This window comes from Grimontia indica, assembly GCF_000333895.2.
GTDB lineage: Bacteria > Pseudomonadota > Gammaproteobacteria > Enterobacterales > Vibrionaceae > Enterovibrio > Enterovibrio indicus.
The window spans coordinates 115343-230685 of the sequence record NZ_ANFM02000002.1; the positions used below are offsets into that span (position 1 = coordinate 115343).

Annotated in this window: 113 protein-coding genes, 5 tRNA genes and 1 pseudogene (1 of these 119 cut by a window edge); 48 read left to right on the plus strand and 71 right to left on the minus strand. The window is 50.7% G+C overall.

From position 1 onward, the window contains the following. The first annotated feature begins 96 nt into the window (after positions 1–96). From D515_RS01160 to D515_RS01170, 3 genes are read left to right on the plus strand one after another with little or no spacing between them, the layout of a single operon-like run. The gene (locus tag D515_RS01160; RefSeq protein ID WP_002535310.1) at positions 97–492 is read left to right on the plus strand and encodes an HAD family hydrolase; all 396 of its coding nucleotides are present in this window, start codon (positions 97–99) and stop codon (positions 490–492) included. Then, positions 483–2063, plus strand: a complete 1581-nt coding sequence (locus D515_RS01165; RefSeq protein ID WP_002535312.1) for a glycosyltransferase family protein — start codon at positions 483–485, stop codon at positions 2061–2063. The genes D515_RS01160 and D515_RS01165 overlap by 10 nt, the downstream gene beginning before the upstream one ends. Next, entirely contained in the window at positions 2063–2785 is a 723-nt protein-coding gene (locus tag D515_RS01170) for a glycosyltransferase family 2 protein (protein ID WP_002535314.1), read from the plus strand. The genes D515_RS01165 and D515_RS01170 overlap by 1 nt, the downstream gene beginning before the upstream one ends. On the opposite strand, the gene D515_RS01175 is transcribed toward D515_RS01170, so the two are convergent. Beyond that, entirely contained in the window at positions 2782–3720 is a 939-nt protein-coding gene (locus tag D515_RS01175) for a WavE lipopolysaccharide synthesis family protein (protein WP_002535315.1), read from the minus strand. The genes D515_RS01170 and D515_RS01175 overlap by 4 nt on opposite strands. 286 nt (positions 3721–4006) lie before the next feature. Between D515_RS01175 and D515_RS26100 the strand changes: the two genes are divergently transcribed. Further along, on the plus strand, positions 4007–4171 hold the full coding sequence (locus D515_RS26100) for a glycosyltransferase (RefSeq protein WP_239643915.1): 165 nt from the start codon (positions 4007–4009) through the stop codon (positions 4169–4171). A 14-nt stretch (positions 4172–4185) separates the two neighbouring features. On the opposite strand, the pseudogene D515_RS25120 reads toward D515_RS26100, so the two are convergent. Continuing rightward, positions 4186–5218 (minus strand): annotated as a pseudogene (locus D515_RS25120) (IS3 family transposase). Between the two features lie 118 nt (positions 5219–5336). Here D515_RS25120 and D515_RS25860 point away from each other — a divergent pair. Further along, the gene (locus tag D515_RS25860) at positions 5337–5498 is read left to right on the plus strand and encodes a hypothetical protein (protein WP_002535321.1); all 162 of its coding nucleotides are present in this window, start codon (positions 5337–5339) and stop codon (positions 5496–5498) included. 73 nt (positions 5499–5571) lie between these two features. Then, the gene (waaA, locus tag D515_RS01185) at positions 5572–6834 is read left to right on the plus strand and encodes a lipid IV(A) 3-deoxy-D-manno-octulosonic acid transferase (protein WP_039849465.1); all 1263 of its coding nucleotides are present in this window, start codon (positions 5572–5574) and stop codon (positions 6832–6834) included. Here waaA and D515_RS01190 read toward each other — a convergent pair. Beyond that, positions 6831–7532, minus strand: coding sequence for a 3-deoxy-D-manno-octulosonic acid kinase (locus D515_RS01190; RefSeq protein ID WP_002535323.1), 702 nt, complete (start codon positions 7530–7532; stop codon positions 6831–6833). The two genes, waaA and D515_RS01190, sit on opposite strands and share 4 nt — an antisense overlap. 98 nt (positions 7533–7630) lie before the next feature. On the opposite strand from D515_RS01190, the gene D515_RS01195 reads away from it, so the two are divergent. Both D515_RS01195 and D515_RS01200 read left to right on the plus strand, forming a co-directional pair. Then, a complete protein-coding gene (locus D515_RS01195; RefSeq protein ID WP_002535324.1) occupies positions 7631–8686 on the plus strand; it encodes a glycosyltransferase family 9 protein in 1056 nt (351 codons plus the stop codon). Then, a complete protein-coding gene (locus D515_RS01200; protein WP_002535326.1) occupies positions 8683–9465 on the plus strand; it encodes a glycosyltransferase family 2 protein in 783 nt (260 codons plus the stop codon). The genes D515_RS01195 and D515_RS01200 overlap by 4 nt, the downstream gene beginning before the upstream one ends. On the opposite strand, the gene D515_RS01205 is transcribed toward D515_RS01200, so the two are convergent. After that, positions 9458–10495 (minus strand): glycosyltransferase family 9 protein, encoded by a 1038-nt coding sequence (locus D515_RS01205; protein WP_002535328.1) that lies wholly within the window; start codon positions 10493–10495, stop codon positions 9458–9460. The genes D515_RS01200 and D515_RS01205 overlap by 8 nt on opposite strands. A 185-nt stretch (positions 10496–10680) precedes the next feature. On the opposite strand from D515_RS01205, the gene coaD reads away from it, so the two are divergent. After that, complete coding sequence (gene coaD, locus D515_RS01210; RefSeq protein WP_002535331.1) at positions 10681–11175, plus strand: pantetheine-phosphate adenylyltransferase; 495 nt, start codon at positions 10681–10683, stop codon at positions 11173–11175. A 30-nt stretch (positions 11176–11205) separates the two neighbouring features. On the opposite strand, the gene mutM is transcribed toward coaD, so the two are convergent. The 5 genes from mutM to radC form a co-directional block, all read right to left on the minus strand. Then, on the minus strand, positions 11206–12015 hold the full coding sequence (gene mutM / locus D515_RS01215; protein WP_002535332.1) for a bifunctional DNA-formamidopyrimidine glycosylase/DNA-(apurinic or apyrimidinic site) lyase: 810 nt from the start codon (positions 12013–12015) through the stop codon (positions 11206–11208). 4 nt (positions 12016–12019) lie between these two features. Further along, on the minus strand, positions 12020–12526 hold the full coding sequence (locus tag D515_RS01220; RefSeq protein WP_002535333.1) for a hypothetical protein: 507 nt from the start codon (positions 12524–12526) through the stop codon (positions 12020–12022). 378 nt (positions 12527–12904) lie between these two features. Further along, positions 12905–13072: a 50S ribosomal protein L33 gene (gene rpmG, locus D515_RS01225; RefSeq protein WP_002535344.1), complete on the minus strand. Its 168-nt coding sequence runs from the start codon at positions 13070–13072 to the stop codon at positions 12905–12907. A 13-nt stretch (positions 13073–13085) separates the two neighbouring features. Then, positions 13086–13322: a 50S ribosomal protein L28 gene (rpmB, locus tag D515_RS01230; RefSeq protein WP_002535345.1), complete on the minus strand. Its 237-nt coding sequence runs from the start codon at positions 13320–13322 to the stop codon at positions 13086–13088. A gap of 287 nt (positions 13323–13609) precedes the next feature. After that, entirely contained in the window at positions 13610–14284 is a 675-nt protein-coding gene (gene radC, locus D515_RS01235; RefSeq protein ID WP_002535346.1) for a RadC family protein, read from the minus strand. Positions 14285–14508: 224 nt separating this feature from the next. Here radC and coaBC point away from each other — a divergent pair, with 224 nt between their 5' ends. The 3 genes from coaBC (at position 14509) to slmA (ending at position 17006) form a co-directional block, all read left to right on the plus strand. Next, entirely contained in the window at positions 14509–15732 is a 1224-nt protein-coding gene (gene coaBC / locus D515_RS01240; RefSeq protein WP_002535347.1) for a bifunctional phosphopantothenoylcysteine decarboxylase/phosphopantothenate--cysteine ligase CoaBC, read from the plus strand. Positions 15733–15751: 19 nt separating this feature from the next. Further along, positions 15752–16207 (plus strand): dUTP diphosphatase, encoded by a 456-nt coding sequence (dut, locus tag D515_RS01245; protein WP_002535348.1) that lies wholly within the window; start codon positions 15752–15754, stop codon positions 16205–16207. A gap of 208 nt (positions 16208–16415) precedes the next feature. Beyond that, a complete protein-coding gene (slmA, locus tag D515_RS01250) occupies positions 16416–17006 on the plus strand; it encodes a nucleoid occlusion factor SlmA (protein ID WP_002535349.1) in 591 nt (196 codons plus the stop codon). A 227-nt stretch (positions 17007–17233) separates the two neighbouring features. On the opposite strand, the gene pyrE is transcribed toward slmA, so the two are convergent. Together pyrE and rph are read right to left on the minus strand one after the other, a co-directional pair. Continuing rightward, on the minus strand, positions 17234–17875 hold the full coding sequence (pyrE, locus tag D515_RS01255; RefSeq protein WP_002535351.1) for an orotate phosphoribosyltransferase: 642 nt from the start codon (positions 17873–17875) through the stop codon (positions 17234–17236). 112 nt (positions 17876–17987) lie between these two features. Then, positions 17988–18704, minus strand: coding sequence for a ribonuclease PH (gene rph, locus D515_RS01260; RefSeq protein WP_002535353.1), 717 nt, complete (start codon positions 18702–18704; stop codon positions 17988–17990). A gap of 180 nt (positions 18705–18884) precedes the next feature. On the opposite strand from rph, the gene D515_RS01265 reads away from it, so the two are divergent. From D515_RS01265 to recG, 6 genes are all read left to right on the plus strand, one after another. After that, positions 18885–19748, plus strand: a complete 864-nt coding sequence (locus D515_RS01265) for a YicC/YloC family endoribonuclease (protein WP_002535354.1) — start codon at positions 18885–18887, stop codon at positions 19746–19748. 154 nt (positions 19749–19902) lie between these two features. After that, a complete protein-coding gene (gene gmk / locus D515_RS01270) occupies positions 19903–20523 on the plus strand; it encodes a guanylate kinase (protein ID WP_039849438.1) in 621 nt (206 codons plus the stop codon). 94 nt (positions 20524–20617) lie between these two features. After that, the gene (gene rpoZ / locus D515_RS01275) at positions 20618–20893 is read left to right on the plus strand and encodes a DNA-directed RNA polymerase subunit omega (protein ID WP_002535357.1); all 276 of its coding nucleotides are present in this window, start codon (positions 20618–20620) and stop codon (positions 20891–20893) included. A 24-nt stretch (positions 20894–20917) separates the two neighbouring features. Then, positions 20918–23026: a bifunctional GTP diphosphokinase/guanosine-3',5'-bis pyrophosphate 3'-pyrophosphohydrolase gene (gene spoT, locus D515_RS01280; protein ID WP_002535359.1), complete on the plus strand. Its 2109-nt coding sequence runs from the start codon at positions 20918–20920 to the stop codon at positions 23024–23026. Between the two features lie 69 nt (positions 23027–23095). Beyond that, the gene (gene trmH, locus D515_RS01285; RefSeq protein WP_039849439.1) at positions 23096–23788 is read left to right on the plus strand and encodes a tRNA (guanosine(18)-2'-O)-methyltransferase TrmH; all 693 of its coding nucleotides are present in this window, start codon (positions 23096–23098) and stop codon (positions 23786–23788) included. A gap of 38 nt (positions 23789–23826) precedes the next feature. Then, the gene (recG, locus tag D515_RS01290) at positions 23827–25908 is read left to right on the plus strand and encodes an ATP-dependent DNA helicase RecG (protein ID WP_002535363.1); all 2082 of its coding nucleotides are present in this window, start codon (positions 23827–23829) and stop codon (positions 25906–25908) included. A gap of 47 nt (positions 25909–25955) precedes the next feature. On the opposite strand, the gene D515_RS01295 is transcribed toward recG, so the two are convergent. The 3 genes from D515_RS01295 to ompR form a co-directional block, all read right to left on the minus strand. Continuing rightward, the gene (locus D515_RS01295; protein ID WP_002535365.1) at positions 25956–26327 is read right to left on the minus strand and encodes a GntR family transcriptional regulator; all 372 of its coding nucleotides are present in this window, start codon (positions 26325–26327) and stop codon (positions 25956–25958) included. A gap of 140 nt (positions 26328–26467) precedes the next feature. Further along, on the minus strand, positions 26468–27811 hold the full coding sequence (gene envZ, locus D515_RS01300; RefSeq protein WP_002535366.1) for a two-component system sensor histidine kinase EnvZ: 1344 nt from the start codon (positions 27809–27811) through the stop codon (positions 26468–26470). A gap of 3 nt (positions 27812–27814) precedes the next feature. Next, positions 27815–28531 (minus strand): osmolarity response regulator transcription factor OmpR, encoded by a 717-nt coding sequence (gene ompR / locus D515_RS01305; RefSeq protein ID WP_002535368.1) that lies wholly within the window; start codon positions 28529–28531, stop codon positions 27815–27817. 242 nt (positions 28532–28773) lie between these two features. Between ompR and greB the strand changes: the two genes are divergently transcribed. Then, positions 28774–29259, plus strand: coding sequence for a transcription elongation factor GreB (gene greB / locus D515_RS01310; RefSeq protein ID WP_039849440.1), 486 nt, complete (start codon positions 28774–28776; stop codon positions 29257–29259). A gap of 38 nt (positions 29260–29297) precedes the next feature. Continuing rightward, positions 29298–31637 (plus strand): Tex family protein, encoded by a 2340-nt coding sequence (locus D515_RS01315; protein WP_002535371.1) that lies wholly within the window; start codon positions 29298–29300, stop codon positions 31635–31637. 64 nt (positions 31638–31701) lie between these two features. Here the strand turns inward: D515_RS01315 and D515_RS01320 are convergent, their stop codons facing one another. The 3 genes from D515_RS01320 to bioH form a co-directional block, all read right to left on the minus strand. Beyond that, on the minus strand, positions 31702–32175 hold the full coding sequence (locus D515_RS01320) for a hypothetical protein (RefSeq protein WP_002535372.1): 474 nt from the start codon (positions 32173–32175) through the stop codon (positions 31702–31704). Positions 32176–32272: 97 nt separating this feature from the next. Next, the gene (locus D515_RS01325) at positions 32273–32605 is read right to left on the minus strand and encodes a hypothetical protein (RefSeq protein ID WP_002535374.1); all 333 of its coding nucleotides are present in this window, start codon (positions 32603–32605) and stop codon (positions 32273–32275) included. Positions 32606–32703: 98 nt separating this feature from the next. After that, entirely contained in the window at positions 32704–33486 is a 783-nt protein-coding gene (gene bioH / locus D515_RS01330; RefSeq protein ID WP_039849441.1) for a pimeloyl-ACP methyl ester esterase BioH, read from the minus strand. 40 nt (positions 33487–33526) lie between these two features. Here bioH and D515_RS01335 point away from each other — a divergent pair, with 40 nt between their 5' ends. Beyond that, on the plus strand, positions 33527–34207 hold the full coding sequence (locus D515_RS01335; protein WP_239643916.1) for a ComF family protein: 681 nt from the start codon (positions 33527–33529) through the stop codon (positions 34205–34207). 101 nt (positions 34208–34308) lie between these two features. Further along, complete coding sequence (gene nfuA / locus D515_RS01340) at positions 34309–34893, plus strand: Fe-S biogenesis protein NfuA (RefSeq protein ID WP_002535379.1); 585 nt, start codon at positions 34309–34311, stop codon at positions 34891–34893. Positions 34894–34943: 50 nt separating this feature from the next. Here nfuA and dinF read toward each other — a convergent pair whose 3' ends face one another. The 7 genes from dinF to D515_RS01370 are packed head-to-tail and all read right to left on the minus strand — an operon-like array spanning position 34944 to position 40106. Further along, the gene (gene dinF, locus D515_RS01345; RefSeq protein WP_002535381.1) at positions 34944–36281 is read right to left on the minus strand and encodes an MATE family efflux transporter DinF; all 1338 of its coding nucleotides are present in this window, start codon (positions 36279–36281) and stop codon (positions 34944–34946) included. 50 nt (positions 36282–36331) lie between these two features. Next, positions 36332–36565 carry a GNAT family N-acetyltransferase gene (locus D515_RS26105; protein ID WP_338035025.1) on the minus strand — a complete coding sequence of 78 codons (234 nt, stop codon included), beginning with the start codon at positions 36563–36565 and terminating at the stop codon, positions 36332–36334. A 15-nt stretch (positions 36566–36580) separates the two neighbouring features. Beyond that, positions 36581–36850, minus strand: coding sequence for a hypothetical protein (locus D515_RS26110; RefSeq protein ID WP_002535384.1), 270 nt, complete (start codon positions 36848–36850; stop codon positions 36581–36583). 29 nt (positions 36851–36879) lie between these two features. Next, positions 36880–37797: a heme o synthase gene (gene cyoE, locus D515_RS01355; protein WP_002535386.1), complete on the minus strand. Its 918-nt coding sequence runs from the start codon at positions 37795–37797 to the stop codon at positions 36880–36882. Continuing rightward, complete coding sequence (locus tag D515_RS01360) at positions 37790–38848, minus strand: COX15/CtaA family protein (protein WP_002535387.1); 1059 nt, start codon at positions 38846–38848, stop codon at positions 37790–37792. Before D515_RS01360 ends, cyoE begins: the two co-directional genes overlap by 8 nt. An 11-nt stretch (positions 38849–38859) precedes the next feature. Then, on the minus strand, positions 38860–39387 hold the full coding sequence (locus tag D515_RS01365; protein WP_002535388.1) for a hypothetical protein: 528 nt from the start codon (positions 39385–39387) through the stop codon (positions 38860–38862). Further along, positions 39384–40106: an SURF1 family protein gene (locus D515_RS01370; protein ID WP_002535389.1), complete on the minus strand. Its 723-nt coding sequence runs from the start codon at positions 40104–40106 to the stop codon at positions 39384–39386. The genes D515_RS01365 and D515_RS01370 overlap by 4 nt, the downstream gene beginning before the upstream one ends. Before the next feature lie 31 nt (positions 40107–40137). On the opposite strand from D515_RS01370, the gene D515_RS01375 reads away from it, so the two are divergent. Continuing rightward, positions 40138–40344 carry a DUF2909 domain-containing protein gene (locus D515_RS01375; protein ID WP_002535390.1) on the plus strand — a complete coding sequence of 69 codons (207 nt, stop codon included), beginning with the start codon at positions 40138–40140 and terminating at the stop codon, positions 40342–40344. Between the two features lie 9 nt (positions 40345–40353). On the opposite strand, the gene D515_RS01380 is transcribed toward D515_RS01375, so the two are convergent. From D515_RS01380 to lexA, 5 genes are all read right to left on the minus strand, one after another. Next, the gene (locus D515_RS01380) at positions 40354–41241 is read right to left on the minus strand and encodes a cytochrome c oxidase subunit 3 (protein WP_002535391.1); all 888 of its coding nucleotides are present in this window, start codon (positions 41239–41241) and stop codon (positions 40354–40356) included. Between the two features lie 16 nt (positions 41242–41257). After that, positions 41258–41806, minus strand: a complete 549-nt coding sequence (locus D515_RS01385) for a cytochrome c oxidase assembly protein (protein ID WP_002535392.1) — start codon at positions 41804–41806, stop codon at positions 41258–41260. Positions 41807–41815: 9 nt separating this feature from the next. Beyond that, positions 41816–43408: a cytochrome c oxidase subunit I gene (gene ctaD / locus D515_RS01390; protein ID WP_002535394.1), complete on the minus strand. Its 1593-nt coding sequence runs from the start codon at positions 43406–43408 to the stop codon at positions 41816–41818. 12 nt (positions 43409–43420) lie between these two features. Then, positions 43421–44569 carry a cytochrome c oxidase subunit II gene (coxB, locus tag D515_RS01395; RefSeq protein WP_002535397.1) on the minus strand — a complete coding sequence of 383 codons (1149 nt, stop codon included), beginning with the start codon at positions 44567–44569 and terminating at the stop codon, positions 43421–43423. Positions 44570–45003: 434 nt separating this feature from the next. Then, complete coding sequence (gene lexA / locus D515_RS01405; RefSeq protein ID WP_002535400.1) at positions 45004–45627, minus strand: transcriptional repressor LexA; 624 nt, start codon at positions 45625–45627, stop codon at positions 45004–45006. A gap of 244 nt (positions 45628–45871) precedes the next feature. Between lexA and plsB the strand changes: the two genes are divergently transcribed. Next, a complete protein-coding gene (gene plsB / locus D515_RS01410) occupies positions 45872–48304 on the plus strand; it encodes a glycerol-3-phosphate 1-O-acyltransferase PlsB (RefSeq protein ID WP_002535401.1) in 2433 nt (810 codons plus the stop codon). A 69-nt stretch (positions 48305–48373) separates the two neighbouring features. Here plsB and ubiA read toward each other — a convergent pair whose 3' ends face one another. Both ubiA and D515_RS01420 read right to left on the minus strand, forming a co-directional pair. Beyond that, positions 48374–49234 (minus strand): 4-hydroxybenzoate octaprenyltransferase, encoded by an 861-nt coding sequence (ubiA, locus tag D515_RS01415; protein ID WP_002535404.1) that lies wholly within the window; start codon positions 49232–49234, stop codon positions 48374–48376. Beyond that, positions 49235–49771 (minus strand): chorismate--pyruvate lyase family protein, encoded by a 537-nt coding sequence (locus D515_RS01420; protein WP_002535407.1) that lies wholly within the window; start codon positions 49769–49771, stop codon positions 49235–49237. It abuts the gene before it with no gap. A gap of 201 nt (positions 49772–49972) precedes the next feature. Here D515_RS01420 and D515_RS01425 point away from each other — a divergent pair, with 201 nt between their 5' ends. Continuing rightward, the gene (locus tag D515_RS01425) at positions 49973–50380 is read left to right on the plus strand and encodes a flagellar basal body-associated protein FliL (RefSeq protein WP_039849444.1); all 408 of its coding nucleotides are present in this window, start codon (positions 49973–49975) and stop codon (positions 50378–50380) included. Between the two features lie 58 nt (positions 50381–50438). Here the strand turns inward: D515_RS01425 and glpD are convergent, their stop codons facing one another. From glpD to ftsY, 8 genes are all read right to left on the minus strand, one after another. Next, positions 50439–51974 carry a glycerol-3-phosphate dehydrogenase gene (gene glpD / locus D515_RS01430; protein WP_002535410.1) on the minus strand — a complete coding sequence of 512 codons (1536 nt, stop codon included), beginning with the start codon at positions 51972–51974 and terminating at the stop codon, positions 50439–50441. A 151-nt stretch (positions 51975–52125) separates the two neighbouring features. Next, a complete protein-coding gene (locus D515_RS01435; protein WP_039849445.1) occupies positions 52126–52887 on the minus strand; it encodes a DeoR/GlpR family transcriptional regulator in 762 nt (253 codons plus the stop codon). A 94-nt stretch (positions 52888–52981) separates the two neighbouring features. Next, positions 52982–53818, minus strand: coding sequence for a rhomboid family intramembrane serine protease GlpG (gene glpG / locus D515_RS01440; RefSeq protein WP_002535413.1), 837 nt, complete (start codon positions 53816–53818; stop codon positions 52982–52984). 22 nt (positions 53819–53840) lie between these two features. After that, positions 53841–54170, minus strand: a complete 330-nt coding sequence (gene glpE, locus D515_RS01445) for a thiosulfate sulfurtransferase GlpE (RefSeq protein ID WP_002535414.1) — start codon at positions 54168–54170, stop codon at positions 53841–53843. Between the two features lie 321 nt (positions 54171–54491). Further along, positions 54492–55355 (minus strand): RNA polymerase sigma factor RpoH, encoded by an 864-nt coding sequence (gene rpoH, locus D515_RS01455; RefSeq protein WP_002535417.1) that lies wholly within the window; start codon positions 55353–55355, stop codon positions 54492–54494. Between the two features lie 128 nt (positions 55356–55483). Continuing rightward, positions 55484–56389 carry a permease-like cell division protein FtsX gene (ftsX, locus tag D515_RS01460; protein WP_002535421.1) on the minus strand — a complete coding sequence of 302 codons (906 nt, stop codon included), beginning with the start codon at positions 56387–56389 and terminating at the stop codon, positions 55484–55486. Then, positions 56382–57047: a cell division ATP-binding protein FtsE gene (gene ftsE / locus D515_RS01465; RefSeq protein ID WP_002535423.1), complete on the minus strand. Its 666-nt coding sequence runs from the start codon at positions 57045–57047 to the stop codon at positions 56382–56384. Before ftsE ends, ftsX begins: the two co-directional genes overlap by 8 nt. Positions 57048–57052: 5 nt before the next feature. Continuing rightward, positions 57053–58702: a signal recognition particle-docking protein FtsY gene (ftsY, locus tag D515_RS01470; RefSeq protein ID WP_002535425.1), complete on the minus strand. Its 1650-nt coding sequence runs from the start codon at positions 58700–58702 to the stop codon at positions 57053–57055. Between the two features lie 245 nt (positions 58703–58947). Between ftsY and rsmD the strand changes: the two genes are divergently transcribed. Together rsmD and D515_RS01480 are read left to right on the plus strand one after the other, a co-directional pair. Then, positions 58948–59583: a 16S rRNA (guanine(966)-N(2))-methyltransferase RsmD gene (rsmD, locus tag D515_RS01475; protein WP_002535426.1), complete on the plus strand. Its 636-nt coding sequence runs from the start codon at positions 58948–58950 to the stop codon at positions 59581–59583. After that, on the plus strand, positions 59580–59864 hold the full coding sequence (locus tag D515_RS01480; protein ID WP_002535427.1) for a DUF1145 domain-containing protein: 285 nt from the start codon (positions 59580–59582) through the stop codon (positions 59862–59864). Before rsmD ends, D515_RS01480 begins: the two co-directional genes overlap by 4 nt. 49 nt (positions 59865–59913) lie before the next feature. On the opposite strand, the gene D515_RS01485 is transcribed toward D515_RS01480, so the two are convergent. The 4 genes from D515_RS01485 to D515_RS01500 all read right to left on the minus strand — a co-directional run bounded on the left by D515_RS01485 (position 59914) and on the right by D515_RS01500 (position 61738). After that, complete coding sequence (locus tag D515_RS01485) at positions 59914–60150, minus strand: YecH family metal-binding protein (RefSeq protein WP_002535428.1); 237 nt, start codon at positions 60148–60150, stop codon at positions 59914–59916. A gap of 83 nt (positions 60151–60233) precedes the next feature. After that, positions 60234–60545 (minus strand): putative signal transducing protein, encoded by a 312-nt coding sequence (locus D515_RS01490; RefSeq protein ID WP_039849446.1) that lies wholly within the window; start codon positions 60543–60545, stop codon positions 60234–60236. Between the two features lie 9 nt (positions 60546–60554). Then, positions 60555–61178 carry a lysoplasmalogenase gene (locus D515_RS01495; protein WP_039849447.1) on the minus strand — a complete coding sequence of 208 codons (624 nt, stop codon included), beginning with the start codon at positions 61176–61178 and terminating at the stop codon, positions 60555–60557. A 197-nt stretch (positions 61179–61375) separates the two neighbouring features. Beyond that, on the minus strand, positions 61376–61738 hold the full coding sequence (locus D515_RS01500; protein ID WP_002535430.1) for a hypothetical protein: 363 nt from the start codon (positions 61736–61738) through the stop codon (positions 61376–61378). Between the two features lie 213 nt (positions 61739–61951). Here D515_RS01500 and D515_RS01505 point away from each other — a divergent pair, with 213 nt between their 5' ends. After that, on the plus strand, positions 61952–62287 hold the full coding sequence (locus D515_RS01505; protein ID WP_002535433.1) for a DUF2500 domain-containing protein: 336 nt from the start codon (positions 61952–61954) through the stop codon (positions 62285–62287). A gap of 10 nt (positions 62288–62297) precedes the next feature. On the opposite strand, the gene D515_RS01510 is transcribed toward D515_RS01505, so the two are convergent. Continuing rightward, on the minus strand, positions 62298–63338 hold the full coding sequence (locus D515_RS01510; protein WP_051997464.1) for an acyltransferase family protein: 1041 nt from the start codon (positions 63336–63338) through the stop codon (positions 62298–62300). 196 nt (positions 63339–63534) lie between these two features. Here D515_RS01510 and D515_RS01515 point away from each other — a divergent pair, with 196 nt between their 5' ends. From D515_RS01515 to D515_RS01525, 3 genes are all read left to right on the plus strand, one after another. Beyond that, positions 63535–65136, plus strand: coding sequence for an AbgT family transporter (locus tag D515_RS01515; protein ID WP_002535436.1), 1602 nt, complete (start codon positions 63535–63537; stop codon positions 65134–65136). Positions 65137–65310: 174 nt separating this feature from the next. Continuing rightward, the gene (locus D515_RS01520; protein WP_002535438.1) at positions 65311–66321 is read left to right on the plus strand and encodes an alpha/beta fold hydrolase; all 1011 of its coding nucleotides are present in this window, start codon (positions 65311–65313) and stop codon (positions 66319–66321) included. A 133-nt stretch (positions 66322–66454) separates the two neighbouring features. Continuing rightward, a complete protein-coding gene (locus D515_RS01525) occupies positions 66455–67255 on the plus strand; it encodes a Cof-type HAD-IIB family hydrolase (RefSeq protein WP_039849449.1) in 801 nt (266 codons plus the stop codon). Between the two features lie 58 nt (positions 67256–67313). Here D515_RS01525 and D515_RS01530 read toward each other — a convergent pair whose 3' ends face one another. Then, complete coding sequence (locus D515_RS01530) at positions 67314–67781, minus strand: EVE domain-containing protein (RefSeq protein WP_002535441.1); 468 nt, start codon at positions 67779–67781, stop codon at positions 67314–67316. 74 nt (positions 67782–67855) lie between these two features. Here D515_RS01530 and D515_RS01535 point away from each other — a divergent pair, with 74 nt between their 5' ends. The 3 genes from D515_RS01535 (at position 67856) to D515_RS01545 (ending at position 71543) form a co-directional block, all read left to right on the plus strand. After that, positions 67856–69397 carry a COG3650 family protein gene (locus D515_RS01535; RefSeq protein ID WP_002535443.1) on the plus strand — a complete coding sequence of 514 codons (1542 nt, stop codon included), beginning with the start codon at positions 67856–67858 and terminating at the stop codon, positions 69395–69397. After that, the gene (locus D515_RS01540) at positions 69398–70030 is read left to right on the plus strand and encodes a tRNA-uridine aminocarboxypropyltransferase (RefSeq protein ID WP_152442334.1); all 633 of its coding nucleotides are present in this window, start codon (positions 69398–69400) and stop codon (positions 70028–70030) included. It abuts the gene before it with no gap. A 70-nt stretch (positions 70031–70100) separates the two neighbouring features. Further along, complete coding sequence (locus D515_RS01545; RefSeq protein WP_002535446.1) at positions 70101–71543, plus strand: coniferyl aldehyde dehydrogenase; 1443 nt, start codon at positions 70101–70103, stop codon at positions 71541–71543. A gap of 34 nt (positions 71544–71577) precedes the next feature. Here D515_RS01545 and D515_RS01550 read toward each other — a convergent pair whose 3' ends face one another. Next, positions 71578–72462, minus strand: coding sequence for an aldo/keto reductase (locus D515_RS01550; protein WP_002535448.1), 885 nt, complete (start codon positions 72460–72462; stop codon positions 71578–71580). A gap of 521 nt (positions 72463–72983) precedes the next feature. Here D515_RS01550 and ygjK point away from each other — a divergent pair. Then, complete coding sequence (gene ygjK, locus D515_RS01555; protein WP_039849472.1) at positions 72984–75539, plus strand: alpha-glucosidase; 2556 nt, start codon at positions 72984–72986, stop codon at positions 75537–75539. A 67-nt stretch (positions 75540–75606) separates the two neighbouring features. Here the strand turns inward: ygjK and D515_RS01560 are convergent, their stop codons facing one another. From D515_RS01560 to D515_RS25645, 4 genes are all read right to left on the minus strand, one after another. After that, positions 75607–76791 carry a BaiN/RdsA family NAD(P)/FAD-dependent oxidoreductase gene (locus D515_RS01560; protein WP_002535455.1) on the minus strand — a complete coding sequence of 395 codons (1185 nt, stop codon included), beginning with the start codon at positions 76789–76791 and terminating at the stop codon, positions 75607–75609. Positions 76792–76853: 62 nt separating this feature from the next. After that, positions 76854–77978 (minus strand): mechanosensitive ion channel family protein, encoded by a 1125-nt coding sequence (locus D515_RS01565; protein ID WP_002535456.1) that lies wholly within the window; start codon positions 77976–77978, stop codon positions 76854–76856. Positions 77979–78086: 108 nt separating this feature from the next. Then, positions 78087–78425 (minus strand): universal stress protein UspB, encoded by a 339-nt coding sequence (uspB, locus tag D515_RS01570; RefSeq protein ID WP_002535458.1) that lies wholly within the window; start codon positions 78423–78425, stop codon positions 78087–78089. 3 nt (positions 78426–78428) lie between these two features. After that, positions 78429–78638: a hypothetical protein gene (locus tag D515_RS25645; protein ID WP_002535460.1), complete on the minus strand. Its 210-nt coding sequence runs from the start codon at positions 78636–78638 to the stop codon at positions 78429–78431. Between the two features lie 375 nt (positions 78639–79013). On the opposite strand from D515_RS25645, the gene D515_RS01575 reads away from it, so the two are divergent. Together D515_RS01575 and D515_RS01580 are read left to right on the plus strand one after the other, a co-directional pair. Continuing rightward, on the plus strand, positions 79014–79439 hold the full coding sequence (locus D515_RS01575; RefSeq protein ID WP_002535461.1) for a universal stress protein: 426 nt from the start codon (positions 79014–79016) through the stop codon (positions 79437–79439). Between the two features lie 93 nt (positions 79440–79532). Beyond that, positions 79533–80402 (plus strand): carboxylate/amino acid/amine transporter, encoded by an 870-nt coding sequence (locus D515_RS01580; RefSeq protein WP_002535462.1) that lies wholly within the window; start codon positions 79533–79535, stop codon positions 80400–80402. A gap of 75 nt (positions 80403–80477) precedes the next feature. Here the strand turns inward: D515_RS01580 and fre are convergent, their stop codons facing one another. The 6 genes from fre to trxA form a co-directional block, all read right to left on the minus strand. Beyond that, on the minus strand, positions 80478–81197 hold the full coding sequence (fre, locus tag D515_RS01585) for an NAD(P)H-flavin reductase (protein ID WP_002535463.1): 720 nt from the start codon (positions 81195–81197) through the stop codon (positions 80478–80480). After that, positions 81187–81465, minus strand: coding sequence for a 2Fe-2S iron-sulfur cluster-binding protein (locus tag D515_RS01590; RefSeq protein WP_039849450.1), 279 nt, complete (start codon positions 81463–81465; stop codon positions 81187–81189). The genes fre and D515_RS01590 overlap by 11 nt, the downstream gene beginning before the upstream one ends. Positions 81466–81468: 3 nt before the next feature. Beyond that, positions 81469–83349: a 4-hydroxy-3-polyprenylbenzoate decarboxylase gene (ubiD, locus tag D515_RS01595; protein WP_002535465.1), complete on the minus strand. Its 1881-nt coding sequence runs from the start codon at positions 83347–83349 to the stop codon at positions 81469–81471. A gap of 85 nt (positions 83350–83434) precedes the next feature. Then, positions 83435–84433: a hypothetical protein gene (locus D515_RS01600; RefSeq protein WP_002535467.1), complete on the minus strand. Its 999-nt coding sequence runs from the start codon at positions 84431–84433 to the stop codon at positions 83435–83437. 175 nt (positions 84434–84608) lie between these two features. Continuing rightward, a complete protein-coding gene (gene rho / locus D515_RS01605) occupies positions 84609–85874 on the minus strand; it encodes a transcription termination factor Rho (RefSeq protein ID WP_002535468.1) in 1266 nt (421 codons plus the stop codon). A gap of 188 nt (positions 85875–86062) precedes the next feature. After that, the gene (trxA, locus tag D515_RS01610; RefSeq protein WP_002535469.1) at positions 86063–86389 is read right to left on the minus strand and encodes a thioredoxin TrxA; all 327 of its coding nucleotides are present in this window, start codon (positions 86387–86389) and stop codon (positions 86063–86065) included. 113 nt (positions 86390–86502) lie between these two features. On the opposite strand from trxA, the gene rhlB reads away from it, so the two are divergent. Both rhlB and gppA read left to right on the plus strand, forming a co-directional pair. Beyond that, complete coding sequence (rhlB, locus tag D515_RS01615) at positions 86503–87801, plus strand: ATP-dependent RNA helicase RhlB (protein WP_152442335.1); 1299 nt, start codon at positions 86503–86505, stop codon at positions 87799–87801. Between the two features lie 24 nt (positions 87802–87825). Beyond that, positions 87826–89307, plus strand: coding sequence for a guanosine-5'-triphosphate,3'-diphosphate diphosphatase (gene gppA, locus D515_RS01620; protein ID WP_002535473.1), 1482 nt, complete (start codon positions 87826–87828; stop codon positions 89305–89307). 67 nt (positions 89308–89374) lie between these two features. Here the strand turns inward: gppA and prlC are convergent, their stop codons facing one another. Then, a complete protein-coding gene (gene prlC, locus D515_RS01625; RefSeq protein ID WP_002535475.1) occupies positions 89375–91417 on the minus strand; it encodes an oligopeptidase A in 2043 nt (680 codons plus the stop codon). A gap of 132 nt (positions 91418–91549) precedes the next feature. On the opposite strand from prlC, the gene D515_RS01630 reads away from it, so the two are divergent. From D515_RS01630 to D515_RS01640, 3 genes are all read left to right on the plus strand, one after another. Continuing rightward, positions 91550–92389 (plus strand): 23S rRNA (adenine(2030)-N(6))-methyltransferase RlmJ, encoded by an 840-nt coding sequence (locus D515_RS01630; RefSeq protein ID WP_039849473.1) that lies wholly within the window; start codon positions 91550–91552, stop codon positions 92387–92389. A gap of 89 nt (positions 92390–92478) precedes the next feature. After that, entirely contained in the window at positions 92479–93834 is a 1356-nt protein-coding gene (gene gorA / locus D515_RS01635; RefSeq protein ID WP_002535478.1) for a glutathione-disulfide reductase, read from the plus strand. Positions 93835–94160: 326 nt separating this feature from the next. Continuing rightward, positions 94161–95930, plus strand: coding sequence for a hypothetical protein (locus tag D515_RS01640; protein WP_002535479.1), 1770 nt, complete (start codon positions 94161–94163; stop codon positions 95928–95930). A gap of 52 nt (positions 95931–95982) precedes the next feature. Here the strand turns inward: D515_RS01640 and D515_RS01645 are convergent, their stop codons facing one another. The 12 genes from D515_RS01645 to D515_RS01700 all read right to left on the minus strand — a co-directional run bounded on the left by D515_RS01645 (position 95983) and on the right by D515_RS01700 (position 104828). Then, the gene (locus tag D515_RS01645) at positions 95983–96681 is read right to left on the minus strand and encodes an SPOR domain-containing protein (protein WP_051997465.1); all 699 of its coding nucleotides are present in this window, start codon (positions 96679–96681) and stop codon (positions 95983–95985) included. A 214-nt stretch (positions 96682–96895) separates the two neighbouring features. Next, positions 96896–97672, minus strand: a complete 777-nt coding sequence (locus D515_RS01650; protein ID WP_152442336.1) for an SPOR domain-containing protein — start codon at positions 97670–97672, stop codon at positions 96896–96898. A gap of 131 nt (positions 97673–97803) precedes the next feature. Then, a complete protein-coding gene (locus D515_RS01655; RefSeq protein ID WP_002535483.1) occupies positions 97804–98793 on the minus strand; it encodes a peptide ABC transporter ATP-binding protein in 990 nt (329 codons plus the stop codon). Further along, positions 98790–99770: a dipeptide ABC transporter ATP-binding protein gene (gene dppD / locus D515_RS01660; RefSeq protein WP_002535484.1), complete on the minus strand. Its 981-nt coding sequence runs from the start codon at positions 99768–99770 to the stop codon at positions 98790–98792. Before dppD ends, D515_RS01655 begins: the two co-directional genes overlap by 4 nt. A gap of 9 nt (positions 99771–99779) precedes the next feature. Then, positions 99780–100685: a dipeptide ABC transporter permease DppC gene (gene dppC / locus D515_RS01665; RefSeq protein WP_002535486.1), complete on the minus strand. Its 906-nt coding sequence runs from the start codon at positions 100683–100685 to the stop codon at positions 99780–99782. 11 nt (positions 100686–100696) lie between these two features. Further along, entirely contained in the window at positions 100697–101710 is a 1014-nt protein-coding gene (locus D515_RS01670; RefSeq protein WP_002535487.1) for an ABC transporter permease subunit, read from the minus strand. An 80-nt stretch (positions 101711–101790) separates the two neighbouring features. After that, positions 101791–103383, minus strand: coding sequence for an ABC transporter substrate-binding protein (locus D515_RS01675; protein WP_002535489.1), 1593 nt, complete (start codon positions 103381–103383; stop codon positions 101791–101793). Between the two features lie 901 nt (positions 103384–104284). Beyond that, positions 104285–104361, minus strand: a tRNA-Pro gene (locus D515_RS01680). Positions 104362–104363: 2 nt separating this feature from the next. Beyond that, positions 104364–104439 (minus strand) — tRNA-His (locus D515_RS01685). 122 nt (positions 104440–104561) lie between these two features. Then, positions 104562–104638, minus strand: a tRNA-Pro gene (locus tag D515_RS01690). Positions 104639–104640: 2 nt separating this feature from the next. Further along, positions 104641–104716, minus strand: a tRNA-His gene (locus D515_RS01695). 35 nt (positions 104717–104751) lie between these two features. Then, positions 104752–104828: transfer RNA gene (locus tag D515_RS01700), tRNA-Arg, on the minus strand. Between the two features lie 340 nt (positions 104829–105168). Here D515_RS01700 and D515_RS01705 point away from each other — a divergent pair. Together D515_RS01705 and D515_RS01710 are read left to right on the plus strand one after the other, a co-directional pair. After that, positions 105169–105588, plus strand: a complete 420-nt coding sequence (locus D515_RS01705) for a c-type cytochrome (RefSeq protein ID WP_002535491.1) — start codon at positions 105169–105171, stop codon at positions 105586–105588. Positions 105589–105726: 138 nt separating this feature from the next. Continuing rightward, positions 105727–106305 carry a sugar O-acetyltransferase gene (locus D515_RS01710; RefSeq protein ID WP_002535494.1) on the plus strand — a complete coding sequence of 193 codons (579 nt, stop codon included), beginning with the start codon at positions 105727–105729 and terminating at the stop codon, positions 106303–106305. Between the two features lie 29 nt (positions 106306–106334). Here the strand turns inward: D515_RS01710 and rep are convergent, their stop codons facing one another. Beyond that, positions 106335–108353 (minus strand): DNA helicase Rep, encoded by a 2019-nt coding sequence (gene rep, locus D515_RS01715; RefSeq protein ID WP_002535496.1) that lies wholly within the window; start codon positions 108351–108353, stop codon positions 106335–106337. 416 nt (positions 108354–108769) lie between these two features. Here rep and D515_RS01720 point away from each other — a divergent pair, with 416 nt between their 5' ends. The 4 genes from D515_RS01720 (at position 108770) to ubiK (ending at position 113959) form a co-directional block, all read left to right on the plus strand. Further along, positions 108770–109339, plus strand: coding sequence for a TetR/AcrR family transcriptional regulator (locus D515_RS01720; protein ID WP_002535497.1), 570 nt, complete (start codon positions 108770–108772; stop codon positions 109337–109339). Positions 109340–109353: 14 nt separating this feature from the next. Continuing rightward, positions 109354–110460 (plus strand): efflux RND transporter periplasmic adaptor subunit, encoded by a 1107-nt coding sequence (locus D515_RS01725; RefSeq protein ID WP_002535498.1) that lies wholly within the window; start codon positions 109354–109356, stop codon positions 110458–110460. Positions 110461–110469: 9 nt separating this feature from the next. Continuing rightward, complete coding sequence (locus tag D515_RS01730) at positions 110470–113556, plus strand: multidrug efflux RND transporter permease subunit (RefSeq protein WP_002535499.1); 3087 nt, start codon at positions 110470–110472, stop codon at positions 113554–113556. Between the two features lie 142 nt (positions 113557–113698). Further along, the gene (gene ubiK / locus D515_RS01735; protein WP_002535501.1) at positions 113699–113959 is read left to right on the plus strand and encodes a ubiquinone biosynthesis accessory factor UbiK; all 261 of its coding nucleotides are present in this window, start codon (positions 113699–113701) and stop codon (positions 113957–113959) included. A 68-nt stretch (positions 113960–114027) separates the two neighbouring features. Here the strand turns inward: ubiK and ilvC are convergent, their stop codons facing one another. After that, a protein-coding gene (ilvC, locus tag D515_RS01740; RefSeq protein ID WP_002535503.1) for a ketol-acid reductoisomerase crosses the window boundary here: on the minus strand, positions 114028–115343 show its 3' portion. 169 nt of this gene lie beyond the right edge of the window; 1316 of the gene's 1485 nt are visible here — the last part of the coding sequence; the start codon falls outside the window, past its right edge; the stop codon is at positions 114028–114030.

A 115343-nucleotide genomic window follows, 5' to 3' on the forward strand; every position in this document is an offset into this window, starting at 1 on the left:
TTATCGATAGAAACTTTAACAAAACGGTGAGGAAGTCGCATCCATAAACTGCGATCATTTATCACCGTGACAACTCAGGTGAAAATAACCCTAGCTATGAAAAAGTTAATTGTCGATTTGGATAATACGATCACCCTTGGCGATACAAATGACTATGAAAAAGTATCCCCCAACACTCCTGTCATAGAACAGTTAAGAGAATACAGAAATCAGGGTTTCCAAATTGTAATCAACACTGCACGCAATATGAGAACATTTAGCGGTAATGTTGGTAAGATCAACATCCATACCTTACCTATAATTACTCAATGGCTAGATGAGCATGATGTTCCATATGATGAAGTACTTGTTGGTAAGCCATGGTGTGGAAAAGAAGGTTTTTATATTGACGATCGTTCTGTTCGCCCTAGCGAGTTCGCAAAAATGACATTTGATGAAATTACGGCGCTATTAGAAAAGGAAAAATTGGAGATACAGAACTTATGTTCCTAATTGCATCAGCTGCATTCTGCGGAGCAGAACTACAATCCGAATTCGGAGCTCTTCCTCCTTCATTTTTGCCATTGGGTAATAGGCGGTTATTCCAACACCAGATCTCTCGTATTGCACCCAGTGAGAAAATTTTTCTAACGCTACCTGAGACATTTTCACTTGATGAGTACGACCAAGATTGGTTGAAAATTAACAAAGTCACAACCATATTTCTCCCAGAACAACTAGGCCTCGGTGAATCAATTGTCGCCGCTCTCAATCTCATTGATTTTGATGAAAATGAAGGCCTGACTTTATTATATGGTGATACGCTTCTACTCGACTATCCAAAGGATATAAATTGTATCGCCGTAAGCCAAGTAAAGGACAATTACCAGTGGGCCTATTTAAGCTCTGATGGCGATGTCTGGTTAAAAGAGAATTCTAATTTAGAGCCGGAAAACACTCACTCTGTAGTAAATGGCTTTTTTAATTTTGAGCATCCAAGCAGTCTGGTTAAGTCTCTTATTCATAAGCGATGGAACTTCTTAGATGGTATAAATCACTATCATGGAAAACATCCGATGAAGTCAGTTCATGTTGATGACTGGCTTGATTTTGGTCATATACACACTTACTTCCACTCCAAAGCAGCTTTTACTACTCAACGAAGCTTTAATGAGCTAGAAATATCAGCTGATAGTGTAAAAAAGACCAGTGAAAATAATAATAAGATAATGGCCGAAGCCTTATGGTTTGAAGGGATCCCCAGTAGACTTCGTAAATATCTACCTCAACTTCTAAACTTTGATTCCGATGAGAGGAAAGTAAGTTACGAATTAGAATACCTCCATCATACGGCGCTCAACGAACTCTACGTTTTTAGCCGTCTTCCTGTTATGACATGGAAGCGGATCTTAACTGGTTGTTTTAACTTTATTGATGCATGTTTAGAGTATAAAAAAGTAAGCACATCTGACCGAGATCTAGAAAGACTTTTTATTGAGAAAACAGAAGAAAGGTTAGAATTATTCTGTAATTCAAAAAATATAAGTAGGGATAAAGTTTGGTCCTACAATTCATGTAAAAAGCATTCAGTAAATAGTTTAATCTCACTTGCGAATAAATTTTTACCAAGCGACAAAGGTATGTGTACAGTTGTCCATGGTGACTTTTGTTTTAGTAATATTCTTTTCGACTTTAGAACGTCCAACATTAAGACGGTGGATCCAAGAGGATTAACATCCGATGGTGAATTTTCTATTTACGGAGATATTCGCTATGATTTAGCAAAGCTTAGCCATTCTATTATTGGTGGTTATGATTGGATCATCGCAGGTTATTATAAAATTTCACATGACGAAAATAGTATTAATTTTGAGTTACCTTCTTCCAATCAACTACTAGAAGTTCAGAAAATTTTCATAGATAACATTGAAAGAAAGTACTCTGTCTGCTATCGGGAGTTATTAGCAATGCAGTTACATCTTTTTCTATCAATGCTTCCGTTACATAGCGATGATGAAAATAGACAAATGGCATTATTTTCTAATGCTTTTAGAATTGCAGACTTACTGGAGGAGTCATTGTAATGATTATTATACCAATGGCAGGATTAAGCTCACGATTTTTTAAAGCGGGTTACAAAGAGCCTAAATATATGCTCGAAGCGAAAGGCATTACTGTATTCGAACATGCCGTAAAAAGTTTCGAACGCTATTTCAAGTCAGAGCCATTTCTCTTTATTGTTAGAGATGTTTTTGACACACCTAAGTTTGTCTTAGAGAAGGCGAAGTCTTTGGGTATCAAAACATGTCATGTGGTTGCACTGGAAGGCGAGACTCGCGGACAAGCAGAAACCGTTTTTCAGGGGTTGAAGGGCTGCAGAGATGAAGCAGAGCCTATCACTATTTTTAACATAGATACCTTCCGCCCAGGGTTCGAATTCCCTGCTGCTTTACTACCAAGTAAAGACAGTTATCTTGAGGTATTTCGAGGAAGCGGTGACAACTGGTCTTTCGTACTTCCGAAAAGTAACACTTCAACGGAAGTTACCGAAACAGCAGAAAAGCGCCCAATTTCAGATCTTTGTTGTACAGGTCTCTACCACTTTGCATCAACAGCAGATTTTCTTGAAGCGTATAACTTCTACTTAGAAAGAGAAGAGCTTTGGGAAAAAGGTGAGCTGTATGTCGCCCCGCTATACAATCATCTCATTCAGCAGGACAAGTCAGTCCACTATCACCTCATTCCTAGAGAGGACGTCATTTTCTGTGGCGTGCCCGATGAGTATGAAGCGTTTAAAAAAAATTAACGCTTAAGGGTTTGATAAAAAAAGCGGTATGTATTTTCGACGGTGTTCCGAAAAAACCTTACCGCTTTTTTTACATTAAGCGGCTGAGGTTCAATGCCTGCCAGCTCTTTCCAGTCGGCAAAATCGTATTCGAACACCAGATTTCCGCGATTATAAAAACGCTCCGTTGTATCGAGTCCAATTTCTTCCGGTTTTGCCACAATCAGGTTTGCCGCAATGCAACGCCCCCAAAAATCACTTCCCAATCCCGCATCATCATTCACCCGGGTATTAATTTTCAAATCTAAACTCTTAAGCTCAGAAATCCATTTCAAGCATAAAAATTGCTCTGTCGCTGGAGGGCGACTTTTATAGCCTGGCACAGGGTAAAAGTACTGGTCATCCAGCAGCTTGTCTGACCATATTTTTAGCAGATCGGAAGTAAGGCCAAAGTCGAACAAATCACTCTTGCAGAAGTAATTAGGTGCACCGCGATGATGGGAGATGAAAAAGGCACTGCTTGTCAAAACACGAGATTCAAACAAAGCATCTTCAGCCCTTCTATTAGTATTGTGGTATTGCTCAAAAAGCGTCACAGACTGCCGTCCAGAAAGAAGGTTATCGCTACGCAGTTTCACCGCATAGCGAGTTTTCACGGCTTTCAAGCCTTGGTGGGTACTGTACAACTGTCTATTGTTGTTGAGGCGTTGTTCCACATCGTTATTGAAAACAGTGTTTTGCCCAGGATCGTCAAGTTCAAGCAACACATCGTAATCGAGGTTATCAAGCTTTTGATTTTTCCAAGTCGATAAAACAATCGTCGCACCTGGAAAATAACGTCTTACACTCTCCAAGCATCGCTGGGTTATCCCCGGGATCTGAGAACGGATATCACTGCCTTGAACTGGGCCTTGGACAACAAAGGTAATGTCTTCATCTTGGATCTTAGTGCTCATTAGCATTCATCAGCTCAACAACCAAATAGGCACAGTATTGAATATCGTTCCACCGAATACAATATCGTGATGACAGGGATAGCAATCACTGGAAATAAGAACCTGTTCCAATCACGCAATATTGGTAACTTTTCATAACCTCCTTTCCTTGAGAGCATCTACTGGAGCTAAAATGGACCAACCCAATATCTCAATTATTTGCCCGCGCTATAACGAACAGGAAGTGCCATAAACCTTTCACAAGCAAATCACTGAAATACTATAGCCAACCAGTTTTACCTATGAGTTGGTATTTGTAAATGATGGCAGTAAAGACAACACACTAGCCGTACTCAAAGATATGGCTCCCTTGGATAAGCGCGTTAAATTGCTAAACCTTTCCAGAAACTTTGGAAAGGAAGCTGCGCTCACTGCTGTCCACTTACCCTTTAACGAGGCAACACACCGCTAGAGGTTTCCAGTTTCCTACTGGTATTCGGCCATAGGGATATTTCCTAGCCTCTTTTGAGTACGATGTTCGTTATAATGACACATCCATACCCATGCCATGTCTTGTACTTGTTCAAGTGAGCCAAAAATAAGCATCCATAAACTTGTGACGGAGTGAACCATTGAAGCGCTCCACAAATCCATTTTGCTGAGGTTTTCCTGGCTGAATGTATCTTCGCTCTGAAAGGAGCTCTGGCCCGCTATCGACGCGAAGTTGATTCGGTAAACCGCGCTCGTTCTTTAGCTGCTCCAGTACTCTAACAACTCGACCTGCGGGCAAGCTGGTATCGTTCTCAATAGCCAGCCACTCACGTGTCCTTTAATCCAGAAGGTTGAGAGTGCGAAAAAGCTTCCCTCAATACAGAGAGCAATGCATGAAATTCAATGCCCAACGGCTGTTGGGCTCATCAACAACATAAAGTGGTATCGCTATTAGTGCGGGCAATACACGCTTTTGACGGTGTTTTAGGTTAAGACCCATGCGACAGTAAACACGGTACACGCGTTTATGATTGAACCGCTTGTGCTTTCGCTCTATTAGCCAAAAACATTTCCAAAATCCGGCATTGGGCGCTTTTTCCAATACCGCATTAATTGCATCAGTAACTTCAACATCGTGAACACGCCAGTACTTCGGGGTGCGATAGTAACTCGCTCGTCACAATAGCGTAAGTTGGCAAGCCTTCAAAACACTGAGGCCTGCAGTAGCCAATGTGCGTGCACAATCTCCCTTCTCACGCACTACCAGCCCTTTTTTGCGCACAACTCCTTCATGGCATGGTTTTCGAGACTGACATCGGCAAACATTTTCTTCAGCTTGGCATTCTCTGCTTTAAGCTCTTTAGTGCACTTGAACTCTGAAGCAGCCAAGACCATATTTGCCTTTCCAGTTGTAATAGGTCGCATTGCTGATGCCATGCCAGCGGCAAATATTATCCACTTTCACGCCTGCATCAGCCTCTTTGAGGATGGAGACGGTCTGAGATTCGGTGAAGCGTGATTTTTTCATGGTGTTCTTGCTTTTATGTGGCAGAAAACTCCAGTTTAGACAGACTGTCTCAACATAAGGGGAGTAAACAATCGCGTTAATTCCGATCCTGGTTGCAGCAAAGCAATGGCGCGTTGAAATGCCAGATCGCCTCATCAAAGGACTTCTTGGGCTGGCTGCTTTTTTCATTGTTGTGAATCTTGTTGCAGCATGCGACAGCGAAAAGTATACCCACAAAGTGAGTTATGCTGAGCAAGTCGAAGCACTTCTCGTGCAAGAAGACATCACCAAACAACGATAGTTTTTGATAAAGGGTTCTCTCTAAGGGGAGCCCTTTGTACACTAGCCTTTCATTTTTCGAAAAAGGCTCAGCCGTGCGCTTTCTCTATACTTTTTTATTGCTTATTGCCGCTCCGTTTCTGCTCTTTGGCCTTTACAGAGCCAAAGATGGAAAGCCCAAGGTCGGTAAACGCTGGGTTGAGCATTTTGGACACACGCCCCCTTTAAACGGGGAGAACCCCATTTGGATCCATGCTGTCTCTGTCGGTGAAGTGATTGCCGCTAAACCCATCATTCAAGCACTACAAAAACACTATCCCAATGAAGCCATTCTGGTGACTACTACCACTGCGACAGGTGCAGAAATTGCCTCGAAGATTGAAGGTATAGAGCATAGGTACATGCCCATCGATTTTAGCTTTGCGGTTAAGGGCTTTATCAAGTGTGTTGACCCAAAAATCATGCTGATTATGGAAACCGAGCTGTGGCCTAACACTCTGACTACAGTAAAAAAGGCGGGTATTCCCGTTGTTGTGATGAACGCGCGCCTTTCTGAAAAATCAAAACGCGGTTACCAACGAGTCAAAGCACTATTTAGAATATTTTCTGACAGTATTAATCATATTCTCTGCCAATTCGACGATGATGCCCGACGTTTTGTCGAGCTTGGTGTCAGCAAAGATAATGTTTCTGTTTCCGGTTCGGTCAAATTCGATTTGCCAGACTTTGACGTCCACTCACCTGCAGTGACTGAGCTGAAGTCACAGCTTGCCCAAAGACCGGTTTGGATAGCCGCGAGTACACATCCCGGCGAGGATGAAATATTGCTGCATGCGCACAAGTTAGTGCTTGAAAGCCAGCCTGACGCTCTGTTGATATTGGTTCCAAGGCATCCTGAGCGCTTTAGTGATGTCGCGACCCTCGTCGAGTCTCATGGATTTTCACTGGCAAGACGCAGCTTAGGACAGGTAGTCAGCCCAGATATTCAGGTTTACCTTGGCGATACCATTGGCGAAATGATGAACCTCTTTGCAGCAAGCGATGTGACCTTTATGGCGGGGAGTCTTGTTGGCGATAAAGTTGGCGGGCATAACCTTTTGGAACCGGCTTCGCTGTCCAAGCCGCTGGTAACTGGCCCAAGCTACTTCAACTTTCAAGTGATTGCTGAGCAGCTTATCGATGTCGGTGCATGCACGGTAAAAGAAAGCCCAGTAGAGATAGCCGCTCAGATTGTCTCGCTGCTAAATAACAATGAACAGCGTGAAAAAGCCGGCAAAGCTGCATTGTCAGTGATGGAGAAGAATAGAGGCGCTGTCACGAAAACGCTCGACACTATTAACCAATGGTTTGAAAGTTAATGACCGTAGCCTTGAAGTAAAAACTGCCAGTCTGACTCCTGCCATTGGATTTGGCGTTTGCCCACCTCTTTACGAAACGATCGCTGCAAACGGCTTAAGTTTGCGGCTTTCCAACCCTCACCTGAGCGACGGCCGCACTTATCAAAATCAATCAACCAAAAAGCGCCTTTGTCGTCGAGCAGGATATTGTGAATGTTCAGATCAGTGTGGCAAACGCCTGCATCATGGAGCTTTCGAACTAGCTTTCCTATGTCGCGATACTTGTCTTCAGTGAGCGGTGAGGCCCTCAACACATCAACCAAGTCTTTCGCACCATCAATCTTTTCGACCAGAATATCGGCTTGATAGGTCAGCCCGTCTTTTATCGCTCTTGCCGCCAAGGGGCGTGGAACGGGAATGCCCTGCTCGCGCAAGTAATGGAGCAAGTTAAATTCTGCAGCAGAGCGGGTGCTTTCCCATCCGGTAAAGAAATAACTGTCGCTGACCAGCTTGCCAAATAGCCCACCACGGCGATAGTGACGCAGCGCGGCAGAAACGGTTTCCGTTTTCACAAACCAGGTAGTACCACGACCTGTAGCTGACCCGATCACCGCGTCTTTATCTTGCCAGAAAGCAATATCGAAGCTTTTTAATGCATCTTCTTTCAGCAAAGTCTCATCGAACCAAACGCGGATGTTGTTATCAGCCAGCAATTCCACAGGCACTCCCATTAATAGGCCTATTCTCATCGAAGGCATTTTACATTGCAGATCGGCAACTGCATAATTTCAGTCAAGATAACCACATAAGCAGCATCATGGCCCTTTTTTCCACCGCACCTCAGTCCCTTTGTGTCCTTCGTCTTTCAGCGATTGGTGATGTATGCAACGCAATGGCTGCTGTTCAAGCCATTCAATCTCAATGGCCCGATACCAAAATCACCTGGATAGCGGGTAAAGCAGAGGCCGCTTTGCTAACGCCTCTTTTACCGAGTGTCACTGTTATTGCCTTTGATAAGAAGCAGGGATTCAAGGGAATGAAAGCGGTGTGGCAATCGCTGAAAGGGCAAAAATTTGATGCGCTTCTGCACATGCAAAGCGCCATTCGCGCCAGCTTGCTTTCAGTCGGCATCAAAGCCAAATACCGACTCGGTTTCGACAAAGTAAGAGCTAGCGACCTTCAATCCTTATTTACCAATGTCAAAGTGCCATCACCCCAATCGCTTCATGTTCTTGACGGCTTTATGGCGTTTACTGAAGCGCTGGGGATCCAGCCCCAAACGCCAACATGGTCATTACCCATTGCGGATGAGGACCTCACTTGGGCAGAAGGCCAAATGAATGGAAAGCCTACCCTTGTGGTCGCGCCTGCGGCCAGCAAAGCATTCAAAAACTGGACAGCAGAAGGCTACGCGGGGGTCATCGAGCATGCATTACGCAAGGGTTTTGACGTTATCCTCGTAGGTGGCCCTGGAAAAATTGAAGTTGAGTTAGGTCAGGCGATTGAGCGCCAGCTATCGCAACCCGTGAAAAACCTCATTGGCAAAACCACCCTGCTCCAACTACTGGCACTCGAAAAGCACGCTTCGTTGGTACTGGCACCCGACAGTGGCCCAGCTCACCTTGCCAATGCCGTCGGTACACCAGTGATTGGGCTTTATGCCCATCACAACCCAGCCCGAACCGGCCCCTATAACTGGCGACACTATGTGGTCAGTGCTTATGCCGAAGCTATTGAATCGGAGGCGGGTAAAACTGTCGACGAAGTTTCCTGGCGCACCAGAGTGAAAGACGAGGACGCCATGCAACGCATTACGATTGAGTCGGTGATAGCTCGATTCGATGAAGTCACCGAGAAAGAGGAACTGCTATGAGCCAGGCTCAGCGCGCCACCATCAGCGCGATTATCATCACCAAAAACGAAGAGCAGATATTGCCTGAATGCCTCGCTTCTCTTGATTGGGTGGACGAAATCATTGTTGTCGATTCTGGCAGCACAGATAACACCGTAGCCATTGCAGAAGCCGCGGGCGCTAAGGTGTTCGTGAACGCTGAGTGGCCAGGATTTGGTAAGCAAAAGCAGCTTGCACAAAGCCACGCCACCAAAGATTGGGTGCTTGCGATTGATGCGGACGAAGTGATCACTGAAGAGCTTAAAAACAGCATTCTTGGCGTACTTGCCAACCCACCGCAGAAAACGCTATTTATTCTTCGTCGTACGACGTGGGTCTTTGGCAGGTTCCTCAAACACTCTGGCTGGTACGACAAAATTGTACGCCTATATCCTCGCGAGCTAACTGGCTACAACGACGCACTGGTACACGAGAAAATCATTGAGCCTGAAGGCTCCACCAAGCAGACGCTTAATGGTGATATGTTGCATTACTCTTATCGGGATCTGCACCAGTATCTGGTGAAGTCTGCATTCTATGCCAAGTCTTGGGCAGACGGACGTCAGGCACGGGGAAAGAAAAGCAGTATCAGCCAAGGGATTCTTCATGCACTGGGGTGCTTCCTGAAGATGTATGTGCTGAAACGTGGTTTCTTGGATGGCAAACAGGGTTTTTTAATTGCGGTGCTTTCAGCGCACTCCACCTTTGTGAAGTACGCTGATTTGTGGATTAGGGCTAACGACAGTCGCGCCGCTAAATAACGCGTCCCAAGAAATTCTTTACGTCTGGCAGAATGGCTTCGATTGCAACCTTAGACATGTCTGCCGCCTCTTCCTTGTCTTTCGCTGCTGGCGGAGCAAACGCAATATGGCGCCCTTCACTATTGATCGGTTTCCAGCGAAGGGGTGTGGCGCTGCGCTTAGCAGGGAAAAAGCCAATGGTTGGGACATCAATCGTCGCTGCTATGTGCAAAGGCCCAGTGGAACCCGCAATAAATGCACTTGCACACGCGATGGATTGGGTGAAATCCTGCAAGCCATCGTTCTTGTCATAGACGACAGCGTGAACCGACTTTTCCGCTAGCAGGGATTGCAGTTCCGCTGCTTTCTCTTCTTCCCCTGGCCCCGCGGTAAGCACCACTTCAATCTCTTTATCTGAGGCAACACCAACGACCAAATCTGTGTACTGCGCCAAGGACAGGTTATTCGCTGAGCCACCACTCCCTGCATGCACATACAGCCAAGGTTTATCGAGATTCAGTCCCAACCCGGAAGAAAGCTTCTGTTTTTGGGCAGACAGCGTTTCGCCATCAAAAGAGAGATAAGGTGCACTGACTTCTTTGACCTCCACGTCCAGCTTTGCGAGGAAAGCACGCGCGAGATCAAGATTGTATTCAAACTCAGGTTTAGCTGATTGTGAGCGACGCTGCGTCACGCGGTGATTGTAAAGAAACTGCGATATTTTCGTCGCTGGTGCCAATCGGAAAGGTATTCCCGCTTTCCAAACCAGAGTCGCATTGTAGCTATCTGAAAAAAAACAAATGGAAGCGTCAAACTGCTCAGCTTTCAATTGGCTGATTAGCGCTTTCTTGTTCAATTTATCCGCTTTCTTACCGCAATCTACCAGTACCTTATCAATCGAAGGACAAAGCTCAGCCAACGCTTTGGTGTAGGACGGTACCAAGGCGGTAATTTCTGCGTCTGGCATAGATTGCTTCAACATGGCAAATGCCGGCCACGCCAGCATAAAGTCGCCAATTTTATCGTTTCTGATGACAAGGATTTTTTTCATTATCACTACCCGGTGCCGAATTCACCCATGATCATACCTGATGAGCCGCGTGTCGCTAAGCGTTGGATGAAAAGAAAAAATGTCGGTTGTGTAGGTATTTTCATCATGTTGGGTCGTAGTGGGGAATCAAATTCCATGAGTTTTTGATAGCATGTCGCCAGTTTAGAAAATTGCAGGGTACGACTGTGAGCAAGAAAGCCATCACTCGAGTGATCTATCCGGGTACTTTTGATCCGATTACCAATGGCCACGTTGATTTGGTTGAGCGCGCGGCTTCAATGTTTGATGAAGTCGTCGTGGGTATCGCTGCCAGCCCAAGCAAAAAGCCCCTGTTTGACCTTGAAGAGCGTGTCCAGTTGGCAAAAGCAGTGACCGAGCATCTCGACAATGTCAGTGTGGTGGGTTTCTCCGGGCTTTTGGTGGACTTTGCCAAACAGTATCAGGCAAATATCCTTGTGCGCGGACTACGTGCAGTCTCCGACTTCGAATATGAGTTTCAGCTAGCGAACATGAACCGCCGTTTGATGCCGGAGCTGGAAAGCGTGTTTCTCACGCCTTCGGAAGAGAACTCATTTATCTCTTCCACTCTAGTGAAAGAGGTGGCACTTCACGGCGGCGATACCAGCGGATTTGTTCATCCCAAAGTGCTCGAAGCATTGAAATCTCAACTGAAGAAATAACAACGGCAAAGCCCGCTTAAGCGGGCTTTATTATTTTTGGCACTCAGGGCAAAACACCGTATTTCGCTGCCCTATCTTCACACTCTCAAGCTCAGTGCCACACACCGGACACGGTTTTCCTTGCTTGCCGTACACCAACAACTCTTGAGCAAAGTAGCCAGGCTTACCATCGGCTTGAGTGAAGTCTTTCAGCGTCGTGCCACCTTGCTTAATGGCGGTCGCCAAAACGTCTTTGATATCAGCCACCAGCGTATTAGCTTCTTCAAGGCTAAGCTGCCCTGCTGGACGTTGGGGATGAATTCTAGAGGTGAACAGGGATTCATTGGCGTAGATGTTCCCCACCCCGACAACGACGGCGTTATCCATAATAAACTGCTTAATAGCCGTGCGTTTCACTTTTGCCTTATCAAACAGATATTCACCAGTAAACCCGTCAGTGAGTGGCTCGGGACCGAGTTTCTCTAAAGCAGGGTGGTCGCCACCTTTTTCCTGCCAAAGCCAGGCACCGAACCTGCGAGGATCGTTATAGCGGATCACTTTTCCATTGGAGAGGTGCAAGTCGACATGATCGTGTTTATCCGGCGCTGTCGCCTGTGGCAACACACGTAAACTGCCGGACATCCCCAAATGCACCAGTGCGTAGCCAATATCGGTTTCCAGTATCAAGTACTTTGCGCGGCGTTTCACTGCACGAATTGTCTGACCTTCGATATCAAATAAGGTGTCCGGAACAGGCCAACGCAGCTTGGGTTGTCTGACCTCCAATTTGGTGACCACCTGATCCGTCGCATGGGGCTTAATACCCATACGGCTCACTTCAACTTCCGGTAATTCTGGCATCCTGCTAATTCTGGTTGGCGAATGGGAACAGGTAGTTTGGATCAACTGAGACTGCAAGCCAACGGTTTTCCCAGTTTTGAATGAGCCAGAATTGAGGCAATTGATAATAGGTCAGACGTAAAGGCTCAACGGCTTCACCTCTATCCACGACCAAAGTCGCCGGTTCACGAAGACCAGGCTTTAACTTGTCGTAGGTGTCTGTGTCGATTTCTGTGCCAGACAGGTTAATCCATCGGTTTGCCAATTCAGTGGCAGAGATAGAAAGCTTTTTATCGGTTTGCCATGGCATGGCATTGGTGAGGGTAAATTTCGGAAAACGCAGCGCTTTAACTTCCACATCGGATGGCATCAACGCAATGATCCCATCAGGCAGAACCTGCTCAACCGGTTGTTCGGCCTCACTGTCTGCCAGCTGGCTTCTGAGGTAGGTTGGCAGGTTTATCAGTGTGATAAACGCCAGAATCCCCAGGATAAGGAAGTTATTGAATGTTCTGCGGGACGGTGTAGCCATCACTCACTCTCAGTGTCATCAGTCGTCACTTAAAGTGTATACCCAAACAACCTGAAAATGCTCGCATTCAGAGGTCATCAATACGTTCAATTCGAGGCAAATTCCCCGAGGAATAGTCATTCTATTTCCGTGGAGTTTAACGAAGAAGTGGGCGCATTGATGGCCTCCCTTCGGGCGAGTAGACTGACGCCGTGCTCTTTGTTGTTCCTTTTTGATGGAGATGACTACACCTACAAAGGAACGCCGCGATCACAACGCCAGTCAATCTCGCTGAATCCTGCATCTTCAGGTTGTTTGGGTATATATCCGGAAATCTCTGATTTACAGATATAAAAAAACCCAGCCAAAGCCGGGTTCTTTATAAGAGGCGAAAACCAATTACTTGATTTTTGCTTCTTTGTACATAACGTGTTGGCGAACAACTGGATCAAATTTCTTGATCTCGAACTTGCCCGGCATGTTACGTTTGTTTTTATCAGTAGTGTAGAAGTGACCAGTACCAGCAGATGATACCAGGCGGATCTTCTCGCGAATGCCTTTAGCCATTCTTTAAGTCCTCTTAAACGTTCTCACCACGGGCACGGATATCTGCCAGAACAGTATCGATACCTTTCTTGTCGATGATGCGCATACCTTTAGGGGTAAGGCGCAGTTTAACGAAGCGGTTTTCGCTTTCTACCCAGAAACGATGAGTTTGCAGGTTCGGCAGAAAACGACGCTTGGTGGCGTTATTAGCGTGAGAGCGGTTGTTACCAACTACAGGACGCTTGCCAGTTACTTGGCATACTCGTGACATGAATGTCTCTCCAAATCGTTTCAGCTCGATATCAACCTTGTCCGCCAGTCCTGCAAACAAGGTCAGGCTCTACGTCAAGGCTATCAAAGGTGGCGCATTATACTAACTGTCTTTCCATTGCTCAAGTCCCGAGCAGATCCTTTTGACAGTTTTTGATCGTTTTTTAGCAACCTAGGTGACGTTGACCTGAGGTAAACCTCACTCACCCCCAGAAAAAACGCCATGTTAGCGGCTTTCTACCGAATTAGAGAAAAGGTGTTAAAGACGACCAGAGTACCGAAATACCCTTAAATCCAACCACGTTCGGCGAAGGATACCACGTCCCCGTCCCCAATCACCATATGGTCGAGCAAACGAATGTCCACTAAAGCCAATGCATCACCGATTCTGTTGGTGATATGACGGTCTGCTGTGCTGGGTTCAGCGATACCTGAAGGGTGATTATGCGCGAGAATCACTGCATTGGCGCCTACATCAAGACAACGTTTAACCACTTCTCTCGGATAAACATTGGCAGCATTGATTGTACCTTCAAACAAAATCTCGTCTTTTATAGGGCGATTCTGATTATCAAGGTACAGCACGAGAAAGGCTTCCCTTGGGCGGTCACGAAGTTTGCAGGAAAGGTATCTGGCGGTATGTGACGGGCTGGAAAGTGCATCCTCCCTCGCCAACGTTTCACCTAGGTGACGTTTGCTAAGCTCCAACACGGCCTGAAGTTGGGCATATTTCGCTGAGCCCAGCCCTTTGCGTTCACTGAATTGTTTAAGTTCAGCCTGCATTAACCCTCTCAGTGAACCAAAGTCCTCCAAAAGGTAGCTAGCGAGTTCAATCGCATTCATGCCCTTTACGCCGGTGCGCAAGAAAATGGCAAGAAGCTCTGCATTGGTGAGAGACTCTGGGCCTCTCGCCAACAACTTCTCTCGGGGACGGCACTCTTCAGGCAAGTTTTTCAGGGACATGACATTCTCAGGAAAAGAAAACCCCGAGCGTCGCTTTCACCTTAAAAACCGTCAACATCATCATCAAAACGCTGCGATAGACTTACAAACTCGGCAAGTTTGAGTGGCTACGTATTTACATTTCGAACGTGAATAATATCGCTTTCACATTCGTCGAGCGTAACAGGCGCTTTCCCGGTCTTTTGTGTTATCTTTCCTCTCATTATCCTTTGGCTACATTAGTTATGGCTCAGAAAATCACTCAGACCCTTTCGGGCAAACGGATTGTTTTAGGTATCGGTGGCGGTATTGCGGCTTATAAATGTGCCGATCTGACGCGTCGCCTGATTGAACGTGGCGCTGACGTTCGCATTGTCATGACTCACGCAGCGAAAGAATTTATCACCCCGCTGACCATGCAGGCAGTCTCTGGCCACCCCGTGTCTGACAGCTTGCTAGACCCTGCAGCTGAAGCCTCAATGGGTCATATCGAAATCGCCAAATGGGCAGATTTGGTATTGTTGGCACCCGCCACTGCTGACCTGATTGCCCGTGTGGCGGCAGGCATGGGCAATGATCTTCTCACCACACTTTGCTTGGCAACAGATGCGCCAGTAGCTGTTGCACCCGCTATGAACCAGCAAATGTATCGCGCGGTTGCCACGCAGGAAAATCTCGCAACGTTGAAACGACGCGGCCACCCAATTTGGGGGCCAGCAAGCGGTGAACAGGCCTGTGGTGATATTGGCCCAGGTCGCATGCTAGAGCCAATGCAGTTGGTCGGACTGGTTGAACACCACTTCACCGACGGCGATCTCTCCGGCACTTCTTTTCTCATTACCGCAGGGCCAACCCGCGAAGCCATCGACCCGGTGCGTTACCTCACCAATCACAGCTCAGGGAAAATGGGCTATGCGATCGCAGAAGCGGCCGCTAAACGTGGCGCGAGTGTCACTCTGGTCAGTGGCCCAGTGAACCTGCCAACGCCAAATGGCGTTAACAGAGTGAATGTCGAAAGCGCGCAAGAAATGCATGACGCTGTTCACGCCCACGCTCCTAAACATCACATTTTCATCGCCTGTGCGGCGGTCGCTGATTTCAGACCTGCCAATGTGGCCGATCAGAAGATGAAAAAGAAAGATGGCGAAGATGATATGACGATCACACTGGTCAAAAACCCTGACATCGTCGCTTCTGTTGCTTCACTGAAAGAAAGTCGCCCGTTTACCGTCGGCTTTGCAGCTGAAACTCAAGATGTAGAGCAGTACGCACGCGGTAAGCTTCAGAAGAAGACTCTGGACTTGATTTGTGCCAATGATGTCTCTCAGGAAGGGCAAGGCTTTAACAGCGACCAAAACGCGTTACACCTTTATTGGCCGAAAGGTGACAAGGCACTGCCATTGGCAAGTAAATCTGAGATTGGCAACCAGCTTGTCAGCGAAATCACGGCACTTTACACCAACAAATAACACTCAGCGGAAATAGGTTATGAAACAAATTGATTTAAAAATTCTCGACCCACGCGTCGGTAACGAATTCCCACTTCCTGCATACGCGACAGAAGGCTCCGCAGGTCTGGACCTTCGCGCCGTGCTGGATGCACCGCTGACACTGGAGCCGGGCCAAACGGAACTTCTGCCAACGGGTCTTGCTATCCACATTGCTGACCCTTCACTGGCAGCCACCATTCTTCCACGTTCAGGTCTTGGCCATAAACACGGCATCGTTCTGGGCAACCTGGTAGGCCTCATCGATTCAGATTATCAAGGCCAGCTCATGGTTTCTTGCTGGAACCGAGGCAACACAACCTTTACCATTGAGCCAGGTGAGCGTATTGCGCAACTGGTTTTTGTGCCAGTTGTACAAGCCCAGTTCAACATTGTTGAAGACTTCGACGCGACCGAGCGTGGTGCCGGAGGATTTGGACACTCTGGTACAAAATAACAGCGTTAACCCGGTGAAATATCTGAAAAATGCCACAGAAGTGTGGCGTTTTTTATGCCGCATTCACGGTTTCGGGAATTACTGTAGGCTTCACCTGCAATCAAGGTGCATTATTCTTTTAATACAGAGAGGCCGTCGTTAATATAGCGGCTCTTCAGCCTAGATTTCGGGTCAGTGACCCCAAGAACAATAAAGGAACCATCTATTCATGGCTGGCCAAAAAAAGCAGAATCGCAGAGAGGAAATCCTCCAGGCCCTGGCTCAAATGCTGGAGTCCAATCAGGGCAGTCAACGCATTACCACCGCCAAACTTGCCGCGCAGGTAGGCGTTTCTGAAGCCGCGCTATACCGACACTTCCCAAGTAAAGCACGCATGTTCGAAGGCTTGATTGAGTTTATCGAAGAGTCACTGATCACCCGTATCAACCGCATCCAAAGTGATGAAAAAGATACGATGACCCGTTTACGCTTGATCCTTCAATTGCTGTTAGTTTTCGGAGAGCGTAATCCGGGACTGACACGTATCATGACCGGACATGCCTTGATGTTTGAGCAGGACAGACTGCAAGGTCGCATCAATCAGCTGTTTGAAAAAATCGAGAGCCAACTGCGTCAGGTACTGCGCGAGCGCCGTCTTCGTGAAGGGAAAGGTTTCCCGGTTGATGAGAATGTACTCGCAGCTCAGCTTCTCGGTCAGGTAGAAGGTAGCCTCAACCGCTTCGTGCGTTCAAACTTCAAATATGCGCCGACTGCGGAGTTTGACCAATACTGGCAACTGTTGAGTGCGCAGCTGAACTGATCGACGACGGAAAGACACAAAAAAAGGCTGCATGATGCAGCCTTTTTGTTTTCTTCAAGACTGATTATACCAATCACAGTAGGTAGGTGATCAGAAATAGCGTAGGAAAAATGCTTGAGAACAAGGCGAAAAATTTCGATAAGTAGTTATTCTACAATCAAATTTTTCAACGCAATTATCGAGCATTTTAACAAGCTAGGATGAGCAGATATTTACTACGATTGGTATTAAATACCGTATTCCGCGCGATATGCTTTTACTGCATCCAATTGTTCTGGGTTACCGCCCTGCTCTTCCAGATACGTCACCAGATCGCCAAGGCTGATGATAGAAACCACCTGACAGCCAAAGTCACGCTCGACTTCCTGAATGGCAGAAAGCTCGCCTTTACCGCGTTCTTGACGGTCAATTGCCACCAATACTCCGGCCAGATCAGCACCGTTCGCCTGAATGATTTCCATCGACTCGCGAATCGCTGTACCTGCAGTGATCACATCATCCACCAACATCACACGGCCTTCCAGCGCGCTACCCACCAGATTTCCACCTTCACCGTGATCTTTGGCTTCTTTGCGGTTAAAGCAGTAAGGCGTATCCACATCGTGATGTTCAGCCAGCGCTACCGCTGTGGTGGTCGCAATCGGAATACCTTTGTACGCGGGACCAAACAGCAGATCGTATTCGATGCCTGCATCAACCAACGCTTCGGCATAGAAACGGCCCAGACGCGCCAAATCCCTGCCTGTATTGAACAGACCGGCATTAAAGAAGTAAGGGCTCTTACGACCCGACTTCAAAGTGAATTCACCGAACTTCAATACTTCTTTTTCCAATGCAAATTCGATGAACTGACGCTGATAGGCTTTCATTTTCTCTCCTGTCGAACAAAAGTCGGCTAGCTTGCCGGTTTTACCTGAGGCACATCCGCCTCACTCAAAATTAGGTTAAAAAAAAGCGGCTCCAATAGAAGCCGCTTTCTCATCAATCAATTAACGATGCTTTCTGAATCGCTACAATGTCCTGAATACCTTTGGTTGCCAGAGACAACATGGCATTAAGCTCATCGGCAGTGAACGGTTCCGCTTCTGCAGTACCCTGCACTTCAATCATGCGGCCATCTTCCAGCATCACCACGTTCATATCCGTGTCTGCTGCCGAGTCTTCCACGTATTCCAAATCGCAGATTGGCGTCCCTTCAAAGATACCCACAGAAACTGCTGCGACATGACCTTTCATTGGGTTCTCTGCCAGCTTACCTTCGCTAACCAGCTTGTTCAGCGCATCGGCCATCGCCACACTTGCGCCAGTAATCGATGCAGTGCGGGTACCACCGTCAGCCTGAATAACATCACAGTCAACGGTGATGGTGAAATCGCCCAGCTTTTCAAGATTCACGGCAGCACGCAGGCTGCGGGCGATCAGGCGCTGAATTTCCATGGTGCGGCCGCCTTGCTTACCGTTTGCCGCTTCACGACGGTTACGGGTGTGGGTCGCACGTGGCAGCATGCCGTACTCAGCAGTGACCCAGCCTTGTCCTTTCCCTTTCAGAAAGCGCGGCACGCCTTCTTCAACGCTTGCGGTACAGATAACTTTGGTATCACCAAACGCCACCAGCACAGAACCTTCCGCATGGGCGGTAAAATGACGGGTAATTGTGACTGGACGAATTTGACCAACTTCTCTGCCGCTAGGACGCATAGGATTCACCTGTTTATAAATGCTGAATTTCGTTAACCGGCGATTATAACGGCTTCACCTTTTACACGCTAATACAAAGCGGTCTTGTCTGCTTTTTTCTTCTGTTTCCCGTCATGCTGCTGACATAAAAGGCAGCGACTGCGTATAATCATCACAACTTTCATCAATGAGTGAACTTCAATGATCCACAGTATGACTGCCTACGCCCGTCGGGAAATCAAGGGCACATGGGGCACAGCCGTTTGGGAAATCCGCTCGGTTAACCAACGTTACCTCGAAACCTATATCCGCATGCCAGAGCAGTTCCGTGGCCTTGAACCAATCATTCGTGAACGATTCCGTTCCCGTCTTGCCCGCGGCAAGGTGGAATGCAACTTGCGCTTTGAAGCCAATCAGTCAGCTAACACTGAACTTAAAATCAATGAAGAGTTGGCTAAGCAGGTGATTCACGCGGCGAAGTGGATCAAAGAAATGTCCGGCGAGGGCAATATTGGTCCTTTCCAGGTACTGCAGTGGCCGGGTGTGATGGAGACCCCAGAGCAGGACATGGACGTGATCAACAAAGCCTTGCTGGAAGGTTTCGACAAAACTGTTGATGACTTCATCGCTGCACGTGCCAGCGAAGGCGACAACATGAAAGCGCTGATTGAGCAGCGTCTGGAAGGCATTGCCGCAGAAGTGGTGAAAGTACGCGCGAAAATGCCGGAAATCCTGCAATGGCAACGTGAACGTCTCCTGACCAAGTTGGAAGAAGCGAAAGTCGAACTGGACGCCAACCGCGTGGAGCAGGAAATCATCTTGTTGGCTCAAAAATCTGATGTTGCGGAAGAGCTGGATCGCCTTGACTCTCACGTATCAGAAACCAAGAAGATCCTGAAAAAAGGTGGCGCTTGTGGTCGTCGCCTGGACTTCATGATGCAGGAATTCAACCGCGAGTCGAACACGCTGGCTTCAAAATCCATCAGCACGGACATCACTGCTTCTGGCGTTGAACTGAAAGTGCTGATCGAGCAGATGCGCGAGCAAATCCAAAACATCGAGTAATCGATACGAAAAGCTGAAAAGCCCGGTCTTTGTGCCGGGCTTTTTGTTCCCGCTTTAGGTTGCAGCCATTATTGGGTTATCCTAAAAGTGGAATTCAATTTTTGCGCGGGTCATGGTACCCTGCGCGCCCTTTAACCTCACAGTGATCAAGACCATGAGCCAAGGTACGCTTTACATCGTTTCAGCGCCAAGTGGTGCCGGTAAATCAAGCCTGATTTCGGCATTGCTGAAAGATAATCCTCGTTACGACATGAAAGTGTCTGTTTCTCACACCACCCGTGCATCTCGTCCGGGCGAAGAGAACGGTGTTCACTACCATTTCGTCTCTGTTGAGGACTTTAAAGCGCTGATCGAACAAGAAGCCTTCCTAGAATACGCCGAAGTATTCGGTAATTTCTATGGCACATCACGCCTGTGGATTGAAGAAATGCTGTCAAAAGGCGTCGATATCTTTCTCGACATCGACTGGCAAGGTGCTCAGCAAATTCGCGAGAAAATGCCGAATGCAAAAAGCATCTTCATTCTGCCGCCAAGCCGTGAAGAGCTTGAGCGCCGCCTGAATGCGCGCGGTCAGGATTCTGATGAGGTCATCGCAAAACGCATGGAAGAAGCCCGTTCTGAGATCTCTCACTATAACGAGTATGATTACGTTATCGTGAACGATGATTTCGATGTGGCTCTGATGGACATCAAAGCCATCCTTCGCGCCGAGCGAATGAAGCAAGACAAGCAATACAGCCGTCACCACGACATGATCGACAGGTTGTTGGACTAATAAGCATCGCTATTGAAAGATGTTTGTTGTTTAGGTCAGTTCGCTTTTGTATAATTTTCGGTCATTTTGATTTTATTACTTACTGGAGTTCTTCATGGCACGCGTAACCGTTCAAGACGCTGTTGAAAAAATTGGCAACCGCTTCGATCTAGTATTGGTAGCAGCTCGTCGCGCACGCCAAATGCAAACTGGTGGTAAAGACTCACTGGTTCAGGAAGAGAACGATAAGCAAACTGTTATCGCTCTGCGTGAAATTGAGGAAGGCCTGATCACTAAAGAGATCCTGGATGCACGTGAGCGCCAAGAGCAGCAAGAACAAGAAGCTGCAGAAATGGCTGCTGTAAGCACCATCACAGGTACTCTTCGCTAATTTAACTTCAGGGAAACAGGCAGATTGTATCTCTTCGATAGCCTGAAAGAAGTCGCAGCACAATACTTGCCGGAGTCGCACTTAGAGGCACTCCGGCAAGCGTATTTGGTCGCGCGAGATGCCCACGAAGGGCAAACCCGCTCAAGCGGGGAACCATACATCATCCACCCTATCGCCGTTGCCCGTATTCTTGCGGAGATGCGCCTCGATCACGAAACCTTGATGGCAGCGCTGCTGCATGACGTGATTGAAGACACTGACGTTACCAAAGAAGACCTGCAACAACGTTTTGGCGATACCGTCGCCGATCTGGTAGATGGCGTCTCCAAGCTCGATAAGCTCAAATTCCGCGACCGTCAGGAAGCGCAGGCGGAGAACTTCCGCAAAATGATCATGGCCATGGCCCATGACATCCGCGTAATCCTCATCAAACTCGCTGACCGCACGCACAACATGCGTACATTGGGTGCATTGCGTCCAGACAAACGTCGCCGCATTGCCCGCGAAACCCTCGAGATTTTCTCGCCACTGGCGCACCGTCTGGGTATCCACAACATCAAAGTGGAACTGGAAGAACTTGGCTTTGAAGCCCTCTATCCAACCCGGTACCGCGTGTTGCGCGAAGTGGTGATTCATGCCCGCGGCAACCGCAAAGAGATGATCCAGAAAATCCACGCCGAAATTGAAGGCCGCCTCCAGGATGCGGGTATCAATGCCAAGGTGTTGGGTCGTGAGAAGAACCTCTACTCCATCTACAACAAGATGAAGAACAAGGAGCAACGCTTCCACACCATCATGGACCTCTATGCCTTCCGCGTGATTGTCGATTCGGTGGATACCTGTTATCGCGTGCTGGGGCAAATGCACAATCTGTATAAGCCACGCCCGGGCCGCATGAAAGACTACATCGCAGTACCGAAAGCCAACGGCTACCAATCGCTTCATACCTCCATGATCGGCCCTCACGGTGTCCCTGTTGAAGTACAAATCCGTACCGAAGACATGGATCAGATGGCGGACAAAGGTGTTGCGGCTCACTGGGCATACAAAGACGGTGCAGACCGTGCTGGCGGCGGTGGTACCACCGCGCAGGTGCGCGCGCAACGTTGGATGCAAAGCCTGCTGGAACTTCAGCAAAGTGCAGGTAGCTCGTTTGAATTTATCGAGAGCGTGAAATCAGACTTATTCCCGGACGAGTTGTTCGTGTTTACGCCGAAAGGCCGCATTGTTGAAATGCCTGTTGGCGCAACCGCTGTGGACTTCGCTTATGCCGTGCATACGGACGTCGGTAACTCTTGCGTCGGCGCGAGGGTGAACCGTCAGTCTTATCCACTCAGTCAACCGCTGAAAAACGGCCAGACCATAGAGATCATCACAGCCCCTGGCGCGCGTCCAAACGCGGCGTGGCTCAACTATGTGGTGACTTCCCGTGCGCGTACCAAGATTCGTCAGGTACTGAAAACCAAGCGTCGCGAAGAGTCTGTAATTCTGGGTCGCCGTCTTCTGAACCACGCCCTTGGCGAGAAGAATATTCAGGACATCGAGCTAGAAAACATCGACAAGGTCTTGCACGATCTCAAGCTCGAAAGCGAGGAAGATCTGCTGGCAGATATCGGTGCTGGTGAGCTGATGAGCGTGGTGATTGCCAAGCGTCTGCTTGGTGATGCTGACAGCCTGGAAGAGCAAGGCGGATGCCTGCCAATCCGTGGCGCTGAAGGTATCTTGCTGACTTACGCGAACTGTTGCCGCCCTATTCCGGGCGATCACATCGTCGGACACGTCAGCCCAGGTAAAGGGTTGGTCATTCACCGTGAAGAATGTGCCAACATCCGCGGTTATAGTCAGGAGCCAGACAAATATATGTCTGTCGAATGGGGTGATGACATTGATCAGGACTTTGCGACCGCACTGCGCGTTGACATGCTCAACCATCAGGGCGCACTGGCCGATTTGACCAACACCATTGCCGCAACAGGCTCTAACATTCAGGGTTTGACGACGGAAGAGCGTGATGGCCGTCTGTATACGATTTACGTGAAACTCACGACTCATAACCGTGTCCATCTGGCAAATATCATGCGCCGTATCCGTATCATGCCGAATGTGGTGAAAGTCAGTCGTCAGAAAAACTGATTTAAAACCCAGGCACCAAACACAAACGCCCGCCCTTTGCGGGCGTTTTTATAAACGAGAAAAAACACCATGACACCAGAACGTTTTGCACGCATCCATGGAGTGTTGGCCACCCGCCAGCCGGACCTTACTGTGTGCATGGAAGAAGTCCATAAGCCCAACAACATCTCCGCCATTATTCGCACTGCGGATGCTGTCGGTGTCCATCAAGTTCATGCCGTCTGGCCGAAAGACAGCAAAATGCGCGCATTGGGCGGCACCTCTGCAGGTGCACGAAACTGGGTGGACGTTGTCACCCATGACAACACACCAGAGGCGTTTGAAACCCTGAAAGCTAAAGGCATGCAGATACTGGTGACCAACCTGTCTGATACCGCCGTTGATTTCCGTGAGATTGATTACACCAAACCGACCGCCATCGTGATGGGTCAGGAAAAGACCGGCATCAGCAAGCAAGCGCTTGAATTGGCTGATCAAGACATCATCATTCCCATGATAGGTATGGTACAGTCACTGAATGTCTCGGTCGCCAGCGCGCTGATTTTGTATGAAGCGCAGCGCCAACGCCAAAACGCAGGCATGTACCAGCGTACACGCACTTTGATCCCACAAGCGGAAGTTGACCGCATCATCTTCGAGCGTGGTCATCCTGTGTTGGCAAAAGTCGCCAAACGTAAAGGCCTGCCTTACCCAGATTTGGATGAAGAAGGCCAAATCGTTGCCGATGAAGCCTGGTGGGCCAAGATGCAGGCAGCGAAATAAGCCTGTAATCGTATTGATTTAGGAGAGATGAACACACCATGCGCGCGTCAATGTTGGATGCCGTTCCCGTTACCTCGCTGACCGGAGTCGGCGGCAAAATGGCAGAGAAGCTGGAAAAGCTCGGGCTTTTCACGGTGCAGGATCTGCTATTCCATCTCCCCTACCGCTATGAAGACCGCACCCGCATCTGGCCTATCATGAGCCTGATGCCGGGCCAGCATGCCACCGTTGAAGGTGAAGTGGTTAGCAACAACACTGTCTTTGGGCGTCGCCGTATGCTGACGGTGAAAATCACAGACGGTAACGGCTCGCTCACGCTGCGTTTTTTCAACTTCAATGCGGCAATGAAAAACAGCCTTGAACAGGGCAAACGCGTCAAAGCTTACGGCGAAATCAAACGCGGTCAGGGTGGCCTTGAAATCATCCATCCTGAATATAAAGTCTTCTCCGAACCCACAGAGCTTTCACTGGAAGAAACCCTGACGCCGGTTTACCCAACCACAGAAGGCCTTCGCCAGTTGACGCTGAGAAACCTGACCGATCAGGCGCTTGAGTTGCTTGATGGTGCTGCGGTGCAGGAACTCTTACCGGAAGGCTTATACGACAGGCAAATCACCCTGCGTGACGCCCTGAAAATCCTGCATCGTCCAACACCGGATATTTCGGTGACCCAGTTGGAGAAGGGTGAACACCCTGCTCAGAAGCGCCTCATCCTAGAAGAGCTGTTAGCGCAGAACCTCTCGATGCTCGCGGTTCGCAGCAAGTTACAGCAAGATCCGACATTTTCGCTGCCGCCTTCTACCGAGTTAAAGCCAAAACTCTTGGAATCCTTGCCATTTACGCCAACGGGCGCGCAATCACGCGTGGTGGCTGATATCGAACGCGATATGGGATTGGAAAAGCCCATGATGCGTCTGGTACAGGGTGATGTGGGCTCAGGCAAAACCTTAGTGGCTGCACTCGCTGCATTGCAGGTGATTGAGCAAGGCTATCAGGTTGCTTTGATGGCACCGACTGAACTCCTTGCTGAGCAGCATTCGATTAACTTTGCCAATTGGCTGGAGCCTTTAGGCATTTCCGTTGGTTGGCTTGCGGGCAAACTGACAGGCAAAGCCAAAGAAGCCGAGCTTGCCAAAATCGCCAGCGGCGAAGCCAAAATGGTAGTGGGCACCCACGCCCTTTTCCAAAAGCATGTCGAGTTTGACAAGCTTGCCCTGGTCATCATCGATGAGCAGCATCGATTTGGCGTCCACCAGCGCCTTGAGCTTCGTGAGAAAGGGATGAAGCAAGGCATTCATCCCCACCAGCTCATCATGACTGCGACGCCTATTCCACGCACGCTGGCGATGACCGCCTATGCCGATCTCGACACCTCCATCATCGACGAGCTGCCACCGGGACGCACACCGATCCAAACCGTTGCCGTGCCGGATACCCGACGTATCGACATCATCAACCGTGTCCACGCGTCCTGTTTGGAAGAAGGACGTCAGGCTTACTGGGTGTGTACCTTAATTGATGAGTCTGAGGTGTTAGAAGCGCAAGCTGCCGCAGAAACGGCCGATGATTTGGCACGTGCTCTGCCCGATCTAAAAATCGGCCTGGTACATGGCAGGATGAAAGCGGCAGAAAAACAGGAAGTGATGCAGGCGTTTAAATCCGGTGAGCTTCATCTTTTGGTCGCCACTACCGTGATAGAAGTCGGCGTGGATGTGCCAAACGCCAGCCTGATGATCATCGAAAACCCAGAGCGTCTCGGTCTGGCGCAACTTCACCAGCTTCGTGGTCGTGTCGGACGTGGTTCCGTCGCCAGCCACTGTGTGCTTTTGTATCACGCACCGCTGTCAAAGACCGCCACCCAGCGCTTAGGTGTATTGCGTGAAAGCAGCGATGGTTTTGTGATTGCCCAGCGCGATCTGGAAATTCGTGGTCCAGGTGAGCTCTTGGGTACCAAACAAACGGGGATGGCAGAGTTTAAAATTGCCGATTTGGTCCGCGATCAGAAACTCATCCCTGAAGTGCAGAAACTCGCGTTGTATCTGCACCAAAACTATCCGGACAACGCCAAAGCCATTATCACCCGCTGGCTTGGTAACAACGACAAGTACAGCAACGCATAAAAAAAGGGCGGATATCCGCCCTTTCTTCATTCAACCAGTGTTGCTAATCAGTCTTCCCAATACTGCATCACCAGCGCCATCACTTCTGATTTGCTGTAACCCACTTCCCGGGCATCATCAATTAGCGCTTTCAGGGTGGGCTCTATAAATCCAAAGCGGTCTTCCATCCTGCCCTGCAGTCCTTGCCGCGCAACAATCATGCCCACACCGCGTTTACGTTCTAACCAGCCTTCTTCTTCCATGTTTTGGTAGCAACGTGAAATCGTCATCGGATTGATATTCAACTCTGCCGCTAACTTTCTGACAGAAGTCAGCTTCTCCCCAGGGATGAGCGTCCCGGCAACAATCTGACGCTGAATTTGCGTCATCAGTTGTTTGAACTTCGGGGACGGATCCTGCGGGTCGATGACTATCTTCATGTTTCATCTCTGCTGTATCGGCGCTGTATTACAGTATTAGCAGATGATTCAAACATGAGACAAGTTTATGAGTGGATTTTCATATCAAAAAATAAAAAAACGCGGATTCAGGCTCCGCGTTTTTCTCTGTAAAGATGCTTTTAACGCCGCTTTCTCGGCTGGCGTTTAGCCACTGGCAAGACAATTTGCGCCCGCAAGCCGCCCTGTGAGCGCTGGCTGAGTTTTAGCGTACCGTTATGCTGCTCAGTAATACGCTTGACGATGGCAAGTCCAAGGCCAGTGCCTTCACTGCCCCGCGCGGTGTCGCCACGGGTAAAGGGCTGTAATACTGTGTCAATCTGATCGGCTGCGATACCCGGTCCATTATCTTCCACCGCAATCCACTGATGTCGACGGTCGGCAGACGTACCGGTACTGATTTTGACCCAACCGCCACCATAGCGCACTGCATTCACCACCAAGTTAGTCACCGCACGGCGGATAGCCACTTCGTTAGCATCTAGCTTTCCAACCAGCTCGCCTTTAGATACTTCAAGGTCATGCCCTGTTGCACCATCAGCGACAGACACATCTTCGGCCACCACATTCAGGTCAATCTCTGTCATGTCCTGAAGCTGAACCGAACGCAAGTAATCCATAAACTGGTTGATGATTTCATTACACTCTTCAGTGTCTTTAATCATGCTCTCAGCCAGATAACTGTCTTCCGGCGACATCATTTCAGTCGCTAGACGAATCCGGGTCAACGGCGTACGGAGATCATGACTGACACCTGCCATCAGCAGTGCCCTGTCTTCCTCCAGTTTGCGAATGCCTTCGCTCATCTGATTAAACGCTTTCGTCACCGCACGGATATCTGATGCACCTCGTTCCGGCAAGGGCTCGGGGAATTTGCCGTGTCCCACATCCTGCGCCGCACGTTCCAGTGCCGCCAATGGTCGGTTCTGCACCTTAATAAACATCCAGCCGCCCCCGATCACCAGTAAGGCGATAAACATGGAATAGAAAAACAGGGGTTGGAAGTCATCCTGATGCAGCTCAGACAGCGGTATCCGCATTACGTAACCGGGGAACGCCTCACTTTCCAGCCAGAGCACATAGTTCTTCGACTCTAGGCTGATACGCGCTTCCGTCGGGGCACCGAGCTTCTCAGACATGTCCGCACTGAGATAATCCACTGACGCGGCGTTATCAAACTCCTCCATCATCGCTGGCTCATCGTCATCGTGCATGGTGACGCCAAGCTTCTCGAGTAACTGACGACGTAACAGTTCATCCATGTGATAAACCTTGCCGTTCGATAACAGCAAATCGTCATCCAGCATGACTTCGATTTCATGAGCGAGGATTTTGTTGAACTGTTTGATGCTTGGCAGCAGGGCGTAGTTGAGGATGGTAAGGTAAGAGAAGATCTGGCTGGCAATCAGAAGGCCAGCCAGCACCACGAGCGTACGAGCAAAGTTACTGCGTGGAGAGAAGCGCATTAATTAGGCTTCTCCGTCCGGTACGAACACATAGCCCAGACCCCAAACGGTCTGAATATAGCGAGGTTTGCTTGGATCTTCTTCAATCATGCGGCGAAGACGCGAGATTTGAACGTCAATCGAACGCTCCATCGCGGAGTACTCACGACCACGAGCCATGTTCATCAGTTTGTCGCGGGACATCGGCTCACGGGCATTGGTCACCAGTGCCTTCAACACGGCAAACTCACCCGATGTCAGCGTTAGCGGCTCGTCATTACGGAACATTTCGCGGGTGCCCAGATTCAGGCGGAACTGACCAAACTCGACAATTTTTTCTTCACTGGAAGGCGCACCCGGTGCTTCTACCGTCTGACGACGAAGCACTGCACGAATACGTGCCAGCAATTCACGTGGATTGAAGGGTTTCGGCAGGTAATCGTCAGCTCCCACTTCCAGACCCACGATGCGGTCAATTTCGTCGCCTTTTGCCGTCAGCATCAGGATCGGCAATTGATTGTTCGCCTGACGTAGGCGGCGGCAGATAGAGAGGCCATCTTCACCCGGCAACATCAGGTCCAACACCATCAGGTGAAAATTCTCACGAGAGAGCAAACGGTCCATTTGCTCGGCATTCGCCACACTGCGCACCTGAAAACCTTGCTCAGACAAGTAACGCTCGAGCAGCGAGCGAAGACGCATATCATCGTCAACAACCAGGATCTTATGATTATCTTGCATGACTTACCTTTCTCTCCGTGTGGTGGAAATGCCACCAACAATATTAAAGTCTGACACTGATATAAAACATCAGAGTAACGTCCTGTGGGAAGAAAAACTGTTACCAGTTGTAACCCTGCCCCAGAAAATTGAATGCGAAATTCGTGCCTCAGCTTAACGTTGCCGGGCAGCTTCGCTTTAATCATGGCAGCAAAGCGGTTATAACTCTTGCCGGAAAACGAAACAATCGCTCGGAAAGCAGAATGAAAAAAACCGATTTGGTCACCCGGGAAGGCTACAACAAACTCAAACAAGAGCTCGATTACCTCTGGAAAGAGCGCCGCCCGGAAATCACCAAGATTGTCTCTTGGGCCGCCAGTCTTGGCGACCGTTCAGAGAACGCGGACTACACCTACAATAAGCGCTTGCTGCGCGAGATAGACCGCCGCGTCCGCTACCTCCGAAAACGTCTCGAAATCCTGCGTGTGGTCGATTATAGCCCTCAACAGGACGGTAAGGTGTTTTTCGGTGCCTGGGTCGATATCGAAAACGAAGATGGCGACACTCTCTCCTTCCGCATTGTCGGTCCCGACGAAATTTATGGCCGGAAAGACTACATTTCTATCGACAGCCCTATGGCGCGCGCTTTGATTAAAAAAGAAGTGGATGACGAAGCGGTGGTGACCACACCGGAAGGGCCGAAAGTCTGGTACGTCAACAGTATCCGCTACCAGCAAGACGAACACTAAGGTTACGCTGCAGCGTGACAATGAATCTAAGGAACACCATGACAACTTCAATCTACCAACAGATCGCGACGGAACTGAATGTACGCGATGCACAGGTTATTGCGGCAGTAAACCTGCTGGATGACGGCAATACCGTCCCCTTTATTGCCCGTTACCGTAAGGAAGTGACCAACGGCCTTGACGACACCCAGTTGCGTAACCTTGAATCCCGCTTGGGTTATCTACGTGAGTTGGAAGAGCGCCGCCAGGTGATCCTGAAATCGATTGATGAGCAAGGCAAACTGTCCGGTGCACTGAAAAAAGACATTCTGGATGCAGACAGTAAAAACCGTCTTGAAGACTTGTACCTGCCATATAAACCCAAGCGCCGTACCAAAGGTCAAATCGCGATTGAAGCCGGCATCGAACCACTGGCGACTCTGCTGTGGGAACAGCCAGACCACGAACCAGAAACCGAAGCGGCGAAATACTTAAACGCTGACGCAGGCTTTGCTGATACCAAAGCAGTACTCGACGGTGCCCGTGCGATTTTGATGGAGCAATTTGCCGAAGATGCCGCGCTGCTGGACAAAATCCGCCGTCATCTGAACCAAAGCGCGGAAATTCAAGCCCGCGTGGTGGCAGGTAAAGAGGAAGAAGGCGCGAAGTTTAAAGACTACTTCGCTCATGATGAATTGCTCAGCAAGGTGCCTTCGCACCGCGCACTCGCCATGTTCCGCGGCCGCAATGAAGGGATTTTGCAACTGTCACTGAATGCCGATCCGGGTCAGGATGAAAAATCCACTGGCTCATATTGTGAAACCATCATCAGTGACCATTATGGCGTGACCATTGGCGCTGCAGCCGCTGACCGCTGGCGTAAACAGGTTGTGAGCTTTGCATGGCGTATCAAGATTTTAATGCACATGGAAACCGAGCTGATGGGCAACCTGCGCGAGATGGCAGAAACTGACGCTATCAAAGTCTTCGCCGATAACCTGAAAGACTTGCTGATGGCCGCACCTGCAGGCCCCCGCAGCACCTTGGGTATCGACCCAGGCCTTCGCACCGGTTGTAAAGTCGCGGTGATCGACAACACCGGTAAGCTTTTGGATACCGCCACCATCTACCCAACGCCGCCACAAAACAAAATTGCAGAATCTGCACGCGTGGTGATGGCACTGGTGAAAAAGCACAATGTGGATTTGATTGCGATTGGTAACGGCACAGCTTCCCGTGAAACCGACGCCTTTGTGGCTGGCATGCTGAAAGATGCGGGTGAGAAAATCCAAACCGTGATGGTCAGCGAAGCAGGTGCGTCGGTTTACTCCGCCTCTGAACTTGCCGCGACCGAGTTCCCGGGGCTTGATGTGTCGCTACGTGGCGCGGTTTCTATCGCCCGTCGTCTGCAAGACCCACTCGCTGAGCTGGTGAAAATCGACCCGAAATCTATCGGTGTGGGCCAATACCAGCATGATGTTAGCCAAAGCCAGCTAGCCAAGCGTCTGGACGCGGTTGTGGAAGACTGTGTAAACGCCGTCGGTGTCGACGTAAACAGTGCCTCTGCAGCGCTATTGACCCGCGTCGCAGGCCTATCTACCACCATGGCAGCCAACATTGTGGCCTTCCGCGACGAAAATGGCCGCTTTGAAGATCGCAAAACCCTGCTGAAAGTGCCGCGTCTTGGCCCGAAAGCCTTTGAACAGTGTGCGGGCTTCCTTCGTGTCATGAAGGGTAAAAACCCATTGGATGGTTCTTCCGTTCACCCTGAGGCTTATCCTGTCGTGAAACGTATTGCCGAGAAATCCGGTAAAGGCATTGATGCCATGATTGGCAACCATGACTTCCTGCGTGCGCTGAAAGCAGCAGACTACGCTGACGATACCTTTGGTATTCCGACCGTGACCGACATTCTGGCAGAACTGGCAAAACCTGGCCGCGACCCACGCCCAGAGTTTAAGACCGCCACCTTTGCCGATGGCGTCAATGAAGTGAAAGATCTGATCCCGGGTATGGTGTTGGAAGGCGTGATCACCAACGTGACTAACTTCGGCGCTTTTGTTGATGTCGGCGTACATCAGGACGGTCTGGTACATATCTCTGCGCTGTCAGATAAGTTCATTTCCGACCCACGTGAAGTCGTCAAAGCCGGTGATGTGGTGAAAGTGAAGGTGATGGAAGTGGATCTGCAGCGTAAGCGTATTGGTCTTTCAATGCGCCTGAGCGATGAGCCGGGTTCAGATAACAAACCTACCCGCGAATCACGTCCTCGCCATCAGGAACGCAGCTTTGGCGGCAATAACCGCAATGACAACAACCGCCGTGATAACCGTGGCGGCCAGCAATCCGGTTTCGGTGGCGCCTTTGCCGATGCCTTTGCCAAAGCAAAGCGTAACTGATAGTTGGGAAACCAAAAACAGCGCCAAGAGGCGCTGTTTTTGTCTCTGCTTGCTTGGCTTACCGTCAAATCACGATCAGCACTTCTGACGGGATATTCGCGGCAGACGATTGCTGATAACGCATGGCAACCACCGCACCAGTACGTTGAGAAGCTTTCAGCTCGTCGATTTTATCCAGGATTTCTTTCGGCAGCTTAATGCGCATGGCATAGCCGTTTTCGTTTTGCGGCACATACGAACCGCTGGAAAGCATGTTGGTCAGCTGACTTAGGGTTTCATGTGCAGCAAAACCACCACCATTGAACTGTCTTGGGTTTTGTTCCAGATCGGCGTAATCGGGGTGTTCAGAAGGATCCCAGGATGGGTTCTTCAATTGTTTCTCTTCGGCGAGTACTGGTTTTTCTTCGGCAGTGGCATTTGCCTGACTGGGTGGGACAATTTTTTCGCGCACGCGATTTTCCCGCGCAACTTGCTCCGTTGGCGGGTTTACTGACGGTACGACAGCAGGGATGCTGACGTTAGCGGGCGAAATGTTCATGCCAATGTTGTCTCCCAACACCGACCGAAGGCGCGTCGCCTGTGAGCATAGGCGGGGTAATCCCCGCGAATGCGCGTGCTATATCTCTATAGCGAAACTAGACCAATATTGCGATCAGTCCGCCAATGGTACCCAGTGCAGAAAGCACCTGACCGGCGGAATACGCAGCATCGTCGTTGCTTTTCACTTCTTCAGGGTGGTCCATGCCAAGCGCCCCGTAGGTGAAAGACTCAACTTTAGACGAAGTGTTCGTGCCTTCGGCTTCCGTTGCTTTGTTAACAGTCTTACCGTCCGACACTTCCTTCGCGACCTGCTCGTAAGACTGCTTGGCACCCTCGGCTGCCTGCGCCTCATTGCCCTTTGCCGCCTGATTTGGCTGCATAGGCTTGGCGTAAGCATGCTGAGAATACCCAACGTTACCTATATTCATTATGGTCTCTCCTGATGCCATAGCAAGTAACTTGATTAAAGTATCGGCAGCTACAGATTAAAATTTAGCCCCAATTCACTTTATTTCGCTACTTTCCATTAACAGGACGGCAAACATTGGCCACAAAAAGCCAGAAGCTCTTGTGAAAAATGGTCGGGATCAGAAATGAACGGTGCGTGCGACGCTTTGGCAAAGATTTGCCGCTGCGAACGCGGTGCCAGAACATCCAACTCTTGCGCCACTTTGACAGGCACAAGGCCGTCCAGCCGACCGTACATTCTGAGCCAAGGCATTGAAATATCATGCAAGTGAGGCCGCAAATCAGCGTCAGCAAGAATACCAAGGCCGGCGCTAAGCGCCTCTGGCTGAGGAGACGGGTGAGAGAGGACCGCCTGTTTCAACCACTTAATATCTTGCCGTGCTGTCGGGCTCCCCATTGCCTGAAGCGCCATGAAACGTTCAACCGTCGTCTGAAAGTCTTCAGCCAATTGTTTCGTAAACGCCTGCAATACCTCGGGTTTTATCCCTCGCCATCCATGTTCTGCAGCAAATCTTGGTGAGCTGGCAATCGTGACTAGACCTTTCACACGTTCCGGTGCGAGCAGTGCAGCCTGAGTGGCAACCATTCCCCCCAAAGACCAACCGGCCCAAACAGATTCCTGCGGTGAATTATCAAGCAAACACTGTGCCATTTCCTCCAAGGAAAAGGCATCGGTCGGTTGACTGAAGCCATAGCCCGGCAGGTCAACACAATGAACACGGTAATGCGGGGTGAGAGCAGGCAGGATGTTTTTCCATACGGCGCTGTTCATCCCCCAGCCATGAATGAGAATCAGATCGGAACCCTGGCCTTCCGTGTGCCAGTACAGAGAAGTCGTCATTTACACTGCCTAAATTCGTTTATCAACAAGCATGTCCTTGATGTTAAGCACTATCTTACGTGCCTTGCCGCTGCGTTGTCAGCTTTGCCACCACAGGTTGGAGCAGCATGCTTATCCTTGGTGTCATGCCTGTCACGCCAGCTTGCCCAGTCAGCCACGCTGCCTGCATTGTGGTTTGCCCACCCCTTACATGATTGAAAGCTGCGGTAGATGTTTGAAAAAGCCGCCGCCGTGGGACAGTTTGTTTTGTGTCGGTGCCTATTCCTTTCCCTATGACAAGCTGCTTCACCGCTTCAAGTATCAAGGACATTACTGGCTTGCCCCTGCTCTCGCTAAACTGCTCGCGACAGAGATTGAATCACCTGCGCCTCTCCTTCTTCCCGTGCCCATGCACTGGAAACGAAGGCTTTGGCGCGGATTTAACCATAGCAGCGTGCTGGCCGCAGAGCTCGCGAGACAACTCAAGGTTCAATCTGAGCCCAATGTCTTAAAACGCATTCGTGCCACTCGCCAACAGCAGGGATTAGACCGACAATCCCGTCTTTCAAACTTAAAGCAGGCATTTTCTATCAAAGGAAAACTGCCGCCACACATCGCCTTGGTCGATGATGTTGTCACCACGGGTGCAACTGTCGCCCAGCTTTGCCGCTTGCTCCGGCAGCATGGCGTGGAACGTATTGATGTGTATTGTCTTTGTCGCACACCACCAGAAGCCACTTAATTGAAAAGTGAGGGAAAAGTAACCTCGAAGCTTGAGGGGTGATAGCGGACAAAAACAAGCGTACAATGTAAACAAATACTGGATAAATCAGGTAAGAAGCCGTGTCACAAATTATTATTTCAGAAAGTGCACAGAGCCATTTCGGTAAACTGCTTGAGCAGCAGCCGGAAGGGACTAACATCCGCGTATTCGTGGTTAATCCTGGCACGCAAAACGCAGAGTGCGGCGTTTCTTACTGCCCTCAGGATGCAGTGGAAGCGACTGACACCGAACTCAAATTCGAAGGTTTTTCTGCCTACGTAGATGAACTGAGCCTTCCGTTTCTGGAAGATGCTGAGATTGATTTTGTCACTGACAAAATGGGCTCACAGCTGACGCTGAAAGCACCAAACGCAAAAATGCGTAAGGTGTCTGACGACGCGCCACTGATGGAGCGCGTTGAGTACGTGATCCAGACTCAGGTTAACCCACAGCTGGCAGGCCATGGTGGTCACATCAATCTGATTGAAATCACTGAAGACAAAGTGGCAGTGATTCAATTCGGCGGCGGCTGTAATGGCTGTTCAATGGTTGACGTCACCCTGAAAGACGGCATCGAGAAGCAACTGCTGGAAGAATTCAGCGGCGAGCTCAACGGCGTTCGTGACGTCACCGAGCACGCACACGGTGATCACTCTTACTACTAAGAGCGATTATCTGAGAAGAAAGGCGCCCGATGGCGCCTTTTTTGTCTCGGCTAGTTTGCAGCCAGAAAGGTATCTCTTCGCCACTGGTGAACGAAAAGTACCCCCAGCGTTAATCCACGCAACGCCATAAAGCCGAGCATCGCCGCCCAAAGCGCATGGTTGCCCCAGCCACTTAATAGCCACCAAATCACAAAGAAACCTGCCATCGCAACAAACATGGTGTTTCGCATTTCACGTCCGCGCGTCGCACCGATAAACACACCATCAAGCAGAAAACACCACATGGCCACGAGCGGCATGGCAATGAGCCAAGGCAGATACACAAATGCCTGTTCACGCACAGCAGGAATATCAGAAATCACCCCGACGATCTGCTCGCCGAAGATCAGGAAAGCGGCAGTGATAAGCAGGGAGATCACCAAGCTCCAAAAGGTAGTTGCTGTCAGTGAATCTATCAGCTCGTTTCTGTTCCGGGCACCAATTGCTTTCCCTACCATGGCTTCCATGGCATAGGCAAAACCGTCCATTGCGAAAGAGACCAGCATCAGGAAGTTCATCAGCACCGCATTGGCTGCCACCACGTTATCACCCAGTGTCGCCCCCTGAAAAGTCATAAAGGTGAAGGCCAGCTGCAGGCAGAGGCTTCGAAGGAAGATGTCCCGGTTCAGCTTTAAAAGCCGCCCCATACCCGCAGAAGCTTTTTTCCACTGCGCCAATGGAGCAGGCAACATCTCTTGCTTCCAGCGCTGCGCCACAAAATACAAGCCCAGTGCCATACCGCTGTAATCAGCAATCACACTCGCTGCCGCAGCGCCCTGCACTTTCCAGCCAAAACCCACGACAAACAGCACATCGAGGACAATGTTGATGACGTTGATAACAATCAGCAGCATCATCGGCTTCTTCGCGTTCTGGGCACCCAATAGCCAACCCATGATCACAAGATTGGTCAGCGCAGCAGGCGCACTCCAGATACGCACAGAGAAATACTGATCGGCATAGCGCTTCACTTCTGCGCTTGCATCACTGTAGGAAAACACCCAATCCGCAATCAATGGATGCACGGTGATAATCGCTAATGCCAGTAACCAGGCAAGGGAGATACCCTGCAGGAACACATTTGCCAGCCCCGCTTTATCGTCAGCGCCATAAGCTTGTGCGGTAAGCCCAGTGGTAGCCATACGAAGAAAACCGAGCAGCCAGAAAGTCACCGCGATCATGGTGCTGCCGACCGCCACGCCACCGAGGTACCAGGCGTGGTCGAGGTGACCAATCACAGCCGCATCCACCAGTCCGAGCAAAGGCACGGTAATGTTGGAGAGCACCATGGGAAACGCGAGCGAGAAAACACGCACGTGAAGGGCTTTTTTTTGCAGCGCTGACAGCATAAATTGGCTCTGTGGTTATCGACAGATAGAGAGTAAGAGGCGGCAGTTTATCAGAATGTGCGGGTTAAAAAGACGGTATCCTTGATGGTTTCGCCATCACGCACAAATCCGTTTTTCTCCAGCACGCGGACAGAAGCCAGATTGTTCTCTTCGGCCCCACCGGAAAGCGTCGCGACCTTGCCGCTCTGTTGGCACCAGCTCACCAAGCCTTGCAGCATCTCACTGGCCAATCCCTTTCTTTGCAGTCTTTCACTCACCACATAACCCAACCGGAGATCGAGCAAGCCTTCTGTATTAGTTTATGCATACAGCAAAATAAACCCAGCCAGAGATTGGGCATCCTGCTCTTTCACGGCGAGGAAGGTGGATTCGGTTAAAGCCTGTTGAAGCCAAACCGCGGCGCTTTGGGCGTCATTCACCGATTGAATATCCGGCGGTAAGTGCTGCTTCACCGATGGGGTCAATAGGGCTGCTAATTCCTTAGCCAGATTATCAGAGGCCTCTGAACCAGACGATAACGCCGCGACATCCAGTCGCGGCGTTGAGAATTGAAGATGGGAAAGCATCATCCCTGCTCACTGTTTGCTTGGGTGTGCAACTATCCTATCGCACGCCACGCATGATCAGCGAGCAAAGCCACAAACAAACCAAATACATGCCAAATGGAGTATTTAAACGTCTGCCAAGCCAACCCTTTGCGATCATGGAATTTCAACTGCCACGCGTACCAGGCAAAGCCGAGATTGAGCGCCAAACTACCGAAGAGGTAAATCAGTCCACTCATTCCCGCCAGCCAAGGCAGTAAGCCCACCACCACCAAAAGCAGGGTGTAGAGCAAAATCATGGTCTTGGTGAATTCCACACCATGGGTTACTGGCAACATGGGTACGCCGGCTTTGGCGTAATCTTTCTCACGGTGAATCGCGAGCGCCCAGAAATGCGGTGGGGTCCAGGTGAAAATCAGCATCACCAGCAACAGTGCATGTGGGTCGAGCGTTCCGGTCACCGCCACCCAACCGAGCAGCGGCGGCATTGCGCCAGCCAAACCACCAATCACGATGTTCTGAGGCGTCGCATGCTTCAGCCATACGGTGTAGACCACCGCATAGCCAATCAAACTGGCAAAAGTGAGCCATGCCACCAGCGCATTCAATACCCAAAGGAGCGCAAAGCCCGCGACCATCAGCAAACCACCAAAGGCCAGCGCCTGTGACGTACCTACCCGGCCTTTTGCAACGGGGCGATGGATGGTGCGCTGCATCTGTCTATCAATACGCTGGTCAATCACATGATTGAACACCGCAGCCGCAGCGGACTGCATGCCAATCCCTAACAGCCCGAGAATCACGGCGTGAGCAGGAGGCAAAGACGGTACCGCCAAACACATTCCCACCATGGCGGTCAGCAATAGCATGGCCACCACTTTGGGTTTAGTCAGCTCCAGATAATCCCGCCATTGAGCGGTTTCAGTATTCGGGGCGCTGTTTGCCAGCGAAGGCGTATTGAATTTAGCCATGGCTTAACCTCCCTGAGTCTTCCAAAGACGACTGTGCAGCGGTCATTGAAACAGGTGCGAACACACCTACCACCGTCCTGACAGTCACTAAAAGTAAAAGCAATCCGCAAACATTGTGTGCCACCGCAACAGACAGCGGCAGCAAGGCGACCACATTCGTAACACCAAGCGTTATCTGAATACCCAGCGCGCCTAAGAGTAGTAGCGATGCGCCAGCACCAAGCGGTTTTCTGACCGCAAACGCCAGCAGTAGAATGAGCGCCGTGACCACCATGGCACCGATTCGGTGGGTGGCGTGAATCGTGACGCGCTGATCGAAATTCAACACGCCATATTGGTAAGTCTCATTTTTCGGGCTGATGGGATGAAACGCCGAGGCGTCGTATTTCTCTGCCCAGTCGACTTCACAAACGGGCAGTTGAGTACAAACGAGAGCCGCATAGTTGGCTGATGTCCAGCCGCCAAGCGCGATTTGCATCACCACTGCAAGAAGCGCAGCGACTGACAATACCTTGAGCTTTCCGCCTATAGAGGCTTTTTGGACGCCCATCTCTAGCTGTGTTGGCTCTTTAATACGCCGCCTTTCCAGCAGCGCCAACATGAACAGCAAAGTCACGGTTGTGAAACCACCGAGTAAATGCCCCATCACCACAATCGGCATCAGGTTCATGGTCACTGTCCACATGCCCAGAGCGGCCTGGAAGGTCACCACCGCCAGCAGCACACTCGGCAGCATGCGGTTACGTTCAGGGCGACGCCACGCAAGGAAGGCAATGGCAGCAATCACTAAACCTAGGGTGCCTGCCACATAGCGATGGATCATTTCATTCCAGGCTTTTTGAATTTCAACAGGGGCATGGGGGAAGGCTTCCGTTGCCTGAGCGATTTTCTCTGCAGATTGCGGCACGGTCAGAAAGCCATAACAACCGGGCCAATCTGGGCACCCCAAGCCTGCTTCCGTCAAACGGGTAAATGCTCCCAGTGCCACGACGACCAAAGCCAAGGCCAGTGCACCGTAGATCAGTCCGAGATAGCGTTTGTCTTTTTCCATCACGACCTCCCTTACCCGACTTTGGAGAGTTTCATGAGTTTTCGAAGATCGGACAGCAGTCCTTTGCTTTGTGCCACCTGTGCTGATTTTTCCGCTGGCACCGGATAGGCAAGAATAAGGTTGTTCAGGGGGTCAACAAGATAAATCGCGTTTTCAGAGAAGGGCAGCGACGACATGGTTTGTTGTTGCGTTGCATCGATGTTTTGGCGGGTGACATTGGTGCCTTCTTCCACCGCCGAGCTTTCCGGTGTCAGCAGGATGCTGGCAACCCGTTCACGCTCACGTCCAACCGCCACCGGAATTTGGTTCAGTTGAAAAAGCGCACTTTCGCACTTCTCATCACAAGAATTGGGGTAGGAGTAGACCAAACGCCATTGCCCGTTGTGTGACAGCCAGTCAGCCTTCACTTCTTCGGCGATAAGCTCGCCATTGTTGGTCACGCCCTTATTGTACCAGCCAAAATCCAACACCAATTTGGCAGCCAGAACCGGCAGAACAAAAATCACGGTGACCAGTATCAGCGCTTTTTTCCCATTCATATGCGTCCTTTCCTCCACCAAAGCCCAAATCCAATCACTACCACCAGCGCCAATCCAAACCACTGCATGGCGTAGGCATAGTGCTTTTCCGGCTTCATCACGACAGGCTCCCAGATGGGTTTCGCACCTGTACTGAAGCTCTCTCCGTTGCTGTTGCTTATCACATCACCGCGGATAAGCCAGGGTTTGAGGGAAAGTCCGGAAGCTTGTTCCAGACCTTGAATTTCCACCGATTGCACCCGCTTAGGCCAACCGTTTTCTGTTTCCACTTGTGCCAGCACGACCCTGTCTGAGGGAAAATCGACGGTGCCGGTCACTGAAAACTGCCCTTCTAGTGTTGGCAGTGTCGGCAATGTATCCCTTGTTGCCGGAGCCGCCACCCAACCCAGTTCGACCAATATCCATTGATTGTCACTTCTGAACGGCAGAAACCAGCGGTATCCCACACGGCCTTCGAAGGTTTGGTTATCGAGCAGCACACTCTTTGAGGTATCAAACTGACCCGTTAACTTGACTCGCGTCCCTTTCAATTCTTGTGGCAAAGACGCCAAGGCGGTCACTTCCTGCTGCGAACGCTCTGCCAATTGCGACAAAAGCGCTTCTTTTTCTGCCCCGCGGGACATTTGCCACATCCCCAGCTTGACCAAGAGCACTGTCATCGCCAGAGTGAATACAAGAAAACCAATCCGTCTTATTTGCCGTATGTTGGAAGAAGACATCCGGTCACCTTTTTGACTCTCAGGAGGCAATATGCTGCTCAAAGGGATCCTCGTCTGCCTGTTGGTCTTTATCGTGTTTAATCTGTTCCGTGCTCTGCCGATTATGCTTAAGGGTCAATCCGACGTTCCCATGTCCCGCTTTTTAGGACGTCGCGTTTTGTTCTCTGTGCTTGTATTTGTCATCTTGCTGGTAGCGTTGGCGACCGGAGTGATTGAACCCAACAGCCGCCCTTATTAATTTGCGTCGCTACAAGATGTAGACGAACACGAACAGACACAGCCATACCACATCCACAAAGTGCCAATACCAAGCCCCGGCCTGGAAGGCGAAGTGATGCTCAGGGGTCATGTGTCCTTTCAGTACCCGCAACCAAATAATGAACAGAATGATCGAGCCAAGGAAAACATGCATACCGTGGAAACCGGTAAGCAGGAAGAAGGTATTCCCGTAAATCCCTGAATCCAGTCTGAGGTTCAGCTCTTGGTACGCGTGCACATATTCTTCCACCTGAAGCCCAAGGAAAATCCACCCTAGCAGCACGGTGACACCAAGAAACAGTTTCACGCGTTGGCGGTTGCCTTCTTCCATCGCCACATGTGCAAAGTGCAGCGTGACAGACGAAGCAAGCAGAATAATGGTGTTAATCAGCGGTAAACCCCAAGCCCCCATGGCCGTGGTTTCCGTGCCATCTGGCGTTTTCACCAAAGGCCAACCTGGAATAAAGTCGGGCCAGAGTACCGCTGCCGTCATGGCATTGTTGCTCGCCCCTCCCAGCCAAGGAACCGCAATGACGCGGGCATAGAACAGTGCACCAAAGAAAGCGGCAAAGAACATGACTTCCGAGAAGATGAACCAGCTCATCCCCTGACGGAATGAACGATCCATTTGCGCTGAATACAATCCGCCCATCGACTCATGAATCACATCGCGGAACCAGCCAAACAGCATAAACATCAAAATGCCGGTGCCTATCAGAAGCATCCATGGACCATTGCCACCGAACAATCCGGCGACTGTCGAACCAGCGCCCATTGCGATAAAGAACAAGGCAATAGCACCGACAATCGGCCACTTGCTCTGTGCAGGCACATAGTAGTTTTCGTACTGGGCATCGGTATTGGTATCTGTCGTCATGATGACCTCACTGCATTTACTGAGTCACAGGCTCAGTCTTTGCGCTAAACAGGGTATATGCCAGCGTCAGGGTGCTGATGTCTTCCGGCAGCTCCGGGTCGACATAAAACACCAGTGGAAGTTCTGCGTCTTTTCCTGCTTCAAGGGGCTGGCGGTTAAAGCAGAAGCATTCAATTTTGTTCAGGTATTGCGCGGCAAGACCCGGGGTAACCGATGGCACCGCCTGTCCGACCGAGTTCACCAAGGTATTATTGGTGGCACGGTAAGCGATGGTGCGCGTCTCCCCCGGATGCACGGTGAGCTTTTTCACCTCAGGCACAAAATCCCAGCCAAGACCGGGATTAATGTAGGCGACAAACTCAACGGTAACAGTGCGGGAGAAATCGACCTGATTGCTTTCCGTCGCCGCAACATCACTGGTTTTACCGTTAATGCCGGTGATGTCGCAGAACACGTCATAAAGTGGCACCAGTGCGAAGGCAAAGCCAAACATCAGCACAGCCAAGCCCGCCAGCTTTGCTGCTGAACGTCCTGTTTTTTGTGTCTGCTGTTCTTGCTCTGCCATACGCTTTCCTTAATCGATTTTCGGTGGTGTTGAGAAGGTGTGATAAGGCGCTGGTGAAGGCACTGTCCATTCCAATCCTTCTGCACCTTCCCAAGGTTTCGCTGGCGCAGGCTCGCCGCCGCGAATACATTTCACCACCAGAACCAAGAAGATGAGCTGGGAGAAACCGAACAGGAAAGCACCTACACTGACAATCGCGTTGATATCAGCAAACTGCAGGGCGTAATCCGGAATACGACGTGGCATGCCAGCCAGCCCCAGGAAGTGCATTGGGAAGAACAGGATGTTGACCGAAATCAGTGAGCACCAGAAGTGCCAGTTGGCGAGCGTCTGGTTGTACATATGCCCGGTCCATTTCGGCAGCCAGTAATAAGCCGCTGCCATGATGGAGAAGATAGCCCCGGAAACCAGTACATAGTGGAAGTGCGCCACCACGAAGTAGGTGTCATGGTATTGGAAGTCCACCGGTGTTATTGCCAGCATCAGGCCGGAGAAGCCCCCGATGGTGAACAACACAATAAAGGCGAGCGCAAACAACATGGGCGTCTCAAAGGTCAATGAGCCTCGCCACATGGTCGCCACCCAGTTAAACACTTTCACCCCGGTCGGCACCGATATCAACATGGTGCAGTACATGAAAAAGAGTTCTGCAAACACCGGCATGCCTGTTGTGAACATGTGGTGCGCCCATACAACAAAGCTCAAGCCTGCAATGGATGCGGTCGCGTAAACCATGGACGCATAACCAAACAGAGGTTTGCGGGCAAACGCTGGCACAATCGCAGAGATGATCCCGAAGCTCGGCAGGATCATGATGTACACCTCTGGGTGTCCGAAGAACCAGAAGATGTGCTGGAACATGACCGGGTCGCCACCACCGGCGGCATCAAAGAATGACGTACCGAAATACTTGTCGGTCAGCACCATGGTAACCGCCCCGGCAAGCACTGGCATTACCGCAATCAGCAGGAATGCGGTGATAAACCAAGTCCAAACGAACAGCGGCATCTTCATGTAGGTCATGCCCGGTGCACGCAGGTTCATGATGGTCACTATCACGTTGATCGCGCCCATGATAGAGCTGATACCCATGATATGAACAGCAAACACGAACAGTGCGGTGCTGTCAGGGGAATAGGTGGTGGAGAGCGGTGCATAGAAGGTCCAGCCAAAGTTTGGACCGCCTCCTTCCATAAACAGCGACATGATGAGCATCAGGAAGGCAAACGGCAGAATCCAGAAGCTCCAGTTATTCATGCGTGGCAGCGCCATGTCCGGCGCGCCAATCATCATAGGCACCATCCAGTTAGCCAATCCTGTAAAGGCTGGCATGACCGCACCGAATACCATGATAAGACCGTGAACCGTGGTCATCTGATTAAAGAAGTTAGGATCAACCAATTGCAAGCCCGGCTGGAACAACTCTGCACGGATCACCAGTGCCATCGCCCCACCCAACAAAAACATGGTGAAGCTGAAGATCAAATACATGGAGCCGATGTCTTTATGGTTGGTCGTTAACAGCCAACGCATCAACCCTCGGGGTTTATGATCATGGTCGTGGTCATCGTGACCGACCTGATCAGGCGTCATATCCGTCATTGCGATTTCTCCTTAAAGATCGTCACCGTTGAGCACAGCATTGATTTGAGACGCCTGAATGGCATCGCCCGTGTTGTTGCCCCAAGCATTCCGCTCGTAGGTGATCACCGCTGCCAGCTCTTTCAGGCCAAGTTGCGCACCAAACGCCTGCATAGCCGTACCTGGTTTGCCGTGGATTACAATATTGAGGTGGTCGAGTACCTTTTCGGGATCAGCAGAGATGCCCTGTTGGGCAAGCGCTGGGAATACGCCGGGAAGACCCAGACCATTGACCTGATGACAGGCAGCGCAGCGTGAGTTGTACACGTCCTCACCCAGCTCCATCAGCTCTTCCATGTCCATGTTCATCGCCAGCAATTTCTGCTCTTCTTCTTTCACCTTGGCTTGCGCAGCCGCCGTTTCCGTCACCCAGGTCTCGAACTCGTCAACCGGTTTGGCAATCACCACAATCGGCATAAAGCCATGGTCTTTACCACAAAGCTCTGCACACTGACCGCGGTAGATTCCCGGCTTGTCGATACGCGTCCAAGCTTCGTTGATAAAACCAGGGTTAGCGTCTTTCTTCACAGCAAAGTCCGGCACCCACCAAGAGTGGATGACATCTTCGGAGGTGATCAGGAAACGCACCTTCTTGCCAATCGGCACCACCAGCGGGCGGTCAACTTCCAGCAGGTAGGTGTCACGTTTAGCTGATTCACCATCAATTTGCGCGGCAGAAGTCGCCAGCAAAGAGAAGAATTCCACTTCATGGTCGAAATAGCGGTAATGCCATTTCCACTGAGAGCCGGTCACCTGAATCGTCAGTTCTGAATCAGACGGGTCTTCCATTGCCAGCAACACCTTGGTTGCCGGAACAGCCATACCAATCAGGATCAGAAAAGGGATTAGCGTCCAGAGAATCTCCACTTTGGTGCTTTCATGAAAATTCGCGGCCACCGCGCCTTTTGATTTGCGGTGATGGATGATAGACCAGAACATCACGCCGAAAACGACCACGCCGATAGCGACACAAATCCAGAGGATCGTCATATGAAGGCCATAGACTTTCTCACTGATTTCCGTCACACCGGGAGTCAGGTTAAACGAGGATGCTTCGTTGGCAGCATTGGCCGCAAACGAAGAGAAAATTGCGAGCGCGTATAGAAGTTGGCGAGTCTTCACCGGTTCCCTCCTCAAAGTCACTTCGCAGTGCTAAATGTAAATGGATGCAAAAAAATGAAAGTTTGGTTAACACTCTGTTTACAACTAAAGCTAGGCAAGGAACGTGGAAAGAACAAAATTTGAGCGGCAGAATGCCCCGAAACATGATGCCAGCCACGAATTTACGAGATGAAGACAACTGTTTCATCCTCAATGATTTTGTGCCGCTTTTCTTAAAAAACTTCAGAAATCCAAAGCAAAAAAATCTTTATTTTAAGAAGAGTTAATGCCTTGTTTTGAGGATAGTGACCGCGCGGAACAGAGAATTGCGGGTGTGCAAAAATGCAGAGGGGAAGCGGCCTGTAGCACGAAAAACTCGCAAAAAGAAAGGCAGCGCCGGACTTTTCATCCGAAGCTGCCTGTTTCTTTAACTCTTGTAATGCGAAGCTGGAGTGTTACATCCAGTCTGTGTTACGAATCACACCAACGGCAATACCTTCAATGGTGAGATGCTGGTGAGCCAGGTCAACCACGATCGGCGCGAATTCTTCATTCTCAGCATGAAGCAGCACCTGATTGCCTTTGCGCTCAAGGCGCTTCACGGTGACATCATCTTCAACACGCGCGACAACCACTTGACCATTTCGCACGTCCTGCGTTTTATGTACCGCCAGCAGGTCGCCATCCATAATACCGATGTCTTTCATACTCATACCGCTAACGCGTAACAAGAAATCCGCATTCGGTTTGAACAGGTTCGGGTCAACCTGATAGTGCATTTCCACGTGCTCTTGCGCGAGGATAGGCTCACCGGCTGCCACGCGACCAATCAAAGGCAGGCCTTCATCGTCGTTCGCCGCTTCGGTTTCCACCAACAAGCGGATACCGCGTGATGCACCAGGTACGATTTCAAGCACGCCTTTACGCGCCAGCGCTTTCAGGTGCTCTTCTGCCGCATTGGCAGAACGGAACCCGAGTTCTTTCGCGATTTCGGCACGCGTCGGTGGCATACCGGAGTCATCGATCTTTGCTTTGATCAAATCAAAGACTTGCTGTTGTCTTGCGGTTAACGGCTTCATATCATGACCTGTCTTTTTATACAGTTAACTGTGAGTATATCCAGTGTTTAACCACTTGAAAAGGCGGATTTTGCGCCAATCTCTAATAAAGGTGCTGCTCAGCTCACAATTTTTCTGACTGCCCAGCTCACCATACCTTGGCTCAACCTTGACATAAGCCCGCGGATTGGTGTCATTTCCCTGCAAGTTCGGGGATGTTTTCTGCTAGACTTGCCACGCACAAAATATAAGAGGCTGCGATCAGATGTCTGCTTGCCAATCGATTTATCACAAGCTATTGAATTTACCGCTGTCGGTACTGGTGAAAACCATCAGTATTCCGTCAGATCCCATAAACCAGCTGGACCTCGATCTGTCCCGCCCTATGGTTTATGTCTTGCCGTTCCGCTCTCATACCGATCTGCTGACCTTGCGCAGCAGCTGTCTGCAACTCGGCTTACCAGACCCGCTGGAACCTTTGGAACTGGGTGGAAAAAGCCTGCCGCGCTATGTGTGCGTGTCTGAAGGCAAGCGCATGTTTAAAGACAGCGACCCTGTCCCGGCAGACTCCCTCACTCTGTTCACCGAATGGCTCGAGCTGCACAAGCGTGACACTGAGCTCGACATCCAAATGGTGCCGGCATCTGTGGTGTGGAACCGCGACCCGGGCAATGAATCACGTCCGGCAGCACCTGCCCTGCAAGCCATGAATGGCCTGCAAAAGTGCTATACCATTTTGACGCTGGGTCGTGACAGCATGGTTCGCTTTAGTAATGCGGTTTCCCTGCGTTTTATGGCAGACAAGCACGGCACAGACACCACGATCGCGAACAAGCTGGCACGTGTGGCGAAAATCCACTTCTCACGCCAGAAAATGGCGGCATCAGGCCCTGGCTTGCCGGATCGTCAATTGCTGTTCAAACGCCTGCTGGCTTCCAAAGCCATTGATAAAGCGGTACAGGATGAAGCGGCAAGCCGTGATGTGCCGGTAGAGAAAGTACGTAAAGAAGCCATCGACATGATGGAAGAAATCGCTGCGGACTTCTCACCAAGCCTTATCCGCTATGCCGATCGTCTACTGACCTGGCTTTGGAACAAGCTGTATCAAGGCCTTAATATCAATAACTCCGAGCGTGTCCGTAAGCTGGCGCAAGATGGTCATGAGATTGTGTACGTGCCTTGCCACCGTTCGCACATGGACTACCTGCTGCTTTCGTACGTGCTGTATAAAGAAGGTCTGGTGCCACCGCACATCGCGGCGGGCGTAAACCTGAACTTCTTCCCGGCGGGTCCTATTTTCCGTCGCGGCGGCGCGTTCTTCCTGCGCCGTACTTTTAAGGGCAACCGCCTCTATTCCACGGTATTTCGCGAATATTTGGCTGAGCTTTTTGCCAAAGGTTACTCAGTGGAGTACTTCTCGGAAGGTGGGCGTTCGCGCACTGGCCGTCTGCTTCCGGCGAAAACCGGCATGCTGGCAATGACCATTCAAGCGATGCTGCGTGGCCTCAAGCGCCCCGTCACTTTGGTACCTGTCTACATCGGTTACGAGCACGTGATGGAAGTCAGCACCTACGCCAAAGAACTTCAGGGCAAGCGCAAAGAGAAAGAAAGTTTCGGTCAGGTGCTGGGCATTCTTCGCAAACTGCGTAACTACGGTAAGGGCTACGTAAACTTCGGTGAGCCGATTCCTGTGAACCACTTTCTGAATGAGAAGGCACCGGATTGGCAAAAAGACATCGACCCGATTGAACCTCAGCGTCCAGATTGGTTGCTACCAGCGGTGAATGAGTTGGCAGAGCGCATGATGACCAAAATCAACGATGCCGCTGCAGCCAATGCCCTGACCCTGTGTGCGACAGCCCTGCTCGCTTCCCGCCAGAGTGCATTGAGCCGTGAAGCGCTGGAAGAACAAATCACAATTTATCTTGAGTTGTTGCGTCAGGTACCGTATTCAGCGACCAGTACAGTGCCAGCAGATTCCGCGCAGGAACTGGTTGAGCATGCGCTGAGCCTGAACAAGTTCGTGGTCGAGAAAGACTCGCTGGGTGAAGTGATTTCGCTGGACCGTCAGCAGGCCATCCTGATGACTTTCTACCGCAACAACATCATTCACCTGTTTGCGGTACCGTCACTGATCGCGCAAATGCTGGTATTCAAGACCAGTGTTTCACGTGAAAACCTGATGGACTCGATTCGTCAGCTTTACCCGCTGCTGAAAGCTGAGCTGTTCATGAGCTTCGATGATGCATCTTTGCAGAGCTACATCGATGCGACCTTGATTGAGCTTGAGCGTCAATCGCTGATCACCGTAGACGGTGACACCATCAGTCGTAACAACGGCAAGCTGACTCAACTTCAGTTGCTGGGCCGCACGATTGCAGAAACCCTGCAGCGCTACGCGATCACCCTGACGCTGTTCAGCCATGAGCCAGACACCTCGAAGTCCGATCTGGAGCAACAAAGCCAGATGATGGCACAACGTTTGAGCCGTCTACACGGTATCAACGCACCGGAATTCTTCGACAAAGGCGTGTTTGCGACATTGCTGAACTCGCTGCGTGAACAGGGCTATCTGAATGACGACGACCATGCCCGCGCTGATCGCGTTGAGGCGCTACGCGAGTGTGTGTTCGGTTTGATTTCACCGGAAGTGCAGCTGACCATTCAGGCTATCCTCAACCAGCCATCCGAGGATTGATAACCTCAATTCGCCGAAACAAAAAACTCGCCTACAAGGCGAGTTTTTTTATTGTTGTTAAGTTGCGTATTACTTGATCAACACAGCAAGCGCCAAACCAATAAAGACCAGCATTCCGACGTAGTTATTATTCAGGAAGGCTTTGAAGCAAAGCTCTCTCTCACGACCACGCGCCAACCATTGCTGATAAACAAACAGCGCCGAAGCGGCCAACAGGAACCAGTAGTAAACCTGTGAAAGCCCGCTGAGGTAGCCCACCAGTACCAACAACAGGACCGTAATCAGTTGCAGGATACCAACGGCAATCTTGTCGAAGCGCCCAAAGAGAATGGCTGAAGATTTGATGCCGACTTTCAGATCATCATCGCGATCAACCATTGCATATAGGGTGTCATAAGCCACGGTCCATAACACATTGGCCAGAAACAACATCCACGCCACTGGCGGCAATTCGCCAGACTGCGCCGCATAGGCCATCGGGATCGCCCAGCTGAATGCCATGCCAAGCACCAACTGCGGCATATGGGTGAAGCGTTTCATGAAGGGATAGACAGACGCCAGCAGTGCAGCAACCACAGATAATTTAATGGTCAGCGGGTCAAGCGTCAGTACCAGCAGGAATGCGCCCAAAATCAGCAGACCAAACAGGGCTAATGCCTCTTTGGCGGTCACCAGTCCTGAAGGTAGCGGGCGGGCTTTAGTGCGTTTCACATGACCATCAAAGTTACGATCAGCAAAGTCATTAATCACACAGCCTGCTGCTCGCATCATAATAACGCCAAGTACGAAGACCACCAGTACGTGCAGGTTCGGCATCCCATCAGCTGCCAAAAACAATGCCCAAAGCGTTGGCCAAAGCAGTAACAAACTACCGATTGGCCTGTCCATGCGCGTTAATTGCCAATACGCTCTCGCCTTGGCCGCATCCATTTAGCCTTCCTCCTGATACACCGGCGCATCCGGCAAAAACAGCTCGGAGACCAGCATCGGCTTTTCATTGACCCACAAACGCGAACGGCGCGCCAGCAGGGTTTGTCCTTCTACCACAACAGTCGTCACTTCAATGGCATCACGACGGGCATTGGCCTGATTAAACACGCGCTGCCCCAAAGGCACCGCGCCAAGATCTGCAATGTCTTGCTCTTTTTCTGTCAGGGTCGATTTAGGCACCAAAGTACGTGCACATAGCCATGCATCCCCATCGCCAGACAGGACCACTTCACGCACCAAACAAGACTCTTCACCCAACAGGCTGAGCTCGTTCTCAGTCAGGGCAGATTGTTCTATTTCATGTAAGCCCAACACCTCAACGGCCAGCGTACGACAGTGCGCTTTCAGCCTTTCTGTCATCGAGTGGCGTTCCAGTAACCACGCCCCTTCGCGGGTAGTTTCAAGTGTTTGCCAGTCTGGCTCCTCCCACTTTGCATTCATGAGAGCTTGTAAGTGTAATTCCTTGAATTCTGACATGTTATCCTGAGCCAAAGAGCAAAAAAACCACAAAACTTTCGCCGAATCGGCCAATAGTGTTTAGTATTAATATACCTAAACCACTTAGAGATTCGGGCTTTAAGTGGTTTAGGTATATTGCGCTATTGTACAGGCTGTGCCCCTATTCGCGCAGCTAAACTACCATAAGAGATTGATGAAATCCGGGGTTTGGCAAAAACCATGAAAAAAAATATCACTGCTGTTTTCGCCTTAATCGTGTCTCTGCTGTTTTCCCTTCCAACCTTGGCTGAGGAAGAGAATGCCGCACAGTTCAGCTATTTTACGCTTGAGCCAGAGATCACCACTAACTTTATTACGGAAGGCCGCAAACTTGGGTTTATTAATGTCCGAGTTGACCTAATGGTGGATGACCCTTCACTGATACAGATGCTGGAATATCACCAGCCGCTGATCCGCGACACCATCATTGAAGTGTTGAGCCAGGAAAATGAAGTGCGTGTGAAATCCCTCTCCGGGCGCGAGTCGATTCGCAAAGCGTGTCTGGACAAGGTAAACGAAATGCTATTGGCGGAAACCAACCAGAAAGTCATTGCTGATCTGCTGTTTACAAAATACTTGTACCAGTAAGCGTTAAGAACTGAAAAGGCGGCCAGAGAGCCGCCTTTTGTTTTTTTGCTTTCCGGACTCAGGCCGTCGCGGCCTCATCCATTGCTGATGCGCCTGTGGAAATGTAGTCAGCAACCAGTTGTTGCTGTTCCTTAGAAAGGTACAAGCCCAGTTTGGTGCGACGCCACAGCAAATCTTCAGCATCCTGCACATATTCAGATGCCATCAGATACTCCACTTCGCGCTGTGACAGACCTTCACCGAAGTCGATACCCAGATCAGCAGCGGTCTTCGCGCCATTGAGCCATACCCAGACGCGACTACCATAAGTGATGGCCAGACGGTTAGACGTGAAATCATCCATCCACGGACATTCTTGTTTCAAGCGCTGCTGCACATCGTCGAAGCTTGAAATATCCTCACCACCAGGCAACACCTGATCTGCGGTCCAGTCTTCACCCATCTCAGGGAAGAAAGGCTCCAGCTTATTCACCGCTGCACGAGCCAGTTTACGGTAGGTCGTCAGCTTTCCACCGAAAATGGTCAGCATAGGCGCATCACCGCCATTGTCATCCAGATCGAGGGTGTAATCACGGGTGATGGCTTGTGGTGAGTCAGATTCATCGTCACAAAGTGGGCGCACGCCGCTGTAGGTCCACACCACATCATCCGTACTTAACTGATGTTTAAAGTGCTGGTTATAAACATTCAGCACATAATCGACTTCTTTCTGTTCAATCGCCACTTCACGTGGGTCGCCTTTGTATTCCACATCAGTCGTACCAATGATGGAGAAGCGGTCAAGATACGGCAGCACAAACACAATACGGCCATCTTCGTTTTGCAGGATGTAAGCGGCCTCTTCGTTATGGACGCGAGGCACGACCACATGGCTGCCTTTGATCAGGCGAATGCCGCGAGGCGATTTGAGCGAGGTGCTATCGTCATAGAAGGATTTCACCCAAGGGCCGGCCGCATTCACCAACACTTTGCATCGGCGACTGAAAACTTCTTGAGTCACAGTATCGAGGATATCCACGTCCCAAACGCCACCGTTTCTCTCTGCGCGCACGACCTTACAGCGGTTACGCACTTCCGCGCCACGCTCGGCTGCGTCCATGACATTCAGGATCACCAATCGCGCGTCATCGACCCAGCAATCTGAGTATTCGAAACCCTTTGTCATTTCAGGCTTCAGGACAGAATCAGCACCAAAACGAAGCCCTTTACTGGCGGGCAAGGTGGTGCGCTTTCCAAGATGGTCATACATAAACAGACCGATACGGATCATCCAGGCCGGGCGAAGATGTGGGCGATGCGGCAAACGAAAACGCATCGGCCAGGCAAGGAATGGGGCTTTTTTCAAAAGCACTTCACGCTCGGCCAAGGCTTCACTGACCAAACGAAATTCATAATGCTCGAGGTAACGAAGGCCGCCGTGAATAAGTTTGGAGCTGGCTGAAGACGTCGCAGAAGCAAAGTCGGCCGCTTCATAAAGGCCAACACTCAAACCACGACCAGCAGCATCCGCAGCGATACCCGCGCCATTAATGCCGCCACCGACAACAATCACATCCAACACGTCGTTATTTTGATTTTCTTTTGCCTGTTCCATTACACCCTCACGCTCATACGAACATTTTAACTTTCGTTTTCGAGCATTCTAGTACAAAAAAGCGCCATCCCCAATGACAAAATGAAGAAAAATCGCGCATTACGGGCATAAAAAAACCGCCATCAGGCGGTTTTGTTGTCGGAAAGGAAAATCATTCGACCATTTCTATTTGAGTTTCAGTATCTTGCAACCGCGCTTGCAGCGTTTCCGGTAAAGGCGCATTGGTGAAAAGCATATCGACCTGCGCAATATCACCAACGTTCACCATGGCACTTCGGCCAAACTTGGTGTGGTCAACGGCCAGCATGACTGAGCGGCTGTTCTCCATAATGGCTTGCTTCACACGTACTTCGTGATAATCAAAATCCAACAGGCTACCGTCGAGGTCAATACCACTGATCCCCAGAATGCCGAAATCCAGACGGAACTGGGAAATGAAGTCCAGCGTCGCCTCACCCATAATGCCTCCATCACGGTTGCGCACTTCTCCACCCGCCATGATGATGCGAAAGTCTTCTTTGGCCATCAGAATACTGGCTGCATTGAGGTTATTGGTCACAATGCGCAGATCTTGGTGGTTCAGCAGTGCACGCGCGACCGCTTCCGGCGTGGTACCGATGTCGATAAACAGGGTCGCACCATCTGGAATATGCGCCACAAGCGCCTGTGCCAACTTATTCTTGGCTTCGTGCTGCATAGCCTTACGGGCGTCATAGGCGGTGTTAACAGAGCTGGAAGGGATGGTGGCGCCACCATGCTGGCGACGGATTTTGTTCTCGGCCGCAAGTTCGTTCAGGTCGCGGCGGATGGTTTGGGGGCTGACATCAAAGTGAGCCACCAGATCGTCAGTGCTGACGTATCCTTTGCTTCGAACAAGATCGAGTATTTCCTGGTGGCGTAATGTCTGTTTCACGGCATCCCCTGCGAAAAAGTAAAAACCACACACAGTTTACGTGGCTGCACTGGGAATGCCAATCAGGCCAGTTCAAGGATGAGCAGAGCTCACATTACCTCGCCTTTCTCAGTTTGGCGTCTATGAATCCAAGCGCACAGCCTGACACTAAACCGAAAAGGTGCGCCATATTGGCAATGGCCATACCGAAGGGTTCGAAAAAGCCCACGGCAAGCCAAAGCAGCATAAAGCCGACATAGGCCGGTTCAATCGAAAGTCCCCGCTCTGGTGCCAAAGCCCCCATGAGCCACAAGTAACCCAACAACGCATACACGACACCGGACATACCGCCGAAAGCCGGGCCTTCAAAGGCGTACTGACCAAGGCCGGAGAAAAGTGCCGTCAGCAGAAAAAGCTGCATGAGCTTGGCGCTACCACTGTGTTTTTCGATTTTGCCGCCAAGCACCCACCACCACAGCAGGTTGAAAACGATGTGAGTCGCGGAGAAATGAAGCAAGGCGTGAGAGAACAGCCGCCAAAGTTGCCATTGCTGGTCGTCTGTCGCCGGGAAGTGGAGCAGAGAGAACACATCATTGCCGAAACCCAAAGTCAGCCCGGCATACACCACAATACACACCACCATGATAGACAGCGTGAAAGGCCCTGCATTTTGTTTGAGCGAAGTCAGCAGTCCCTGACGTGGATAGAAAAACTTGGCGGTGCGGCTTTCAGCCATGTTCCACGACGCTGCCTGATATTTCTCATCACCCGGGTTTTGAAGGAAAGCGGCGAGTTCAGCTTCTGCCTCAATCTGGTACTGGCTATCTGCCAGCCATAAGGCAAACTGCCCTTCCCCCTCTGGCATCATCTGAATCGCGATGTTCCTTGATGCCATGTAATCGATAAAAGCCTGCGCGGCTCGGGGGTTAGAAAGTGCAGTCAGCCTTATCATAGTACCTCTTCGTTGTTTTCGATCAGATGCCCGATTCCACCGGCAGGGATTGTCGGTGCCAGGCTTCGAATCCACCATCTACACTGTACACCTGCTCAAAGCCTTGGTTAATCAAATATTGTGCTGCGCCCTGACTGCTCACGCCGTGGTAACACATCACCAATACTGGCTGCTCGAAGTCCACTTCATTCATAAACTGCACAATGGAGTCATTGGTAAGGTGAAATGCGCCCTGTGGATGAGATAACTGAAATGACTGAGGATCCCGGATATCCACCATCACAGCGTGATGATCATCACCCTCCAGCATTGCCAAAGCGTCCGTTACAGAGATATGCGCAAATTGTTCCATGGGTTATTCCACTCCCGTCTGACCTGATCAATATACGTCTCCCGGCCACTTATGGCTCCAAGACACGTAAAACAGCATTGTACATGACTTTTTTCTTCACCATGCCATGGAGAATACAAGGACTTTGTATGCTTTTTCACCACCTGTGGAAAACACTGTGGATTGCGTTGATAAAGTATGATCTGAAAGCCGGATCCACTATATGTTGTGTTGATCGTAATAAAACTGTGGAAAACATTTTTATCGGAGCGATTTTGGAAGAATTTCAGGTACAAAAAAACCGACAATCTGTCGGTTTTCTTCAACGTATTCAGTAGGCAATCACAAAGCGTCGCCAACGGCTTCTTTCAGTTTACGCATCGCGTTCTTTTCAAGTTGACGGATACGCTCTGCAGACACCTGATAGTGATCAGCCAGTTCCTGCAAAGTGGCTTTGTTGTCATCGTCCAGCCAGCGTGAACGGATAATGTGCTGGCTACGCTCGTCGAGTCCGGACATGGCTTGTGCCAGGCGACGATTCGCGTGGTCTTCCCAGTTCTGTGATTCCAGGTTGGTCGCGACATCCGAGCTTTTATCTTCCAGATAGAAGACAGGAGCAACTGCACCGCCTTCACGCTCATCATCATCTGCGCCAGCGTCAAACCCAGCATCTTGCGCCGCAAGACGGGATTCCATCTCGCGCACTTCTGCCGCATCAACGCCCAGCTGGTCTGCGACCATATTCACTTCTTCGGCGTTGAACCAGCCCAGACGCTTCTTAGACTTACGCAGGTTGAAGAACAACTTACGTTGCGCCTTGGTGGTTGCGACTTTCACGATACGCCAGTTACGCAGTACGTACTCGTGAATTTCTGCTTTGATCCAGTGAACAGCGAAAGATACCAGACGCACACCCACTTCCGGGTTAAAGCGCTTCACGGCCTTCATCAGACCAATGTTACCTTCCTGCACCAAATCAGACACTGGCAATCCATAACCGGAATAACCACGGGCGATATGAACAACAAATCGCAGGTGAGACAGGATCAGGCCTTTCGCCGCATCCAGATCTTCCTCGTAGTGAAGACGTTCTGCCAGCTCACGCTCCTCGTCCGCAGACAGCATTGGGTAGCCGTTTACCTGCTGCAGATAGCTATCAAGGCTATCTTGGGAGATGGGGGCCAGTGCATACATCTCTGTTGTCATTTTCACCTCTTTTCGACTTTATCGAACTATTCTTCGCTTTCGAAGCGAACCAGATACTCTACTCGAGTTCAAAAAAACTGCAAGTAGGTACCATTTTGTGACCTGCTTTTATCGGATAGGTTCAAACATCAAACAGGTTCAATATCCCGCATATGTTTTGCTGCGGCGAGTCTGGCAGCCAGAAGGCCAATCAGTCCTGACACCATCAGCAAAATCAGCCCTTCTTCAAGGCTTAGTGCCGATAGCCTGAAACCGCTGCTATATAATGTAGCCAATTTTGCAACGGCTGCATCCAAAAGTAGGCTGTTTACCATAGTGACCAACCAAGCCACGATGGCCCCAGACAACGCCAGCCAAACGCCAGTGTATAAATAAGGGCGTAGGATGTAGCTGTCAGTCGCACCCACCAGCTTCATGACCTGAATCTCTTCTTTCTGGCTCTGTACCTGCAGGCGCAAGGTGTTGCCGATAATCAGGAACACTGCCATTAGCAATAGACCGGAGAACACCCAGGTTAATGTCAGCACCAGTGATTCAATGGCAGACAGACGTTGCAGCCAATCGCTGTCGAGACGCACTTCTTCCACCTCTGATGTGGCTCGCAATTTAGCGGCAAGGGCAGTCACTGCCGCCGCATCATCACTCGCAGGCGTCAACACCACTACCGCGGGCAGCGGGTTATCTTCCAGAAGGCTTACGGCTTCTTCAAACCCTTGGATCTGTCGAAGCTCGGTTAATCCCTGCTCCGGCGAAATAAATTCAGCAGTCGCCACTTCAGACCAGGCTGCAAGTTCTTCGCCAAAAGCTTCCGCGCGGCTTTCCGACACTGGGTTCAGATAGACCGTTAATTGATTGGGAGCCTGCCACTCTTGCGTCACTGCAACGACGTTTTTCGCCAGCATAAACAGCGTGGCCGGCAGTGCCAGTGAAAATGCAAGAGCAAGAACCGTAAGCAGGTTCCCTAGTGGTTTCGCCATTAAATCGCGAAACGCCTGACCGCCCTGCTGTTTGTGCACAGAAATGAAGTTAGCCACGTGTCACCTCCGACAAGTGACCCTGATTCAATTCAAAACGGCGCATGTCATACCGGTTGAGTAGCGACGTATCGTGGGTGGCCATCAATATGGTCACACCGACTTGGTTAAACTGGCGGAACAGTTCCATGATTTGCTGCGACAAATCTGCATCCAGGTTACCCGTTGGCTCATCAGCCACCAGCACCATCGGGCGGTTGACCACAGCACGGGCAATGCCCACGCGTTGCTGTTCACCACCGGAAAGCTGAATCGGCAAGCAGGCTGCCTTATCCAGCAAACCTACTTTATCCAGAGCCGCTGAGACACGTTTCTTAATGTCGTTTTCACTCGCCTGTTCGATGCGTAGCGGCAGTGCCACGTTGTCGAACACGCTTCTGTCCATTAGGAGCTTGTGATCCTGAAAAATCACACCGATGTGGCGACGCAGAAAAGGGATGTCTTTTCGCGCAATGCGTGAGATATCGTGGTCATTAAACAGAATTTGTCCGTCACTTGGCCGCTCAATCGCACACAGCAATTTCAGCAGGGTACTTTTCCCCGCACCTGAGTGACCGGTCAAAAACGCCATGTCACCCTTGGGTAAGTGAAAACTCACTTTTTGCAGTGCCTGCTGCCCACCGCGGTAGGCCTTACTTACCTGCTGAAACTGGATCACGCCTATCAGTCCTCCTGACTAAACAGAGCTTCGATAAAGTCTTCCGCCACAAACGGACGTAGATCGTCAATGCCTTCACCCACACCGATATAGCGGATTGGGATGTTGAATTGGTCAGCCACCGCGAAAATCACGCCACCTTTCGCCGTACCATCCAACTTGGTCAGAGTGATACCGGAAAGCGGTGCAATGTCGTTAAACAGACGCGCCTGACTGATCGCGTTTTGGCCTGTGCCTGCATCAATGGTCAGCATGATTTCATGTGGCGCATTCTCGTCGAGCTTTTTCATCACGCGGACGATTTTCTTCAGCTCTTCCATCAGGTTAGCTTTGTTTTGCAGACGACCAGCGGTATCGGCAATCACCACATCCACATTACGTGCTTTTGCAGCTTCAATCGCGTCATAGATCACTGATGCACTGTCCGCACCTGTGTGCTGTGCAATCACAGGAACGTTATTTCGATCGCCCCATACTTGCAGCTGTTCGACTGCGGCTGCGCGGAAAGTGTCACCTGCCGCCAGCATGACTGACTTACCCTGCTGCTGGAATTGCTTGGCAAGTTTACCGATGGTGGTGGTTTTACCCACACCATTCACGCCAACCATCAAGATGACGAATGGGCCATCTTTTTTCTCAACGTCCAGTGGCTTTTCCACCTTGCTCAGGATGTCTGCCATTTCTTGCTTGAGGATGCCGTAAAGCGCTTCACCATCCTTTAACTCTTTGCGAGACGCTTTGTCAGTGAGGCTATCGATGATCTTGGTAGTGGTGTCCATGCCCACATCAGCAATCAGCAACTGCTCTTCGAGCTCTTCAAAAAGCTCATCGTCAATTTTCTTACCGCTGAACAGACCAAAGAAACCTGCGCCCAGATTGACTTTAGTTTTCTGAAGGCCGCGTTTCAGGCGCGCAAAGAAGCCTTCTTTTTTCGGTTTTTCCTGCTCAGCCTGAGCCGCTTGCTCCGCAGCAAGACGCGCTTGTTCTTCCGCCTGCGCTTTCGCTTCAGCTTCTGCCGCCAAACGGGCTTGCTCTTCCGCTTGCGCCTTCGCTTCAGCTTCTGCCGCTAAACGGGCTTCTTCTTCCGCCTGCGCTTTCGCTTCAGCTTCTGCCGCTAAACGGGCTTGTTCCTCCGCCAGTGCTTTTGCTTCGGCTTCTGCTGCCAAACGGGCTGCTTCTTCTGCCTGCGCTTTCGCCTCAGCTTCTGCGGCTAAACGGGCTTCTTCTTCCGCCTGCGCTTTCGCTTCAGCTTCTGCAGCGACACGGGCTGCTTCTTCCGCCTGCGCTTTCGCTTCAGCTTCTGCCACCAGACGGGCTTGTTCTTCTGCCTGTGCTTTCGCTTCGGCTTCCGCCACCAAACGGGCTTCTTCTTCCGCCTGCGCCTTCGCTTCTGCTTCTGCCGCTAAGCGAGCTTGTTCTTCCGCCTGAGCTTTCGCCTCAGCTTCTGCCGCTAAGCGAGCTTGTTCTTCCGCTTGCGCCTTCGCTTCTGCTTCCGCCGCTAAACGGGCTTCTTCTTCCGCCTGCGCTTTGGCTTTGGCTTCGGCTTCTGCCGCTAAGCGCGCTTGTTCTGCGGCTTTTTGCTGAGCATCTTGTTCGTCATTTTTTCGGCCGAAACCCAGCCAGGACATAAATCCGCGTTTCTTTTTTTCTGCCATTGGCAAATCCTAAAGCTTGATTGGTACAATCGGCGCGATAACAGCGAGCTGATCTAAAACTGTGAACACTGCGCCTAAGTCAATGCAGTGTGGTAACGGTGGGTAAATGCATACCTATTCTCGACGCAGCAACCCCGGCGAAAGTGGCCAAAGCCCTTACGTCGCTAACTGAATAAGATTGGGGAAAATGCAGAGCCATTACCGAACGCGTATAGTCTAACACCTTCTTAGCGGTCAAAAAATCTATGGTACGACGTAACCCTAAAAACCCTGCGAACCGAAACATCGGTCGCGGTAATGCTTCAGCAGCAAATGCAGGAGGCGGATCGGGATTTGTCCGCATCATCGCCGGCAAGTGGCGTGGTCGCAAATTGCCGGTAAAAAACGTGGAAGGCCTGCGCCCCACAACAGATCGCGTGAAGGAAACGGTCTTTAACTGGCTGGCCGCAGATTTGTATGAAGCGCGCTGTCTGGATGTGTTCGCCGGCAGTGGCGGTTTGGGGCTGGAAGCCTTGTCCCGTCAGGCAGAGCAAGTGACACTGCTGGAGCTGGACAAAGGCGCAGCGACCCAAATCAGTCAGAATCTCAATACGCTGAAAGCGGATAACGCGACAGTGCACAATACTGATGCATTGTCGTATCTCTCCAATAAAGGGCAGCCGTTTGATGTGGTTTTCATTGACCCACCGTTTCGTAAAGACTTGCTGAGTGACATTATCAGCAAACTTGAGCAGAACGGATGGTTAAGCCACAACGCGCTGATTTACATTGAGGCGGAAAAAGAACTGGGACAACCGGTTGTGCCGACTCATTGGGACATGATTAAGGAAAAACATGCCGGACAAGTCAGTTTCCGGCTGTATCAAAGAGAGGAAAAATGAAAGCACTCATCCTGTTAGCAAAAGCGGCCATCGGCTTTGTCTGGTTTGTTCTGTTCGCCAATATCGTGCATCCGTTTCCGGGGGTGGCAGCGATGGCGCTATACATCATGACCGCTTTCCTGTTCTGTATGCACGGCCTGCAAATGCTGATCTTCATCGGTGCCTTCGGCGACAAGATCAACATGACGAAATGGGAGAAGTGGTCGATCCTATTTTTCGGGATCTTTGCCCTGCTCGATATTCGCCGCAAGTACATGGTTGGCGACAACGTGAAAGAATAAGATGAAAAAGGCCTCAGTAGAGGCCTTTTTCACGTCAGCTCGCCGCAGTTTAGTGATTACAGACCCGCGCTTCATTGACTGAAATCGCACCCATGTCTTCAAAGATTTTTTTGCGACGACGTAGAAACTCCAGCACTTCGCTGAAAGAAAGTCCTTGTTGGCTGCAGGTATGAAAACGCGCACTCGCAACCCATTGACCATCGACCCAGTGAGTCAGCGCCTGTTCGGACATTGGCTGTTGCTTGAGATGATTAAGGATCTCATGCACATGAATTGATGCAGGCATGTTGGCTCCACTCCATTAGTCATTGCGCATATAGAATCACAGCGACGCCTACAGAATCTTGATATAAAGCAAAGCTTAATCAGCTAGTGCTCGCTGCGTGGTGTGCTGCACTGCCAACAAATCTCAAAGCTGCCGCCATTTTCCTCTCCACAGGCGTGACAAAACCAGACTTTCTCGGCCTGAGCTTCGTAGTCATTGAGGGCTTGGCGTGCTTGCTGCTCGCGCATGGCATCCACCCAAAGCGTCACTGCAATAGCATCAGAAGGGAGTTCACCGGTCGCACTGGAAAGAGACTCTCCTTTCAACACCACCTCAATGCCCATGCTTTCCAGCATGCCTTTAAGGCTGTGCGCCTCAAGTGAATTGCCCGCACTGTACACCTGAACCCAAGACATCTTTACCTCCTACGACAATATGGAGAGCGTGATCAGCCCTTGCGCGCAAAAGTAAGTGCTCATGATGAGCAGCACTGAGGTTTTGAAAGGGCCTTTGAAACGGTCAAACGCCAATACAGTGTCAGACACCATAAACAGCAATGCACCACCGAAAGCATGTGCCGCGACCTGCGTTTGAGCATTCATCCAGAATTCCCCTGCGCCCCAGGCCATTTGGGCAATCACCGCAATGTATACCCCAACAGGAATGAGCAAAGGGCCAAGGTTGGGAAGAAGAAGCAGGAAGACGATGACGCTCGCTGCGCCAATCAAAGAAGGCAGCCACCAGACCATCGGGCCTTCAAACTGCTGCCAGAAAGCAACGCTGTAGAGAATGTGCGCCACCAGAAAACTCAATAAGCCCGGAATAAACCGGTCTTTTGGCAACATGAGGAAAATATCGCCGACCAGCGAGAAGGCAAGCCCGGTAAGGATCAGGTAGGTATAGCTGTTCGCTTCACCGCCCATCATGCCAATCAACATCATCAAGGCGATCGTCAGGGGCTTGAACAGATAAAACTGCCATTGAGGCCCTTTATACGCGGCATTGATGTGTAGTAGGCCTGAAAAGCAGACGGCAACCCAACTCAACATGATTTATTCCCTTAAATTGCGAGCCAACCAAGTCTAGAGATGCAGGATTTATTGTCCACCGCACACGTCTCAGAAAGCGAACAAGGCATCAAAAGCACTTTTATACCCGCAACAAGGGTAAGTGTTTACATATAACTTTCAGTCTCGATTAAAAGAAAAAGGCACGGAAAACCGTGCCTTAGTCAATCATGCTGCCGTTACTGCCCGACAATATGCCGCCAGTTTTCAATATAAAACCAGACCGCTCCCGCCGTCACGGCGAAGATCAGGAACAGGGCAATACGCCAGATGGTGCGGCTGCTGCGGGGAAGTAACTCTTTCTCGCACTGCTTGCATGCACTCATAAATCCGCGCATGTCATCCACTTCATAGCCATCTTCATGTACGGCTTTGTTGCGGATGGTGGCAATGAAGCGAAGCTTGGAAATCACATCATGCGGCAGACGTTCCTGACAGCTGCTCACCAATTCATGCAATCCACGACCTTCTGCGTGGTAGTGTTCTTTGAGGAGCCGTTCCAGACGCCGACTCTGTCTCACGACAATGGCAATTTCATCCATGCAGGCCTCCTTCTTCTATTTAGTCCACCTCATATCATTAGCTTACGTCATAACACTAAAACTGAGAATGCACTTTAACTTTGTTTACATTAGCGCCAATGCTGAGCAGGATAAGTGGAGTGGATCACGAAATTTCCGCTCATCAGGTTTGCGAAATGGGTCTGTGAAGTAGACTCATTGCCGACCGATAATGGCCGGATAAAGGAGAACACCGTGCCGATTTCTGTGATATTGCTCGTAGGCGCCCTCGCGGTGATCGCTGGTGTTTATTTTGTACTGACCATGCAAAAGCACATGCTGGGCCAAGGGGCGGAAGAGCGCTCCATTGATATCCGCATTCTCGACAAGCAATCTGTCGCCATTCCCGACCCGCAACAGCATGAAGATCCGGAAGAGTACTGGATCTATGTCGAACCGATGGAAGGCGGACCAAAACGGGAATTTCAGGTGGGTATTCACTACTACCATGCCCTACAACCCGGTGATTGTGGCACCCTGACCTATCGCGGCGCTGAATTTATCCACTTTGCCAAGCTACAGCGCCACTAAAGCCTTCGTCTTATGGCACCAGCCATGACGTAAAACGCGACTTCGACAATCCCACACTGGCCATGTAAGACAACACGAACACGGCCAGTGTCACCAAGGGGATGGTCAGCCATGTCATTCCCGGCGTGAACGCCAACTCCCTCACAGGCCAGAGAAAGACGGGATGCACCAGATAAATCCCCAGCGAATGACAGCTAACCGCCGCGACCTTTCGCTGCATAGGCTCAGATACCCGCTCCGCCCAATGTTGGCAAAGCCCGAATACCATCGCAGCAATCAATACCGTGTTCAGGGTTTTATAGGAAAACCATCCCGCACTTGTGTATCGATAGTTTGAGACGCTTTCAGAAATGGCGGTGTACTCGGTTGCCACCAGCGCCGAGATGCCGATAAACAGCAGCCACTTCAACGGCAGTTTGCTTTGGTGCAACAGATAACCCAGCAGCAAATAGCCGCCATAAAGCACCAAGTCTTCCACCAGCCCCAGCGATATACCGGCAAGCCACGCTGCACTCAAGACTAACCAAGACCCCAACAACGCATAAAAAAGCCCCGGATCATCCCGCTGGGCAACAGGGCGTAATATCGGAACCAAGAGATAAAGCGGAATAAAGTAATAGAAAAAACCTAAGTGATAGTAAGTTTCTTCGGTTGGAAAGGAGGTTAACCGCTGTACAGTTTCCGTCCAATTTACATTTTGTAACGAAATCCCGGCCAATACCGCGTAAAAAACCGACCATGCAACAAACGGCACGAACACTTTCATAACTCGTCGACGGACAAAGTATCCCGGCGAAAATGGACGGGTGTCTGAAAGCAATAATGCACCGGTAATCATGATAAAAACCGGGACAGCCCAGCGACTTGCACCATTAATGGCTATCGCTGAAACCCAGTCGCTTTGCGGGATTTCGCCCATCAGGTAGCGATAAGGCCCCAACACATGAATGGCGATCACCGCCACCGCGGCGACCACCCGCAACAGCTCAATATAAAAGACTTTTTTCTGGGTTTGGCTGCTCAAACTTGATGTTCTCTCTGCATGTTTCATTTCCACACTAACCGTCGGTGACATTTCCATCAATCCGAATATAAAACAAACAATATTAACCACCATTTATTAATTTATTGTTAATTTTTATGCCTGCAAAAGTCATTATTGATAGCACTAAGTATTGCAAAATGACATTTCTATGACCTAGGATGCTTTCCAGTTAAATGGACCGTTGTATGACATGGAGGATCTGATGCAGTCATCAGCTTCGCAACAACAATCTGGCGGGAAGCCGAACAAGTCGTTTTTTTCCCGTTTTCTCGATACCGTCGAATTCCTCGGCAACCTTCTTCCTCACCCGGTAACCCTGTTTGCCATTCTGTGTGTGATCATTTTCTTTGCATCGGGTATCGCCGGCTATTTTGGCCTTTCCGTCGCTGACCCTCGTCCGGAAGGTGCCGCAGGCCGCGCTGCCGATGACATGATTTACGTCAACAGCCTGCTGAACGCTGAAGGCGTGCAACTTATCGTCACCAACCTGGTGAAAAACTTCACCGGCTTTGCGCCACTGGGTACCGTGCTGGTTGCCATGATGGGTGTGGCGGTTGCTGAGCACTCAGGCCTGCTGTCTGCCACCATGCGTTCTATGGTGATGGGCGCCTCTCGCCGTATGGTCACACTGACCGTGGTATTCGCAGGTATCATCTCTAACACCGCTTCTGAGCTTGGCTATGTGGTGCTGATCCCACTGGCAGCGATGATCTTCCACTCACTGGGTCGTCACCCACTGGCGGGTCTGGCTGCAGCATTTGCGGGCGTATCCGGCGGCTATTCAGCGAACCTGTTGCTGGGTACCGTTGACCCACTGCTGTCAGGCATCACTGAAACCTCGGCACAGATGATTGACCCAACTTACACGGTTGGCCCTGAAGCAAACTGGTACTTCATGTTTGCCTCCACCTTCCTCATCACCATTCTGGGTGCCTTGGTGACTGAGAAAATCGTTGAGCCGAAACTGGGCAAATACGACCAATCGATGGCAGCGGAAGATTTCGAGGCCAAAGAAGCGGGCAAAGTGACTGCGATTGAGAAGCGCGGTATGCGTAACGCAGGTATCGCTGCACTGGCAGTATCAGCCGCGCTGGCACTGACCATCGTGCCTGAGTGGGGCATCCTGCGTCACCCGGAAACCGGTGAAGTGGCAGGCTCTCCGTTCCTGAAAGGTATCGTGGCCTTCATCCTGGTGTTCTTTGCGATTCCTGGTTTTGTTTACGGTAAGACTGTCGGTACCATGAAGAACGACCGTGACGTGATTGATGCGATGGCGAAATCCATCAGCGCCATGGGTCTGTACATCGTACTGGTGTTCTTCGCGGCGCAATTCGTTGCTCTGTTCAAATGGACTAACTTCGGTCAGGTGATTGCGGTCGGTGGTGCTGACTTCCTTCAAAGCATCGGTCTGACAGGCCCAATGCTGTTCTTCGCCTTCATCATCATGTGCGGCATCATCAACCTGACTCTGGGTTCGGCGTCAGCACAATGGGCAGTTACCGCGCCAATCTTCGTCCCTATGCTGATGCTGGTTGGCTACGCGCCGGAGACTATTCAGGCGGCTTACCGTATCGGTGACTCAGTGACCAACCTTATCACCCCGATGATGAGTTACTTCGGCCTGATTCTAGCAGTCGCAGCAAGATATAAGCGTGACCTGGGTATCGGCACTTTGATTGCCACCATGCTGCCATACACACTGGTGTTCCTGGCGGGCTGGAGCGTGTTCTTCTACCTGTGGGTATTCGTGGCAGGCTTCCCAGTCGGTCCGGGCGCTGAGACCTATTTCAACTTCCAGCAGTAAGAGTGAAACTCTCTTCCCTAAACAGCCGGTCTTGACCGGCTGTTTTTCTTTTACGTTATGCGTGACGTTTCACCCGCTGATAGAATCCTTTATTAACCTGAGTGAAAACGCCATAAACTCGGGTCTGTTTGCCATTAAGTGATATGCTAATAAGAAAACAACGCCGGATTCCACATGCCAATTGAACACCCTTTTTTATTTTCCCGCGAGGATGCGCTAACCGAGACCATGGAAAAGGTGATTGCCCCGTTTTGGGCGAACCGTCAGCACGGTGAATTCGTCGGCCATGATGGCCTGCGTTTGAACTGGTGCGCCTTTACCAAGCCCGAGCACACCCGCGCGATTGTGGTGGTCAATGGGCGTATTGAAGGGGTGGCGAAATATCAGGAAATTTTTTTCGACCTCTTCAACCAAGGCTTTGATGTTTACAGCTATGACCACCGTGGTCAGGGCCACAGCCAGCGTCTGGTGACAGGTTCAGATATCGGCCATGTGGTGGAGTTCGACCATTACGTTGACGACCTCGATACCTTTATCAATGAAGTCGTCACCACCAAGACCCACAGCCAGCGCATGATCCTCGCCCATTCCATGGGTGGTGCTATTTCTGTGCTTTATGCTGCGCGTAAACCCAATGCCATTGATGCGATTGCGCTAAGCGCACCCATGCTCGGCATTAACTTGTCACGCCCTTTGCAAATGGCAGCCAAGCCGCTGTGTAAAGTGCTGTCTAAGCTCCAGCACCCAGCAGGTTTCGCGCCGGGTCAGGTGCCGTATTGGGCAAAGCCTTTCAAGCACAACCTGCTGACGCAATCTGAAGCGCGCTATCAGTGGTTCCGCGAACTGTATGAAAGTGATGAGACACTCAAAGTGGGCGGCCCGAGCGCGCAGTGGATTTGGCAAAGTATGGATGCCTGCGAGCGCGCCGTGAAAACCGCCACTGACATCGATATGCCAATCCTGCTGATGCAAGCCGCGCGTGATGAGATTGTCTGCAATGGCGTGATGTTCCAATTCCATCGTGAGCGTCAGGCAGCAGGCCTGCCGATTCAGTTCGAAATTCTGGCCGGTTCCCGCCATGAACTCCTGTTCGAGCGCGACGTGACCCGCGATAAATCACTGACATTGGCTCTGACATTTTTCGACTCGCTCAGTGAAGAAACCGAGCTAGAACAAACCGCATAAGCCTATCTAAATTTCCGGTCAGTTTTTTCCTAAAGCGGAAAAATTGGCCGGCATTTTGATCCCTTTTATTTCCCCTTTTTCTGGATACACTGGAGAGGTGTTTAAAAACATCTTCTCTCCTATTGAGGTATCCATGTACAAAATCGTTGCATCTGATCTCGACGGCACTCTACTTACTCCTGAACACACCATCGCGCCTTTTACCCGAGAAGTGCTTCAGCGCCTTCATGCAAAAGGGGAGCACTTTGTGTTCGCCACTGGCCGTCACCACATCGATGTGGCACACATCCGCAAAAGCGTTGGCATTCCAGCTTGCATGATCACCTCTAACGGTGCCCGCGTGCATGATGAAAATGACAAGCTGATCTTCAGCCGTAATGTTGACCCTGCATTGGTTGCCCAACTGGTGGAAATGGTGAAAGGCGACGAAACCATCACCATCCACATTTACCGCGAAAATGACTGGCTGCTGAACCGCGTTGACGAAGACCTGGCGAAATACCACAAAGATTCTGGCTTCAGCTTCAAAGAGTTCGATGTGGAAAATCCACCGGTTGATGACGTAGCGAAAATCTTCTTTATCCGTCACGACCACGATTACCTGATGGGTTACGAGCAAAAGTTCGTCGAAACCTTCGGTGACAAAGTCAGCGTGGCCTTCTCAACCCCATTTTGTCTGGAAGTGATGGCCGCGGGTGTTTCTAAAGGTGAAGCACTGAAAGCGGTAGCGGAAATCAAAGGTTTCAGCCTGAACGAGTGTATCGCGTTTGGTGATGGAATGAATGACGTGGAAATGCTGAGTGCTGCGAAGAAAGGTCTCATCATGGAAACGGCACACCCGCGCGTGAAAGCGACCTTGCCGGACAATGAAGTGATTGGCAGCAACGCCGAAGAAGCGGTCGCCCGTTATCTGGAAACACATCTACTGGGCTAATCACATTGCCAAGTAGATAGCCAAACGGCAGCGCTCCCCCTCGCTGCCGTTTTCTTATTTAACGCTTAAACCCACCTTCCGACATCGCGATAATTTCATCCCACTGTGCTTCGGTCACCGGCATGATGCTGAGACGGCTGCCCTTCTTCACCAGCGGTAATTCTTCCAGTGCCGGATTCGCTTTGATGCGTGCCAAAGAGACATATTTCAGGTGCTGGCGGTATTCCACATCCACCATGATCCAACGGGGATTATCCGGCGAGCTTTTGGGATCAAAATAGGCACTTTCCGGGTCGAACTGGAAATGATCCGGATAAGCTTCTTTCACCACTTCGGCGATACCCACCACACCCACATCTTTGCAAGAAGAATGGTAAATAAACACTTTATCGCCAAGCTTCATCCCATCACGCATCATGTTTCGTGCCTGATAATTTCGTACACCTTCCCAGCAAGAGACCTTTTGTTGTTTTAAGGTGTCTATAGAAAAGGTATCGGGCTCGGTTTTCATCAGCCAATACGCCATAATTTCCCCGTTTCAGCTTTTGGTTTTCCCAAAGTTGTACCCCGTTGGGCTTTGAATGAGAAGAGGAATCTCCGTTGATTATCCAAAAACGCCGCCTTTCCCACGTGCTGGGTCTGCTCTCCGCTGCCGCCTTGCTTTCTGCCTGCAGCCAAACACCATCAGGCCCGGTCGAGCTCGGTAACTCTGACGATTTAAACCCACAGCAGGAGATTGCTAAAGTGGCAGGGATTCAACCCCAGCGCTTTATGCTGCGCGGTGAAGTCACCCTCGGGCATGAAATCCGCGCCATCACACCTTGTGGCAGCAACACTCAATACTGGCTGCAACTGCCGGACTTGCTCAATCAAGAAGGTCAGGCGCTGACCATGGAGCCTTACCAAAGTGTGTATGGCGAAGTGATTGGCGAATTCGTAAAACCCGCGATGGATGGCTTTGCGGCGGATTACCCGGCAACGTTCAAGGTGACTCAACTGAACCTGATGTCGGCAGAAATCGATGGCTGCAACCAAATGAGAAACCGCACCGTGGCGTCCGGCAATGAGCCGTTCTGGTCAGTGTCTCTAGAAGGCAATACGCTCAATTACCAACAACTCGGCTATGAAGCGGAGACATTCACCCTAACTGGCCGAAATATTTCTCCAGCTGCCCGAATCTATCAGGCCAATGGCGCGACACTCACACTTCGTCCAGAGCTTTGCAATGACACCATGAGCGACAGCATTTACGGCTGGCGTTCAACCTTCGCCAAAGGCAACAAAACCCTGACGGGCTGCGCGACGCTCTCGGCCGACGACCCGACACTCGGCTGGGTCGGCGATTATCAGGGCATGACCAACCTCGGCGGCCAGTCACTCACCACCACCTTAGTGCTCAATCCCGACCATACGGCCACAACCCGCTATGAGCAGGCAGGCGAAGATGCGGTTGTGGAAACCGGTATCTGGCAACAGGTTAGCGATAGCAAGGTTCAGGTGATGATGACTCGCCATCAGGGACAATATCTGGTCAGTGAGCGCCTTTTCACCCGCAGCGGCTTTACCCTGAAAGCCGAAAAGGAAATCATCAATGGCCGCGAATACAGCCTGGGAACGGAGGGACTCGCGCTCTCTTTGATGGTCGGCAACCAGCAGCCTGTCATTTCCGGTGGTGTGGAAGGTTCAGCCACCTTTAACGAGAAAGTTGATGCGGCTTTTAAGGCGTATCTTGGCGAGGAAGGTGTGAAGCACGCAGCAGGCACCCGCTATCGCTGGCTGACACAGGATCTCAACGGTGACCTGCAGGATGAGCTGATGATATTCACCAACTGGTGTGGCACAGGCGGCTGCACCCTTTTGGTGTTTAACAATGACAGCAATGTCTGGCGCTTCAACAGCCGCATCACGCTGGTTCACCTGCCGTTTCAGATGAGCCAATCCACCAGCAACGGCTGGCACGATCTCATCATGCCGGTTGGCGGAGGCGGGGCAAAAGCCTCTTCCCGCGTGCTGGAATTTAATGGCAAACGCTATCCGAGCAACCCTTCAGTGGCACCGGAAGTACTGTTGCCAGACAGCGCCGACCCTTACCTTTTCGCTGACGGTATTTATCCGCAGCAAGAAGGTGTTGAGCTGAAATAAATGGAAAAGGTATCCCGAATGGCAGAAAAGCCAACGCCCTGCCCATCTTGCGGTTTTCACTACAACTGCCTGTGTGAAGCCGCGCCAAAGCTCGATAGCCAAGTGCGTATCGAGCTATTAATGCACGAAACAGAAACCGGGCGCACCACCAATACCGGTCAGCTGCTGGAAAATGCGCTGCCGCATTGCAGACGCCACGTCTGGCAACGCAAAACGCCGCCACTGGAATTACTCACGCTGCTTGCCGACCCGGCTGCCCAGCCGTACCTGGTATTTCCCGGTGAAGGGGCTGTTGCGCTCGAAAAAGCAGTCAGCCGACCGACGTCCAAACCGGAAGCCAAGCCGATTCACTTCATCATTGTCGATGCGACTTGGCAGCAGGCACGCAAGATGCTGCGCCAAAGCCCATGGCTTGAAGATGTGCCTATGGTGACACTGCCTGAAGGGCTCAGCACCCGCTATGCCCTGCGCCGCAATCAGCCGGAAGGTTCCCTTTGTACCTGCGAAGTCGGCATGGTGTTGATGGACGCCATGGTAGAAACCGAGAACGCGGTGGCATTGGGCCAATACTTCGATAAATTTATGCAAGTATTTGAAGCGGATAGACAACATCAATCGTTACAAAAGCTGTGATGGAGAAACTTGCACAGAATCTGGTCAGACCTTAATGTTAAGAAGGTAATCAATAAGAAAGGATTTGCAGATGAGCGTGGTTTCGATGACAACTGGTATCCCTGCTGAACAGCAGATCAGCGAACTGGAATCGCAATTTGCCAAACTGGTCGCCAAGACGACCCAAGATCCCGACCCTGCCTACGCCGAACGCATTCGGGATTTGAAGCATCTGCAAAAGGCATTGAAAAAACATGCCGACACCATCGTCGATGCCCTGTCTCAGGATTATGGGCATCGCAGCCGCACCGATTCACTGATGGCAGACATCCTTCCCTGCTTCCAAATGCTGCATTACACCAAACGCAAGTTGAAACGCTGGATGAAACCATCACGCCGCTCCGCGGGATTGCTTCTGACACCTGCCAACGTTGAAGTGCACTATCAGCCGCTTGGCGTGGTCGGCATTATCGTGCCGTGGAACTTCCCCATCACTCTAAGCCTCATTCCACTGATGACAGCAATTGCCGCGGGAAACCGAGTGATGCTCAAAATGAGTGAGTTCACGCCTCTGACCGCACAGGCCGTTAAAGCCATGCTAACCGAAGTGTTCGATGACGATAAAGTCTGCGTCGTGGAAGGCGATGTCTCAGTGGCAGAAGCCTTCACCCGGCTTCCGTTTGATCATCTGATGTTCACCGGCTCGACCGAAGTCGGCAAGAAAGTGATGAAAGCGGCATCTGAAAACCTGACGCCGGTAACGTTAGAGCTTGGCGGCAAATCACCGGTGATTGTCGGACCGGACATCGACCCCATGCTCGCAGCAGAACGCATGCTGTTTGGTAAGAACCTCAATGCCGGGCAAATCTGCGTGGCGCCGGATCATGTGTTTGTGCACGAAGACAATCTGGAAGAGTTCGTCGAATCGCTGCGCGTCAAATGGAACGAAGCTTACCCACAAGGCATTCAGAGTGATGACCGCACCGCCATTGTCACTGAGCGCCAGTTCTCGCGCCTGACAAGTTTGATGGAAGACACCGACAAGCGCGGTGTTACCACCATCCCACTGGCTGACCCGGCTATCTTGCCTGAAACGCGAAAAATGGCACTTCATCTGGTGATAAATCCGCCAAAAGACAGCGCCATCATGCAGCAGGAAATTTTCGGTCCCTTGCTACCTATCATCACCTATCAAGATGTGCATGATGTGCTTAATGCACTTCGCCATCAGCCCCGCCCGCTAGCACTGTACCTGATGACACTCGATCAGAATTTCATCCAATACACCATTAGGCATACGCATTCTGGCTCTATCGCTGTGAATGACACCATCATGCAGGTCGCGGTGGATGACACGCCTTTCGGCGGCATTGGTGCATCCGGTATGGGGCATTATCACGGCATTGAAGGCTTCCGCACTTTCAGTCACGCCAAAACCGTGTTCCAGCGTGGCAAGCTTAACCCCGGAAAACTGATGGCACCGCCGTATGGCAAATGGTGGCAGAAAGTGATGTTTAAGCTGTTTTTGCGTTAGATAGATACAACGAAGGCGCCATTGGCGCCTTCCGTTATTTTACTCCGTGTCCGACTGCCGCGGTCCATATCTGGTACCACTGCTCCCTGCTTAAAGAGACTTTACTGGCTTCGACCAAAGGGCGAATGTTATCTATTTTTCCGGAGCCTGTAATGATTCTTGGCTGGCTAGGTATCGCCAGAACCCAAGCATAGATAAGCTCAGCCAATGAGGAGACACCAACCTCTTCCATCAACTCACTCAAGCTTTCAGATAATCGCTGAGTGACCTCATCCTGTGGGTCAAACAATCTACCACCTCCCAAACAAGACCAGATCATTGGACGGATGCGGTTTTGGTAGCATTGTTCGAAAAGACCATTGTCCAGAGCTTCTGTCTGAAAGGGAGAAAACTCAAACTGATTGGTGCATAACGTCACATCCAGCGCATCCTGCAATAGCGAGAATTGGGACACGCTAAAGTTGGACACACCGAAACGGCGGACTTTACCCTGCTGCTTTAGTGTATTTAATGCGTCATTCACTTCCTCTACATCCATCAGGTAGTCTGGACGGTGCAACAGCAAGGTGTCGACATAATCCGTTTTAAGGGCTTTTAACGAATGATCGACCGACGACAGGATAGTTTCTTTGGAAGAGTCATAATGGCTGACGTTGCGCGCATCAAGAGCACCGTTGCCTACACCTCGAATGCCGCACTTGGTAATGATGTTAATCTGGCTTCGTAATGTCGGTGAGAGCGCCAATGCTTCACCAAAGCTTTCTTCACTGCGATAAACATAAGCATGATCAAAATCGGTCACACCAATATCAATGAGCTCGCAGATAAAACGGTTCAAGGCTTGGTCGGAAAGCCCCCAAGCACTCGTGCGCCAAAAGCCAGCAATTATCGATTTATCACCATTATCTGCCTGCATCATTGTGACCCTCTTCGCCTTTAAAAGTGCCGAGGATAAAGGCTTTCAGCAAAGTAAGAGTAATGAAGTAGCAACAGGTGCGAGAGACAACCCAAACTTTTCGGTTCCATCTACTTTTCAGACAACGTGAAGTGATTCGAAGAGACACTGCTAACAGAGGATTGAAAAACACATTTCGTTAGTGACTGGCTGTCATTCAATGAGCTTGCTTCCACTTTCCCGCCAATTTTATTCGGCCTCTCATCGCCTTTTCCATCAACCATCCACCAAACTTTTTTATTCCAACAGCGCCATAACCAAGCCCGTCTCTGTTTGGGGAAAATGATCTGACAGCAGCGCTAAATCTGACATCTCCATTGGTTAACATGCGACGTTTTTTGCACCGCCTCCCATGGTGTAATTTCAGGTAACGAAGCGTTTCACCGTGATCTTTATTTCAAATCGCTTTTTGTACTCACCCTATGATGGTCGCCGAATTGAGAGGCCGGTATTGGCCTTTTGCAGATAACCTGACAGGTGTGAAAATGACGTTTAAATTGGCTCCTCTTTCTGCATCCATCCTGCTTTCACTGGCACTTGCCGCCCCTGTTACTGCTGCACCCGCAAGCAGTGACTCACTTCAGCAATACACTAACGTTCTCGACAGAACTGGCGACCCACAATTTCTGCGTGACTACGACAGTTACAGCAACCTTAAATACAACGCCTTTGTCGATAACGGTGCCTGGCATGGCCACCTGCTGCCTACCAATGAGAAAGGCTATGGCGCGGTAGGCGGCATCATGCAGGTCACGCAGGAATACGCCCACTACCTGTCAGATCAAACCTTCGATAAGTTAGTACTGACTGACAACAAAAGCGGCGAGGTGATTGATTTTTCATCCGCACAGGCGAACATCTACAGTACGCCGGACGCCTTGGTACAGGAACTAACGACACCCAGCCTGAAAGTGACCATGACCCTGAGATTTGTCACCGACCGCACGTCCTTGCTTGAAACCAAATTTGAAGATTTAAGTGGCAAAAACCGTCATTTCACCGCTGAATGGCAAGGCGAATTGCTTTCCCATGCCCTTTCGAGCCAACCGACCAAAACCGTTGACGAGTTCTACCCTGATTACGGCCGTAAACTCACGAAAAACAGACTGGGCCTGACCATTTCCAGCAACGAAATGAAAGGCAACTGGGCCATTCGCAACGATGCAGATTCCGCGTTTGTGATTGCCCGCTCGGTGAAAACCGACACGGACATTGATGGTCTTGCGTACACCGAGACCACTAAAATCAAAGTGAAGCACAACAAAGATACCCGCATTTTCACCACCTTCTCGCATCTGCATAACACCGAAGAAGTGGCCGCCGAAAGTCCAAAAATCAAAGCCATCCTGAAAAAGCCTGATACCTACATGGAAGCGGCAAAGACGCGTTGGACGGAGTATCTCAGCAAGGGCCTGACTAACGAGCAGGCAACACAAGCTCAAAAGCGTGTTGGCGTGAAAGCCATGATGACACTGAACAGCAACTGGCGCGCCGCAGCTGGTGACGTAGAACATGACACCGTGACCCCTTCGGTTACGGGACGCTGGTTCTCCGGCAACCTGACCTGGCCTTGGGATACCTGGAAACAAGCCTATGCCATGGCGCACTTCAACCCAGACGTCGCGATGGAAAACATTCGCACCGTGTTCCAGTATCAGGTGCAGGAAGATGACGTTATTCGTCCTCAGGACAAAGGCTACCTGCTGGATGTGGTGACTTATACCGCGCCGGAATCCCGCGGTGGTGCTGGCTCTGAAAACTGGAATGAGCGCAACACCAAGCCATCATTAGCGGCCTGGGCGGTGATGGAGATTCATCACGCCCTTCGAGATGAATTTAACCGCCCGGCAGATGCGCAGGCATGGATTGATGAGATGTATCCGCAGCTTGTTGCCTACCACGACTGGTGGCTGTCTAACCGAGATCACAACGGTAACGGCGTTCCAGAATACGGTGCAGCAGTCGACCCGGCCCACAACACAGAAGATGGCCGTATGTATGTGGAAGTGGTCACGAAAGAAGATCTTGGCGCCAAGTTTGGTGCAGATGCCGTCTTGATCGGCAACGAGAATGGCGAGCGTCAATATCAGATTATTGGTGTGGATAACTATAACCGTGTGCTGGATGAAGTGATTTACTCCGATCTCCATGTTGGCGCTCAGGAAGCCGCTGGCTGGGAATCCGGCATGGATAACGCCGCACGCTTTGGTTTTATCTATGAAGACCAGCTGCAGGCCTACGCTGACAACACCTACAACGGCGATCTGGAACACGCCCGCAGAGACTGGCAAGTCCGCTTTGGCGAGAACCGCGATGCTGAAACCAATGCGCTACTTGGCTTCTCTATGTTGCAGGAGTCGGTTGATCAGGCCTCTTACATGTACTCAGATAACTTCTATCTGGCGGACATGGCTGAGCGTGTATCGGTTGGTGTAGACGGTAAAGAGCGCGCACAAGAGTTCCGCACTGGCGCAGAACAAATCAAAACTTACATCAATACCTGTATGTTCGACGAAGCGACTGGCTTCTATTACGACATCCGCATGGTGGATCAAAATGGCAAGGACACCACCTATGAGAAGAACGGCGTCATCTGCGCGGGCGAACCACTCGTCGAACGTGGCCGCGGCCCAGAAGGTTGGGGGCCGCTGTTTAACGGCGCAGCTACTCAGGCGCAGGCTGATAGCGTGATCCGCACGATGACAGACCCTGACGAGTTTGCTACCTCGGACGCCTTCCCGGGTTACGGTATTTCCCTGCCTACCGCGAGCCAGACCAATCCGGCTTATGGTAAAGACATCTACTGGCGCGGCCGGGTATGGCTGGATCAGTTCTACTTTGGCGTAAAAGCGATGGAGAAATACGGCTACGGTCCGGAAGCAGTGCAAATGGCACATCAGCTGTTTGAAAACGCCGAAGGCATGACAGCAGACGGGGCAATTCGTGAAAACTATAACCCGGAAACGGGCGCGGTTCAGGGAGCCTCTAACTTCTCATGGAGTGCGGCACACCTGTACATGCTCTACCGTGACTTCTTCTGATTGAAGGGTCTCAAAAAACAAAACGCTCCCATTAGGGAGCGTTTTTGTATGCATTGATTGATACAGCTTAAACGTGCTGCCCTGCTACCCAGCCTGAGCTCCAGGCCCATTGGAAGTTGTAGCCACCGAGCCAACCGGAAACGTCCATTACTTCGCCAACAAAATACAGGCCAGGCACTTTCTTGGTTTCCATGGTTTTTGATGAAAGCTCGTCGGTATCCACACCGCCCAGTGTCACTTCTGCCGTGCGATAACCTTCGGTACCATTCGGTGCGATGCGCCACTGGTGCAGATAATCGCCAAGCGCGGTAATGTCTTTCGGGTTTAGCTGCTTAAGAGGCTTATCCTGAATGTCACCACGTTCGATCATGGCTTCCACCAGACGCTTTGGCAGCAGTCGCGCCAAACTGTTTTTCAGGCTCTGTGCCGGATGCTTGTCACGCATTGCGTTGATGGTTTCCACCACGTCTAAGTCCGGCAGCAGGTTAACCTCCACTTTCTCGCCCGGCGTCCAGTAAGAGCTCACCTGAAGGACCACAGGGCCAGACAAACCACGGTGAGTAAACAGAAGGTTTTCTTTAAACAGCACGCCGCTTTCGGTGGTAATGGTCACGGGAATCGCGATACCGGACAAATCAGCAAACGCCGCTTTGTCTTTGTCATGCAGGGTAAACGGCACCAGACCGGCGGTCGTCGGTATACGTGCCAACCCGAACTGCTCGGCGATTTGATAACCAAACGGGGTCGCACCGAGCTTCGGCATGGAAAGACCACCGGTTGCCACCACCAGTGACTGGCAGCTTACCGTGTCCGTATCCAGCTTCAGGATGAAGCCGTCTTCGGTCTTTTCGATATCATGCACATCGCAACGGTAACGCTGTTCAACGGTCGGCAGGTCGCACTCTTTCAGCAGCATTTCAACGATGTCTTTGGCGGAGTCGATACAGAACAGCTGGCCATGCTCACGCTCTTCCCACGCAATGCCGTATTCGTTGACCATGGAGAAGAAATCCCACTGGCTGTATTGTGCCAGGGCAGATTTCGGAAAGTGCTTGTTACGGCAGACGAAGTTAGCAGCTGACACATCATAGTTGGTGAAGTTGCAGCGGCCACCGCCGGAGATCAGGATTTTCCGACCCGGTTTTTTGCCGTTATCAACCACCAGCACGCTGCGACCACGCTTACCTGCCTGCGCGGCACACATCAGGCCTGCTGCGCCTGCGCCAATGATCACTACATCATACTGCTTCATCTTTATTGCCCATTACACGAAATCGGGCGGCATTGTAGCCGCCCGAGCACCTTGGAGCCAGTCTAGTTTTTGTCCGGCGCTGGCGCCAATTCAGGATTGAGCGGGATCTGCGCTTTCATGCCATCATCACGGTCAAACGCGATAGTACGGGTCGGGAAGGCAAAGTCGGCACCATGTGCATGAACAATCTCGACAATTTTCAGCATCACGTCCTGCTTCACTTCATGGTATCGCGCCCAATTGATGGTTTTGGTGAAGGTGTAGATAAAAAAGTTCAGTGATGAGCCCGCAAACGCATCAAAATTCACCATCAGGGTGGCGTTCTGCTCGATGTCTGGATGGGTCTCCAGCATCTTTTTTACATCCGCGACGATTACCCCCATTTTGTCCGCATCTTTGTAGCGGATACCGATGGTTTCGTTGATGCGGCGATTGCGCATTCTTGATGGGTTCTGAACCACGATATTACTGAACACCGAATTCGGAACATAAAGCGGGCGGCTTTCAAACGTGCGGATCATGGTCATTCGCATACCAATGCGCTCAACCGTACCTTCTATGTTTCGGTCTGGTGAGTTAATCCAGTCGCCGACGCTGAAAGGCCGGTCGAAGTAAATCATCAGGCCACCGAAGAAGTTCGACAGCAAATCTTTCGCCGCCAGACCGACAATCAGGCCACCAACACCACCAAAGGTGAGAAGACCTGTCAGGCTGATACCAAACTCTTGCAGCAGCGTCAGCACACCGATGAAAGCAAGCAACAGGCGCATCACATGGCCAATGGCGGATACTGTGGTCTGATCGCGTTTATCCGATTGGGACAGATACGCTTCGATAGCATTCACCAAACGCAGCATCACCCAGAGCATCAAAACGATGAGCAGCACGCGGCGAGAGATACTCAGCCAGTCTGTGCCGACTTTAGCGCTCGCATCCATCAAGCTGCCAATGGCAAACGTCGATGGCCACAACCAGATAAACACGCTGATTGGTGTGCTCAAGGCTTGCAATACGATGGTGTCCCATTGGGTTCGGGTTTTCTTCGACACCTCCACCAGCTTGCTGAACACCAGTCGCCACGCCAACCAGCCAATGGCTGCCGCGCCCAGCATCAGACCGACGTGTTCCAGCCAATCAAAATTGAATCCCTCAGCACTTTGCTGCCACCACGCAAGAAATCTATCCAAAACCTGCTCCGACGTTATGAGTTTGTTCTGGTTCAGAAGGTTAACAAAAAAAACGCTGGCACCTGCCAGCGTTTTCCGAGATTTGAGTTTGCGATGGTTTTTCTCGCTTTAAAGTCCTGCAAATGCCACAAAAAAGAGGGACATAACCAGTGCAAGCACCAGCGCCGTCGAAAGAATGAAAAGGTGGCGGACTTTATTGCATTTGGCAATAAACGCATCGTCGTGGTGATGCAAATATTCCTGGCTGCGAATGTAATGAAACAGTCGCTTCTGGCGGCTGATATCACCTTGCGGCGCAAAAAAGTTGTTGCCGCGTGCCACTTGTTGATACAGGAGAGGATTGGCATCCCGCAACATGACCAACAAGGTTCGCAACGAGCTCAGATAGCGCATGATGTTAACCAGTGTGACGAAAAAAATCGCAATAATCAGGGCGTCTCCGCTCATGGTTCATCTCCCAGTATTACTGATGCGCAGCCCTATTAGGATTGCCCACCACAGAGGCAGTTCACGAAATACTGCGCCTGTCAGATAAAACTCAATGAAGAACAGGGTCTTTCCGTCTTCCCCCAAATCCGTTTTGCGCTCGCTTAGCGAAAATGCAAACCGGTAGACCAGACTGAATGGGTAGATACGACAATCTGGTGTCAGATGGCTCAACCTCTCCGAAATGAGGTGTCATCCACGCCGCAGTCTCCATGGTTTGAGACCTGCGTTTTGCCACCACACGTCACCCTTAGTGATTTAGTTTTCGGCTCCGTGTTTTATTTAAGTATAGATTTGATGCAGAAAACGCCAACCCAAAGTGCATATTCTTTGTGCTTTGAGCTGGATTCCAGATAAGCGATTGTTTTTCTTTTTTATCAGTCTGATAGCTATTCTCTCTATTAAGGGAAAGCTGTTTTTCCCAGAAAAATCATGCACTGGTAGTCGAGTCACGCAATGCGCATCGGCAGTGGGATCCAGGCAACAGTCTTCACACAGGGACAGTGGTAATTTTCACCTGTAATCATTGGCTTAATGGGGAGTCAGGCTATGGGCTATAAACACATTTTGGTGGCAGTGGATTTGTCATCTGACAGTGAGGTGTTGGTGCAAAAAGGTGCGGCGCTGGCAGCTCCTTTGGGCGCAAAACTCTCACTCATTCACATTGATGTGAACTATGCGCAGCTCTATACCGGCCTTATTGATGTGAATTTGGTAGAAACCCGCAACCGCATCATTGATGAAGCGCAGTCCCAGTTAAATGCACTGGCAAGACATGCCGATTATCCTGTCGCGCATACGCTGGTTGCCAGTGGCGATCTGGCGGATGAAATCACTGAGTCCATCAGCCACTACGAGTTTGATTTAGTGCTTTGTGGCCATCATCAGGACTTCTGGAGCACCCTCATCTCGTCGGCCAAACAGCTTATCAACAAAACGCCGGTCGACATGCTGATGGTGCCACTGCCAAGCTGATCGCGACGCTCCTCCGTCCAGCATAAGATCGCTACACATTGCCGCCAAGTTCATTAGAATTGGCGGCAATTTTAATGATTTTAGGGAAAGAAAATGGGGTATTTATCGTTTGTCACCCTGCTGTGGGCGTTTTCATTTAGCTTGATTGGCGTGTATCTCGCCGGGCAGGTCGACGCTTGGTTTTCAGTTGTCACCCGTGTGGCACTCGCGGCACTGGTTTTCCTGCCGTTCCTGCGTCTGAAAGGCGTACCTAAACCACTGATGCTGAAACTGATGGCCATCGGTGGCATTCAGCTTGGCTTGATGTACTGCTTTTACTACCAGTCTTTCCTCTACCTTTCTGTACCGGAAGTCCTGCTGTTCACGGTTTTCACACCGGTCTATGTCACCCTCACCTACGATTTACTGAACCGTCGTTTCTCGCCTTGGTATCTGATGACAGCGGCATTGGCAGTATTAGGTGCGGTGGTGATCAAGTTTGCCTCAGTGAACCCGAACTTTATGCTGGGCTTCTTGATTGTTCAGGGTGCAAACCTCTGTTTTGCAATCGGTCAGGTCGGCTACAAGGTAGTGATAGAGCGTGCCGAAATTGAAGTGCCTCAGCGTACTGTGTTTGGTCTTTTCTACCTTGGCGCTCTGTGCGTTGCCCTGCCTGCGTTCCTACTGCTTGGCAGCACCGATAAATTGCCCACCACCAATCTGCAGTGGGGCATTCTGATTTACCTTGGCACTATCGCTTCCGGTCTGGGCTATTTCCTGTGGAACAAGGGCGCGACCCTTGTGAATGCCGGCGCGCTGGCCGTGATGAACAATGTGTTGGTGCCGGCAGGTATTATCGTGAATGTGCTGATTTGGAACCGCGATGCTGACCTGATGACACTGGCGTTTGGCGGCGTGGTGATTCTGGCATCACTCTGGCTCAATGAAACCTGGGTCAAAAAGAAAATCGAAGCGACCGCCTAATTCTTCCAAGCCTATAAACAAAAAACACCGCCATCTGGCGGTGTTTTGCTATTTGGTTATCTTCTGTCTCAGCGCTTACAGGAAAGCGTAAGCATCTGCGAATAGGTGGTCTCGCTCTGCGCCACGCTCGTTACAGAACATCTCGCGGGCAGCGCCTGCCATTTCAAATCGACCTGCGATGTAAACATCGTACGCAGACAGTGATACGAAATCTTCCATCACGGCTTCGAGCACGTTGCCCACTTTGCCATTCCAGGCTTCCGGTGCATTTTCAACCACCGGGATGTAGTTCAGGAGGCCGTTCTTCAGTGCCAGTGCTTCCATTTCGTCATTGGCGTAGAGCTGGCTCGCGTCGCGGCCACCCCAGTATAGGAAGATAGGCTGCGCAAAGTTCTGGCTCAGGCAATGATCAACCATACTGCGTACGTAAGAGAAGCCCGTACCACCCGCAATCAAGACCAGCGGGCGCTGGCGTTCTTCACGCAGCCAGGCATCACCGTGTGGCGCTTCAATCACAAAAGAGTTGTCGCCTTTTTCCAATGTCGCTTTAGCCGCTTTCACCACGTCCATCGCGTAGGCATTTTCTTCTGCCGCGCCGATGTGCAGTTCCAGCTCATGGCCGTTCTGGCGACATGGGCTGCTGGCAATCGAGAATGGACGCTTGTCTTTCTCACCCATCACTGCCAACAGGTATTGACCTGCTTTGTAGCTCACTGGCTGTTCAGGCTTCAATAAAATTCGATAAGTGTTATTGGTCAGTGACGACACTGACGTAACTTCACATTTAATAGTCATCGCTTTCCTCAAAACTAACCACCAGATCACTGCATGGAATGGCCTGACAGGCAAAGATCCAGCCTTGTTGTTTTTCCTGTTCAGTCAGCATTGGTTCGAGATGATATCTCACCTCGCCTTCAACCAGCCGACACAGGCAGCTTGCACAAGCCCCAATCTGGCAACGGTTAGGAAAAGGTACCCCTGCGTCGAGCGCGCCTTGTAATAATGTCTGGTGTCCGGATACGGAAAATTGCGTTCCGGCAGGCATCAGGTGTACCGCATACATGTTCTAGAGACCCAGTTTATCCCACATTTCATCAACATTCGCGACAGTTAGCGGGTCTTTGCTGATGGGTGTTCCCCACTCACGAACCGACTCACCCGGCCATTTGTTGGTCGCATCTAATCCCATTTTAGACCCCGGACGCAGAGCCTGAGACTCATCATCCTGCGCGTTTGCGCGCAACAGGGTATCACGAGCGGGATCCATTCGGGTGGTTATTGCCCAAATTACATCGTTCCAGTCGCGGATGTTGACGTCTTCCTCATCAAACACCATCACAAACTTCACGTCCGCCACTTCCCCAAGCGAATTCCAAATCGCCTCGATGATTCGCGGGCCGTCGCCGAGTGACTGTTTCTTGATAGTGGCCATCACCATGCCGTTGGCATGCGCTTCCGGTGGCAGATAAATATCCGTCAGTTCACTGTGTGCCGCTTTAAGAGCCGCAACGCGGGATTCAATCTCTTCACTGTCCGCAACACGAGCGTCGTCATTGGCGTAACCTGAAAGCTCAGCTTCCCACTTCTTGGTAACATCCAGACCCATTTTTGAACCTAAGCCAACAACAGGAGATGCAAAGTCCAAGGAATCGATCGGGGTATGCTCAATCATCAGGGTGTCGCGTACCGGATCCATGCGGGTCGTCATCGCATGAGCAACATTGTGCCAGTCACGCGCGTCCACGTCTTCATCACAAACAATCACATACTTGGTGTACATAAACTGGCGAAGGAAGGACCACACGCCCATCATCACGCGCTTGGCATGACCTGGGTACTGCTTCTTCATGGTCACCACTGCTGCGCGGTAGGAGCAGCCTTCCGGTGGCAGGTAGAAATCAACAATCTCAGGGAACTGCTTTTGCAGGATAGGTACAAACACTTCATTGAGTGCCACACCCAAAACGGCAGGTTCATCCGGCGGACGTCCGGTGTACGTGCTGTGGTAAATCGGCTTCTGGCGCATGGTCAAATGAGTCACAGTAAACACGTGATGGCGTTCAACCTCGTTGTAGTACCCGGTGTGGTCACCATAAGGGCCTTCATCCGCAAACTCATTCGGGTCAATGTAGCCTTCCATGACGATTTCCGCGCTCGCGGGCACATCCAAATCATTGCTCAGGCTTTTCACCACTTCGGTTTTGCTGCCACGCAAAAGTCCGGCAAACGCGTATTCAGACAAGGTGTCAGGCACTGGGGTCACCGCGCCAAGAATGGTTGCCGGGTCTGCACCATAAGCGACTGAAACCGGGAAAGGTTTACCTGGGTGGGTTTCCATCCACTCACGCAGATCAAGTGCGCCGCCACGGTGCGCCAGCCATCGCATGATGACTTTGTTCTTACCGATTTTCTGTTGGCGGTAAATTCCTAGATTCTGGCGTTTTTTATTGGGGCCACGGGTAATGGTGAGACCCCAGGTCAGCAAGGGTGCGACATCGCCCGGCCAGCAGCTCATCACGGGAATTTTATCGAGATCGACCTCATCGCCCTGCCAAACCACTTCCTGACATGGCGCTTTGCGAAGCCGTTTCGCAGGCATGTTCAGTACCTGACGGAATACAGGCAGCTTTTCAATGGCGTCTTTGAAGCCTTTTGGTGGTTCAGGCTCTTTCAGGTAGGCCAGCAATTTGCCGACTTCGCGCAGTTCTTTCACTTCTGTGCGCCCCATCCCCATTGCCACGCGCTTCGGTGTACCAAACAGGTTGGCCAATACTGGCATGTCATAGCCGACAGGATTTTCGAATAAGAGTGCAGGCCCACCGGCACGCAGGACGCGGTCGGCAATTTCGGTCATTTCCTGATCTGGGCTGACAGGGTGAGAGATGCGTTTAAGCTCGCCCACAGATTCCAGGTGGTCGATAAATGCGCGTAAGTCAGTAAATTTCATAACCTTCCCGGTTGAGGTGTGTTGGTTCGATTATAACGAGCCGATAAAACCTGAACAGGCGGATATGTAAGAATTCTTAAGGCAATTAGCCTTCTACCTGTTCCAGTCCATTGCGGATGTTTCTGCGAGTCACGCCAGAGGTCGTTTGTTCGAGCTCACGCAGCCATTCTGTATGACCTTTGCGGGCGATCAGCTCAACAACGTTTTTACCCCGCTGACGATCGGCGATTTGCTTTTGCAGGAAGTCTTTAACGTTTTGAGGCAAAGGGTGCAATCCCGCGAGCTGTCGCACAGCCGTTTCCGCCAGTACGGGGTTGACGGTGGCGGCGATCATCAGCTCGATATGCTTGTTGGAAATAGGCGGCATTTCGAGTTTCTGGAGGGCAGCCAAACTATAACTGTCTGTGCGGCGAAGCCACAACAAGTCGTACACTTTGGGCTTGTCGCTTTTCTCAGCAAGCGCTGCAAGCAGTGCATTGTCTGGGCTCCATACCATGTTTTTGTCATCAAGGTACAAAGTGACCAACTTATCCAACTGGGTTTGATTGAGTGTGGGTACGAGAGTGACTATCGCTTCACGGCGCAACGCGTAGTCATTCGAGGAAAAAGAGAGCCACTTCGACAGGTTAAGCTGGTTGTAGTTGAGAAGGCGCATCGCCTCATCCTGCATCAACTTGATTTGCCAACGGTTGAGTACCCATTTCGCTTCCCCAGCGTAGTTAAACGCTGGCATGGTGACCCAAAAGCCATCCCCCTGACTTTTCACCAGGTATTTGGGTTGTTGTCTGCTGATGGTTACCAGAAACTTTTCGCGCTCTGGTGTCATGGTTGAAAAATCGAGCGCCCTGCGAGCCAGAACGGTCAAGGCTTCTTCTTTTTGAAGTTCAGGCAGGGAGTCCAGGTACGTATTAAGCGCATCGATGTCGTTTTCATCGAACAATTTCGTGGCACGCAGGATTTTGGAGACGGAGGCAGGATCGGCCATGTGTGCTGCCACGTCGTTGGGAGAAAGCGTCACAGCACGTGACACCCCAAACAACAGGGTTGGCAACATAACAGCGAATAAAATCAGTAATCGTTTCATCCCGGAAATCCTACGTCAGCCTATCCATTTACGCTGACTGGTTGGCGATTTGCCTCAATTCTGATGATCTGTATCAGTTTTGGCAACTAATAAGATTGTAATTAGAGAACAATCCGTTTGTCAGCCTAATAAAAAAGCACCGCATTGGCGGTGCTTTTTTATCAATTTGAAACGCTTACGACTTCTGACGACGCATGGCTTCGAAGAACTCGTCGTTGGTTTTGGTCATTGCCAACTTGTCGATCAGGAACTCCATGCCTTCGATTTCGCCCATTGGGTGAACAATCTTACGCAGGATCCACATCTTCTGAAGTTCGTCAGGCTTGGTCAGCAACTCTTCGCGACGGGTGCCTGAACGGGTGAAGTCGATAGCTGGGAAGACACGCTTCTCTGCAATCTTACGGGACAGATGCAATTCCATGTTACCTGTACCTTTGAATTCTTCGTAGATAACTTCATCCATCTTAGAACCGGTATCAACCAGTGCTGTCGCGATGATAGTCAGGCTGCCGCCCTCTTCTACGTTACGTGCCGCACCGAAGAAACGCTTCGGACGGTGCAGTGCGTTCGCATCCACACCACCGGTCAGTACTTTGCCCGAGCTTGGTACCACGGTGTTGTATGCACGTGCCAGACGGGTGATGGAATCCAGCAGGATAACCACGTCTTTCTTGTGCTCAACCAGACGCTTGGCCTTCTCGATCACCATCTCAGCAACCTGTACGTGACGGCTTGCTGGCTCGTCGAAGGTTGAGGCAACCACTTCACCCTTAACCAGACGCTGCATCTCGGTCACTTCTTCTGGACGTTCGTCGATAAGAAGTACCATCAGCTCACACTCAGGGTGATTGTAGGCAATGCTCTGCGCAATATTTTGCAGCAGCATGGTTTTACCCGCTTTTGGCGGTGCCACAATCAGACCACGCTGACCTTTACCGATTGGCGATGCCAGATCCAGCACACGTGCTGTGATGTCTTCGGTTGAACCGTTACCACGCTCCATCACCATACGCTCGTTGGCGTGCAATGGGGTCAGGTTTTCAAACAGGATCTTGTTACGCGCATTGTCAGGCTTGTCGTGGTTAACTTCGTTCACTTTCAACAGTGCGAAGTAACGCTCACCGTCTTTCGGTGGACGAATTTTGCCTGAAATGGTGTCACCGGTACGCAGGTTGAAACGGCGAATCTGGCTTGGCGACACGTAGATGTCATCCGGGCCTGCCAGGTAAGAACTGTCTGCGCTGCGCAGGAAGCCGAAACCGTCCTGAAGAATTTCCAGCACACCGTTACCAAAGATATCTTCGCCGCTTTTCGCGTGCTGCTTAAGGATGGCAAAGATGATGTCTTGTTTACGGAGGCGGGCAAGGTTCTCAAGGCCCATGCTTTCGCCCAAGGCTACAAGCTCAGAAACGGCCTGATTCTTCAGTTCGGTAAGATTCATAGTGGTAGGTGTCTTGTCAGTCAAATTTGAGGTCTGAGTTAGTTAGGGTTTAGCGATCAAGGGTGTGATCGAGGAATGAACAGAAATGTACAATTTACGTGCAATAAGTTAGCACCAGATTGGAAAGCTGTCTAGCTGGCGGAAAGAATTAAGCCGTGCCCGGGGATGGTCACGGCTTCTCTGTCACATTACAGGTTTGCGTCCAAGAACTCTTTCAGTTGAGTTTTAGACAGTGCGCCAACCTTAGTTGCCGCCACGCCACCGTCTTTGAACAGCAGCAGCGTTGGAATACCACGGATACCGAACTTAGGTGGTGTACCTGCGTTCTGGTCGATATTCAGTTTACCAATAGTGACTTTCCCTTCGTATTCTTCAGCGATCTCGTCAAGAATCGGGGCGATCATCTTACAAGGACCACACCACTCTGCCCAAAAATCAACCAGTACAGGGCCTGCAGCATTGATAACATCTGCGTCGAAGCTGTCGTCGGTCAGCTGCAAAATCTTGTCGCTCATCTTTCACTCCAATGATTATTTTTTGTCACTGGTGATATACCAACCAGTAAATCATCGCACTATTTGAATGTATTCACTATCGTATTGCAAGCCTAAGCTGATATTCTATGCGGATGAAAATGACGCATCTCACAGAGCAGAAATTTGCCGACTTCGGTCTTCACGCCGATGTTATCAAGGGTTTGGAAGAAAAAGGGTTTCATAATTGTACCCCTATCCAGGCTCTGGCATTGCCGGTCCTGCTCACCGGCCAAGACATTGCAGGACAGGCCCAGACGGGCACAGGTAAGACGATGGCATTCCTGACTGCGACTTTCCACCATTTGCTGACAACGGAGGCACCTGCCGACCGCAAGAAAAACTGTCCGCGCGCTATCATCATGGCACCAACGCGCGAACTTGCGATCCAGATCTATAACGATGCTGCTCCGCTGCTGGCTTCAACCTCTCTGACTGCGGGTCTTGCCTACGGTGGCGAAGCTTATGAGAAGCAAAAAGAAGTACTGGAAGGCGGCGTTGATATCCTGATCGGTACCTGTGGCCGTATTATCGATTTCTACAAACAGCGCGTGATTGACCTGAGCGGTATTCAAGCTGTTGTGCTTGATGAAGCAGACCGTATGTTCGATCTGGGCTTTATCAAAGACATCCGCTTCCTGTTCCGTCGTATGCCAGCTCCGGCAGACCGTCTGAACATGCTGTTCTCCGCGACCCTTTCTTACCGCGTGCAGGAACTGGCGTTTGAGCACATGACCAACCCAGAGCATGTTGTGGTTGAGCCAGAACAAAAGACCGGTCACCGTATTAAGGAAGAACTGTTCTACCCGTCGAACACCGACAAGATGCGCCTGCTACAAACCTTGATTGAGGAAGAGTGGCCGGAACGTGCGATCGTGTTTGCAAACACCAAGCATCGCTGTGAAGACATCTGGGGTCACCTGGCAGCTGACGACCTGCGTGCAGGCCTGCTGACTGGCGATGTTCCTCAGAAGAAACGCGTTAAGATTCTGGAAGAGTTCACCAAAGGCAATGTAGACATTCTGGTTGCAACCGATGTTGCTGCACGTGGTCTGCACATTCCTCAGGTAACCCACGTATTCAACTACGACCTGCCAGATGACTGTGAAGATTACGTTCACCGTATCGGTCGTACCGGTCGTGCTGGTGCAAGCGGTGCGTCTATCAGCTTCGCGTGTGAAGAATATGCCGTGAACCTGCCAGCGATCGAAGAATACATCGATCACGCCATTCCGGTATCTGAATACAATGAAGAAGCCCTGCTGACTGACCTACCTGCACCTATCAAGGTACACCGTCCACGTCAGGTAAACAGCCGCCGTAACACCTCCGGCAAATCCGGCTCACAATCACGTGGCCGCGGCCGTCGTCGCCCGTCGACCAACAAAGCGTAAATCTATCAGGGGTAACCACAGAGCATGGAAAACGCGCGTTCGCCCCTGTACGCTGCCATTGACCTCGGTTCAAACAGCTTCCACATGCTGGTTGTTCGTGAAGTTCAAGGCAGCGTACAAACGTTGGCAAAAATCAAACGTAAAGTACGCCTGGCCTCCGGCCTCGACAGCAATTTGAATCTCAGTGACGAAGCCATGCAGCGCGGCTGGGATTGCCTTTCATTGTTCGCTGAGCGCCTTCAGGACATTCCTTCAGACAATATCCGCATCGTCGCTACCGCCGCCCTTCGCAGCGCCAAAAATGCCGATGTGTTTATCAAGCATGCTAACCAAATTCTTGGCCATTCCATCAATGTGATCACCGGAGAAGAAGAAGCCTGCACCATCTATCAGGGCGTGGCACACACCTCGGGCGGTAAAGGTAAACGTCTGGTGGTCGACATCGGTGGCGCCAGTACCGAAGTGATTATCGGTGAAGGCTTTGATGCTGCGGCATTGACCAGTCTGGATATGGGTTGCGTGACCTGGCTGGAAAAGCACTTCAAAGATCGCTCACTCACCGAAAAGAGTTTCGACTCCGCCATTGAAGGCGCAAAAGCGGTGCTTTCCCCTATCGTCAAACGCTATCGCGAGCTCGGTTGGGATGTCTGTGTCGGTGCCAGCGGCACTGTGCAGGCCTTGCAGGAGATCATGGTTGCGCAAGGTATGGATGAAACCATCACCCTGGCGAAACTCCAGCGCCTTCGCAAACAGGCAATTGGCTTTGGACAGGTAGAAGAGCTCGATATCGACGGCCTGACGTTAGAGCGGGCTTTGGTGTTTCCAAGCGGCCTCTCTATCCTGATTGCGATATTTGAAGATTTAGGTATCGAGTCAATGACGCTGGCTGGCGGCGCGCTGCGTGAAGGTTTGGTGTATGGCATGATGGATACAATGTCCGAGCAGGACATCCGAAAGCGTACCATTCATAGCATACAGTCCCGCTACCAGTTGGACGACATCCACGCAGACAACGTCGCGAAGACAGCGCAAAGCCTGCTGCAACAATGCGGTGAAGGCTGGATTGCAGAGCCTGTCGCTCCCGTGATGCTTGATGCTGCTGCGAAACTGCATGAAATAGGCATGAGCATAGGCTTTAAAAAGGACGGGGAGCATGCCGCTTACCTGCTCGATAGCCTCGACCTACCCGGTTTTACCCGCGCGCAGAAAAAACTGCTGGCTGAAATGCTGCGCCACTACCGCGAGCAACTGGTTCCGATTGCGCCGCAAAGTGCAATTTCACCCAACAGCGCTAACCGCCTGCTGCGTCTTTTACGCATAGCGGTACTGCTCTGTCACCGCCGAGACAGTAAAGCGATTCCTACTGTGACGCTGAAAGCAAACGGCGACTCGCTCGAACTGACGATGCCTGATAACTGGCTGAACGCAAATGTGCTGATGGCGACTGAGTTGACGCTTGAAGCAGAGCGCCAGAGTGATAACCACTGGCCGCTGACCATAGCGTAAGTCAGTCGAAGGCACAAAAAAGCACGGTCGAAACCGTGCTTTTTCTTTTTGGGTTGATAATGACGAGTTAAACGCCAATCCCGCTGTGGCGCAGCAGTGCATCCGGTGATGGCTCGCGACCACGGAAGCGTTTGAACAACTCCATTGGCTCTTCACTGCCGCCGCGCTCAAGAATGTTCTCAAGGAACGACTGGCCGGTTTCGGTGTTGAAGATACCTTCTTCTTCAAAGCGGCTGAACGCGTCTGAAGACAGCACTTCCGCCCACAGATAGCTGTAATAACCCGCACTGTAACCACCCGCAAAGATGTGGCTGAACGAGTGTGGGAATCGGTTCCAGTCTGGAGACGGCACAACCGCGACCTGACTCTTCACTTCTGCCAGCGTTTCCAGCACTTTCGCACCTTCTTCCGCGTCGAAACGGGTAAACAGGGTGAAGTCGAACAAGCCAAACTCCAACTGGCGCAGCATGCCCATGGCGGAGTTGTAATTCTTCGCCGCCAGCATTTTATCCAGCATCTCTTTTGGTAGTGGCTCGCCGGTCTCATAGTGGCCGGAGATAAACGCCAGCGCGTCTTCTTCCCAGCACCAGTTTTCGAGGAACTGGCTTGGCAACTCAACCGCATCCCAAGGTACACCGTTGATACCAGATACCGACGACACATCAACCTTGGTCAGCATGTGGTGGATACCATGGCCGAACTCGTGGAACAGCGTCACCACTTCATCATGGGTAAACAGCGCGGGTTTACCACCGATTGGCTTGTTGAAGTTACAGGTTAGGTAAGCGACCGGGCTTTGCAGCTCACCAGATTCGGTCACACGACGCACTCGGCATTCGTCCATCCAAGCGCCGCCACGTTTGTGTTCACGGGCGTAGAGGTCGAGATAGAAGCTGCCGCGCAGTTCGCCTTTCGCATCGAAGATATCGTAGAAAGACACGGACTCATGCCACACGTCCACGCCGTCACGACGTTTAACGTCCATGCCGAACACACGTTTCAGCACTTCAAAAAGACCGGCAACCACTTTGTCTTCTGGAAAGTAAGGGCGCAGCTCTTCATCAGAAATACTGTATTGATGCTGCTTGAGTTTCTCGGCGTAGTAACCCACATCCCAAGGCTCAAGCGTTTCCACACCGAAGTTGTCTTTGGCGAATTGCTTGAGGGTATCGAATTCTTTCAAGCCCTGTGGGCGTGCTTTTTCCACCAGCTCGTTCAGGAAGGTCAGTACCTGATCAGTAGACGCCGCCATTTTGGTTGCCAGCGACAGTTCACTGTAAGTGGCAAAGCCCAGCAGACGGGAAATTTCACTTTTCAGCAGCAGGGTTTCATTGATGAGGTCGGTGTTGTCCCACTTACCTGCATTTGGACCACGGTCAGACGCTCGGGTAGTGTACGCCTCGTACATTTCTGCGCGAAGTTCACGGTTGTCACAGTACGTCATGACTGGCAGGTAAGACGGAATGTCCAACGTCAGCACATAACCTTCAAGCTCTTTGCTTTCTGCCTGCGCTTTAGCTGCAGCAAGCGCGGATTCAGGCATGCCCGCCAGCGCGTTTTCGTCGGTCACATGCTTGGACCAACCCATGGTGGCGTCGAGCACATTGTTCGAGAAAGTCGACGACAGCTCAGACAGTCGCTTGCTGATCTCACCAAAGCGGTGCTGCTCTTTAGGTGGCAATGCAATACCGGAAAGCTCGAAATCGCGCAGAGAGTCTGTAATGGTCTTTTGTTGAGCTGGCGTCAGGGAGTCAAAATCATCACGCGCTTTAATAGCCTTGTAAGCATCATAAAGCGGCTTGTGCTGTCCAACCCACGTCGAGTAGTCAGACAGCATAGGAAGGCAGGCTTCATACGCCTCTCGTAATTCCTGACTGTTCACCACCGCATTCATATGGCCTATCGGTGACCAAATGCGACTTAGTCTGTCGTCGCTTTCTGCCAGTGCTGCACAGATGGTGTCCCAGCTTGGATCTGTGTTGTTTTCCAAAACCGCTTCAATCGCAGCGCGGCAATCAGCAATTGCCTGCTCGACGGCAGGTTGCACGTGCTCAGGTTTGATTTGAGAAAAAGGAGGCAAATCGTTAAACGACAGCAGCGGGTTGGACATAATGAGTTCCTTCATAATATTCAGTCTTAGTATTTATGAAGGCAATTAAGCGGCTTTTCAATGCTGAGGCTGGATCCATCCCTCCAATAAGCGATAATGCTCGACACTTTTCTATTTTCACCGGATATCGACATGCTCAGTTACCGCCACAGCTTCCATGCTGGCAACCATGCTGATGTGCTCAAACACATAGTTCAAAGCCTCATCATTGAATCGCTCAAGCAAAAAGACAAAGCCTTTGTCTACCATGACACCCATAGCGGTGCGGGTCGCTACGATTTGTCTGACGAGCGCGCTGAGAAAACCGGTGAATACAAAGAAGGTATTGGCTTGATTTGGGAGTGCGACGATGCCCCTGAAGCGATCAAACCTTACCTTGATACTATTCGCGCACTGAACCAAGGCAACAAACTGCGTTACTACCCAGGCTCACCGAAAGTCGGCCGCAGCCTGCTACGCGAACAAGACCGCGCTATTTTCACAGAGCTTCACCCTAGCGACTTCCCTCTCCTGCTTCAGGAGTTTCGCGGTGACCGCCAGGTAAAAATGTACAAGGAAGACGGATACGCACGTCTTAAAGCCAGCTTGCCACCCAAAGAGCGACGCGGAGTGGTGTTGATTGACCCACCTTACGAGCTCAAGCACGAATATCAGGACGTGGTAGATGCGATTGATGAGAGCGTGAAGCGCTGGGCAACCGGCACCTATGCGATTTGGTATCCGGTGGTTTACCGCAAAAATATCGATCTCATTACCAAAGGTCTGGAAAAGCTGGGCATCCGCAAAATCCTGCAAATCGAACTGGGTGTAGCGGAAGACAGTGAAGAGCGCGGCATGACAGCGTCCGGCATGATTGTGATTAATCCGCCATGGACGCTGGAAGCACAGATGAAAGAAATTCTACCTTGGCTGCAAAGTAAAATTGCACCCGAGACAGGCCACCAATTTGTACAATGGGTAGTGCCTGAATAACATACGGATCTTGAAAGGTCTGATATTATCAGGGGATGCTAATGCTTCCCCGCTCAACGGGATTTAAGAATAACCAAACGGAGAAACTCATGGCCAAGCATTTTGATTATATTTGTATCGGCGGCGGCAGTGGCGGTATCGCCTCTGCAAACCGTGCCGCGATGTACGGTGCAAAAGTCGCGTTGATCGAAGCGCAACACCTCGGCGGCACCTGCGTAAACGTAGGTTGTGTACCGAAAAAGGTGATGTGGCACGGCGCGCAAATCGCAGAAGCCATCAAAATGTACGGCCCAGACTACGGCTTTGACACCACACTGAACAAATTCAGCTGGGACAAGCTGGTAGAAAACCGTGAAGCCTACATTGGCCGCATCCACACCTCTTATGAAAACGTGCTGGGCAAGAACAAAATCGAAGTGATTGAAGGCTTCGGCAAGTTTGTTGACGCTAAAACGGTTGAAGTAAACGGCGAGCACTATACCGCTGACAACATCTTGATTGCTGTCGGTGGCGCGCCAACCATTCCAAACATTCCAGGCGCGGAACATGGTATCGACTCAAATGGCTTCTTTGAGCTGAACGAGCAACCAAAACGCGTTGCAGTGGTTGGTGCAGGCTACATCGCAGTAGAAATCGCAGGTGTATTAAATGCACTCGGCACTGAAACACACCTGTTTGTGCGTAAAGAGTCTCCACTCCGCAGCTTCGACCCGATGATCATCGATACCATCGTTGAAGTGATGGAAAAAGAAGGCCCAGCGCTGCATACCCACTCGATTCCAAAAGAAGTGGTGAAAGAGTCTGACGGTTCACTGACCTTGCATTTTGAAAGCGGTGAGACCCACAACACGGATCTGCTGATCTGGGCAATCGGCCGTCATCCAGTCACAGAGAAAATCAATCTGGCTGCAGCAGGTGTTGAAACCAATGACCGTGGTTACATCAAAGTGGATGAGTTCCAGAACACCAATGTTTCTGGCATCTACTGTGTGGGTGACATCATGGAAGGCGGCGTCGAGCTGACGCCAGTCGCGGTTAAAGCAGGTCGTCAACTGTCAGAGCGACTGTTCAATGGCAAAGCAGACGCCAAGATGGACTACGAGCTGATCCCAACCGTGGTTTTCAGCCACCCACCAATCGGCACCATCGGCCTAACTGAAGGCGAAGCGAAAGCGCAGTACGGCGAAGAGAATGTGAAGGTTTACACCTCCAGCTTCACCGCCATGTACACCGCCGTTACCCAGCATCGACAGCCATGCAAAATGAAGCTGGTATGTGCGGGTGATGACGAGAAAGTGGTGGGTCTTCACGGCATCGGCTACACCGTGGATGAGATGATTCAGGGCTTTGGCGTTGCAATGAAGATGGGCGCCACCAAAGCAGACTTCGACAGCGTTGTCGCGATCCACCCAACTGGTTCCGAGGAATTCGTTACTATGCGTTGATCGCCAAGCGATTAAAAAGAGCCTCGCACTTGCGGGGCTTTTTTATGCTTCAAAATCAGATAAATAGTCAAAACACCACCTGACACCCCACCAACTTTCTTATCGCGAGACTTGTAGCCAATTTGCCTGACCTCAAATACACCGTGCGCTAGATCACAATACAATATCTCGCCTGTTAAAATCTCTCAGATAAAACTCTCACAAAAAGAAGGTCTATTGAGCTTTCTGTCTCTTTCAAATAATTAGACCTTCATTCCAGAATGCTGAGTGCGACTGGTCAATTTATCTAAGTATCTATTCATATATTTATTCATTCCGGGTGAGAGATGAACTTTAAAACTTCTGTGTTGGCAGCGTCAGTTGCTTTGATTCTGGCGGGTTGTGGTAGCGATGATTCGACGCCAGCGGTTGGTGGTGGCTCTTCCACTGAACTCGCTAAAAAGCCGACCATTGCAATTCCTGAAAGCGGCAAGTTTATTGATGCGCAGGTAGAAGGTTTGTATTACGTGCAAGGTATAGAGGGTGCTGATGGCTGGACAACGGCTGACGGCTCATATGATATTGATGCAAACGACCCAAGTGTAAAATTTGTGCTGGGTAACGAGCATGGCGGTTTAGTGCTAGGTAACGTCTCTGGCCGTCATATCAGCACGCCATACGAAGCACTGGGCACCCAGGATCGTGTTGTTTCGCTGGTTCGTCTATTGCTGACTATTAACGCGAACGGTGATGACACCTCTATTGCTATTCCAGCTGAAATCAAAAATGCGGCGAGTAATTCAAACATCATCAATAGCTTAAAATCTATTGAGTTGGATCGCTTAGAAACAACTTCAACAGAATTTCTAACTGCACTGGCATCAGCAACAAGCGAAAGCTATACGCTAGTATCTGAAAAGGTTGCAATGGATCACCTTAAGGGTTCGCTTGAGAACTTGGATCGCGGCTCAGACACTATCCTGACTCACTGGGCAAAAGGTTCTAACTGGACATTTGTTCAACGCAGCGCTACTCAACGTATTGGTCAACGCAATTTAAGTAACAAAGATTCTGTTGATTTTAACCTAGTCATTCACGCAGACCGTTCTTTTGGTGATAAGACGTTCGAAAAAACGAACATTCCTGCATCTAATATCTTCACAATTCAAAATGATAAATTCATTGAGCGTGAGGGCTCCAATGACGGCAGCATTAGCGGAAGCTATGCGTTAACCTACTTGAGCTGTGTAGAGAATGATGGTGAGTTTGGCTGGGTAGAAGAAAACGGAAACGAGCTCCCTGCATGTGATGGCGAGACTAACTATCCACAACCTGAGTGGGATGATGTTCTCAACCACTACGAATACAAGCTGACTGATCCGACGGGCATTGTTACCGAAGATATCGCCCATTCTTGGGATGGTGTTGCTGAGATGGGTGCCATGTACGAATGCATGGCAAACTCTAACTGTAGTGAGAAAGCGCTAACTGTTTATCAAGAACAAGAGCGTGATGATTCTGATAAACAGGATCAATCCAAGCTGCTTCTAGAGATCATGTCTGGCTCTTATGATCCAATTACGGATGTCTACACGGAGACGCGCTCCAAAGAATACCTAAACGGTAATAACGAGGGTCGTATATCTGAAAGCATTAGCTTTACCTATCCAGTTGAAAAGCCGGGCGTTGACCGCTACGTAGACTTCAAAGGCACATGGGAAGTGACGGCGACTGACCCGAATTGTCCGGGCACGGTTGCAAAAGCCCAATTTGAATTCACCGACACTGGCGTAACCATGACAGGTGATGAGTTAAACGACTGTAACCCGGAATCTTACAATGGTGGATCTGCGCTGTACACCGAGCTAGCAGCCATGGATTACTGGTGGTTTGGCACAAATGCGGCTGGCGTTTCTAAAGCAACATTGGACCAACTGAACACCACAATCCGTTGGAACGATCGCGAAGATGGTGAAAATAGAGACCATTTCAAAATTAACCGCTTCAACTATATTCCAGCAGGTGTTAACTGGGATCGCGGTGTACTAACTCGTTTCACGCTTAATGACCAAGGTGACAAGATTTACACCGAAACTTGGCGCAAAATTGCGAACTAACAGCCGTAGCTAGATACTCTCAAAGCGGCCATCCAGCCGCTTTTTCTTCCTATCACTCACACAACACATTCAATGTCAGCGAGTCTGATATTGCCACAAATGACATATCCAGTTTGATGTCGTAGACCTGTCCGTTACTAAGCCAGTAGGGATAAAGATCGGGTAGCGCTTCTGCTCTACGCGAAGTAGATATCGCCTTTCTCAGGCTTCTTTCTGACACCAGTTTTTTGCCGCTCTTGCGGCAGGCATTGTTGGCTTCCTGATACGTTGCCCGCCACCAGTCACGGCGGTTAATGGTGTATCGTGTATCCATGCCCGTGGGTTTGGGTGCCCAAAACCCTAAAACCTGTTCCTGATGCCTGATTGGCCCCTTCTTTGCGGAAGCCGACGTTGTCTTCAATACTGTTTTTTTCACGCTTGGCTGATAACCCACCTGACGGATAAAGGCATCAGCGGTTTCAGCTTGGGTTCGCAAGCCGTTTCGCATTTCAATCGCTTCGCCAAAAGAATCAAAAGGCCCTGCTAAACATCGATACTGGCGGCCCTCTTTTCGGTAAAGCGCACCATTGATGGCCTCGCTCTGAGCAGGCAGCTCCGCATAAATGCCACACTGCACCCAAAACGCGCCGTTCTTAGCTGGCTTTCTCCCCCATAACCCTTCGCCAATAGGACAGCTTTCGCCCACAACAGAGTAGCCCTCAGACGATTTTTCACCTTTGCAGCGAGCATCAAGATCCTCAGAAGCAAACACAGAAGTGCTCGATATAAAAAGGATACTTGAGAGAGCTAGCATCAAAACAGGGAGACTGCGGGAGTGCATGAATGATTTGCCTTTTTACTGCCGTACAACGAAAAACGCGTGCCTTTTTCGGAGCTATTCTAAAAGCGGCAGGCGACGAGGAGGGATTTAACGTTTGTTTCTACAGCAGAATTCACAACTCTGGCCGAAGCCCCGCATAATCGCCTCACTGAGGCTCACAAAGCACCAGTAACGCTGATTCAAGTGAAAGCGGCATGGAAAGCCCCATCACGACGTCGAAGGCGCGCATTTCTGCCACCCAGTAAGGCAGTCTGCTTGGATAGGTACTTTTCCAATCCGGCGTGGATGACAGGGTTTTCAACGTCAATTCAGACACCAATTTCATGCCATCTTGTCGACAAGCCTGATTGGCTTCCCTCAACGTGGCACGCCACCAGATGTTTTGTTTAGCACTGTAGCGCGGTTCATTAACTTTTGGCATCGGGCTTTTCAACGACCCGACATCAATGTATCGACGTTCTGTCTTCGCTGGCTTCGAAGCCTTTAGGACCGTTTTTTTCTTTGGTTTGTCGGACTGGCTAAGCTTTGTTGCCTTCTCGGGCTGAGATATATCGCGGATAAAGGCTGAAGCGAACACTTTGCGCTGCTTCATGACATCCTTAACAATTTCTGCTTCCGAGTAACGTTCAAACGGCCCAACCAGACAGCGGTATTGATTGCCTTCCTGGCGAAATACCAGTTTGTCCTGCATAAGAACAGCTTCAACTTCTTTCTTAAACCAAGGCTTAGGTAACTGGCTGACCACGCCACATTGCACCCAGAACCGACCTTCGTTTTTTATAGGACGTTTTGACCAGAGGCCCGCACCAACACGACAGCTTTGATCGACAACTTGCCAACCCTGTTTTTCAACTGAAGGGCACAGAGTATCTGCCGAGGCATTGCGCCAAGGAAACAAACCAAGAAGCAGAAATATCATCATGCAGAAAAACGTGGAACGCATTGCACCTATTACCATCAGGAATTTATAGGGTTCAGATAGTTAGCCTAGCCTGAAAATCCAAGCTCGACGAATCGAAAAGAGAAAGGGCAACATCAGCTGCCCTTTCCTGTTTACTGCGAAGCGTGCTGCTCGTCTACGACCAAACAAGCGATTTGCCTGTCACCATACGTTTTTAACGAAGGCTGTTCGCTATGACATCTGTCGACAGCATCACGGCAACGTGCATGGAAAGCACAACCTTTGGGTGGGTTGAGTGGGCTTGGCAACTCACCCGTCAGCTTGATGCGCTCGCGACGATGTTCAGGGTCGAGCCTCGGCGTCGCTGAAAGAAGCGCTTGTGTATAAGGATGCTGAGGCGATTTAAAAATCTCATCTGCTTTCCCCTTCTCTACACAGCGCCCCAAGTACATCACCATCACTTCATCGGCGATATGCTCAACGACCGATAAGTCATGCGAGATAAATACGTAGGAAAGGCCAAGCTCTTCCTGCAAATCCATCATCAGGTTAAGCACTTGTGCCTGCACTGACACATCAAGTGCGGACACGGGCTCATCAGCCACCACCACTTCAGGGTTCAGCATCAATCCACGGGCGATCGCAATACGCTGACGTTGACCACCAGAGAACATGTGCGGATAGCGGTCGTAGTGTTCCGTTTTAAGGCCCACCTTCGCCATCATCTCCAACGCGCGAGCTTTGCGATCAGCGGAGCTCATGTCTGTGTTGATTTCCAGTGGCTCTTCCAAGATCTGGCCAATTTTCTTACGCGGATTCAAAGAACCATAAGGGTTCTGAAACACGATCTGGATTTTCTGACGACGCAGTTTGTCTGACTCAGGATCGCGCTTGAGCAGATCCTGACCTTTGAAATCCAGCGTGCCCCCCGTCGGCGTTTCAATCATAGTGAGTAAACGACCCAGCGTTGATTTTCCGCAACCTGACTCACCCACCACCGCCAGCGTTTTTCCATGCTCAAGGGTAAAGGAAACCCCATCGAGCGCTTTCACTTCCGCTTCCGGCTTAAACATGCCCTGCTTAACCGGATAGTACTTTTTCAAATCCACTGCATGGAGCAGCGGCGCTTGTTGTTCACTCATCGCGTTGGCTCTCCCTGCTCATTCAATGGATAGTGGCACTTCACGGCACGCTCTGCTGGTCCCTGCGAAGCAGGTTCTTCTCTCCGGCACTTGTCCGTTGCGTATGGGCAGCGTGGGTTCAACATGCAGCCTCTCGGTCTGTCGAAAAGCCCCGGCACCACACCTGGCAGTGAGTCCAGACGACTCTTACCCGCCGACGATTCTGGCAGTGAGCGTAACAGTGCCTGCGTATAAGGGTGTTTAGGTGAGCGGAAAATCTCAACGGAAGAACCGGTTTCTACCACTTGCCCTGCATACATCACCATGACTTTATGAGCCGCTTCTGCCACCAGTGCCAAGTCATGAGTGATCAGCACCAGTGCCATGTTCTGTTCTTTCTGCAGATCGAGCAGCAAGTCGATGATCTGTGCCTGAATCGTCACATCCAGTGCGGTTGTTGGCTCATCGGCAATCAACAGGCGTGGGTTGCAGGCAATCGCCATTGCAATCATTACACGCTGGCTCATACCGCCAGATAACTGATGTGGATAGACTTTCAAACGCGAAGCCGGATCGGGAATACCCACCAGCCTCAATAGCTCTTCCGCACGGGCTCGGCGCTCTCTCTTGCTTCCCCCCTGATGCACCTGCAGGGCTTCCATGATCTGATAGCCGACCGTAAAGCAAGGATTCAGGCTGGTCATCGGATCCTGGAAAATCATTGAGATGTCCGCACCCGTGAGCTTTTTGCGCTCTTTCTCTGCCATTTCCAGCAGGTTTTCACCGTGGAAATTGACCGAATCAGCGCTGACGCGTCCCGGATAATCAATCAGCCCCATAATGGCCAGTGAACTGACAGATTTACCAGAACCCGACTCTCCCACGATGCCGAGGATTTCCCCTTCATCGACGGTATAACTGATTTTATCTACCGCTTTAAACGGTACGCTCTCATCACCAAAATGCACAGAGAGCTGGTTTACTTCTAATATCGCCATTGTGCTCTCCTACTGCTTCAGCTTTGGATCCAGCGCATCACGTAGGCCGTCACCCATAAGGTTAAACGCCAGAACGGTCAGCAGGATTGCCAGACCTGGGAAGGTCACTACCCACCAGGCTGAATTAATAAACTGACGCGCATCGGCCAGCATCACGCCCCATTCAGGCGTTGGTGGCTGCGCACCCAGCCCCAGGAAGCCCAGCGCTGCCATATCAAGAATCGCAGCGGAAAAGCCGAGCGTTGCCTGAACAATCAGCGGTGCCACACAGTTTGGCAGTAAGACAGAGAACATCAGACGAAAGTGCCCTGCGCCCGCCACACGGGAGGCGGTGACATAGTCGCGGTTAATCTCTGCCAACACGGATGCGCGGGTCAGGCGAACATAGTGAGGCAGTGATACAAACGAAATAGCCAGTGACGCATTGAAGATGGAAGGCCCAAGAATGGCAACAATCGCAATCGCGAGAAGCAGACTTGGTAGCGCCAGCATGATATCCACCATGCGCATAATGGCTGTATCAACCATGCCGCCAAAGTAGCCAGCCACCAGCCCCATAAAGACGCCAAGTACCAGCGACAAAGCCACCACCAGACAGCCAATCAATAGCGAAAGACGCGCACCATAGATAAGACGCGAGAGAATATCGCGGCCCACATCGTCAGTGCCGAGAATAAAGCTCCAGCTTCCGCCTTCAATCCAGGCAGGTGGTACTAACAAGGCATCGCGGAACTGCTCTGCCGGGTTATGTGGCGCGACAATCGGTGCCAATACGGCAACCACAATCACGAACACAATGTAGATAAGCCCTGTCAGCGCGCCTTTGTTGGAGGAGAAATAACTCCAGAATTCCGCGAACGGCGATAGCGGCTCACGCTCTTGGGGCAGGTTTGAAGTTTGAGTAGTGTCAGTCATCGTTTCCCCTCCTACTTGCCGTGACGAATGCGCGGGTTAACGACGCCATAAAGAATGTCGACGATAAGGTTCACGACGATGATGATCGTCGCTACCAGTAAGATACCGCCTTGCACCACCGGATAATCGCGGCGACCGATCGATTCAATCAGCCATTTGCCAATGCCCGGCCAGGCAAAGATGGTTTCTGTCAGGATGGCTCCGGAAAGCAGGATACCCACCTGAAGGCCAATCACGGTGATAACCGGGATCAAGGCATTACGAAGGCCATGAATCAGGATCACGCGCCAAGGCATCAGGCCTTTAGCTCGCGCTGTACGGATGTAATCCTCACCCAACACTTCCAACATCGACGAACGGGTCATACGAGCAATAACAGCGAGGGGAATGGTTCCAAGCGCAATGGCTGGCAACACCAAATGGTGAACAGCCGCGGTAAAAGCGCCTTCTTCTCCGGACAACCAACTGTCAATCAGCATGAAGCCAGTGACTTCATCAACCCAGTAGGTTGCATCGTCCATGCGCCCTGAAACTGGTGTTAAATCAAGGCCGATCGAGAAGAAAAGAATAAGGAGCAACGCCCACCAGAATATGGGCATGGAGTAGCCTGTCAGGGAGACCGCCATCACTGAGTGATCGAGAAAAGTCCCCCGCTTCACCGCTGCCAATATCCCGGCAGGAAGCCCGACCGCTATTGCGAACAAAGCCGCACATAGCGCAAGTTCCATGGTGGCAGGGAAAAGGGTCAGAAACTCTTTCATGACAGGCTCTTTAGTAATCAGTGAGTTACCTAAATCGCCGTGAAGGACATTACCGATATAAACGAAATATTGCTCAATCAGAGGTTTATCGAGGCCAAGTTCAGCCATTAGCTGGGCATGGCGTTCTGGCGAAACGCCGCGTTCACCCGCCATCACTTCGATGGGATCGCCAGGTATCATCCTGATAAGGGAAAAGGTCAGCAGGGTAATGCCGATAAACGTTGGGATCACCAACCCCAAACGCTTGAGAATAAACTGCAACATAAAACGACTCGCTCAACTGCGTGGTGACGCAAAAACCGCGGCCAAATCCTTCAGCCGCGGTGTTCTTTTGCCTGGCGTGATTATTCTTGAATGTCTACGCCATAGAAGATGTGACCACCGAATGGGTCAATCTTGTAGTCTTTCACTTCTTTACGAACGGGCTCAAAGACCACTGAATGAGCAATGGTTGCCCACGGAGCCTGATCTTTAAACACAACCTGTGCTTGCTCATACAGCTTGGTACGCTCAGCCACATCCGCCGTTTTCTTCGCCTGTTGGATTAGGTCTTCAAACGGCTGGTGGCACCATTGTGCACGGTTTGAACCACCGACACCTGAACAGCCCAGCAGCACAGCGAGGAAGTTATCCGGGTCACCATTGTCACCGGTCCAACCCAACAGCAGGGTATCGTGCTCGCCAGTCTTAGAACGCTTGAGGTATTCACCCCACTCGTAAGTCACGATTTCCGCTTTCACGCCCAGTTTCGCCCAGTCCGCTTGAATCACTTCCGCCATGCGGCGAGCATTCGGGTTGTAAGGACGTTGTACAGGCATCGCCCAGATGTTAGTGGTGAAACCGTCTTCTAGACCCGCTTCTTTCAGCAGCGCTTTCGCTTTATCCAGATCGTACGGGTAGTCCTGAATGGCATCGTTGTAAGACCAAATTGTTGGTGGAATTGGGTTTTTCGCCGCTTTACCTGCCCCCTGGAATACCGCATCAATGATGGCTTCTTTGTTGACTGCCATATTCAGCGCCTGACGTACACGAACGTCAGTGAATGGTGCTTTCTGGGTGTTAAATGCCAGGTAACCCACATTCAGACCTTCCTGACTCATCAGGTTAACCACTTCGTCAGAGCGCATGCGGTCAAGGTCAGCCGGGTTTGGATATGGCATCACGTGACACTCGCCTTTCTGTAGTTTCGCATAGCGAACTGACGCATCTGGCGTGATAGAGAACACCAGACGGTCGATAGGCGCTTTGCCTTCAAAGTACTCAGGGTGCGCAAGATAGCGAATAGTAGAGTCTTTCTTGTAACCTGCCAGTACAAACGGACCAGTACCTACAGGCTCAAGATCCAATTTCTCTGGTGTGCCCGCTTTCAGCATTTGATCAGCTTGCTCAGCAGACATGATAGACGCGAAATCCATCGCTAGATTGGCAATGAATGGCGCTTCTGGACGGGTCAGGTTGAACTTAACTGTGTAGTCATCAACTCGCTCGATTGAGCTGATCAGATCGCCCATTTCCATCGCGTTGAAGTACTCATAAGAGCCACCAGATACCTTATGGTATGGGTGGCCTTCGTCTTTCTGGCGCATGAAAGAGAAGATAACGTCATCCGCATTGAAATCACGGGATGGTTTGAAATCTTTGGTACTGTGGAATTTTACGCCTTCACGCAGTTTGAAGGTGTAAGAAAGGCCATCATCAGAGACAGTCCATGACTCTGCCAGACCTGGTACGATTTTGGTGGTACCGCGCTCGAACTGGACCAGACGGTTAAAGATTTGGCGAGAACTCGCATCAAAAGTTGTGCCTGAGGTGTAGAGCGACGGGTTAAATCCTTCTGGAGAGCCTTCCGAGCAGTAAACCAAGGTTTTTGCCTGTACTCCGGCTGCTACAGCTGACGCAATTAAAGCTGCACTCAGCTTCAACATTCCTGTTTTCATCGTTTGACTCCATTTGGTTTGAACGATAAACGGCCGCCTGACCACGTCACCCGGCAAAGGAAAACGCTTTCAACGTATCCTCTTGCAAAAAAGTCTTATCGGGAATGGCGGTGGTTCACATCAGCGGCCAGTTTAAAATTGTGCAAATAAGACACAATTTGTTGCTAAAAGAATCTGGCAAAGATTTCACAAAAAATCAACAAAGCAGCACAAAGTTCCATATTTACACTTCATCATCGCATAAATAGTCACTTTCACACGGTAAAACAGAGGAGTAAACAAAAGCCAAAGCAAAAACATAACCTAATGTTTTTAAAGAGTTTATTAAGTTAAATAAAAGGGTGGGCAAGTGAATATCTGAAGAAAAAGAGAAAGAATAGGCAGGAAATGAGATCAGCAGAAAGAAAGCCAATCAATGATATATCATCAGAAACATTTGTTAGCATTATCAGCTAAAAATCAACCAAACATGCCGGATAATAATCGAAAAAGCATCACGCACTAGAGTGCATAAATAGAGGCAAAGAAATGCATTAAACACGTTGAAATTGACGTTTTTCAGCATGACTGACTTCAAAGAATCGATATTTTTTCCATGAAGCTCTACTCAAGTGGTCAAAAATAGAACACTTATCGCATTTCCGCCAACCCTCAAAGGGATCCCCGCTAGCCATTTATATGCTTTATCAAAGTGCGGCCTTGCACCAAGTCAGATCAATAATTCCCTGCTTTACATGGGAAAAGCCCGCTCTATTGAGCAGGCTTCTCTAAAAAGTGGCCAGTGAAGAGGGATTAGGTGGGACTGGCCTTCCGCCCCCGACCCAACATGCTGTAAGCATGTGTCCTCATTGAAGACCTTAGAAACGACGAAGCCCTGCTCATTGAGCAGGGCTTCTAAATGTGGTCGGTGAAGAGGGATTCGAACCCCCGACCCTCTGGTCCCAAACCAGATGCGCTACCAAACTGCGCTATTCACCGAGTGGGGTGGCTGACGGGACTTGAACCCGCGACAACCGGAATCACAATCCGGGACTCTACCAACTGAGCTACAGCCACCACTGTTTTGTTTCGCCAATTTCTTTTCGGGTTTGGCATTCCCGACAAGTTCAGAACTACTGAAAGTTCTACCCTTGCTTAAAACGACGAAAGCCCGCTTAATTGAGCGGGCTCTCTGAATGTGGTCGGTGAAGAGGGATTCGAACCCCCGACCCTCTGGTCCCAAACCAGATGCGCTACCAAACTGCGCTATTCACCGAGTGGGGTGGCTGACGGGACTTGAACCCGCGACAACCGGAATCACAATCCGGGACTCTACCAACTGAGCTACAGCCACCACTGTTTTATTTCGCCAAATTTTCTTTTCCGGACTGGCGCACCCGACAGGATTCGAACCTGCGACCTTTGGCTCCGGAGGCCAACGCTCTATCCAGCTGAGCTACGGGCGCTTGCCCCTGTCGGCGGAGTCGCATATTACGGATATCGCCTCCTGCCGTCTAGCACTTTTTTTAATTTTTTTTTCGAACGGTTTATTTTTATCCGATCGGGCTAAAAACAGTGCAGGCAGGCGATATCATAACGGTTTCACGCAACAATCTAAAGCGCTATAATCACTTAATCTTTACACGGAGTTAACCTTATTTCGTCCATACTTCGTAATTAAGATCGTTACAATTGCTGAAAGGTCGACCCAGTTAGCCGATCCACCTCTACAATTGTGATAAAAATATCTAACCGCATAAAAAACGTCCGATAATTCGGAACCAAAAAGATATTGGGAGTGAAACAGTGAGCGCAAAGGGAATTTTTTTACGTCGTTTAGCAGTATCTGCTGTCACCGCTTTGTTTCTGATGGGTACAGCGCACGCTGCTGACATGTCAGAAGAAGCCATTGCAGAACGCATCGCACCAGTCGGTTCCGTTTACTTGGACGGCGAAGCACCTGTTGAGACTGCGGCTGCACCATCAGGCCCACGTACCGGCGATTCCGTTTACAACACCTACTGTATGGCATGTCACGCGACAGGTGCCGCGGGCGCACCAAAAGTTAGCGACCCTGCCGCTTGGGAACCACGTCTTGCACAAGGCCGTGACACGCTGAACAAGCACGCCATCGAGGGCTTCAACGGCATGCCAGCACGCGGAACCTGTATGGATTGTTCTGATGACGAGATCGTGGCTGCTATCGACCACATGCTGTCTCTGTAAGGCATCCAAGATTGTGTGAAAAAGCGGCTTTCAAGCCGCTTTTTTGATGCCTGTTTATCAGTCTGGAAGCAAGGACACTGAATTCCTCCGCTATATTGCCCATCATTCGCGCGTGTTTTCTTCTTTCCTGTTCCTAAGATGACCGAATTTGAAAAAATGACCCAAGGCCTCTCCTTTAATGGGGGCGATGAAACGATTGATTCCATTCGCTCGAAAGCCTTCCAACTCCTTCAACGCTACAACACTCTCCCGGTTGACCAATCCATTGATATTGCATCAGAGCTGTTTGGCAGCATTGGGGATGACTCAATGGTGATGCCGCCTTTCCACTGCGAATTTGGCAAAACCGTCCATATCGGTCCCAGTACCTTTATCAATATGGGTGCGATGATGTTGGATGGTGCACCAATTACCATTGGCAGCAACGTGCTCATTGGCCCTAACTGCCAGTTTTACACCGCCGGCCACTCTATGGATTACCGCAGCCGACGCAAATGGGAAACCTTCTGCAAGCCAATCGTGGTGGGTGATGATGTCTGGGTAGGAGGCAATACGGTGATTTGCCAGGGCGTGACCATTGGTGCTCGCTCAGTGATCGCAGCCAATTCAGTAGTCACCAAAGACATGCCGGAAGATTGTCTGATTGGTGGCACGCCAGCCAAAGTGATCCGCAAGCTGCACGAGAACGAATCGGCTGAAGAAGCTCTCGATGCATAAAAGAAAAGCCGGAGTTATCCGGCTTTTCTTTAGTCTTTTTTAAGCATTGCTCTGAGATTGGCGATTGCTGCCTGCCCTTTTGCCATTCTTTCTTCCTGTGTCTGGGGCTTTTTCTTCTCTTCCCATTCCACATCGTCGTATGGCAGCTCTTCAAGAAAACGGCTCGGCAGAGGCTTTATCAACTCACCGTACTGACGGCGCTCCTTACAAAGCGTAAAAGTCATCTCACGTTGCGCACGGGTAATGCCCACGTAGGCAAGACGGCGCTCTTCCTCCACATTGTCTTCGTCAATGCTCGATTGGTGCGGCAAAAAGCCTTCTTCCATTCCTACCAGATACACATACGGGAACTCGAGCCCTTTAGAGGCATGCAGCGTCATCAACTGCACCTGATCAGCATCGTCATCGTCCTCGCCACGCTCCATCATGTCACGCAGTGTCAGTCGCTGAACCACTTCACGAAGCGTCTTCACTTCGTTGTCGTAGTTATCACCTTCCAAGTCCGCCACAATCCAGCTGTAGAGATCGGACACGTTCTTCATCCGCATCTCTGCTGCCTTAGGGCTGGCTGAGGTTTCGTAGAGCCAATCTTCATAGTGTGAGTCCCTCACCAACGAGCGCACTGCATCAACCGCATCGCCGCGCTCAAACTGATCGGAAAGCTCAACAATCCAGCGGGTAAATCGTTGCAGGGATTCCAGACCACGACCGTTTAGGTGCTCCTGAAGCCCCAATTCAAAACTCGCCGAAAACAAGCTTTTTCCACGCATGTTCGCGTATGTTCCCAGCTTTTCGAGTGTCACTGGGCCAATTTCGCGACGTGGCGTATTCACAATGCGCAAAAACGCATTGTCGTCATCCTGATTGGTCAGCAAACGAAGATACGCCATGATGTCTTTGATTTCTGCCCGCGCAAAGAATGAAGTGCCGCCAGAGATCTTGTAAGGAATACGGTTCTGCATCAGCGCTTTTTCGAACAAGCGCGACTGGTGATTGCCGCGGTATAAAATCGCGTAATCTTTGTAGTCTGTGCGGTTCATAAATTTATGCGCAATGATCTCACCGACCACGCGCTCTGCTTCATGCTCTTCGTTGTTGGCTTTCAGCACTTTGAGCATTTCACCGTCTGGCAACGCGGAGAACAGGGTTTTCTCAAACACGTGCGGGTTGTTGGCAATAAGGATATTCGCCGCACGCAGGATACGGCTGGTTGAGCGGTAGTTTTGCTCCAGCTTGATGACTTTGAGACTTGGAAAGTCCTGATTCAGCATCAAAAGGTTTTTTGGCTGCGCACCACGCCAGCTGTAAATAGACTGGTCATCATCACCCACCACAGTGAAACGGGCTCGTTCACCCACCAGCAGTTTCACCAGCTGATATTGGCTGGTATTGGTGTCCTGATATTCATCCACCAGCAGGTAACGGATTTTACTTTGCCAGCGTTCCCGCACTTCCTGATTGGTTTTCAGCAGAATCACTGGCATCAGGATCAAATCATCAAAATCCAGCGCGTTGTAAGCCTTCATCTGCTTTTGGTACATGGCATAGCAATGGGCAAATAACTGGTCGCGTTCGCCCATCGCCGCAGATTCCGCCTGCTGAGGCGTCAGCATGTCATTCTTCCAGTTCGAGATGGTATGCAGCAATTGGTTGAGCAAATCCTTGTCGCCGTCGAGTTCATCTTCAGTCAGCTCTTTTAAAAGCGCCATCTGGTCCTGATCATCAAACAGCGAGAAGCCCGCTTTCAACCCCAAACTTTTATACTCGCGACGGATGATATTCAGGCCGAGAGTGTGGAAGGTAGAGACCATCAGCCCCCGCGCTTCCTGGCGGTTCAGCGTCTGGCCGACGCGCTCTTTCATTTCCCGCGCCGCTTTATTGGTAAAAGTTACCGCCGCAATGTGACGAGCCTTGTAGCCACACTGTTGGACCAGATAAGCAATTTTATTGGTGATCACACGTGTTTTACCGGAACCCGCACCAGCTAACACCAGGCAGGGCCCGGAGACATGGTGGACAGCGTCATTCTGAGCTGGATTAAGTTTCATGTGGTTCCTCTGTTCAATCACGCGATATTTAGCAGGTGCATTGTATACCCAAACAACCTGAAGATGCAGGATTCAGCGAGGTTGACTGGCGTTGTGATCGCGGCGCTCCTTTGCAGGTGTAGCCACCTCCATCAAAAAGGAGTAACAAAGAGCACGGCGTCAGTCAACTCGCCCGAAGGGAGGCCCTCAATGCGCCCACTTCTTTGTTAAATTCCACGGAAATAGAGTGCTATTCCTCGTGAAATTTGCCTCGAATTGAACGCATTGATGGCCTCTGAATGCGAGCATCTTCAGGTCGTTTGGGTATAGACGGAATAACGGCGCACTTCATCTTTCGTCGATTTTAAGGAAAGAGTTGGCAGTCTGTAACAAAATCCATACAATGAATGAACGTTCATTCATTGGAGCGCTGTGTTATGTCTGACAAGAAAACACAGATCTTGGAAGCAACGGAACGCTTGTTGGCCCAGCATGGCTTTGATCGCCTCTCGATGCAGATGGTAGCAAAGGAAGCCGGGGTCGCAGCAGGCACCATTTACCGTTACTTTTCAGATAAAAACGACTTATTGAGTCAACTTCGAAATCATGTGGTTCAGCAGTGTGCCACTAAGATGTTGGAAGGCCATGACGCGGATAAGCCGTTAAAGCAACAATTCGTCACGCTGTGGCTAAATGCATGGCACTTAACCATTCGCCGAGACGATAACGCAATCAATCGGGAACAATTTGACAGTCTGCCCTATCAGAGAAACGGTGAGCAACGCCTGATGGATTTAAAAGCTTTTGGTCCCATCCACCAGTTTTTCGAATCAGGAATTGCAGACGGAACATTCAAACCCCTCTCCACTTCAGTGCTTTCCGGCATTGGTATCGAGCCAGCTGTTTGCCTTGCACGCAAACAGGTACAAGGGGTCATAGAACTAGATGAATCAGCAATCGAGGATACGATCAACGCTTGCTGGGATGCTATCTGCCTTCATAGATAATCGGAGCAATCTAAATGAAGAAATGGTTTGTAGTCATGTTAGTCGTGGCGGTTTTGCTATTCGGCACCGTGATTGGCTTTAACATGTTCAAGCAACAGAAAATTGCCGAATACATGGCAAACATGCCTGAGCCGGAATTCCCGGTCACAGCGGTAGAAATGGATTCAGTCGATTGGATCCCTACCATTGAGGCTATTGGTTTTATCGAACCAAACCAGGGCGTTACCCTGACCACAGAAGTCAGCGGCGTCATCGAAAACATCAACTTTGAATCCGGTCAGGCCGTCAAACAAGGTGATGTTTTGCTGGCATTAGACTCAAAAGTAGAAGTCGCGAACCTCAAGAGTACCCAAGCTCGCTTGCCTGCTGCTGAAGCGAAGTTCAAGCGCTACCAAGGTCTGTTCCGTAAAGGCTCAATTTCTAAAGAAGCCCTGGATGAAGCCGAAGCGAATTTCCGTTCACTGCAAGCTGATGTTGAAAGTCTAAATGCGTCGATTGATCGCCGTACCATTGATGCACCCTTTGATGGTGTCGTCGGTCTGCGTAACGTCTTCCTGGGTGAATACTTACAACCAGGCACAGAAATCGTGCGTCTAGAAGACACGTCAATCATGCGTCTGCGCTTTACTGTGCCACAAACCGACATTGCGAAAATCAAGTTGGGCCAGCAAATTGATATCTCAGTAGATGCCTACCCAGACACACCATTTACCGGCAAGATCAGCGCAATCGAGCCTGCAGTTAACTTCCAGAGCGGTTTGATCCAGGTACAAGCAGATATTCCAAACAACCACGGCCAACTGCGCTCAGGTATGTTTGCCCGTGCAAACATCATTCTGCCAACGTTTGAAGACCAAATCGTTGTCGATCAGACTGCCATCAACTTCACCCTCTACGGTGAGAACGTGTATGTACTGCGTGAGGAAGACGGCGCAACCCGAGCCTATCAGCAGGTTGTGAAAGTCGGTGAGCGTAAAGATCACATCGCACACGTGCTGGAAGGTCTGGAGCCAGGTGACAAAGTCGTGACTTCCGGTCAGGTGCGTCTGAGCAACGGTGCGAAGGTACGTGTTGTGGAAAGTGATGCCCTCAATCCACCGGCAGAGCTGCCACAACTGTAAGAGGCCGCTATGAAATTCACTGATATTTTCATCAAGCGTCCGGTACTGGCGGTGTCGATCAGTTTTCTGATCGCACTGCTTGGCCTGCAGTCGATGTTCAAGATGCAGGTGCGGGAATACCCGGACATGACCAATACTGTGGTCACTATCTCTACCAGTTACTATGGTGCGAGTGCTGACCTTATTCAGGGCTTTATTACTACGCCACTTGAGCAGGCCGTTGCACAGGCGGACAACATTGATTTCATGACCTCGGAGTCGGTGCTGGGTAGCTCAACCATCACGGCATACATGAAGCTCAATACCGATCCAAATGCGGCGCTTGCTGACATTCTGGCAAAGGTGAACTCGGTGCGAGCACAGCTACCAGGCGAGTCGGAAGACCCGTCGGTGTCGATGTCGACCGGTTCTACCACAGCGGTAATGTACATCGGCTTTACGTCAGAAGAGCTGGATTCCAGCCAGATCACTGACTATCTGGAACGTGTGACCAAGCCTCAGCTGTTTACCGTAAACGGTGTAGCAAGTATCGACCTCTATGGTGGCCTCAAGTACGCGCTGCGTGTATGGCTGGATCCGGCAAAAATGGCTGCGTTTAACCTGACAGCGACTGACGTGATGGGCGTGCTGAACGCCAACAACTTCCAGTCTGCGACCGGCCAGTCCATCGGTACCTACATGGTATACAACGGTTCGGCCAACACTCAGGTTTCTGACACCGAAGAGCTGAAACGCCTGGTTGTTGCCACCCAGAAAGGTCAGGTCATTCGTCTTGGTGACATCGCAAAGGTATCGCTTGAGAAGAGCCATGACGTTTACCGTGCGACAGCAAACGGTTCAGAAGCTGTGGTTGCAGCCATTAACGCCGCACCAACCGCCAACCCGATAAACATCGCAGCAGATGTGCTTGAGAAGCTCCCAGAGCTTGAGCGCAACATGCCAAGCACCATCAAGATGAACGTGCTTTATGACTCGACTGTTGCCATCAACGAATCGATTCACGAGGTGGTGAAAACCATCATCGAAGCAGCGCTTATCGTACTGGTGGTGATCACCCTGTTTCTGGGCTCATTCCGTGCAGTACTCATCCCGATCATCACCATCCCGCTATCGCTTATCGGTGTAGCCATGATGATGGAGCTGTTCGGGTTCTCACTGAACCTGATGACGCTGCTCGCGATGGTACTCGCTATCGGTCTGGTGGTGGATGACGCCATCGTTGTTCTGGAGAACGTCGATAGACACATCAAGCTCGGGGAGTCCCCATTCCGCGCCGCCATCATCGGTACCCGCGAAATTGCCGTGCCGGTGATTTCGATGACACTGACGCTGGCAGCAGTGTACGCACCTATCGCACTAATGGGGGGTATCACAGGCTCGCTGTTTAAAGAGTTCGCCCTGACGCTGGCTGGTGCGGTATTTGTCTCCGGTATTATCGCGCTGACCCTGTCGCCGATGATGTGTTCGAAGATGCTGAAAGCCAATGCGCAGCCAAGCAAATTCGAAGCAAAAGTACACCACTTCCTTGATCGTATGACCGAGGGCTATGCCCGCATGCTGGGCGGCGTGATGAAGGTACGTCCTGTCATCATCACCTTCGCCGTGATCGTGTTTGTCAGCTTGCCACTGCTGTTCAAGTTCATTCCTAGTGAACTTGCACCCGCGGAAGATAAAGGCGTGCTGGTGATGATGGGTACTGCGCCATCAACGGCAAACTTAGATTACATCCAGAACACCATGGCAGAAGTAAACCAGAAACTGGCTGACCAGCCAGAAGTGGCCTTCTCGCAGGTATTCTCTGGTGTGCCTAAATCCAATCAGGCATTTGGTATCGCCTCTTTGGTACCTTGGAGTGAGCGTGAAGCCAGTCAAGCTGACATCGTGAAGCGTATGACTGAGGAAGTGAAAGACATCCCGGGTATGGCGGTGACTGCCTTCCAGATGCCAGAACTTCCAGGTGCGTCTTCCGGTCTGCCTATCCAGTTCGTGATCACCACACCTAGCAACTTCGAGAGCCTGTTCCAGGTAGCGTCAGACGTACTGTCTGAAGTGAAGAGCAACTCTATGTTTGTCTACTCAGACATGGATTTGAACTTCGATTCGGCGACGATGAAAATCAACATCGACAAAGACAAAGCTGGCGCATACGGCGTGACCATGCAGGATATCGGTATTACCTTAGGTACAATGATGGCCGATGGCTACGTGAACCGTATCGATCTGGATGGCCGTTCCTATGAGGTTATCCCACAGGTCGAGCGTAAGTACCGCCTGAACCCAGAGTCCATCAAAGGTTACTACGTACGCTCTGCGAACGGTGAGGCTGTGCCATTGGGCTCACTGATCACCATTGATGTGGTAGCCGAACCTCGCGCCCTGCCTCACTTCAACCAGTTGAACTCTGCAACCATAGGTGCGGTTGCTGCACCTGGCGTTGCGATGGGCGATGCCATCAACTGGTTTGAGAATATCGCAGCTGAGAAACTTCCTCGCGGTTATCAGCACGATTACCTCGGCGAAGCCCGCCAGTTCGTGACGGAAGGTAGCGCGCTTGTAGGCACCTTTATGCTGGCACTGGCGGTGATCTTCCTGGTTCTGGCAATTCAGTTCGAATCGCTGCGTGATCCACTGGTCATTCTGGTCTCTGTACCACTGGCTATCTGTGGCGCGTTGATTGCCCTCGCTTGGGGCGCAGCATCAATGAACATCTACTCTCAGGTAGGTCTCATCACGCTGATCGGCCTTATCACCAAGCACGGTATCCTTATCTGTGAGGTGGCAAAAGAAGAGCAGCTTCATCGTGGTATGAACAAGATGGAAGCGGTGATGGAAGCCGCGAAAGTGCGTCTGCGACCAATCCTGATGACCACAGCAGCGATGATCGCAGGTCTTATCCCGCTGATGTACGCCACCGGTGCAGGTGCCGCACAGCGCTTCAGTATCGGTATCGTTATCGTTGCCGGTCTGGCAATTGGTACTCTGTTCACCCTGTTTGTACTGCCGGTAATCTACACCTATCTGGCGAGCAAGCACGAGCCACTGCCAGAGTTTGAAGAAGATTTGGATGTTTCAGCGCAGGAAAAAACCGCGCACTGATATTCTTCCAATATGACAAAGGGTCTCGATTGAGACCCTTTTCTTTTTTCAGCGTAATGAGTAGTAGCCTTTTGCGATACGACACTTTCGACAAAAGGTCAGGTGTTGCTTAGAATAACGGCATCAAAATAAGGAGTAACGCATGTTCGACCCAAAAAAGTTGGAGCAAATTGCCAAGCAAATCCATGAGTCTATGCCGAAACCGGTAAAAGATCTGGGTAATGATGTTGAGCAGAAGGTTCGTGAGGTGATCCAATCACAGCTGGCTAAACTGGATGTTGTCAGTCGCGAAGAGTTTGATGTTCAGACGCAGGTTTTGCTTCGCACCCGCCAAAAGCTGACTGAAATGGAACAGAAACTGGCTGAGTTTGAGCAAAAGCTTAACGAGAAGTCTGACGCTTAGGCGCAAAACGAAAGACATAAAAAAAACCCGGCTATTGCCGGGTTTTTCGTATTTATCTATTGCGGTGATTAGTCACCCACTGCAATGCGCTTCATGTCAGTCATGTAGCCACGCAGCTCCTGACCAATCCACTCTACTGGGTGGTTGCGCAGTGCTTCATTCACGTCGATCAGCGTTTGGTTGTCAACGTGGTTGCCAGTTTCACCCAGCCCTTTACCAATCACGTCAGTACCAACCAGTGGCATGAACTTCTCACGCAGCAGTGGCGTTGCAACGTTAGCGAACAGGTAGTTACCGTACTCTGCAGTGTCAGAGATAACCACGTTCATCTCGTACAGACGCTTACGTGCAATGGTGTTTGCGATCAGTGGCAGCTCATGCAGTGACTCGTAGTATGCAGACTCTTCGATGATGCCAGATGCAGTCATTGCTTCAAACGCCAGCTCAACACCCGCACGAACCATCGCAACCATCAGGATGCCGTTGTCGAAGTACTCTTGTTCAGAAATCTTCACGTCAGTTTCTGGGTAATTTTCAAATGCCGTTTCAGCAGTTTCTGCACGCCAGCCCAGCAGGTTCACATCATCGTTCGCCCAGTCAGCCATCATGGTTGATGAGAAGTGACCTGAGATGATGTCATCCATGTGCTTGTTGTACAGCGGGCGCATCAGGTCTTTCAGGTCTTCAGACAGTTCGAATGCTTTTACTTTTGCTGGGTTAGAGAGGCGATCCATCATGTGAGTGATACCGCCAAATTTCAGTGCTTCAGTGATGGTTTCCCAACCAAACTGCAGCAGTTTACCCGCGTAACCCGCATCGATACCGTCAGCAATCATCTTCTCGTAACAAACGATAGAGCCTGCCTGCAGCATGCCACACAGGATAGTTTGCTCACCCATCAGGTCAGATTTTACTTCCGCAACAAAAGAAGACTCCAAAACGCCTGCACGGTGACCGCCAGTTGCAGCTGCCCATGCTTTTGCGATCTCGTGACCTTCGCCTTTTGGATCGTTCTCTGGGTGAACCGCCATCAGTGTTGGAACACCGAAGCCACGCTTATATTCTTCACGTACTTCAGTACCAGGACACTTAGGTGCGACCATCACAACAGTCAGGTCACTGCGCACTTGCATGCCTTCTTCAACGATGTTGAAACCGTGTGAGTAGCCCAGTGCAGCGCCTTCTTTCATCAGAGGCATCACTGCGTTAACAACTGCAGTGTGTTGTTTGTCTGGAGTCAGGTTAACTACCAGATCAGCCTGAGGGATCAGGTTTTCGTAGTTATCTACGTTGAAGCCGTTTTCTTTCGCGTTTTTGTAAGATTGGCGTTGCTCGTCAATCGCTGCCTGACGCAGAGCGTAAGACACGTCCAGACCCGAGTCGC

Bases quoted from the DNA above. Each gene is read 5' to 3' on its own strand.
- D515_RS01265 (WP_002535354.1), top strand. From the start codon at position 18,885: ATGATCCACAGTATGACTGCCTACGCCCGTCGGGAAATCAAGGGCACA.
- D515_RS01385 (WP_002535392.1), bottom strand. From the start codon at position 41,806: ATGGCAGAGCAAGAACAGCAGACACAAAAAACAGGACGTTCAGCAGCA.
- D515_RS01160 (WP_002535310.1), top strand. From the start codon at position 97: ATGAAAAAGTTAATTGTCGATTTGGATAATACGATCACCCTTGGCGAT.
- D515_RS01315 (WP_002535371.1), top strand. From the start codon at position 29,298: ATGACAACTTCAATCTACCAACAGATCGCGACGGAACTGAATGTACGC.
- prlC (WP_002535475.1), bottom strand. From the start codon at position 91,417: ATGTCCAACCCGCTGCTGTCGTTTAACGATTTGCCTCCTTTTTCTCAA.
- ubiD (WP_002535465.1), bottom strand. From the start codon at position 83,349: ATGAAATTTACTGACTTACGCGCATTTATCGACCACCTGGAATCTGTG.
- D515_RS01580 (WP_002535462.1), top strand. From the start codon at position 79,533: ATGGGGTATTTATCGTTTGTCACCCTGCTGTGGGCGTTTTCATTTAGC.
- ubiA (WP_002535404.1), bottom strand. From the start codon at position 49,234: ATGGATGCGGCCAAGGCGAGAGCGTATTGGCAATTAACGCGCATGGAC.
- D515_RS01550 (WP_002535448.1), bottom strand. From the start codon at position 72,462: ATGATGCAGGCAGATAATGGTGATAAATCGATAATTGCTGGCTTTTGG.
- envZ (WP_002535366.1), bottom strand. From the start codon at position 27,811: ATGCGCTTCTCTCCACGCAGTAACTTTGCTCGTACGCTCGTGGTGCTG.
- D515_RS01295 (WP_002535365.1), bottom strand. From the start codon at position 26,327: ATGAAGATAGTCATCGACCCGCAGGATCCGTCCCCGAAGTTCAAACAA.
- D515_RS01360 (WP_002535387.1), bottom strand. From the start codon at position 38,848: ATGGAAAAAGACAAACGCTATCTCGGACTGATCTACGGTGCACTGGCC.
- gorA (WP_002535478.1), top strand. From the start codon at position 92,479: ATGGCCAAGCATTTTGATTATATTTGTATCGGCGGCGGCAGTGGCGGT.
- ctaD (WP_002535394.1), bottom strand. From the start codon at position 43,408: ATGACGGATATGACGCCTGATCAGGTCGGTCACGATGACCACGACCAT.
- ompR (WP_002535368.1), bottom strand. From the start codon at position 28,531: ATGCAAGATAATCATAAGATCCTGGTTGTTGACGATGATATGCGTCTT.
- D515_RS01545 (WP_002535446.1), top strand. From the start codon at position 70,101: ATGAGCGTGGTTTCGATGACAACTGGTATCCCTGCTGAACAGCAGATC.
- D515_RS01495 (WP_039849447.1), bottom strand. From the start codon at position 61,178: ATGTTGAGTTGGGTTGCCGTCTGCTTTTCAGGCCTACTACACATCAAT.
- D515_RS01480 (WP_002535427.1), top strand. From the start codon at position 59,580: ATGAAAGCACTCATCCTGTTAGCAAAAGCGGCCATCGGCTTTGTCTGG.
- lexA (WP_002535400.1), bottom strand. From the start codon at position 45,627: ATGAAGCCGTTAACCGCAAGACAACAGCAAGTCTTTGATTTGATCAAA.
- glpE (WP_002535414.1), bottom strand. From the start codon at position 54,170: ATGGAACAATTTGCGCATATCTCTGTAACGGACGCTTTGGCAATGCTG.
- D515_RS01640 (WP_002535479.1), top strand. From the start codon at position 94,161: ATGAACTTTAAAACTTCTGTGTTGGCAGCGTCAGTTGCTTTGATTCTG.
- dppC (WP_002535486.1), bottom strand. From the start codon at position 100,685: ATGACTGACACTACTCAAACTTCAAACCTGCCCCAAGAGCGTGAGCCG.
- D515_RS01525 (WP_039849449.1), top strand. From the start codon at position 66,455: ATGTACAAAATCGTTGCATCTGATCTCGACGGCACTCTACTTACTCCT.
- radC (WP_002535346.1), bottom strand. From the start codon at position 14,284: ATGTCCCTGAAAAACTTGCCTGAAGAGTGCCGTCCCCGAGAGAAGTTG.
- rpoZ (WP_002535357.1), top strand. From the start codon at position 20,618: ATGGCACGCGTAACCGTTCAAGACGCTGTTGAAAAAATTGGCAACCGC.
- D515_RS01515 (WP_002535436.1), top strand. From the start codon at position 63,535: ATGCAGTCATCAGCTTCGCAACAACAATCTGGCGGGAAGCCGAACAAG.
- D515_RS01425 (WP_039849444.1), top strand. From the start codon at position 49,973: ATGAAAAAAAATATCACTGCTGTTTTCGCCTTAATCGTGTCTCTGCTG.
- rph (WP_002535353.1), bottom strand. From the start codon at position 18,704: ATGCGTCCTAGCGGCAGAGAAGTTGGTCAAATTCGTCCAGTCACAATT.
- D515_RS01320 (WP_002535372.1), bottom strand. From the start codon at position 32,175: ATGAACATTTCGCCCGCTAACGTCAGCATCCCTGCTGTCGTACCGTCA.
- D515_RS01630 (WP_039849473.1), top strand. From the start codon at position 91,550: ATGCTCAGTTACCGCCACAGCTTCCATGCTGGCAACCATGCTGATGTG.
- D515_RS01540 (WP_152442334.1), top strand. From the start codon at position 69,398: ATGGAAAAGGTATCCCGAATGGCAGAAAAGCCAACGCCCTGCCCATCT.
- D515_RS01200 (WP_002535326.1), top strand. From the start codon at position 8,683: ATGAGCCAGGCTCAGCGCGCCACCATCAGCGCGATTATCATCACCAAA.
- rpmB (WP_002535345.1), bottom strand. From the start codon at position 13,322: ATGTCACGAGTATGCCAAGTAACTGGCAAGCGTCCTGTAGTTGGTAAC.
- D515_RS01195 (WP_002535324.1), top strand. From the start codon at position 7,631: ATGGCCCTTTTTTCCACCGCACCTCAGTCCCTTTGTGTCCTTCGTCTT.
- D515_RS01500 (WP_002535430.1), bottom strand. From the start codon at position 61,738: ATGGATGAAATTGCCATTGTCGTGAGACAGAGTCGGCGTCTGGAACGG.
- D515_RS01205 (WP_002535328.1), bottom strand. From the start codon at position 10,495: ATGAAAAAAATCCTTGTCATCAGAAACGATAAAATTGGCGACTTTATG.
- D515_RS01530 (WP_002535441.1), bottom strand. From the start codon at position 67,781: ATGGCGTATTGGCTGATGAAAACCGAGCCCGATACCTTTTCTATAGAC.
- trxA (WP_002535469.1), bottom strand. From the start codon at position 86,389: ATGAGCGACAAGATTTTGCAGCTGACCGACGACAGCTTCGACGCAGAT.
- trmH (WP_039849439.1), top strand. From the start codon at position 23,096: ATGACACCAGAACGTTTTGCACGCATCCATGGAGTGTTGGCCACCCGC.
- gppA (WP_002535473.1), top strand. From the start codon at position 87,826: ATGGAAAACGCGCGTTCGCCCCTGTACGCTGCCATTGACCTCGGTTCA.
- D515_RS01560 (WP_002535455.1), bottom strand. From the start codon at position 76,791: ATGAAGCAGTATGATGTAGTGATCATTGGCGCAGGCGCAGCAGGCCTG.
- D515_RS01335 (WP_239643916.1), top strand. From the start codon at position 33,527: ATGTTAAGCACTATCTTACGTGCCTTGCCGCTGCGTTGTCAGCTTTGC.
- dppD (WP_002535484.1), bottom strand. From the start codon at position 99,770: ATGGCGATATTAGAAGTAAACCAGCTCTCTGTGCATTTTGGTGATGAG.
- D515_RS01375 (WP_002535390.1), top strand. From the start codon at position 40,138: ATGCTGCTCAAAGGGATCCTCGTCTGCCTGTTGGTCTTTATCGTGTTT.
- ftsY (WP_002535425.1), bottom strand. From the start codon at position 58,702: ATGGCAGAAAAAAAGAAACGCGGATTTATGTCCTGGCTGGGTTTCGGC.
- D515_RS01520 (WP_002535438.1), top strand. From the start codon at position 65,311: ATGCCAATTGAACACCCTTTTTTATTTTCCCGCGAGGATGCGCTAACC.
- D515_RS01370 (WP_002535389.1), bottom strand. From the start codon at position 40,106: ATGTCTTCTTCCAACATACGGCAAATAAGACGGATTGGTTTTCTTGTA.
- D515_RS01670 (WP_002535487.1), bottom strand. From the start codon at position 101,710: ATGTTGCAGTTTATTCTCAAGCGTTTGGGGTTGGTGATCCCAACGTTT.
- ubiK (WP_002535501.1), top strand. From the start codon at position 113,699: ATGTTCGACCCAAAAAAGTTGGAGCAAATTGCCAAGCAAATCCATGAG.
- D515_RS01220 (WP_002535333.1), bottom strand. From the start codon at position 12,526: ATGGCTACACCGTCCCGCAGAACATTCAATAACTTCCTTATCCTGGGG.
- rep (WP_002535496.1), bottom strand. From the start codon at position 108,353: ATGAAACTTAATCCAGCTCAGAATGACGCTGTCCACCATGTCTCCGGG.
- D515_RS01165 (WP_002535312.1), top strand. From the start codon at position 483: ATGTTCCTAATTGCATCAGCTGCATTCTGCGGAGCAGAACTACAATCC.
- mutM (WP_002535332.1), bottom strand. From the start codon at position 12,015: ATGCCAGAATTACCGGAAGTTGAAGTGAGCCGTATGGGTATTAAGCCC.
- slmA (WP_002535349.1), top strand. From the start codon at position 16,416: ATGGCTGGCCAAAAAAAGCAGAATCGCAGAGAGGAAATCCTCCAGGCC.
- D515_RS01720 (WP_002535497.1), top strand. From the start codon at position 108,770: ATGTCTGACAAGAAAACACAGATCTTGGAAGCAACGGAACGCTTGTTG.
- greB (WP_039849440.1), top strand. From the start codon at position 28,774: ATGAAAAAAACCGATTTGGTCACCCGGGAAGGCTACAACAAACTCAAA.
- D515_RS26110 (WP_002535384.1), bottom strand. From the start codon at position 36,850: ATGATGCTTTCCCATCTTCAATTCTCAACGCCGCGACTGGATGTCGCG.
- D515_RS01655 (WP_002535483.1), bottom strand. From the start codon at position 98,793: ATGAGTGAACAACAAGCGCCGCTGCTCCATGCAGTGGATTTGAAAAAG.
- ygjK (WP_039849472.1), top strand. From the start codon at position 72,984: ATGACGTTTAAATTGGCTCCTCTTTCTGCATCCATCCTGCTTTCACTG.
- D515_RS25860 (WP_002535321.1), top strand. From the start codon at position 5,337: ATGCCAGATCGCCTCATCAAAGGACTTCTTGGGCTGGCTGCTTTTTTC.
- plsB (WP_002535401.1), top strand. From the start codon at position 45,872: ATGTCTGCTTGCCAATCGATTTATCACAAGCTATTGAATTTACCGCTG.
- gmk (WP_039849438.1), top strand. From the start codon at position 19,903: ATGAGCCAAGGTACGCTTTACATCGTTTCAGCGCCAAGTGGTGCCGGT.
- rho (WP_002535468.1), bottom strand. From the start codon at position 85,874: ATGAATCTTACCGAACTGAAGAATCAGGCCGTTTCTGAGCTTGTAGCC.
- D515_RS01710 (WP_002535494.1), top strand. From the start codon at position 105,727: ATGACCGAATTTGAAAAAATGACCCAAGGCCTCTCCTTTAATGGGGGC.
- D515_RS01725 (WP_002535498.1), top strand. From the start codon at position 109,354: ATGAAGAAATGGTTTGTAGTCATGTTAGTCGTGGCGGTTTTGCTATTC.
- coaBC (WP_002535347.1), top strand. From the start codon at position 14,509: ATGGCTCAGAAAATCACTCAGACCCTTTCGGGCAAACGGATTGTTTTA.
- D515_RS01485 (WP_002535428.1), bottom strand. From the start codon at position 60,150: ATGCCTGCATCAATTCATGTGCATGAGATCCTTAATCATCTCAAGCAA.
- D515_RS01730 (WP_002535499.1), top strand. From the start codon at position 110,470: ATGAAATTCACTGATATTTTCATCAAGCGTCCGGTACTGGCGGTGTCG.
- dut (WP_002535348.1), top strand. From the start codon at position 15,752: ATGAAACAAATTGATTTAAAAATTCTCGACCCACGCGTCGGTAACGAA.
- D515_RS01175 (WP_002535315.1), bottom strand. From the start codon at position 3,720: ATGAGCACTAAGATCCAAGATGAAGACATTACCTTTGTTGTCCAAGGC.
- recG (WP_002535363.1), top strand. From the start codon at position 23,827: ATGCGCGCGTCAATGTTGGATGCCGTTCCCGTTACCTCGCTGACCGGA.
- D515_RS01575 (WP_002535461.1), top strand. From the start codon at position 79,014: ATGGGCTATAAACACATTTTGGTGGCAGTGGATTTGTCATCTGACAGT.
- pyrE (WP_002535351.1), bottom strand. From the start codon at position 17,875: ATGAAAGCCTATCAGCGTCAGTTCATCGAATTTGCATTGGAAAAAGAA.
- D515_RS01420 (WP_002535407.1), bottom strand. From the start codon at position 49,771: ATGTCAGAATTCAAGGAATTACACTTACAAGCTCTCATGAATGCAAAG.
- fre (WP_002535463.1), bottom strand. From the start codon at position 81,197: ATGACTATTAAATGTGAAGTTACGTCAGTGTCGTCACTGACCAATAAC.
- D515_RS01170 (WP_002535314.1), top strand. From the start codon at position 2,063: ATGATTATTATACCAATGGCAGGATTAAGCTCACGATTTTTTAAAGCG.
- D515_RS01510 (WP_051997464.1), bottom strand. From the start codon at position 63,338: ATGAAACATGCAGAGAGAACATCAAGTTTGAGCAGCCAAACCCAGAAA.
- D515_RS01365 (WP_002535388.1), bottom strand. From the start codon at position 39,387: ATGAATGGGAAAAAAGCGCTGATACTGGTCACCGTGATTTTTGTTCTG.
- D515_RS01600 (WP_002535467.1), bottom strand. From the start codon at position 84,433: ATGAAACGATTACTGATTTTATTCGCTGTTATGTTGCCAACCCTGTTG.
- D515_RS01490 (WP_039849446.1), bottom strand. From the start codon at position 60,545: ATGTCTTGGGTTCAGGTGTACAGTGCGGGCAATTCACTTGAGGCGCAC.
- rhlB (WP_152442335.1), top strand. From the start codon at position 86,503: ATGAAAATGACGCATCTCACAGAGCAGAAATTTGCCGACTTCGGTCTT.
- rpmG (WP_002535344.1), bottom strand. From the start codon at position 13,072: ATGGCTAAAGGCATTCGCGAGAAGATCCGCCTGGTATCATCTGCTGGT.
- D515_RS01380 (WP_002535391.1), bottom strand. From the start codon at position 41,241: ATGACGACAGATACCAATACCGATGCCCAGTACGAAAACTACTATGTG.
- D515_RS01325 (WP_002535374.1), bottom strand. From the start codon at position 32,605: ATGAATATAGGTAACGTTGGGTATTCTCAGCATGCTTACGCCAAGCCT.
- rsmD (WP_002535426.1), top strand. From the start codon at position 58,948: ATGGTACGACGTAACCCTAAAAACCCTGCGAACCGAAACATCGGTCGC.
- cyoE (WP_002535386.1), bottom strand. From the start codon at position 37,797: ATGGCTAAATTCAATACGCCTTCGCTGGCAAACAGCGCCCCGAATACT.
- glpG (WP_002535413.1), bottom strand. From the start codon at position 53,818: ATGATAAGGCTGACTGCACTTTCTAACCCCCGAGCCGCGCAGGCTTTT.
- D515_RS01590 (WP_039849450.1), bottom strand. From the start codon at position 81,465: ATGTATGCGGTACACCTGATGCCTGCCGGAACGCAATTTTCCGTATCC.
- D515_RS01650 (WP_152442336.1), bottom strand. From the start codon at position 97,672: ATGATGATATTTCTGCTTCTTGGTTTGTTTCCTTGGCGCAATGCCTCG.
- rpoH (WP_002535417.1), bottom strand. From the start codon at position 55,355: ATGACAACAGAGATGTATGCACTGGCCCCCATCTCCCAAGATAGCCTT.
- uspB (WP_002535458.1), bottom strand. From the start codon at position 78,425: ATGAGCGGAGACGCCCTGATTATTGCGATTTTTTTCGTCACACTGGTT.
- bioH (WP_039849441.1), bottom strand. From the start codon at position 33,486: ATGACGACTTCTCTGTACTGGCACACGGAAGGCCAGGGTTCCGATCTG.
- glpD (WP_002535410.1), bottom strand. From the start codon at position 51,974: ATGGAACAGGCAAAAGAAAATCAAAATAACGACGTGTTGGATGTGATT.
- D515_RS01675 (WP_002535489.1), bottom strand. From the start codon at position 103,383: ATGAAAACAGGAATGTTGAAGCTGAGTGCAGCTTTAATTGCGTCAGCT.
- dinF (WP_002535381.1), bottom strand. From the start codon at position 36,281: ATGCTGTCAGCGCTGCAAAAAAAAGCCCTTCACGTGCGTGTTTTCTCG.